Origin of the sequence: Aquamicrobium segne, from assembly GCF_042656785.1 — a bacterium.
GTDB lineage: Bacteria > Pseudomonadota > Alphaproteobacteria > Rhizobiales > Rhizobiaceae > Mesorhizobium > Mesorhizobium segne.
Window position 1 is genome coordinate 388,207 of record NZ_JBHSLL010000012.1, and the last position, 103,000, is coordinate 491,206.

107 protein-coding genes, 1 tRNA gene and 1 pseudogene (1 of these 109 cut by a window edge) are annotated in these 103,000 nt (G+C 60.4%); 55 read left to right on the forward strand and 54 right to left on the reverse strand.

Features of this window, described 5'->3' with window-relative positions; genetic code table 11:
- The 21 genes from ACFPLB_RS05140 to ACFPLB_RS05240 form a co-directional block, all read left to right on the forward strand.
- On the forward strand, nucleotides 1-325 hold the 3' portion of the coding sequence (locus ACFPLB_RS05140) for a phage major tail protein, TP901-1 family (protein WP_378228272.1). Its footprint begins 92 nt before the window's first position; the window shows 325 of its 417 coding nt (coding positions 93-417); its start codon lies off the left edge, out of view; it ends in the stop codon at nucleotides 323-325.
- Nucleotides 322-663 (forward strand): gene transfer agent family protein, encoded by a 342-nt coding sequence (locus tag ACFPLB_RS05145; RefSeq protein WP_378228273.1) that lies wholly within the window; start codon nucleotides 322-324, stop codon nucleotides 661-663. The genes ACFPLB_RS05140 and ACFPLB_RS05145 overlap by 4 nt, the downstream gene beginning before the upstream one ends.
- Nucleotides 660-893, forward strand: a complete 234-nt coding sequence (locus ACFPLB_RS05150; protein ID WP_378228275.1) for a rcc01693 family protein — start codon at nucleotides 660-662, stop codon at nucleotides 891-893. Before ACFPLB_RS05145 ends, ACFPLB_RS05150 begins: the two co-directional genes overlap by 4 nt.
- Nucleotides 894-908: 15 nt before the next feature.
- Complete coding sequence (locus tag ACFPLB_RS05155; RefSeq protein ID WP_378228276.1) at nucleotides 909-1,475, forward strand: phage tail tape measure protein; 567 nt, start codon at nucleotides 909-911, stop codon at nucleotides 1,473-1,475.
- An 8-nt stretch (nucleotides 1,476-1,483) separates the two neighbouring features.
- Entirely contained in the window at nucleotides 1,484-2,131 is a 648-nt protein-coding gene (locus tag ACFPLB_RS05160) for a phage distal tail protein, Rcc01695 family (RefSeq protein WP_378228277.1), read from the forward strand.
- Nucleotides 2,128-3,018, forward strand: coding sequence for a DUF2163 domain-containing protein (locus ACFPLB_RS05165; RefSeq protein ID WP_378228278.1), 891 nt, complete (start codon nucleotides 2,128-2,130; stop codon nucleotides 3,016-3,018). Before ACFPLB_RS05160 ends, ACFPLB_RS05165 begins: the two co-directional genes overlap by 4 nt.
- Complete coding sequence (locus tag ACFPLB_RS05170) at nucleotides 3,015-3,443, forward strand: NlpC/P60 family protein (protein WP_378228279.1); 429 nt, start codon at nucleotides 3,015-3,017, stop codon at nucleotides 3,441-3,443. Before ACFPLB_RS05165 ends, ACFPLB_RS05170 begins: the two co-directional genes overlap by 4 nt.
- A gap of 31 nt (nucleotides 3,444-3,474) precedes the next feature.
- Nucleotides 3,475-7,365 (forward strand): baseplate multidomain protein megatron, encoded by a 3,891-nt coding sequence (locus ACFPLB_RS05175; protein ID WP_378228281.1) that lies wholly within the window; start codon nucleotides 3,475-3,477, stop codon nucleotides 7,363-7,365.
- Nucleotides 7,366-7,396: 31 nt separating this feature from the next.
- Nucleotides 7,397-7,603 (forward strand): hypothetical protein, encoded by a 207-nt coding sequence (locus ACFPLB_RS05180; RefSeq protein ID WP_378228283.1) that lies wholly within the window; start codon nucleotides 7,397-7,399, stop codon nucleotides 7,601-7,603.
- Nucleotides 7,604-7,690: 87 nt separating this feature from the next.
- The gene (locus ACFPLB_RS05185) at nucleotides 7,691-7,942 is read left to right on the forward strand and encodes a hypothetical protein (RefSeq protein WP_378228285.1); all 252 of its coding nucleotides are present in this window, start codon (nucleotides 7,691-7,693) and stop codon (nucleotides 7,940-7,942) included.
- Nucleotides 7,943-7,998: 56 nt separating this feature from the next.
- Nucleotides 7,999-8,664: a response regulator transcription factor gene (locus ACFPLB_RS05190; RefSeq protein WP_378228286.1), complete on the forward strand. Its 666-nt coding sequence runs from the start codon at nucleotides 7,999-8,001 to the stop codon at nucleotides 8,662-8,664.
- 71 nt (nucleotides 8,665-8,735) lie between these two features.
- A complete protein-coding gene (locus ACFPLB_RS05195) occupies nucleotides 8,736-10,112 on the forward strand; it encodes an ATP-binding protein (protein ID WP_378228287.1) in 1,377 nt (458 codons plus the stop codon).
- 61 nt (nucleotides 10,113-10,173) lie between these two features.
- Nucleotides 10,174-10,584: a hypothetical protein gene (locus tag ACFPLB_RS05200; RefSeq protein ID WP_378228288.1), complete on the forward strand. Its 411-nt coding sequence runs from the start codon at nucleotides 10,174-10,176 to the stop codon at nucleotides 10,582-10,584.
- Nucleotides 10,585-10,793: 209 nt separating this feature from the next.
- Nucleotides 10,794-11,942 carry a c-type cytochrome biogenesis protein CcmI gene (gene ccmI, locus ACFPLB_RS05205; RefSeq protein WP_378228289.1) on the forward strand — a complete coding sequence of 383 codons (1,149 nt, stop codon included), beginning with the start codon at nucleotides 10,794-10,796 and terminating at the stop codon, nucleotides 11,940-11,942.
- On the forward strand, nucleotides 11,939-12,376 hold the full coding sequence (gene ccmE / locus ACFPLB_RS05210) for a cytochrome c maturation protein CcmE (RefSeq protein WP_378228290.1): 438 nt from the start codon (nucleotides 11,939-11,941) through the stop codon (nucleotides 12,374-12,376). Before ccmI ends, ccmE begins: the two co-directional genes overlap by 4 nt.
- 9 nt (nucleotides 12,377-12,385) lie before the next feature.
- A complete protein-coding gene (locus ACFPLB_RS05215; RefSeq protein WP_378228291.1) occupies nucleotides 12,386-14,377 on the forward strand; it encodes a heme lyase CcmF/NrfE family subunit in 1,992 nt (663 codons plus the stop codon).
- Nucleotides 14,374-14,847 (forward strand): cytochrome c-type biogenesis protein, encoded by a 474-nt coding sequence (locus ACFPLB_RS05220; RefSeq protein WP_378228292.1) that lies wholly within the window; start codon nucleotides 14,374-14,376, stop codon nucleotides 14,845-14,847. The genes ACFPLB_RS05215 and ACFPLB_RS05220 overlap by 4 nt, the downstream gene beginning before the upstream one ends.
- 236 nt (nucleotides 14,848-15,083) lie before the next feature.
- Nucleotides 15,084-16,613, forward strand: a complete 1,530-nt coding sequence (locus ACFPLB_RS05225; protein ID WP_378228293.1) for a Do family serine endopeptidase — start codon at nucleotides 15,084-15,086, stop codon at nucleotides 16,611-16,613.
- 89 nt (nucleotides 16,614-16,702) lie between these two features.
- On the forward strand, nucleotides 16,703-17,377 hold the full coding sequence (locus ACFPLB_RS05230) for a response regulator transcription factor (protein ID WP_378228294.1): 675 nt from the start codon (nucleotides 16,703-16,705) through the stop codon (nucleotides 17,375-17,377).
- Nucleotides 17,378-17,383: 6 nt separating this feature from the next.
- On the forward strand, nucleotides 17,384-18,838 hold the full coding sequence (locus tag ACFPLB_RS05235) for a sensor histidine kinase (RefSeq protein ID WP_378228295.1): 1,455 nt from the start codon (nucleotides 17,384-17,386) through the stop codon (nucleotides 18,836-18,838).
- A 5-nt stretch (nucleotides 18,839-18,843) separates the two neighbouring features.
- Complete coding sequence (locus ACFPLB_RS05240; protein ID WP_378228296.1) at nucleotides 18,844-21,819, forward strand: bifunctional [glutamine synthetase] adenylyltransferase/[glutamine synthetase]-adenylyl-L-tyrosine phosphorylase; 2,976 nt, start codon at nucleotides 18,844-18,846, stop codon at nucleotides 21,817-21,819.
- Here the strand turns inward: ACFPLB_RS05240 and ACFPLB_RS05245 are convergent, their stop codons facing one another.
- Both ACFPLB_RS05245 and pepN read right to left on the reverse strand, forming a co-directional pair.
- Complete coding sequence (locus ACFPLB_RS05245) at nucleotides 21,820-24,129, reverse strand: PAS domain-containing sensor histidine kinase (protein WP_378228297.1); 2,310 nt, start codon at nucleotides 24,127-24,129, stop codon at nucleotides 21,820-21,822.
- A gap of 132 nt (nucleotides 24,130-24,261) precedes the next feature.
- Nucleotides 24,262-26,895 carry an aminopeptidase N gene (pepN, locus tag ACFPLB_RS05250; protein ID WP_378228298.1) on the reverse strand — a complete coding sequence of 878 codons (2,634 nt, stop codon included), beginning with the start codon at nucleotides 26,893-26,895 and terminating at the stop codon, nucleotides 24,262-24,264.
- A gap of 264 nt (nucleotides 26,896-27,159) precedes the next feature.
- Here pepN and ACFPLB_RS05255 point away from each other — a divergent pair, with 264 nt between their 5' ends.
- On the forward strand, nucleotides 27,160-28,071 hold the full coding sequence (locus ACFPLB_RS05255; RefSeq protein ID WP_378228299.1) for a DMT family transporter: 912 nt from the start codon (nucleotides 27,160-27,162) through the stop codon (nucleotides 28,069-28,071).
- Nucleotides 28,072-28,087: 16 nt separating this feature from the next.
- On the opposite strand, the gene ACFPLB_RS05260 is transcribed toward ACFPLB_RS05255, so the two are convergent.
- Nucleotides 28,088-28,921 carry a uracil-DNA glycosylase gene (locus tag ACFPLB_RS05260; RefSeq protein WP_378228300.1) on the reverse strand — a complete coding sequence of 278 codons (834 nt, stop codon included), beginning with the start codon at nucleotides 28,919-28,921 and terminating at the stop codon, nucleotides 28,088-28,090.
- Nucleotides 28,922-29,330: 409 nt separating this feature from the next.
- Between ACFPLB_RS05260 and ACFPLB_RS05265 the strand changes: the two genes are divergently transcribed.
- Entirely contained in the window at nucleotides 29,331-31,010 is a 1,680-nt protein-coding gene (locus tag ACFPLB_RS05265; protein ID WP_378228301.1) for an electron transfer flavoprotein-ubiquinone oxidoreductase, read from the forward strand.
- Nucleotides 31,011-31,114: 104 nt separating this feature from the next.
- On the opposite strand, the gene ACFPLB_RS05270 is transcribed toward ACFPLB_RS05265, so the two are convergent.
- Complete coding sequence (locus tag ACFPLB_RS05270) at nucleotides 31,115-32,110, reverse strand: endonuclease/exonuclease/phosphatase family protein (RefSeq protein WP_378228302.1); 996 nt, start codon at nucleotides 32,108-32,110, stop codon at nucleotides 31,115-31,117.
- 106 nt (nucleotides 32,111-32,216) lie between these two features.
- On the opposite strand from ACFPLB_RS05270, the gene ACFPLB_RS05275 reads away from it, so the two are divergent.
- On the forward strand, nucleotides 32,217-32,822 hold the full coding sequence (locus ACFPLB_RS05275; protein ID WP_378228303.1) for a DUF922 domain-containing Zn-dependent protease: 606 nt from the start codon (nucleotides 32,217-32,219) through the stop codon (nucleotides 32,820-32,822).
- Nucleotides 32,823-32,852: 30 nt separating this feature from the next.
- Here ACFPLB_RS05275 and ACFPLB_RS05280 read toward each other — a convergent pair whose 3' ends face one another.
- From ACFPLB_RS05280 to ACFPLB_RS05290, 3 genes are all read right to left on the reverse strand, one after another.
- Entirely contained in the window at nucleotides 32,853-34,352 is a 1,500-nt protein-coding gene (locus ACFPLB_RS05280; protein WP_378228304.1) for an AMP nucleosidase, read from the reverse strand.
- An 89-nt stretch (nucleotides 34,353-34,441) separates the two neighbouring features.
- Nucleotides 34,442-34,636: a hypothetical protein gene (locus ACFPLB_RS05285; protein ID WP_378228305.1), complete on the reverse strand. Its 195-nt coding sequence runs from the start codon at nucleotides 34,634-34,636 to the stop codon at nucleotides 34,442-34,444.
- 19 nt (nucleotides 34,637-34,655) lie between these two features.
- Nucleotides 34,656-34,814: a hypothetical protein gene (locus ACFPLB_RS05290; protein WP_378228306.1), complete on the reverse strand. Its 159-nt coding sequence runs from the start codon at nucleotides 34,812-34,814 to the stop codon at nucleotides 34,656-34,658.
- A gap of 176 nt (nucleotides 34,815-34,990) precedes the next feature.
- Here ACFPLB_RS05290 and ACFPLB_RS05295 point away from each other — a divergent pair, with 176 nt between their 5' ends.
- Nucleotides 34,991-35,695 carry a glutathione binding-like protein gene (locus ACFPLB_RS05295; RefSeq protein WP_378228307.1) on the forward strand — a complete coding sequence of 235 codons (705 nt, stop codon included), beginning with the start codon at nucleotides 34,991-34,993 and terminating at the stop codon, nucleotides 35,693-35,695.
- 272 nt (nucleotides 35,696-35,967) lie between these two features.
- Complete coding sequence (locus ACFPLB_RS05300) at nucleotides 35,968-36,234, forward strand: sel1 repeat family protein (RefSeq protein WP_378228308.1); 267 nt, start codon at nucleotides 35,968-35,970, stop codon at nucleotides 36,232-36,234.
- A 45-nt stretch (nucleotides 36,235-36,279) separates the two neighbouring features.
- On the opposite strand, the gene ACFPLB_RS05305 is transcribed toward ACFPLB_RS05300, so the two are convergent.
- Nucleotides 36,280-37,392 carry a pyridoxal phosphate-dependent aminotransferase gene (locus ACFPLB_RS05305; RefSeq protein WP_378228309.1) on the reverse strand — a complete coding sequence of 371 codons (1,113 nt, stop codon included), beginning with the start codon at nucleotides 37,390-37,392 and terminating at the stop codon, nucleotides 36,280-36,282.
- A gap of 63 nt (nucleotides 37,393-37,455) precedes the next feature.
- Nucleotides 37,456-37,749 (reverse strand): I78 family peptidase inhibitor, encoded by a 294-nt coding sequence (locus ACFPLB_RS05310; RefSeq protein ID WP_378228310.1) that lies wholly within the window; start codon nucleotides 37,747-37,749, stop codon nucleotides 37,456-37,458.
- Between the two features lie 210 nt (nucleotides 37,750-37,959).
- On the opposite strand from ACFPLB_RS05310, the gene ACFPLB_RS05315 reads away from it, so the two are divergent.
- Nucleotides 37,960-38,050: transfer RNA gene (locus ACFPLB_RS05315), tRNA-Ser, on the forward strand.
- On the opposite strand, the pseudogene ACFPLB_RS05320 reads toward ACFPLB_RS05315, so the two are convergent.
- From ACFPLB_RS05320 to ACFPLB_RS05475, 32 genes and pseudogenes are all read right to left on the reverse strand, one after another.
- Nucleotides 38,021-39,685, reverse strand: a pseudogene (locus tag ACFPLB_RS05320) (recombinase family protein); the annotation flags it as partial. The gene ACFPLB_RS05315 and the pseudogene ACFPLB_RS05320 overlap by 30 nt on opposite strands.
- Nucleotides 39,682-40,080 (reverse strand): HVO_A0114 family putative DNA-binding protein, encoded by a 399-nt coding sequence (locus ACFPLB_RS05325; RefSeq protein ID WP_003052372.1) that lies wholly within the window; start codon nucleotides 40,078-40,080, stop codon nucleotides 39,682-39,684. The pseudogene ACFPLB_RS05320 and the gene ACFPLB_RS05325, both read right to left, overlap by 4 nt.
- Nucleotides 40,077-40,430 (reverse strand): toxin-antitoxin system TumE family protein, encoded by a 354-nt coding sequence (locus ACFPLB_RS05330; RefSeq protein ID WP_378228311.1) that lies wholly within the window; start codon nucleotides 40,428-40,430, stop codon nucleotides 40,077-40,079. Before ACFPLB_RS05330 ends, ACFPLB_RS05325 begins: the two co-directional genes overlap by 4 nt.
- Entirely contained in the window at nucleotides 40,427-40,741 is a 315-nt protein-coding gene (locus tag ACFPLB_RS05335; RefSeq protein WP_378228312.1) for a hypothetical protein, read from the reverse strand. The genes ACFPLB_RS05330 and ACFPLB_RS05335 overlap by 4 nt, the downstream gene beginning before the upstream one ends.
- Before the next feature lie 147 nt (nucleotides 40,742-40,888).
- Nucleotides 40,889-41,107, reverse strand: a complete 219-nt coding sequence (locus ACFPLB_RS05340; protein ID WP_030540344.1) for a DUF2274 domain-containing protein — start codon at nucleotides 41,105-41,107, stop codon at nucleotides 40,889-40,891.
- Nucleotides 41,108-41,109: 2 nt separating this feature from the next.
- On the reverse strand, nucleotides 41,110-42,273 hold the full coding sequence (locus tag ACFPLB_RS05345) for a TraB/TrbI/VirB10 family type IV secretion system protein (RefSeq protein ID WP_378228313.1): 1,164 nt from the start codon (nucleotides 42,271-42,273) through the stop codon (nucleotides 41,110-41,112).
- Nucleotides 42,270-43,226 carry a P-type conjugative transfer protein TrbG gene (trbG, locus tag ACFPLB_RS05350; protein ID WP_378228314.1) on the reverse strand — a complete coding sequence of 319 codons (957 nt, stop codon included), beginning with the start codon at nucleotides 43,224-43,226 and terminating at the stop codon, nucleotides 42,270-42,272. The genes ACFPLB_RS05345 and trbG overlap by 4 nt, the downstream gene beginning before the upstream one ends.
- Entirely contained in the window at nucleotides 43,223-43,912 is a 690-nt protein-coding gene (trbF, locus tag ACFPLB_RS05355; RefSeq protein WP_003052357.1) for a conjugal transfer protein TrbF, read from the reverse strand. The genes trbG and trbF overlap by 4 nt, the downstream gene beginning before the upstream one ends.
- Complete coding sequence (trbL, locus tag ACFPLB_RS05360) at nucleotides 43,909-45,222, reverse strand: P-type conjugative transfer protein TrbL (RefSeq protein WP_378228315.1); 1,314 nt, start codon at nucleotides 45,220-45,222, stop codon at nucleotides 43,909-43,911. The genes trbF and trbL overlap by 4 nt, the downstream gene beginning before the upstream one ends.
- 3 nt (nucleotides 45,223-45,225) lie before the next feature.
- Nucleotides 45,226-45,501 (reverse strand): putative entry exclusion protein TrbK-alt, encoded by a 276-nt coding sequence (gene trbK-alt, locus ACFPLB_RS05365; protein WP_003052351.1) that lies wholly within the window; start codon nucleotides 45,499-45,501, stop codon nucleotides 45,226-45,228.
- Between the two features lie 10 nt (nucleotides 45,502-45,511).
- Nucleotides 45,512-46,285 (reverse strand): P-type conjugative transfer protein TrbJ, encoded by a 774-nt coding sequence (gene trbJ, locus ACFPLB_RS05370; protein WP_378228316.1) that lies wholly within the window; start codon nucleotides 46,283-46,285, stop codon nucleotides 45,512-45,514.
- Nucleotides 46,282-48,738 carry a conjugal transfer protein TrbE gene (gene trbE, locus ACFPLB_RS05375; RefSeq protein ID WP_378228317.1) on the reverse strand — a complete coding sequence of 819 codons (2,457 nt, stop codon included), beginning with the start codon at nucleotides 48,736-48,738 and terminating at the stop codon, nucleotides 46,282-46,284. The genes trbJ and trbE overlap by 4 nt, the downstream gene beginning before the upstream one ends.
- A gap of 10 nt (nucleotides 48,739-48,748) precedes the next feature.
- A complete protein-coding gene (locus ACFPLB_RS05380) occupies nucleotides 48,749-49,030 on the reverse strand; it encodes a VirB3 family type IV secretion system protein (protein ID WP_378228318.1) in 282 nt (93 codons plus the stop codon).
- Complete coding sequence (locus tag ACFPLB_RS05385) at nucleotides 49,030-49,362, reverse strand: TrbC/VirB2 family type IV secretion system protein (protein ID WP_003052341.1); 333 nt, start codon at nucleotides 49,360-49,362, stop codon at nucleotides 49,030-49,032. The genes ACFPLB_RS05380 and ACFPLB_RS05385 overlap by 1 nt, the downstream gene beginning before the upstream one ends.
- Complete coding sequence (trbB, locus tag ACFPLB_RS05390; RefSeq protein ID WP_378228319.1) at nucleotides 49,359-50,342, reverse strand: P-type conjugative transfer ATPase TrbB; 984 nt, start codon at nucleotides 50,340-50,342, stop codon at nucleotides 49,359-49,361. Before trbB ends, ACFPLB_RS05385 begins: the two co-directional genes overlap by 4 nt.
- 145 nt (nucleotides 50,343-50,487) lie before the next feature.
- Complete coding sequence (locus ACFPLB_RS05395) at nucleotides 50,488-50,949, reverse strand: CopG family transcriptional regulator (RefSeq protein ID WP_003052333.1); 462 nt, start codon at nucleotides 50,947-50,949, stop codon at nucleotides 50,488-50,490.
- 10 nt (nucleotides 50,950-50,959) lie between these two features.
- On the reverse strand, nucleotides 50,960-52,948 hold the full coding sequence (locus ACFPLB_RS05400; RefSeq protein ID WP_378228320.1) for a conjugal transfer protein TraG: 1,989 nt from the start codon (nucleotides 52,946-52,948) through the stop codon (nucleotides 50,960-50,962).
- Between the two features lie 185 nt (nucleotides 52,949-53,133).
- Nucleotides 53,134-54,075, reverse strand: a complete 942-nt coding sequence (locus tag ACFPLB_RS05405) for a LysR family transcriptional regulator (RefSeq protein WP_030540334.1) — start codon at nucleotides 54,073-54,075, stop codon at nucleotides 53,134-53,136.
- A gap of 117 nt (nucleotides 54,076-54,192) precedes the next feature.
- A complete protein-coding gene (locus ACFPLB_RS05410) occupies nucleotides 54,193-55,602 on the reverse strand; it encodes an efflux transporter outer membrane subunit (protein WP_378228321.1) in 1,410 nt (469 codons plus the stop codon).
- Between the two features lie 3 nt (nucleotides 55,603-55,605).
- Complete coding sequence (locus ACFPLB_RS05415) at nucleotides 55,606-56,730, reverse strand: ABC transporter permease (RefSeq protein ID WP_378228322.1); 1,125 nt, start codon at nucleotides 56,728-56,730, stop codon at nucleotides 55,606-55,608.
- Nucleotides 56,727-57,854, reverse strand: coding sequence for an ABC transporter permease (locus ACFPLB_RS05420; RefSeq protein WP_378228323.1), 1,128 nt, complete (start codon nucleotides 57,852-57,854; stop codon nucleotides 56,727-56,729). Before ACFPLB_RS05420 ends, ACFPLB_RS05415 begins: the two co-directional genes overlap by 4 nt.
- Nucleotides 57,851-59,581, reverse strand: a complete 1,731-nt coding sequence (locus tag ACFPLB_RS05425) for an ATP-binding cassette domain-containing protein (protein ID WP_378228324.1) — start codon at nucleotides 59,579-59,581, stop codon at nucleotides 57,851-57,853. The genes ACFPLB_RS05420 and ACFPLB_RS05425 overlap by 4 nt, the downstream gene beginning before the upstream one ends.
- Nucleotide 59,582: 1 nt before the next feature.
- Entirely contained in the window at nucleotides 59,583-60,590 is a 1,008-nt protein-coding gene (gene hlyD, locus ACFPLB_RS05430) for a secretion protein HlyD (RefSeq protein ID WP_378228325.1), read from the reverse strand.
- Nucleotides 60,590-61,279 (reverse strand): CerR family C-terminal domain-containing protein, encoded by a 690-nt coding sequence (locus ACFPLB_RS05435; protein ID WP_378228326.1) that lies wholly within the window; start codon nucleotides 61,277-61,279, stop codon nucleotides 60,590-60,592. Before ACFPLB_RS05435 ends, hlyD begins: the two co-directional genes overlap by 1 nt.
- Before the next feature lie 214 nt (nucleotides 61,280-61,493).
- Nucleotides 61,494-63,260: a relaxase/mobilization nuclease domain-containing protein gene (locus ACFPLB_RS05440; protein WP_378228391.1), complete on the reverse strand. Its 1,767-nt coding sequence runs from the start codon at nucleotides 63,258-63,260 to the stop codon at nucleotides 61,494-61,496.
- A gap of 281 nt (nucleotides 63,261-63,541) precedes the next feature.
- The gene (locus ACFPLB_RS05445; protein WP_040590837.1) at nucleotides 63,542-63,862 is read right to left on the reverse strand and encodes a hypothetical protein; all 321 of its coding nucleotides are present in this window, start codon (nucleotides 63,860-63,862) and stop codon (nucleotides 63,542-63,544) included.
- Nucleotides 63,859-64,761, reverse strand: a complete 903-nt coding sequence (locus tag ACFPLB_RS05450) for a lytic transglycosylase domain-containing protein (RefSeq protein WP_378228327.1) — start codon at nucleotides 64,759-64,761, stop codon at nucleotides 63,859-63,861. Before ACFPLB_RS05450 ends, ACFPLB_RS05445 begins: the two co-directional genes overlap by 4 nt.
- A gap of 3 nt (nucleotides 64,762-64,764) precedes the next feature.
- On the reverse strand, nucleotides 64,765-65,097 hold the full coding sequence (locus tag ACFPLB_RS05455; RefSeq protein WP_378228328.1) for a DUF736 domain-containing protein: 333 nt from the start codon (nucleotides 65,095-65,097) through the stop codon (nucleotides 64,765-64,767).
- Between the two features lie 37 nt (nucleotides 65,098-65,134).
- Nucleotides 65,135-65,680, reverse strand: a complete 546-nt coding sequence (locus ACFPLB_RS05460; RefSeq protein ID WP_378228329.1) for a S26 family signal peptidase — start codon at nucleotides 65,678-65,680, stop codon at nucleotides 65,135-65,137.
- Complete coding sequence (locus tag ACFPLB_RS05465) at nucleotides 65,677-66,195, reverse strand: DUF2840 domain-containing protein (RefSeq protein ID WP_378228330.1); 519 nt, start codon at nucleotides 66,193-66,195, stop codon at nucleotides 65,677-65,679. The genes ACFPLB_RS05460 and ACFPLB_RS05465 overlap by 4 nt, the downstream gene beginning before the upstream one ends.
- Before the next feature lie 58 nt (nucleotides 66,196-66,253).
- Nucleotides 66,254-67,333, reverse strand: coding sequence for a replication initiator protein A (locus ACFPLB_RS05470; RefSeq protein ID WP_378228331.1), 1,080 nt, complete (start codon nucleotides 67,331-67,333; stop codon nucleotides 66,254-66,256).
- Nucleotides 67,334-67,606, reverse strand: a complete 273-nt coding sequence (locus tag ACFPLB_RS05475) for a helix-turn-helix transcriptional regulator (protein ID WP_003052294.1) — start codon at nucleotides 67,604-67,606, stop codon at nucleotides 67,334-67,336.
- 470 nt (nucleotides 67,607-68,076) lie between these two features.
- On the opposite strand from ACFPLB_RS05475, the gene ACFPLB_RS05480 reads away from it, so the two are divergent.
- Complete coding sequence (locus ACFPLB_RS05480; protein WP_378228332.1) at nucleotides 68,077-68,364, forward strand: DNA -binding domain-containing protein; 288 nt, start codon at nucleotides 68,077-68,079, stop codon at nucleotides 68,362-68,364.
- 13 nt (nucleotides 68,365-68,377) lie between these two features.
- Here the strand turns inward: ACFPLB_RS05480 and ACFPLB_RS05485 are convergent, their stop codons facing one another.
- The 9 genes from ACFPLB_RS05485 to ACFPLB_RS05525 all read right to left on the reverse strand — a co-directional run bounded on the left by ACFPLB_RS05485 (nucleotide 68,378) and on the right by ACFPLB_RS05525 (nucleotide 79,676).
- Nucleotides 68,378-68,854 carry a DUF2285 domain-containing protein gene (locus ACFPLB_RS05485; RefSeq protein WP_378228333.1) on the reverse strand — a complete coding sequence of 159 codons (477 nt, stop codon included), beginning with the start codon at nucleotides 68,852-68,854 and terminating at the stop codon, nucleotides 68,378-68,380.
- 91 nt (nucleotides 68,855-68,945) lie between these two features.
- Nucleotides 68,946-69,161: a transcriptional regulator domain-containing protein gene (locus ACFPLB_RS05490; RefSeq protein WP_081856739.1), complete on the reverse strand. Its 216-nt coding sequence runs from the start codon at nucleotides 69,159-69,161 to the stop codon at nucleotides 68,946-68,948.
- A 216-nt stretch (nucleotides 69,162-69,377) separates the two neighbouring features.
- The gene (locus ACFPLB_RS05495) at nucleotides 69,378-69,908 is read right to left on the reverse strand and encodes an antirestriction protein ArdA (RefSeq protein WP_378228334.1); all 531 of its coding nucleotides are present in this window, start codon (nucleotides 69,906-69,908) and stop codon (nucleotides 69,378-69,380) included.
- 360 nt (nucleotides 69,909-70,268) lie between these two features.
- A complete protein-coding gene (locus ACFPLB_RS05500; RefSeq protein WP_378228335.1) occupies nucleotides 70,269-70,694 on the reverse strand; it encodes a hypothetical protein in 426 nt (141 codons plus the stop codon).
- 595 nt (nucleotides 70,695-71,289) lie between these two features.
- A complete protein-coding gene (locus ACFPLB_RS05505) occupies nucleotides 71,290-74,088 on the reverse strand; it encodes a BPTD_3080 family restriction endonuclease (RefSeq protein ID WP_378228336.1) in 2,799 nt (932 codons plus the stop codon).
- Between the two features lie 6 nt (nucleotides 74,089-74,094).
- The gene (locus ACFPLB_RS05510) at nucleotides 74,095-77,364 is read right to left on the reverse strand and encodes a site-specific DNA-methyltransferase (RefSeq protein WP_378228337.1); all 3,270 of its coding nucleotides are present in this window, start codon (nucleotides 77,362-77,364) and stop codon (nucleotides 74,095-74,097) included.
- 124 nt (nucleotides 77,365-77,488) lie between these two features.
- On the reverse strand, nucleotides 77,489-77,899 hold the full coding sequence (locus ACFPLB_RS05515; RefSeq protein ID WP_378228338.1) for a hypothetical protein: 411 nt from the start codon (nucleotides 77,897-77,899) through the stop codon (nucleotides 77,489-77,491).
- Complete coding sequence (locus tag ACFPLB_RS05520; RefSeq protein WP_378228339.1) at nucleotides 77,896-79,227, reverse strand: recombinase family protein; 1,332 nt, start codon at nucleotides 79,225-79,227, stop codon at nucleotides 77,896-77,898. The genes ACFPLB_RS05515 and ACFPLB_RS05520 overlap by 4 nt, the downstream gene beginning before the upstream one ends.
- A complete protein-coding gene (locus tag ACFPLB_RS05525) occupies nucleotides 79,224-79,676 on the reverse strand; it encodes a DUF2924 domain-containing protein (RefSeq protein WP_378228340.1) in 453 nt (150 codons plus the stop codon). The genes ACFPLB_RS05520 and ACFPLB_RS05525 overlap by 4 nt, the downstream gene beginning before the upstream one ends.
- Before the next feature lie 295 nt (nucleotides 79,677-79,971).
- Between ACFPLB_RS05525 and ACFPLB_RS05530 the strand changes: the two genes are divergently transcribed.
- The 12 genes from ACFPLB_RS05530 (at nucleotide 79,972) to ACFPLB_RS05585 (ending at nucleotide 90,755) form a co-directional block, all read left to right on the forward strand.
- Nucleotides 79,972-82,182, forward strand: a complete 2,211-nt coding sequence (locus ACFPLB_RS05530; protein WP_378228341.1) for a hypothetical protein — start codon at nucleotides 79,972-79,974, stop codon at nucleotides 82,180-82,182.
- Between the two features lie 92 nt (nucleotides 82,183-82,274).
- Nucleotides 82,275-82,520 carry a hypothetical protein gene (locus ACFPLB_RS05535; RefSeq protein ID WP_378228342.1) on the forward strand — a complete coding sequence of 82 codons (246 nt, stop codon included), beginning with the start codon at nucleotides 82,275-82,277 and terminating at the stop codon, nucleotides 82,518-82,520.
- A gap of 99 nt (nucleotides 82,521-82,619) precedes the next feature.
- Nucleotides 82,620-83,342, forward strand: coding sequence for an RNA polymerase sigma factor (locus tag ACFPLB_RS05540; RefSeq protein ID WP_378228343.1), 723 nt, complete (start codon nucleotides 82,620-82,622; stop codon nucleotides 83,340-83,342).
- An 84-nt stretch (nucleotides 83,343-83,426) separates the two neighbouring features.
- Complete coding sequence (locus tag ACFPLB_RS05545; RefSeq protein ID WP_378228344.1) at nucleotides 83,427-83,621, forward strand: hypothetical protein; 195 nt, start codon at nucleotides 83,427-83,429, stop codon at nucleotides 83,619-83,621.
- 38 nt (nucleotides 83,622-83,659) lie between these two features.
- Nucleotides 83,660-83,956, forward strand: a complete 297-nt coding sequence (locus tag ACFPLB_RS05550) for a hypothetical protein (protein ID WP_378228345.1) — start codon at nucleotides 83,660-83,662, stop codon at nucleotides 83,954-83,956.
- Nucleotides 83,956-84,831 carry an ATP-binding protein gene (locus ACFPLB_RS05555; protein ID WP_378228346.1) on the forward strand — a complete coding sequence of 292 codons (876 nt, stop codon included), beginning with the start codon at nucleotides 83,956-83,958 and terminating at the stop codon, nucleotides 84,829-84,831. Before ACFPLB_RS05550 ends, ACFPLB_RS05555 begins: the two co-directional genes overlap by 1 nt.
- 101 nt (nucleotides 84,832-84,932) lie before the next feature.
- Nucleotides 84,933-85,556 carry a hypothetical protein gene (locus ACFPLB_RS05560; RefSeq protein WP_378228347.1) on the forward strand — a complete coding sequence of 208 codons (624 nt, stop codon included), beginning with the start codon at nucleotides 84,933-84,935 and terminating at the stop codon, nucleotides 85,554-85,556.
- 11 nt (nucleotides 85,557-85,567) lie between these two features.
- Nucleotides 85,568-87,256, forward strand: a complete 1,689-nt coding sequence (locus ACFPLB_RS05565) for a DEAD/DEAH box helicase (protein WP_378228348.1) — start codon at nucleotides 85,568-85,570, stop codon at nucleotides 87,254-87,256.
- 68 nt (nucleotides 87,257-87,324) lie between these two features.
- Nucleotides 87,325-87,471, forward strand: a complete 147-nt coding sequence (locus ACFPLB_RS05570) for a hypothetical protein (RefSeq protein WP_378228349.1) — start codon at nucleotides 87,325-87,327, stop codon at nucleotides 87,469-87,471.
- Nucleotides 87,464-87,670: a DUF6511 domain-containing protein gene (locus tag ACFPLB_RS05575; RefSeq protein WP_062563779.1), complete on the forward strand. Its 207-nt coding sequence runs from the start codon at nucleotides 87,464-87,466 to the stop codon at nucleotides 87,668-87,670. The genes ACFPLB_RS05570 and ACFPLB_RS05575 overlap by 8 nt, the downstream gene beginning before the upstream one ends.
- On the forward strand, nucleotides 87,667-88,437 hold the full coding sequence (locus ACFPLB_RS05580) for a hypothetical protein (RefSeq protein WP_378228350.1): 771 nt from the start codon (nucleotides 87,667-87,669) through the stop codon (nucleotides 88,435-88,437). The genes ACFPLB_RS05575 and ACFPLB_RS05580 overlap by 4 nt, the downstream gene beginning before the upstream one ends.
- Nucleotides 88,434-90,755 (forward strand): AAA family ATPase, encoded by a 2,322-nt coding sequence (locus tag ACFPLB_RS05585; RefSeq protein WP_378228351.1) that lies wholly within the window; start codon nucleotides 88,434-88,436, stop codon nucleotides 90,753-90,755. Before ACFPLB_RS05580 ends, ACFPLB_RS05585 begins: the two co-directional genes overlap by 4 nt.
- A gap of 147 nt (nucleotides 90,756-90,902) precedes the next feature.
- Here ACFPLB_RS05585 and ACFPLB_RS05590 read toward each other — a convergent pair whose 3' ends face one another.
- Complete coding sequence (locus ACFPLB_RS05590; protein ID WP_378228352.1) at nucleotides 90,903-91,097, reverse strand: hypothetical protein; 195 nt, start codon at nucleotides 91,095-91,097, stop codon at nucleotides 90,903-90,905.
- Between ACFPLB_RS05590 and ACFPLB_RS05595 the strand changes: the two genes are divergently transcribed.
- The 6 genes from ACFPLB_RS05595 (at nucleotide 91,096) to ACFPLB_RS05620 (ending at nucleotide 94,448) form a co-directional block, all read left to right on the forward strand.
- Nucleotides 91,096-91,635, forward strand: a complete 540-nt coding sequence (locus ACFPLB_RS05595; RefSeq protein ID WP_378228353.1) for a hypothetical protein — start codon at nucleotides 91,096-91,098, stop codon at nucleotides 91,633-91,635. The genes ACFPLB_RS05590 and ACFPLB_RS05595 overlap by 2 nt on opposite strands.
- Nucleotides 91,632-91,832 carry a hypothetical protein gene (locus ACFPLB_RS05600; RefSeq protein ID WP_028720215.1) on the forward strand — a complete coding sequence of 67 codons (201 nt, stop codon included), beginning with the start codon at nucleotides 91,632-91,634 and terminating at the stop codon, nucleotides 91,830-91,832. Before ACFPLB_RS05595 ends, ACFPLB_RS05600 begins: the two co-directional genes overlap by 4 nt.
- Nucleotides 91,825-92,205, forward strand: a complete 381-nt coding sequence (locus ACFPLB_RS05605; RefSeq protein ID WP_068282971.1) for a DUF6362 family protein — start codon at nucleotides 91,825-91,827, stop codon at nucleotides 92,203-92,205. The genes ACFPLB_RS05600 and ACFPLB_RS05605 overlap by 8 nt, the downstream gene beginning before the upstream one ends.
- A 63-nt stretch (nucleotides 92,206-92,268) precedes the next feature.
- Nucleotides 92,269-92,715: an HNH endonuclease signature motif containing protein gene (locus ACFPLB_RS05610; RefSeq protein ID WP_378228355.1), complete on the forward strand. Its 447-nt coding sequence runs from the start codon at nucleotides 92,269-92,271 to the stop codon at nucleotides 92,713-92,715.
- A gap of 138 nt (nucleotides 92,716-92,853) precedes the next feature.
- Nucleotides 92,854-94,221: a site-specific DNA-methyltransferase gene (locus ACFPLB_RS05615; RefSeq protein ID WP_378228357.1), complete on the forward strand. Its 1,368-nt coding sequence runs from the start codon at nucleotides 92,854-92,856 to the stop codon at nucleotides 94,219-94,221.
- A complete protein-coding gene (locus ACFPLB_RS05620) occupies nucleotides 94,218-94,448 on the forward strand; it encodes a DUF7220 family protein (RefSeq protein ID WP_378228359.1) in 231 nt (76 codons plus the stop codon). The genes ACFPLB_RS05615 and ACFPLB_RS05620 overlap by 4 nt, the downstream gene beginning before the upstream one ends.
- 22 nt (nucleotides 94,449-94,470) lie before the next feature.
- On the opposite strand, the gene ACFPLB_RS05625 is transcribed toward ACFPLB_RS05620, so the two are convergent.
- Nucleotides 94,471-94,608, reverse strand: a complete 138-nt coding sequence (locus tag ACFPLB_RS05625; protein WP_378228360.1) for a hypothetical protein — start codon at nucleotides 94,606-94,608, stop codon at nucleotides 94,471-94,473.
- 217 nt (nucleotides 94,609-94,825) lie between these two features.
- Complete coding sequence (locus ACFPLB_RS05630) at nucleotides 94,826-95,035, reverse strand: cold-shock protein (RefSeq protein ID WP_109988917.1); 210 nt, start codon at nucleotides 95,033-95,035, stop codon at nucleotides 94,826-94,828.
- Nucleotides 95,036-95,272: 237 nt separating this feature from the next.
- Between ACFPLB_RS05630 and ACFPLB_RS05635 the strand changes: the two genes are divergently transcribed.
- Nucleotides 95,273-95,743 (forward strand): phage terminase small subunit P27 family, encoded by a 471-nt coding sequence (locus tag ACFPLB_RS05635; protein ID WP_378228361.1) that lies wholly within the window; start codon nucleotides 95,273-95,275, stop codon nucleotides 95,741-95,743.
- A complete protein-coding gene (locus ACFPLB_RS05640) occupies nucleotides 95,727-97,514 on the forward strand; it encodes a terminase large subunit (protein WP_378228362.1) in 1,788 nt (595 codons plus the stop codon). The genes ACFPLB_RS05635 and ACFPLB_RS05640 overlap by 17 nt, the downstream gene beginning before the upstream one ends.
- Before the next feature lie 12 nt (nucleotides 97,515-97,526).
- Here the strand turns inward: ACFPLB_RS05640 and ACFPLB_RS05645 are convergent, their stop codons facing one another.
- Nucleotides 97,527-97,976, reverse strand: a complete 450-nt coding sequence (locus ACFPLB_RS05645) for a universal stress protein (RefSeq protein WP_378228364.1) — start codon at nucleotides 97,974-97,976, stop codon at nucleotides 97,527-97,529.
- Nucleotides 97,977-98,116: 140 nt separating this feature from the next.
- Between ACFPLB_RS05645 and ACFPLB_RS05650 the strand changes: the two genes are divergently transcribed.
- From ACFPLB_RS05650 to ACFPLB_RS17675, 7 genes are all read left to right on the forward strand, one after another.
- The gene (locus ACFPLB_RS05650) at nucleotides 98,117-99,430 is read left to right on the forward strand and encodes a phage portal protein (protein ID WP_378228365.1); all 1,314 of its coding nucleotides are present in this window, start codon (nucleotides 98,117-98,119) and stop codon (nucleotides 99,428-99,430) included.
- Nucleotides 99,427-99,582, forward strand: coding sequence for a hypothetical protein (locus ACFPLB_RS05655; protein WP_378228366.1), 156 nt, complete (start codon nucleotides 99,427-99,429; stop codon nucleotides 99,580-99,582). Before ACFPLB_RS05650 ends, ACFPLB_RS05655 begins: the two co-directional genes overlap by 4 nt.
- Nucleotides 99,579-100,430: a head maturation protease, ClpP-related gene (locus tag ACFPLB_RS05660; protein ID WP_378228367.1), complete on the forward strand. Its 852-nt coding sequence runs from the start codon at nucleotides 99,579-99,581 to the stop codon at nucleotides 100,428-100,430. Before ACFPLB_RS05655 ends, ACFPLB_RS05660 begins: the two co-directional genes overlap by 4 nt.
- Before the next feature lie 12 nt (nucleotides 100,431-100,442).
- Nucleotides 100,443-101,717 carry a phage major capsid protein gene (locus tag ACFPLB_RS05665; RefSeq protein WP_378228368.1) on the forward strand — a complete coding sequence of 425 codons (1,275 nt, stop codon included), beginning with the start codon at nucleotides 100,443-100,445 and terminating at the stop codon, nucleotides 101,715-101,717.
- Nucleotides 101,718-101,772: 55 nt separating this feature from the next.
- Entirely contained in the window at nucleotides 101,773-102,210 is a 438-nt protein-coding gene (locus tag ACFPLB_RS05670) for a hypothetical protein (RefSeq protein ID WP_378228369.1), read from the forward strand.
- 62 nt (nucleotides 102,211-102,272) lie between these two features.
- A complete protein-coding gene (locus ACFPLB_RS05675) occupies nucleotides 102,273-102,872 on the forward strand; it encodes a head-tail connector protein (protein WP_378228370.1) in 600 nt (199 codons plus the stop codon).
- On the forward strand, nucleotides 102,872-103,000 hold a 129-nt coding region (locus ACFPLB_RS17675), incomplete at its 3' end, for a phage head completion protein (RefSeq protein ID WP_465251468.1). The genes ACFPLB_RS05675 and ACFPLB_RS17675, both read left to right, overlap by 1 nt.

A 103,000-nucleotide genomic window follows, 5' to 3' on the forward strand; every position in this document is an offset into this window, starting at 1 on the left:
CATTGCCTTCAACAGTGAAAGCGTTGATGTGACCGATGCAGATTCAAGTGGACGCTGGCGTGAATTGCTGGCCGGAAGCGGTGTGCAGCGGGCGGCTGTCAGCGGTTCGGGCATTTTTAAGGATGCACAGTCCGATGCGCTGATGCGCCAGTGCTTTTTTGCCGGTGACATTGTGGACTGGCAGCTTGGCATTCCTGATTTTGGCATCATTTCAGGCCCGTTCCAGATCACATTGCTTGAATATACCGGTGCTCATGATGGTGAAATCACCTTCGAGATGGCGCTGGAATCGGCGGGACCGGTCAGCTTTGTGGTGGCGCCATGAGCGCCAATCGCAGACGTGGTGAGATTGCTGCGGAACTGGATGGAAAGTCTTTTCGATTGTGCTTGACATTGGGAGCACTGGCTGAACTGGAAGCGGCCTTTGCCGCGGAGGATCTGGGCAGGCTGGTGGAGCGCTTTGCCAGCGGCAGGCTTTCGGCGCTCGATATGATGCGCATCATTGGCGCAGGGTTGCGCGGTGCGGGCGAAGCAATCAGCGATGAGGATGTCGGGCGCATGAGTGTGGCAGGCGGTGTGGCGGGATTTGCCGCCATTGTGAGTGATCTTTTGACCACCACATTTGGCGGCGCTGCACAGGAAGATGACGCGCCGCGCCCTTGAACGCCGCAGCGGCTGTGCCAGCTTCTTCTGAAGGAAAAGCCTTTCCCTGGGATGAGGTGATGGCAACCGGCCTTGGCCTGCTGCGGCTGTCTCCAAAAGAGTTCTGGGCCATGACCCCGATCGAATTTGAGCGGGCATCACGGCCTTTTTCGCAACGACGACAGGCAGCGCCTGCGCGCGCCGATCTGGCCGGGTTGATGCGCGCTTTCCCCGATCAAAAAGTGCTCTAACACAGGATGAGGTTGATGATGGCGGAAGAAGTCAATGTGGCTATCCGGGCCGATATTGCGCCATTTCAGGCAGCACTTGCCAATCTGGAAAAGCTGTCTGACGGCTTTGGCGCCAATCTGGCCGGGGCCATGAAACAGGCCGTGGTGGGTGGCAAGGAACTGGATGATGTGCTGCGCAAACTGGCGCTCAACCTTGCCGGCATGGCGCTTTCACAAGGTTTGAAACCGCTGCAGACACTGGCTGGCTCGCTGTTTTCCGGACTTCTGGGCGGACTGGGCGGGGCGCTGCCCTTTGCCAAGGGTGGAGTGGTGCCTTTTGCCTCTGGCGGGGTGGTGTCGTCGCCCACCTATTTCCCGATAGGTGGGCAGATCGGCCTGATGGGCGAGGCGGGCAGCGAGGCCATTTTACCGCTGCGGCGCGGGTCTGATGGCAGTCTTGGGGTTGCAGCCGGTGGGGCCAGTGCGCCGGTCAATGTGATTTTTAATGTGAGCGCCCAGGACGCTGCCTCTTTTCGCAAGTCTGAAGCGCAGATCACCGGCATGCTGGCACGGGCCGTGTCACGCGGCAGCCGGACTTTTTGAGGTGCTGCATGTCTGAATTGGCAAGTTTTCATGATGTGCTGTTTCCGCTTCATGTCTCGTTTGGAGCAACGGGCGGGCCGCAGCGCCGCAATGAAATTGTGGCGCTGACTTCGGGGCGCGAAAAACGCAATGCGCGCTTTGCCCATTCACGCCGCCATTATGATGCGGGCACCGGGCTGCGTTCGCTGGACGATCTGCATGAGGTGCTGAGTTTTTTTGAGGCGCGCCGCGGTTCGCTCCACGCATTTCGTTTTCGTGATCCTTTCGACATGAAATCCTGTGCGCCACAAGCACAAGTGACGGCCTTTGACCAGGTGCTGGGAACCGGGGATGGCGTCAGGCAGCGCTTTGCACTGATCAAAACCTATGGTGATGGGGCCGATGCCTATCGGCGGCTTATCGAAAAACCAGTGCCGGGCACAATGCAGCTTGCCGTGGGCGGGATAGAAAATCCGATAGAAAATTTCAGCTTTGATGCTGAAACCGGGGAGATTGTGTTTGCACCCGACAAGGTGCCGACAACCGGGCAGGTGGTGACGGCAGGCTATGAGTTCGATGTGCCGGTGCGCTTTGATACCGAGCAATTATCGCTGAGCTTGCGAGCCTTCAAGGCCGGGCAAATTCCATCCATTCCCCTGATCGAGGTGCAGCCATGAGCGCTTATCCTGCCCAATTGCTTGACCATTTCGGGCAGGCTGTGACCAGCATTTGCCATTGCTGGCGGCTGGAACGTCGCGACGGGGCCATATTTGGCTTCACCGATCATGATTGCAAGCTGCAAGTTGACGGCATGGTGTTTGAGCCGCAGACCGGCTTGAGCGCCAGTGAAGCGCGGCAATCTCTGGGGCTTTCGGTTGATACGGTCGATGTCGAAGGCGCATTGTCATCAGATCATATTCGCGATGAGGATATTGCCGCTGGACTTTATGATGGCGCAACTGTCGAGACATTTCTGGTCAACTGGCGCAAGCCGGAACATTTTGCACGGATCAGAAAAGCCACTATCGGCAAGATTACCCGTTCGGATGGTCGCTTTGTTGCCGAACTGGAAAGCCTGCTGCACCAGTTGGACAAGCCTAATGGGCGCTATGTAACCCGCAAATGCGATGCAGAACTGGGCGATGGGCGCTGTGGTGTCAATCTTGAGCAGCCGGCCTTTAACGGGGCGGGGCTGGTTGAGGCTGTTGAAGGCCCGGATGTGATGCGGGTGTCGGGTCTGGGGGGCATCGAGGCAGGCTGGTTTTCATTTGGCGTGCTGACATGGATAAGCGGCGCGCGGGCCGGGCAGGCTGTGCGGGTCATCGATCATCGTATTGAGGGTGCGTCTTCCATACTGACGCTGGAAACTGCGACCGGGCCTGATGTGGGGGCAGGTGATGGATTTTCTATTGTGGCTGGTTGCGACCATTCCTTTGCGACATGCAAGGCCAAATTTGCCAATGGTCTGAATTTTCGCGGCTTTCCTCATCTGCCTGGCAATGATGTGGCTTATGCCTATGTTGCCGATGGTGGCGTCTTTGACGGCGGGCCGGTGGTGCCATGACGCCTGCCGATGTGGTGGGCGAGGCGCTGACATGGATGGGTACTCCGTACCGGCATCAGGCAAGTGCAAAGGGCCTTGGCTGTGATTGCCTTGGGCTGATTTGCGGCGTTTGGCGCGCTCTTTACCAATATGAATTGCCTGCACCGCATGATTATGCGCCTGACTGGAATTGCGATGGGGGCGGGGAAAGACTGCTTGCCGGTGTCAGGCAGCATTTCAGGCCCTGTAGCGCGGAAGCGCCTCTTCATGGCCGGTTGCTGGTATTTCGCTGGCGACCGCATTGGCCCGCCCGGCATATGGGCATTGGCGTGAACGACGATCATTTTATTCATGCCTATGAAGGCGGTGGCGGGGTTGTGACCTCTTTTCTGGTTCCGCAATGGCGCCGACGCATTGCCGGGATTTTTGCTTTTCCAAATATTTAGGGCAACCCCCTAAACAAAGCCGGAGCGTTTCATGGCGACCATTCTGCTACAGGCAGCCGGGGCTTATCTTGGCGGCTTTCTGGGGACATTTGGCGGGGCAATCGGCTCTGCAGTCGGGGCAATGGCGGGCTATGTGCTCGACCGGGGCCTGATCAACGGCACTCAGCGCATCGAGGGGCCGCGCCTTGCCAGTGCACGCCCCTTCAGCGCCGAGGAAGGCGCTTCCATTCCGCGCCTGTACGGTACGGCCAGGCTGGGGGGGACGCTGATTTGGGCCACGCGCTTTGAGGAGCGTCGCTCCACCCGCCGACAAGGCAAGATGGGGCCAAAAGTTACCGAATACTCCTATTTTGCCAATGCCGCCTTTTTACTGTGTGAAGGTGAGATTGGCGGCGTGAGGCGCATCTGGGCGGATGGCCGTGAGATCGACCGGGAGACACTGGAACTGCGGGTTCACACCGGCAGCGAAATACAGCCGCCGGACCCGCTGATTGAGGCAAGACAAAAGGCGGGCAATACACCAGCCTATCGAGGATCTGCCTATGTCGTGATCGAGCGGATGGATTTGACCCCTTTTGGAAATCGCATCCCGCAATTGCAGTTTGAGGTGATAAAACCGGTTGGCGCGCTGCACAAAAGCGTACAGGCCGTGGCCTTGATCCCTGGAGCTACCGAATATGGGCTTTCGACACGACCGGTGACAAATCGCCGCCGCGCCGGTGAACAGACTTATCTGAACCGCAATATGCTGTTTGCCGGTACTGATATTGCAGCCTCCCTGGATGAATTGCAGCAGACCTGCCCGAACCTGAAACATGTTGCGCTTGTGGTGGCGTGGTTTGGCGATGATTTGCGGGCCGGGCAGTGCAAGCTCAGGCCGATGACGACCACAAGGCAGGATGGTTTTTCTGTCAACTGGCAGGTGTCGGGGCTTTTGCGGCAGACGGCTGCGGTTGTTTCAACCCATGACGGGGGACCAGCCTATGGCGGCACGCCCTCGGACCGCAGCGTCATGGAGGCAATTGCCGAGATCAGGGCACGCGGGCTGAAGGTGACGCTCAATCCCTTCATCATGATGGATGTGCCAACTGACAACACGCTTGCCGATCCTTATGGGGACACAAAGCAGGCCGCCTATCCATGGCGCGGGCGTATAAGCTGTTATCCCGGCCCTTTGCAGCCTGAAACGGCTGATTGCACCGCTTTGTCGCGGGCGCAGGTGGCAGCGTTTTGTGGCTCGGCACAAGCCAACCAGTTTTCTCGTTCGGGAAACACCATTTCCTTCAGCGGTGGAGCCGATTGGGGTTATCGGCGTTTCATTCTTCAATATGCGCATCTGGCCGTGGCGGCAGGCGGGGTCGATGCGTTTTTGCTGGGTAGCGAATTGCGCGGCCTGACGACACTTCGCGACCAGACCAACGCCTTTCCCTTTGTCGAGCAACTGGCCACATTGGCAGAGGATGTGCGCGCTGTGATCGGGCCGCAGACGCAGATGACTTATGCAGCCGACTGGAGTGAATATTTCGGGCATCATCCTGCCGATGGCTCGGGGGATGTGTTTTTTCACCTTGATCCCTTATGGGCGCATCCTGCCATCGATGCGGTAGGGATCGACAATTACATGCCGCTTTCCGATTGGCGCGATGCCGATTATGCAGGCGGCAACCCGGATGGTTTTGCAGGTCCCTATGATATGCACGGTCTTCGTGCCGGTATTGCTTCCGGGGAGGGATTTGACTGGTATTATCCAGATAATACCGCACGAATTGACCGTGCACGCGAAGAAATCCATGATGGCGCATATGCCAGGCCATGGGTATTTCGCTACAAGGATATTTTATCCTGGTGGGCAAATTTTCATTATGATCGGCCCGGTGGTGTTGAAAACTCAACGCCAACGGCATGGATACCAGAAAGCAAACCGGTCTGGTTTACGGAACTGGGTTGTCCGGCCGTGGACAAGGGACCAAACCAGCCAAACGCATTTCCTGACCCGAAATCTGCCGAAAGCTCGACGCCTTATTTTTCCAATGAAGGGCGTTCTGATCTGGCGCAGAGCCGTTTTCTGGAAGCGCATTTGTCTTACTGGTCGCCGGGAGGGGCTGGTTTTCAAAGTGCAAAAAATCCGCTGTCACCGATTTATAGTGAACGCATGGTTGATCCTGAAAGGATTTACCTGTGGGCATGGGATGCGCGTCCTTTTCCGGCTTTCCCGCAGCGTGTCGATCTTTGGTCTGATGGCAAGCATTGGAGCCGCGGCCATTGGCTGAACGGACGTTTAAGCAATCCTGATATTGGGGCGCTGGTTGCGGCAATTCTTGAAGATCATGGCTATGGGGATGCTGTTATTGGCGAGGCTGGCGGCAGTGTGAGCGGCTATGTCATTGCTGACCCGACAACGGCGCGTGCCGCACTTGAACCGCTGGCTGATCTGTTTGATTTAAGTGCCTGTGAGGTGGGCGCAAAACTGATCATTGAGCAGGCGGGCGCAGGCAAAAACCCTCCTTTCATGGTGGATGAACTCATTGTTGAGGATGGGGTGGCTGTTATGGAGACGGTTCGCAACCCCGATCATGAACTGCCTGCTGAGGCGTTGCTCAGTTTTGTCGACCCGGCCAATGATTATCAGGTGGCAACGGTCAGGCGTACCCGCGATGGTGTGCAAGGCAGCAGACAGCAGATGATTTATTTTCCCGGCGTGATCGAGGCCGGGCAAGCGGGTGCTCTGCTTGACGATTGGCTAAGGCGCATATGGCATCAGCGCGAAACCACCTCTTTTGCCATTGCTCAACCCAATGCCGATATTTTGCCGGGCGCGATTGTGCAACTGCCCTCTTCAGGGGCTTCATCCAGTTATATTGTCACCAATATTGAAGATGGTGTGACACGAAGGGTGGAGGCGCGCCAGATACAGGTAGCCATTCCTGCTCCCTGGCGTGAGGCGGTTCTGCCGGGCAGCCTGCCCGCTCCCATTCTTGCCGGGTCGCCGCATGTTCTGTTCCTCGATTTGCCAGCAGCCCTTGGTGGAAGTGCTGAAACAGAGCAGTTTCGTATCGCCGCCTGGCAAAAGCCATGGCGCAGCCAGACGGTGTTTGCCTCACCTGAAAGCGAGGGGTTTGTCTATCGGCAGGCTATTTCCCGGCCTGCGGTGCTGGGGCATTTGCTGGAGCCGTTGCCTGCAGGGGTTGAGGGGCGGCTGACGCAAGGCGCCGACATCATGGTTGAACTGTTTGATGCCGATGCACAAAGTGTGAGCCTGCTTCAGATGCTCAATGGCGCCAATGTGGCGGCGGTTCGCTCGGCAACGGGGGCATGGGAAATTTTGCAGTTCAGGCAGGCTGATGAGGTGACAGCGCAAAAATGGCGTCTGTCGCATCTGCTGCGGGGGCAGTCGGGCACTACGGATGCGATGCTGGCGGGGGCACCGGCCGAAGCTGATTTTGTTCTGCTTGATGAGGCGGTGGTTCCGGCCGGGCTGCAAACGGCTGAAATCGGGCTTGAGTTGAACTGGCAGGTCGGCCCGGCTGCCATGGAGATTTCCGACCTGCATTTTGTGACGGAAAAACACCGCGGCGGATTGCGGGCACAAATGCCGCTTTCACCCGTCCACCTGAAAGCAAAGCGCAGGGCAGATGATGTGCATTTGTCGTGGATCCGTCGCAGCCGACTGGATGCCGATAGCTGGGAAATGCCGGAAATTCCGCTGGGAGAATCTCATGAGGAATATCAGGTCACGATTGCCATTCCTGACGGTGATGTGGTGCGCACACAGGTGGTGAACACGCAAGGCTGGCTGTATCCGCAGTCACTCATTGTCGAAGATTTTGGCGTGATGCCATCAATGCTTGATCTGACAGTGCAGCAATTTGGTGGGCCAACCGGATGGGGCCTGGCGCGAACCTCACGCCTGACCATCATTTGAAATAACAAGTCATGAGCAAAAGGAGCCAGTGATGATTGCAATAAAACCCTGGTATTTTTCCCGAACCATCTGGGCGTCATTGATCACCGTTTTGACCGGTGCGGCCGGATTAAGCGGTCTGCCGGTGGAGGCTGGTGATGGCGGCCTGATAACCGATACGGTTTTGCAAGGGGTTAGTGCCGTTTCCGGACTGATTGCTATTTTTGGCAGGTTGTCCGCCAAGGATCGAATAGGATAAGATTAATCCCGGCAAGCCTGTGGGGGACATATCCAATGCGTTCAATATTCATTTCACGTTCAGCTATGGCAGGTTAGAGCGGTGAGTATGGAAAAACTTGGAAACATGATCCGCCTGACAATGTTTGCGCTGTGCGCCAGCGCGGTATTTGCCGCGCCGGTTGCGGCAGCAGATTGTTACTCGGTCGGGCAACGGGTTGCTGCGCAAAATGGCGGCACGCTGGCCAAGGCTTCCGAAGCCAACCGGGGCGGGCAGGCCGTATGCGTGATTGTCGTGCTGGTTCCCGGAAAAGGCGGGGAGCGGCCCCGGCGAACCGAAATCGTGGTGCCCAAGGGCTGATTTTATGTCTCATTTCAATGGAATGAAGATGTATTTCATAGAGCAGGAACAGTTTCATGCGTGTGCTCGTCGTTGAGGATGACAAGGATCTCAACAGGCAGATTTGTGATGCCCTGATTGATGCCGGCTATGTGGTCGACAAGGCCTATGACGGGGAGGAAGGCCATTATCTGGGCGATACCGAACCTTATGATGCCGTGATTCTGGATATCGGCCTGCCGCAAATGGATGGCATCAGCGTGGTGGAGCACTGGCGCCGGGACGGGCGCAAAATGCCGGTTCTGATGCTGACCGCCCGCGATCGCTGGAGTGACAAGGTTGCCGGCATCGATGCAGGTGCCGATGATTATGTGGCCAAGCCGTTTCACATTGAAGAGGTTTTGGCGCGGCTGCGCGCTCTTATCCGCCGGGCTGCCGGTCATGCTTCGGCCGAACTTGTTTGCGGGCCGTTGCGTCTGGATACAAAAACCTCGAAGGTGGATGTCAATAATGTTCTGCTGAAACTGACGTCACTTGAGTTTCGCCTGCTGGCCTATCTCATGCACCATATGGACAAGGTCGTTTCCCGAACCGAACTCGTGGAACATCTTTATGATCAGGATTTTGATCGTGATTCCAATACAATTGAAGTGTTTGTCGGACGGTTGCGCAAGAAGATCGGCATCGATCTGATCGAAACCGTGCGCGGCATGGGCTATCGTATCCGTGAGCCGGAGGCTTGAACTCGCAAAAGCTGCATACATATTCCGCATCAAAGCCAAAACCCGCCAGATGGTTTGGCAGAATCGCGCAGATGCGGCTCTGGCCCCGCTCGCTGACATTCCGGGTTATTGCGCTGTCGAGCATCTGGGCCATATTGGCGCTGATTGTTGTCTTTACGCTCATCACCACTTTGTATCGGCAGGCCAGTGAACGGGGTTTCGACAGCCTGCTTTCAGCACATCTTTTCAATCTGATCAGTTCGGTTGGCATTTCAGCCGATGGCCGGATGATGGGAACGCCTGATCTTGGTGATTTGCGCTTTTCCGAACCGCGCTCCGGCTGGTACTGGTCTGTGGAACCTGTCTCGGAAGGTTTGAGCGGAGAGTTGCATTCTTCCTCCATGACAGATCCCATTCCATCGCCGCATCCTGATGAAGTGCCTTTTAATGTCGAATTCCAGCGCAGCTATCTTGCTGATGGCTTGGGCGGAGAACAAATCGCGGTTTTTGAAAGCGAGTTTGTGCTGGGCACGGGAAACCAGATTGCCCGCTTTCGGGTGATGGGCAATGAAAGCGAACTGGAAAGCGAAATCTCTGTCTTCCAGCGCAGCCTGCTTATTTATCTGTCCATCTTCGGTTTTGGCATGATCGCCATCAATGCCATTGCCATTTTATATGGGCTAAAACCGTTGCGGCGTGTGCGCGATGCGCTGGCGATGGTGCGTGAAGGGACTGCGCAACGGCTGGATGGGCGCTTTCCTGCCGAAATCCAACCGCTGGCCAATGAAACCAATACATTGATTGAAAACAATCGCCGTATCGTGGAGCGGTCCCGCACACAGGTGGGCAATCTGGCCCATTCGCTCAAGACGCCGCTGGCGGTTCTGATAAATGAAGGGCATGCCCTTGGCGGCGCAAAAGGCAGGCTGATTACCGAGCAGGCGTCTTCCATGCAGCAGCAGGTGGAGCATTATCTGCAACGGGCGCGTGTTGCCGCACAGCGTGACAGCGTTGTTTACCGCACATCGGTCAACCCCCTGATCGAGCGCCTGGTGCGGGTGGTTGGCAAATTGAACCCGAACACTCAATTGTCGCTGAGCTTGCCGTCAGACAGTATTGTCTTTGCCGGTGAGCGCGCGGATCTGGAAGAGTTGCTCGGCAATTTGCTTGAAAATGCGATGAAATGGGCGCGTAGTCAGGTTTTTGTGTCGCTGGTGTTGGCGCCAGCCATAGAGGGGCAGCCGGACAGTTTTGAAATCCATATTGAAGATGATGGTCCCGGTATTCCGCCAGACAAGGCGCGTGAGGCGCTCAGGCGTGGCCAGCGTCTGGATGAAAGCAAGCCCGGAACCGGACTTGGGCTGGCAATTGTGACGGATCTGGTCAATGAATATGGTGGGTGGCTGGGTCTGGAGCAGAGCAGGTTTGGCGGATTGAAAGCCACTGTCCGGTTGCGAAGGATCGAATGAGCCGTCTTGAATTTTCACAGATTGACTATGTGGGCAATAGCTCTCGCATACAGGTGACAAAATGAACATTCGTCTGGTTCTGGTGGCCTTGCCCTTGGTGTTGGCCGGTTGCGGCACGACTGGTTTTGGCAAAGGAGCGGCCGGGGGCGCGAATGTGCCTGCAACAGCCATTTCCGCCATGGGCGGCGGTCTTGTCAGCGGTTCGGTCGGGGCAGGGCTGTCGGCCAGCGAAAAGCGCAGTGCGCTGGAAGCTGAATACAAGGCGCTTGAATATACGCCAGGTGGCCAGCCGGTGATCTGGAGAGGCGGCCAGTCTGGTCGCTATGGCGAAGTTGTTGCGGCCCAGCCCTATCGTGTCGGCTCGCAGGATTGCCGCCAATATAAACACACAGTCTATGCGGGCGGGGCAGGCACGAGTGCGCGTGGCACCGCCTGTCGCAATGCAGATGGCAGTTGGTCGCCACTGACCTGATTTTTTAGAGCATCGGACCAAAAAGTGGAATCGGTTTTGGATAATTCCGATGCTTATTCAAAGAGTTAGAGCGTCCTTTGTGCGTCCGACAGGACGCGCGGCGCTCTAATTCAGGCGTGAGGGGCTGTTTTTATCATTTTCATGAAGCCGCCAAAGGGTCGCAGCCTCTTCAGGTTGGCAGCGCAGGGCGCTAAGGCTATTTAGGCATCATGTTGTTCTGGATGATTGCCGCTGTCTTGACACTGGGTGCGAGCCTGGCAGTTTTGCTGCCACTTGCGGCGCAGCCCGTATCTGGAATTTCCGATGCAGATCATGATCTGGAAGTTTACCGTGATCAGCTTGACGAACTGGAGCGTGACCTTGCCCGCGGGCTGATCCAGCAGGCTGAGGCCGAGCAGGCGCGTGCTGAAATCGGACGGCGTATTTTGCGCCTTTCAGCCAGCAGACAAGAACAGGACAAGAAACAGCGCCCTTTCAGTCTGCGGCTCGTGTCCGTGACAGCTGTTTTGGCCGTGCCGCTGATCAGTTGGGGCGTTTATGCCCGCCTTGGCTCGCCTGATATTCCCTCACAGCCACTTCAGGAACGTCTTGCGCGCAATCTGGTTGATAATACGGTTGATGAACTGATTGCACGGGCCGAAACACATCTGGCTGCCAATCCTTCCGATGGGCGTGGCTGGGAGGTTCTTGCTCCCATCTATATGCGGATGCAGCGCTTTGATGATGCCGCACAAGCCTATGGCAAGGCCATTGAATTTTCTGGTTCGGATGCACAGCGGCAGTCGGCTCTGGGCGAGGCGCTGGCCAGTGCTTCTGGCGGCCAAATTACCGGGCAGGCGCGCGCCGCTTTCGAGGCGGCCTTGAAGCATGATCCGGCAAACCCCAAAGCACAATTTTTTCTGGCCATGGCCTTGGCTCAGGAAGGACGCATGGCAGAAGCCATTGCCGGCTGGACGCAAATACGCGATGCTGCTGTGGAAGGTTCGCCATGGCGCAATGCTGCCGAACGGGCGCTGGCGCAGGCGGAGCAAGTGGCCGGGCAAGTGGTCGGGCAAGTCAATGAACGTGGTCCCGGGCAGGCAGAGGTTGAGGCGGCTGCCGCTCTTTCCGGTGAGGACCGTGCCGAGATGATTTCCGGCATGGTGGAACGACTGGACGAGCGCTTGCGTGAAAACCCGGCTGACGGGGAAGGCTGGAAGCAGCTTGTGCGTTCCTATCTGGTGCTGGGCGATGAGCATAGAGCGCGTGATGCGCTCAGCCGCGGCGTTGAAGCTCTGGGAGCCGATTCGGAACCGGCCCGTTCGCTCATTGCCTTTGCGGCCTCGAATGGTCTTGAAATGATGGAGCAGGTTCAATGACCCGCAAACAGAAACGGCTGGCGGTCATTTTGGGCGGACTGGTTTTTCTGAGCGCCGCAACAGCGCTGACTTTTGTGGCGCTGGGCCAGAAGGCGTCATATTTTTATATGCCCGGCGATCTGGTGACGGCTGATGTGAAGCCCGGTCAGCGCATTCGCCTCGGCGGCATCGTTGAAAAAGGCTCTATCCTTCATAGTCAGGACGCTTCGGTCACCTTTGGCGTAACCGATGTCGGGGAGACGGTGAAGGTTACCTACAAAGGCATTTTGCCGGACCTGTTTCGTGAAGAGCAAGGCGTGATCACTGAAGGGGCCTTTACCCCCGATGGCGGCTTTGTTGCCGATAGTGTTCTGGCCAAGCATGATGAAAATTACATGCCACGAGAAGTCGCGGAGGGCCTGAAGGAAAAGGGCCTTTGGCAACATTATGAATAGGCGCTTCTGATGGTTGAGATCGGACATTTCGCTCTCGTTCTGGCGCTGGCTCTGGGGCTGGTGCAGATGACGGTGCCGCTGATTGGCGCCCGTCTTGGCGACGAACGCATGATGGCGGTGGCAGGGCCGGTCACGCTGGCCGGTTTTGCCTTTACCACCTTGTCCTTCGCCATCTTGACCCTGGCCTATGTCCAGTCGGATTTTTCACTTCAAAATGTCTGGGAAAACTCGCATTCATTAAAGCCGATGCTCTACAAGATCACCGGAGTCTGGGGCAATCATGAAGGCTCCATGCTTTTATGGGTGCTGATCCTTGTCTTTTTTGGCGCACTTGTGGCCTTGTTTGGCAAAAATCTGCCCGGAACACTCAAAGCCAATGTTCTGGCTGTTCAAGGGGCGGTCGGGGTTGCCTTCTTCCTGTTTATCCTCCTCACCTCCAACCCGTTCACACGCCTTATCCCGGCTCCGATAGAAGGCAGGGACCTCAATCCGATTCTTCAGGATATTGGGCTCGCCATTCATCCGCCGCTGCTTTATCTGGGCTATGTCGGCTTTTCCATTTCCTTTGCCTTTTCGGTTGCGGCCCTGATCGAGGGGCGCATTGATGCAGCTTGGGCGCGCTGGGTGCGGCCATGGACGCTGGTGGCATGGGTGTTTTTAACCGGCGGCATCGCGATGGGCTCTTACTGGGCCTATTATGAACTGGGCTGGGGCGGCTTCTGGTTTTGGGACCCGGTTGAAAACGCTTCCTTCATGCCGTGGCTGGCAGGCACTGCGCTGCTGCATTCGGCCATTGTCATGGAAAAGCGTGCTGCACTGAAAATCTGGACGCTGCTTCTGGCGATCCTGACATTTTCGCTGTCGCTGCTTGGCACCTTCCTTGTGCGCTCCGGCGTGCTCACCTCCGTTCATGCCTTTGCCACCGACCCGTCGCGAGGGCTTTTTATCCTCTGCATTCTGATACTGTTTATTGGCGGTTCGCTCAGCCTGTTTGCCCTGCGCGCCTCTTCGCTTACCCAAGGTGGGCTTTTCCAGCCGATTTCACGGGAAGGCGCGCTTGTTCTCAACAATCTGTTTTTAACGACGGCAACCGCCACGGTTTTTATCGGCACGCTCTATCCGCTGCTGGTCGAGGCGATTTCCGGTGACAAGATTTCTGTTGGTCCGCCCTTCTTCAATCTCACCTTCATTCCGCTGGTGGCGCCGCTGCTTCTTCTGGTTCCCTTTGGCCCGCTGCTGGCCTGGAAACGGGGCGATGTACAGGCGGCAGCCCAACGGCTGATATTTGCCTTTGGTGCGGCAATTCTTGCTGTTCTGGTCACCATGTTCCTGGTTGATGGATCATCTGCACTTGCCGCTTTCGGTGTCGGGCTTGCCGTCTGGCTGGTGCTGGGCGCATTGACGGATCTGGCGGTCAAGGCCGGGCTTGGCAAGGTAGCGCTTTTGGTTGCATGGCGGCGCTTTATCGGTCTGCCGCGTTCGGTGTTTGGCACTGCACTGGCGCATCTTGGCCTTGGGCTGACTGTGCTGGGACTGGTGGGAGCTGCCTGTTTCGGTTCAGAAAGCGTGTTGACGATGCAGCCGCGGCAGATCACTGAAATTGCTGGCAAGCAGGTGCGCTTTGATACGATGGAGCCGGTTCAGGGGTCAAATTATCATGATGAGCGCGCGCATTTTTCGCTGCTTGGCCCGGCTGCTGAAGTCAGGCATGAAATCTGGTCGTCGCGCCGCTTTTATCCGGCACGCCAGACAAATACGACCGAGGCAGGTATTGTCACGCTCGGTTTCAGCCAGCTTTACATTTCCATTGGCGAGACAACACAAAGCGGGTTGATTGTGCGGCTGTGGTGGAAGCCGCTGGTCATTTTGATCTGGGGCGGTGGTCTTGTGATGATGGCCGGGGGAACGCTGTCGTTGCTTGACCGGCGCTTGCGCATTGGCGCGCCCGCGAAGAAGGCAACAAAAAAAGGCACGATAAAACCAGCGGTGAAGCCTGCATGATCCGCTGTTTTTCCTTTTTGGCGTTGTTTTGTGTGGCCCTGCTGGCTGCGCTGCCCGTGCAGGCGCTGACACCGGGTGAGATTCTCGATGATCCGGTTCTGGAGCAGCGTGCACGCGGTATTTCTGCGGGCCTGCGCTGTCTGGTCTGCCAAAATCAATCCATTGACGATTCGGATGCCGATCTGGCGCGTGATTTGCGTGTATTGGTGCGTGAGCGCATCGAAGCAGGCGACACCGATGCGCAGGTGATTGATTTTGTCGTGTCACGCTATGGCGAATTCGTGTTGCTCAAGCCGCGCCTGACTGCACAGACCCTTCTGCTTTGGAGCGCACCTTTGCTGCTGCTTTTGGCAGGTGGGGCTTTTGTTTTTCTGTCGGCACGACGCAAGCCCCTGATTGAAAATTCAGGGCTGACGGATGAAGAGCGTGCGGCTCTGGATGAAATGCTGAAACGTAACCAGTCGTCTTAAAGCGGGTCGCTTTTCTTTCAGATTCACGTGACCCGCTTTAAGCTTTTGTTTTTGCGCATGTCTTTATCTCGAAACTGGTTTCCAGTTCGAGAGACAGGCTTTAGAACACTTTGGGATCAGGCTCTTGAAACATTAACAAAGTTTCATTCCCCGGAAAGAGCGCTGTAAGGTCAGGCACCCTATCTGTGCATGAGATGATGTCCCATAAACATCCAATGCAAGAAGGACCATGAGTGATGACCCGTAATTCAAAAACCATTTCCAGCCGGAGCCGCAGGCTCACCGTGGCCGCTGCTTCGCTCGCCATTGCAGGCGCCACCGGCCTTGCTGCGGTGACGGCTACCATTGAGCCTGTGCTGGCTGAAGCTGTTCGTGTTGAAGCCCCGCAGGTTCCCAGCTTTGCCGATGTGGTGTCGAGCGTATCGCCTGCTGTTGTCAGTGTTCGCGTCAAGGCCAGCCCTGAGCGAACTGCCGATCGAGGCTCCGCCTTTGGCCTGCCCGATGAAGGCTTTGGCAATCTTCCCCCAAACCACCCCATGCGCCGTTTCTTTCGCGAATTTCGCGGATTTGGTGATGGCAAGAACCAGCCGCGCGCTGAGCGCCGCGGTCCGGCCAAGCCGCGCCCTGTTTCGCAAGGTTCAGGCTTCTTCATCTCCGCAGATGGCTATCTGGTGACCAACAACCATGTTGTCGATCGGGGATCGGAATTTACCATTGTCACCAATGACGGCACCGAACTGGACGCCAGGCTGGTGGGCAAGGATGAGCGCACCGATCTGGCCGTTCTGAAAGTCGATAGCGATCTTGAGTTTACCTATGTCGATTTTGCCGAAGACGCAAAAATCCGTGTCGGTGACTGGGTGGTGGCTGTAGGCAATCCCTTCGGCCTTGGCGGCACGGTGACGGCCGGTATCATTTCGGCGCGTGGCCGTGATATTGGTGCAGGCCCTTATGATGACTTTATCCAGATCGATGCAGCCGTAAACCGCGGCAATTCGGGTGGTCCGGCCTTTGACCTCAGCGGTCAGGTGGTTGGCATCAATACGGCTATCTTCTCGCCCTCGGGCGGCAATGTCGGCATTGCCTTTGCCATTCCCTCCTCCACCGCCAAGCAGGTGGTTGAAGGGCTGATCAAGGATGGCTCGGTCGCACGTGGCTGGCTTGGTGTGGAAATTCAGCCTGTGACCAGGGATATTGCTGAATCGCTTGGCTTGAAATTTGACAAGGGTGCAATTGTCGCCAATGCGCAGGATGACAGCCCTGCCACCAAGGCCGGTATTGTCTCAGGCGATGTGATTACGCAGGTTGATGGCCATGACATTGCCTCCTCCCGCGATCTGGCGCGCATCATTGCTGCTTATGCACCAGACACACAGGTAGACATAACGGTGTGGCGCGATGGCAAGTCGCAAGACATCAATGTGAAACTTGGCAAATTGCCGGGCGATCAGACGCAGGCCGCAGCCAGCCCTGGTGCTTCCACCCCTTCAACGGACACACTGGGCGATCTTGGTTTGACTGTGACCACGGCTGATGATGGCAAGGGTCTGGTCGTGACCGGGGTTGATCCCGACAGCGATGCCGCAGATCGCGGAGTCATGACCGGCGATGTCATCGTTGCGGTAAATTCGGAGATGATTGCAAGTGTCGAGGATGTCTCCAAAGCGATAGATGCGGCTGCCAAGGCGGGGCGTAAATCGGTTCTGCTCCAGATCAGCCGCGATTCCAACAATCGCTTTGTCGCCTTGCCCATAGATCGAGGCTGACCTGAATATGCCGGCTGCTGTTTTTGTTCCATGCTTGATCGTAACAGTGGCTGGCATTCCTGTTTGATAGAATCATCTATGGTCGGACCATGAAAATTCTCATCATTGAAGATGACCGCGAAGCAGCGGACTATCTGGAGAAAGCCTTTTCCGAGGCTGGCCACACGGCACATATGGCTGGTGATGGTGAAACCGGCTTTGCGCTGGCCGATTCTGGCGATTACGACGTCATGGTCGTGGACCGGATGCTGCCGCGCCGCGATGGTCTTTCTGTCATTGCCAATCTGCGCTCACGTGGCAACACCACGCCGGTGCTGATCCTGTCAGCACTGGGTGAGGTTGATGACCGGGTAACGGGCCTGCGTGCCGGTGGTGATGATTACCTGACCAAGCCTTATGCGTTTTCCGAGCTTCTGGCCCGTGTCGAAGTGCTGAACCGGCGCAGCGGCAGCCGTGAAAGTGAAACCATTTATCGGGTTGGCGATCTTGAGCTTGATCGCCTGTCTCATTCGGTCAAGCGCGCCAATCAGGAAATCATCCTGCAGCCGCGTGAATTTCGTTTGCTTGAATATCTCATGCGTCATGCCGGTCAGGTTGTGACCCGCACCATGCTTTTGGAAAATGTCTGGGATTATCATTTTGATCCGCAGACCAATGTGATTGACGTGCATGTCTCGCGCCTGCGCGGCAAGATCGAAAAGGGGTTTGGCCAGCCTATTTTGCATACAGTGCGCGGCGCTGGCTACATGCTCAAACATGGCTGACATCTGATGGCGTTCGCTTTGCCTGCGATCATGAAAACAACGGCGGCGCGGCTTTCGGCGCTGTATCTTTTGTTGTTTGCGCTTTGTGCTGTCCTGCTGGTCTTTTACGTGACGTCGCTATCGGTGCGGATGCTGGCCGTGCAGACGCAAGAAACTGTCAATGAAGAGGTGATGAGCCTTGGTCGCGCCTATCAGCGCGGAGGCTTGCCTTCATTGGTGCGGGTGCTGGAACAGCGCTCACGCCAGCCGGGCGCCAATCTTTATCTGCTGGCTGACGCCAATGGCCAAATCCTGTCTGGCAATGTGCAGAGCCTTGAACCGGGTGTTCTGGAAACAGAAGGCTGGACGATGCGGCCGTTTTATTATCGCCGCTATGGGGAAAGCGAAGCGGAGCGGCCACAGGCTGAAGCCGGGCAGGCTGAAGTGCAACAAAATGGACAGAAAAATCGCCATGATGCGCTGGCCCTGGTTTTACGGCTGCCCAATCAGATGATTTTGCTGGTCGGGCGCGATCTGGGTGAGCCGCAGCGGTTTCGCGATGTGGTCAATCGCTCGCTGGTGCTGGCGCTTGGCATGATGGGGCTGGGCGGTATCATCATCTGGTTTTTTGTCGGCCGCTCGGCCCTGAAGCGGATTGACGCGATTTCAGCCGCCAGCCGCCGCATCATGGGCGGCGATCTTTCCGGCCGCCTGCCCACAACCGGCGCTGGCGATGAGTTTGACCGCCTGTCACAAAACCTCAATGCCATGCTGGCGCGCATTGATACGCTCAATGAGGGGCTCAAACAGGTTTCAGACAATATTGCCCATGACCTGAAAACCCCGCTCACCCGTATTCGCAACAGGGCCGAGGCGACACTGGCCGAGAACCAGAAAACGCCTGATTATCGTGCAGCGCTTGAGGCCACGATTGCCGAATCCGATCAGCTCATCAAAACCTTTAGTGCGATTTTGATGATCTCCCGGCTGGAGGCTGGCTATTCATCTGAAAATATGGCGCGTGTTGATCTGGCTGAGGCGGTGCGCGATGTTGTCGAGCTTTATGAGCCGCTTGCCGAAGACAGTGGTGTTGTACTGGAGGCACAGGCCGCACAATCGCTGACGATCAATGGTAATCGTGAACTGATCGGGCAGGCCCTTTCCAATATTGTCGATAACGCCATCAAATATTCGGCTGATTCCAGCAGCCAGCCGCGTGTTCATGTCAAGCTGGAACGGAAGGGTTCGGAAGCCTGTCTGTCGGTGACCGATAATGGTCATGGCATTCCCGACGCGCAGGATCGCGCCCGCGCAACAGAGCGTTTTGTGCGGCTGGAAAAAAGCCGTTCACAGCCCGGTTCCGGCCTTGGCCTTAGTCTGGCCGGTGCGGTGATGAAATTTCATGGCGGCAGACTTGATCTTTTGCCCGAAAATCCCGGATTATCTGTAGTGATGGTGTTTCCCGGAAAAAACAGGTCCTGACCATTATGGCTGCAAGCATTGAGGCCAGGCACACGCAAACCGGATGGCTGTTGCAGCCTTGCCTGCAGCTTGCACCCCTTGATACCGAGCGTGCCGATGCCGTGCTTGCTGATATTTCTGCCAGCGCATTGGAGCTTGACCTGCCGCGCGTGGTCGGACTTTTGAGTGCAGACAGTGGAGCGCGACGTTTTCTGGCAAGCATCTTTGGCCTGTCACCTTTCCTGCGAGATCTGGCACGGCGGCAGCCGCAAATGCTTGATATGCTTTTTGAGCAGACGATTGCACAACGGCTGGCGGCAATCGGTTCGGAAATCAAAACCTGCTGGAAAGGCGAGGGTGTTTCAGAAAATGAATTGATGCAACGCTTGCGCCTGCTCAAGGCGCAGGCGCATTTTTTGATTGCCCTGTCTGATCTGGCAGGAGAGGTCGAGACGCAAATAACGGTGCAGCGCCTGAGCCTGCTGGCGCAACAATGTGTGTGTGCCGCTGTTGCCTTTTTGCTGGCGGAACTTGGCCAGCAGGGCAAGCTGGCCTTGCTCTATCCAGATGACCCGGGGCGTGACAGCGGGCTGATTGTTCTGGGCATGGGCAAGCTTGGCGCGCATGAATTGAATTATTCTTCCGACATTGATCTCATTTTGTTTTTTGACCACCGGGCCGTAACCGGCGATCCGATGGAAGCCACAGAGCTGTTTTCGCGCCTTGCGCGTCGGCTGGTGCGCATTTTGCAGGAGCGCACCGCGCAAAGTTATGTGTTCCGCACCGATTTGCGGCTGCGCCCCGACCCCGGCTCAACGCCGCTGGCGATCCCTGTCCAGGCTGCCCTGACCTATTATGAGGCACGCGGGCAAAACTGGGAACGCGCCGCCATGATCAAGGCGCGTCCGATTGCCGGTGATATGGAGGCGGGGGCGGCTTTTCTGGAAGAGTTACGCCCTTATATATGGCGCAAATACATGGATTATGCGGCTATTGCCGATGTTCATTCAATCAAGCGTCAGATCCATGCTCATAAGGGCTTTAGCCAGATTGCCATCAGGGGCCATAATGTCAAACTTGGCCGTGGCGGCATTCGTGAGATCGAGTTTTTTGTCCAGACACAGCAATTGATTGCCGGTGGCCGTTTTCCTGAATTGCGTGGTGGCGCGACGGTGCCGATGCTGGGCCAGCTTGCCGCCAATGGCTGGATCACCGATGAAGCCTGCCAGACATTGACCCGCCATTATTGGTTTTTGCGCCGTGTCGAACATGCGCTCCAAATGGTCAATGATGAGCAGACACATATTCTGCCCGAAGATGATGAGGGGCTGGAACGCATCGCCCATCTTTTGGGCTTTGCCGACAGGACTGCTTTTTCAACACTTTTGCGCCATGCATTAGGCGAGGTTGAATCTCATTATGCAGCCCTGTTTGAAACAGCCCCCGAACTTTCAGCCAGCACCGGAAATCTGGTGTTTACCGGCGAAGGTGATGACCCGGATACTTTGCAGACATTGCACAGCCTTGGCTTCCAGCGTCCAAATGATATTTGCCGGGTTATTCGTATCTGGCATTTTGGCCGCTACCGGGCAACACGTTCTGCCGAGGCGCGTGAGCGGCTGACAGAACTGACGCCAGCATTGCTGGAGGCGTTTGGCAAGACCCGTCGTGCTGACGAAGCCCTGATGCGCTTTGATGAGTTCTTGTCGGGCCTGCCTGCGGGCGTTCAATTGTTTTCCCTGCTGCATTCCAATTCCGCCCTGCTGCGTCTGATGGTAACCATCATGGGCACAGCCCCCCGGCTGGCGGCAGTCATCACCCGTCGCCCGCATATTTTTGACGGGTTGCTCGATCCTGCCTTGTTGAGCGAATTGCCAAGCCGTGCCTATCTGGAGGCGCGCTTGTCGGCCTTTCTTGAGGGCGATCGTTCCTATGAGGAAATACTGGACCGGCTGCGTATCTTTGTGTCGGAGCAGAAATTTTTGATAGGTGTGCGCTTGCTGGCAGGCGCAATTGACGGGCGCAGGGCCGGGCGTGCTTTTTCCCACCTTGCCGACCTTGCCATTGATGCGGCGCTGGTGGCGGTTACCGCTGAATTTGAAAGGCGTCATGGGCGCATAAAAGGCGGTCGGGTGATGCTGCTTGGCATGGGCAAGCTCGGTAGCCAGGAACTGACCGCCGGTTCGGATATTGATCTCATCCTGCTTTACGACCATGATCTGGATGCTAATGATTCAGATGGTGAAAAGCCGCTTGCGCCCGCCCATTATTACAGCCGCCTGACCCAGCGCCTGATTGCTGCGGTTTCAGCGCCTACAGCAGAAGGTGTGCTTTACGAACTGGATCTGCGCCTGCGCCCTTCCGGCAATAAGGGGCCGGTTGCAACCCATATCGATGCCTTTCGCAAATATCAGCGGCAAGACGCCTGGGTGTGGGAGCAAATGGCCCTGACCCGTGCCCGTCCGGTGGCCGGTGACAGCATGTTTTCTATGCAGGTCATGGTCGAGATTGACGGGGTTCTGTCACAGCCGCGTGATGAAGATCAGGTGCGTTGCGAGGCCTATGACATGCGCAGGCTGATTGAGGAAGAAAAGCCGGCGCAGGATTTCTGGGACATCAAATTGGCTCCCGGTGGATTGATCGATCTTGAATTTATTGCACAGGTTGCAGTGCTGACCGGCCATTCCAGCGCTCGGTCAACGGGTCAGCCGGGTGTGACATCGACCTTTGATGTGCTGGCCGGTCTGGCTCCCGATTATGCTGATGCGGCAATGCGCGAAGATCTGGTTCAGGCTTATCAGTTTTACGCAAGCCTGACCCAGATTATCCGGCTGTGCCTGACCGGCCCGTTTGACCGGGAAGATGTGCCGCCGGGTCTGGTCGATCTTGTGTTGAGAGTAAGCGATATGCCCGATTTTTCACATCTGGAAGCTGAGCTTAAGGACCGGCAGGCACAGGTCAGGCGCTGTTTTGAGCGTATTCTGCATCGGCACAAGGAATGATCACGCCGCTGCCTTGATCGTCAATTGTGCGGGTTTTTCCTTTGGTGCAACCGGTATCCGTACCGAAACAATGGTGCCGGACCCTTCGGTGGAACGGATTTTCAGCGCGCCACCATGTAATTGCGCCAATGAGCGCGAAATGGAAAGGCCAAGGCCCGATCCGGTATGGTTCTTGGAAAACTGGTTTTGCACCTGCTCGAATGGCCGCCCCAGCTTTTTCAGCGCGTGTTTGGGAATGCCGCAGCCATTATCTTCAATTGACAGGATCAGTGCGCCGGACGCATGGCGGGCCCGCACCGAGATGCGCCCGCCTTCATTGGTAAATTTCACAGCATTGGACAACAGATTGAGCACGATCTGCTTGATGGCCCTGCGGTCGGCATAAAGTGTCAGTGTTTGGGCAATGCTGGTATCGACCGTGATCTTTTTATCTGCGGCTTGCAAGGAAACCACGCGCACCGTTTCGCGGATCAGTGGGCACAGGTCGATTTCTTCACGCTCGATCGAGAACTGGCCAGCTTCGATTTTCGACATGTCAAGAATGTCATTGATAACGCCAAGCAGATAGGTGCCGCTTGAATTGATATCGTTGGAATATTCCTCATAGCGCTCATTGCCCAGCGGCCCGAACAGCTTTTGCGACATCAGTTCGGAAAAGCCGATAATGGCATTGAGCGGGGTGCGCAATTCATGAGACATATTGGCCAGAAATTCGGATTTGGCCTGATTGGCGGCCTCGGCGCGCTCTTTTTCTTTCATATATTTGCGGTTCAGCTCAACAAGCTCCCGGGCTTTTTGCTCGTCGGCGCGGCGCGCAAGGCTCAGATCATGAATGGTCGCCATCAGCCGCTTTTCACTGTCGAGCAGCTTGTCCTGGTGCTGACGGATCTGGGTAATATCAGCACCGACCGCCACCGTGCCGCCATCGCGGGTTTTCAATTCATTGACCTGCAGCCAGCGTCCATCGGAAAGCTGGCGTTCATAGGTCACTCCGGCGCGGGGGCCGTTGACATTGGCAAGGCGGCGCTCTGAGGCAAAAGCCTGCATCCGGTCTTCTAAAGCCTTGCGTGATGCACCCGGCACCACATCGCTGTCTTGCAGCCCATTATCCTGCTGGAACTTGGAATTGCACATGACAAGCCGGTCGGAAGCGTCCCACAAGACAAAGGATTCGGTGATGTTTTCAATGGCGGTGCGCAACCGCAGATCGGCAGCTTCCGAGCGCAGCGCAAGGTGACGCTGTTCGCTCACATCCATTGAAATGCCAATCAACTGGATTTCATCGGCATCAGAATCGATCACCTGTGCGCGCACCCGCATCCAGATCCAGTGACCATTGGCATGGCGCATGCGAAACACGCGGTCGATCTGGTCAATCTCGCGCTCCATCACCTGATTGGCGATTGCAAACAGATTGCCATCGTCGGGATGGATGATGCGATCCACCTCGCCAAAGGACAGCATGGCATCGCAAGGCTCATAGCCCAGCATGTCATACATGGAAGGCGACCAGTACATCTTGCCGCGCACCATATCCCAGTCCCATAGCCCGCAGCGACCGCGCACCAGCGCCATGTCGATGCGCTGCTGGCTTTCCAGATAGATCCGGTCTGAGGTCTGTGCCCGCGCTGCCTGGCTGAAATAGGCATACAAGATGATGATCAGCACGCAGGCTGTCAGCACAAACAGGCAAACATTGAGCGAAACACTTTTGCGCCATTGTGCGAAAACGGCATCGGCAGAGATGAGGGCAGCAGCAGCGCGCCCTTGTGCGCGATCGATGGAAAGGGCGGCATACCAGTCATCATTGCCGATTTTCACCAAGGTTACGCCAGCATTTTTACCAAATAAAAACAGCGGCTGACCACCGGAAACAATGTCATCAAGTGCGCGCCCGTGCCAGCCGGTCGAGCGTGGTGTGACTGCGGAAATGATGAATTTCTCATTGGTGAAAGCCAGCACATAGCCATCGGAAAGAGCCGCGGTGCGGCTGACCTGCTCAAGGATTTCCTGAGGGCTTGAGGCTTTCACATCAGCTTCAACAAGCTGGCCGGAAGCCAGCGCCAGCGCCGATTTGGCGTTGTGTTCAAGCGTATCGCGCCAGCTTGACAAGGAAAGCGAATACAGACCGGCAATGACGAATAAAAAAAGAAAAATGAGCACGGGAATGAGGCGGCGCAGAAAGGGCTCTGCCGCTACCAGTGTCTGGTAGGCAGGCTGAGCGATGAGTTTTGCATTGCCGGTCAGGCCATTGGTCTGTCGGTCAATATAAATCCCATCGGGCGCGCTGGACGCGTCCGCCTTCGCCATGGAATGGCTCTCCCCACTGTGTTCCGCCTGAAGATCCGGTTACACCGTACATCCGAATCATCCCTAAGGAATCAAACGTGATTCACCTTGTCCAGTGGCTGGATGAAAAAAGATGGTTTGGAGGGTGCCCCTTCAGCCTATGGTGCGCTCCACAATGTCGCGCAGATCGACCGAAACAGCGCTTGCCTCGACCATGACAAGCAGGGCCTGACGGGCCTTTTCCTGCCGCATTGGTCCCAGCGCGCGCCATGAACGAAAAGCGGTGGCAAGACGGGCGGAAAGCTGCGGATTGTCTTTGTCTATGGCAAGCAGGGCCTGGGCAAAAAAGGCATAGGCAGCCCCGTCTGCCCGGTGAAAGCCTGTCTGATTGCCGGTGGAAAATGCGCCAAGCAGTGCCCGGACCCGGTTGGGATTGTCGATGTGAAAGGCAGGATGTTTCATCAGCACAGATATGGTTTCAAGAGCCTGCGGGCCGGGTGCAGTCGCCTGAACCTGAAACCATTTGTCCAGTGCAAGCGGTGTTGTAGCGTAACGTTGTGCATAGTCGTCAAGGGCTGCTTGCGTCTGTGTCGTTGCTCCATATTCGTGCACCAGCGTGCCTAACCCGGCAATCAGGTCGGTCATATTAGTGGCGGTTTTTGTGTGGCGCTGTGCAAGAAAGAGGCCATCGTCAAGACGGGCAAGATAGCCCAGCATCGTGTTGCGCAAAGCGCGCCGTCCGGCACTGTCAGCGTCAGGGCTGAAAGGTGCATCATCATGAAGCCCGGCATAGGTTTGGGAAAATGCTTCACGATTGGCTTTTGCAATCTGTACAGCCAGCGCATTGCGGGCGTTGAAGATGGCGTCCGGGTCGATATCATTGCCAATGTCACGGGCAATGTCGGTTTCGGAAGGCAATGTCAGGGCCAGCGCCCTATAGGCTGGTTCAAGGCTTTCATCTGTTGCAATCTTACCTGCAAGAAAAACAATATCCTGTTGGAATTCCACTTGTTTGCCGCCAAGGACAAGCCGGTAGGCTGCCATCAGCGCTTCACTGAGCAAGGTGTGGAAAGCCTGCCAGCGGGCGAAGGGGTCGCTGTCATGGCCAGCAAGGAAAATCAGGTCTTGCGGCTCCTGCTCGATGGTCAGCGTGACGGGTGCTGAAAAACCGCGATTGAGTGACAGGACCGGCCGTTCCTTTATGCCGTGAAGGCTTATCCTGTGGTGGCGTTCCTGCAAATGAATGAGGCCGTTTTCAACGACAGCACCTTCGGCGGTGAGAAAATCCAGTTCTTTGCCATCATGGCCAATCAGGCCGAAGGCGAGCGGGATATGCATGGGCCGCTTGTGATTTTCGGCAGGCGTGGGCGATATGGATTGCTCGATGTCGAGGGTGAGGGTGCCTGGCGCATAGCTTTCGCTCAGGGCAAGGTTGGGCGTTCCCGACTGGTTGTACCAGAGGCTGAATTGCGAAAGGTCGCGGCCCGAGACATCCTCAAAGACTTTCAAAAAATCCTCAATGGTGCAGGCCTGGCCGTCATGGCGTTTAAAATACAGGTCCATGCCGGCGCGAAAAGTTTCCGCACCCAGAATGGTGCGCAGCATGCGCACGATTTCCGAGCCTTTTTCATAGATGGTTGCGGTGTAGAAATTGTTGATCTCGCGGTAGCGGCGCGGGCGTACGGGGTGGGCCAGCGGCCCCTGATCTTCAGGAAACTGAAGGGCGCGCAAGGCCCGCACCTCGCTGATGCGCTTGACACCACGTGAGCGCTGGTCGGCACAAAACTCATGGTCGCGGTAAACAGTCAGCCCCTCCTTCAGGCAAAGCTGGAACCAGTCGCGGCAAGTGATTCTGTTGCCTGTCCAATTGTGGAAATATTCATGGGCAATAATGGCCTCGATATTGGCAAAATCACTATCGGTTGCGGTTGCCTCATCGGCCAGCACATATTTGTCATTGAAGATATTGAGGCCCTTGTTCTCCATCGCGCCCATGTTGAAATCGGAAACGGCCACAATGTTGAAGATGTCGAGATCATATTCGCGCCCGAATTCTTCCTCGTCCCATTTCATCGAGCGCTTGAGCGCATCCATGGCATAAAGGCCAAGCTTTTCCTTGCCATGTTCGACATGGATGGCCAGTTCCACTTCGCGCCCGCTCATGGTGGTAAAACTATCGCGCAGGCAGCCAAGATCGCCTGCCACCAGTGCAAACAGATAGGAAGGCTTGGGGTGGGGATCGTGCCATTCGGCAAAGTGCCAGCTATTGTCGAGCGTACCATTGGCGATCCGGTTGCCATTGGAAAGCAGAAGCGGGTTCGTTGCCTTCGGGGCTTCGATGCGCACATGATAGGTTGAAAGAATATCTGGCCGATCGAGAAAATAGGTGATGCGGCGAAAGCCTTCCGGTTCACATTGGGTGCAATAGACGCCGTTAGAGCGGTAAAGGCCCATCAGCGCCTTGTTGCTGTCCGGGTCCAGTTCGGTTTCAATCAGCATCTGGAAGTGCTTTTCATGCGGCAGGCCGGTCAGGACAAGCTGATCTGGTGAGGCCTCATAAGCCATTTTACCGGCCCCTTTGAGTTCGACCCGCTTCAGCGTCAGCCCGTCACCATCGAGTATAAGCGGCGTGTCAGCCTCCACCCCGTCGCGGCGCTCAAACATCAGTTCTGCACGAACGGTCGCACCATCTGGCGCCAGCCGGAAGGTGAGGCGGGTTTGCAGGATGAGAAAGTCGCTTGGACGGTAATCTTCAAGCCTGACCACCTGACTGCTGTTTTCGTGCATTTACTTTGTATTCCTTCCCTGACCCGGATGCCTTTGAACAAATTAACGGGTTTTGGCCCCGGGAGTATTTCATCTGTTTCCAAAGAAACAAGAGATGCTCCATGGAGAGGCGAAGTCGTGACTTTGGCCCAAGACAATCCAGCCCGGGTTCTTTACATGATAGAGGGCTGTGGCAGGAAGCCCGGCGCAGAATCAGATTTCATGCCGCCTGGGGATGCAAAAAAATTGGAAAAGCCACAGTTTGAACATTCCGGCAGGCCGTTGATGGCCATCAGCCTGAAAGTTATTTCGGTTGTGTTGTTTGTCGTTATGTCTGCCCTGATCAAGGGGGTTGGCGCATTGCCGGCCGGGCAGGTGGTTTTCTTCCGTTCTTTCTTTGCCATGGTCCCTATTTTTCTGTTTCTGGGCTGGAAAAGAGAACTGGGCATGGCTTTCGCCACCAAGCGCCCCTTGGGCCATCTGGCGCGAGGGTTCATCGGCGTGTGTTCCATGAGCCTTATGTTTACTGCACTGGCGCGCCTGCCGCTGGCGGATGCCATTACGCTGAATTATGCGCAGCCGCTCATGGTGGTGGTGTTCAGTTCATTATTTCTTGGTGAGCCGGTTCGCCTGTATAGATGGGGTGCTGTGGTAATCGGGTTCGTGGGGGTCATCATCATCTCCTGGCCCGAACTGACACTTCTGCGCTCTGGTGTGAGCATGGAAGACCCGCAACTTGTTGGCGTAATGGCCGCCCTGGCAGGGACGATGACATCTGCTGTTGCGGCCATACTTGTCCGCCATCTGGTTGCCAGCGAGCGTACCACCACCATTGTGCTGTGGTTTTCCCTCATGGCCAGCGTCATCTCGCTTGGCACATATCCATTCGGCTGGGAGGCGATCAGCGCCTTGCAGATCATCATGCTTGTCGCTTGCGGGGTTTTTGGCGGGATAGCCCAGCTGTTCATGACCGCTGCCTATCGTCATGCCGAAATTTCGGTGGTGGCCCCTTTTGAGTATACCTCGATTATTCTTGCCATCATTATCGGCTATGTGGTTTTCAGCGATCTGCCAAGCATCTACATGTTGGCCGGAGGGGCGATTGTGGTGGCCGCAGGCCTGTTCATCATCTTCCGTGAACACCAGCTTGGGCTGAACCGGGTATCAGTGCGCAAGCTTACACCGCCACAAGGGTAAAACGCCCAAGCCTCTATCAGGAAAGGGCGCGCAATTTCATCTTTATTTCCAGAAAGTCGCGCCAGGCCAGTCGCTTATGTGCCGGGGCACGCAGCAGATAGGCTGGATGCAGCGTGGGCATGGCCGGAATGTCCACGCCGGACAGGCCATTATAGACGTGCCAGTTGCCGCGCAGCCGTAAAATGCCTTCTGTGGTGTTGAGCAGGGTTTTGGCGGAGACCCCGCCGAGGTGAACCAGTACCTTGGGCGCAACCAGTTCAATCTGACGCTCGATGAAGGGGCGGCAGATTTCGGTTTCCTGCGGTGTGGGTTCGCGGTTTCCCGGCGGCCGCCATGGAATGACATTGGCCATATAGACCTGACTGCGGTCGAGACCGATCGCGGCCAGAATCTGATCCAGAAATTGCCCGGCGCGTCCGACAAAAGGCTTGCCTTCCATATCCTCGTCACGGCCAGGCGCTTCGCCAATAATCATGAGCCCTGCTTGCGGATTGCCATCAGCAAACACCAGATTCTTGGCTGTCGCCTTCAGATTGCAACCGTTAAATTGCATCATGTGTTCGCGCAGTTCTTCCAGCGTTGCAGCATTTGCGGCAAGTTTTTGGGCAAGTGCAACCTGCTGACCATCAGGCACCGCAACTGGCTGTGTTGTGGGGCGGGCAGGTTGCGGTGCCATCGGCGGCAAGGGCATATTGCGCCGGGGCTGAACATGTTTGGCTGGAATTGGCGGCGAAGGTTTTTCAAAATGATTGATCGGAACATCATTGAGCGCCTCATCCACACCAGCCTCAGCATAAAAGGCTAAAAGTGCGTGGAGATCGGGAATGGGGGCAGGGCTGCTCGTGTTCATATCCGCACAATCGGCATATCGACTGTCTTTTTCAAGGGAAACGAAAGAATATGCCTGTCCAAGGAGGGTATAATCCGGTTCTGCGGGAAAAAATGTCGCGGTAGCTGTATCTGCCGGTTTCCCGTCGCAGATGGATAGGCTATGGAGCGCAAGGGGAGCCGTAAAACGGCTAAAGCCTGTCTCCCGAACTGGGTACCAGTTTCGGGGTGAAGACATGCGTAATAACAATAATTTAAAGCGGGTCGCGTGAATCTGAAAGATTGCGACACGCTTTAAAGCATTAGAGCATTTTGTGAGTACAGACGGAATCATCTGACGTCGCAACAATGCGGTGAAACAAGAGCCTGGATCATTTCGCCCGTTTCCGTGGAAACAAGAAATGATCCAGTAAGGTAATGCGGAGGCAACGATGAGCGATATAGAACGCGAAAGCATGGAATTCGACGTGGTGATTGTCGGAGCCGGTCCTGCTGGTCTGGCGGCTGCGATCCGTCTTAAGCAGGTCGATCCCGAGCTTTCCGTTGTCGTTCTGGAAAAGGGCGGCGAAGTTGGCGCTCATATTTTGTCTGGCGCCGTTGTCGACCCGATTGGTATTGACCGGCTGCTGCCTGATTGGCGCGAGGATGCAACCCATCCGTTCAAGACGCAGGTCACAGATGATCATTTTCTGCTGCTTGGCCCTGCCGGGTCGGTGCGCCTGCCAAATTTCGCCATGCCACCCTTGATGAACAATCACGGCAATTACATTGTCTCGCTTGGCAATGTCTGCCGTTGGCTGGCGGTGAAGGCGGAAGAGCTTGGTGTTGAAATCTATCCGGGTTTTGCCGCTGCCGGGTTGCTTTATAATGAGGAAGGCGCCGTAAACGGCGTCGTCACGGGCGATATGGGCGTTGAGCGTGATGGAACGCACGGGCCCAATTTTGCGCCGGGCATGGCCTTGATGGGCAAATATGTGCTGATCGGCGAGGGTGTGCGTGGTTCGCTTGCCAAGCAGCTTATTGAAAAATACGATCTTTCTGCCGGTCGTCAGCCCGGAAAATTTGGCATTGGCCTTAAAGAATTGTGGCAGGTCAAACCTGAAAAGCACAAGCAGGGCCTTGTGCAGCACTCTTTTGGCTGGCCGCTCGACCGCAAGACCGGTGGCGGCTCGTTCCTCTATCATCTGGAGGACAATCTGGTTGCGGTCGGCTTCGTCGTTCACCTGAATTATAAAAACCCTTATCTGTCGCCCTTCGAGGAATTCCAGCGTTTCAAGACGCATCCGGCGATCAGCGACACTTTTGAAGGAGCCAAGCGCCTGAGCTATGGCGCGCGCGCCATCACCGAAGGCGGCTGGCAGTCGGTGCCAAAACTGTCATTCCCGGGCGGCGTGCTGATGGGCTGTTCGGCCGGGCTGGTCAATGTGCCGCGCATCAAGGGGTCTCACAATGCGGTGCTGTCGGGCATGATGGCGGCTGAGCATGTGGCGGAGGCTATTGCTGCGGGGCGCAGCAATGACGATCTCATCGGCTATGAGCAGGCATGGCGCGGTTCTGACATCGGCAAGGATCTGAAGCGGGTTCGCAACGTCAAGCCGCTCTGGTCAAGATTTGGCACGCTGGCGGGTGTTGGTGCTGGCGGGCTGGACATGTGGATGAACACCCTGTTTGGCTTTTCGCTGTTTGGCACGCTCAAACATGGCAAGACCGATGCGGCTTCACTGGAACCAGCTTCAAAGCACAAAAAAATCGATTATCCCAAGCCGGATGGCGTGCTGACTTTTGATCGCCTGTCGTCGGTGTTCTTGTCCAACACCAATCATGAAGAGGACCAGCCGATTCATCTTCAGGTCAAGGATATGGCGTTGCAGATCCGTTCCGAGCACGATGTTTTTGCCGGACCTTCGACGCGCTATTGCCCGGCTGGTGTCTATGAATGGGTTGATGAGGATGGCAATGCTGCTGCTGATCCTGAGGCGAAAAATGTGCGGTTTGTGATCAACGCGCAAAACTGCGTTCATTGCAAGACATGCGATATCAAGGACCCGAACCAGAATATCAACTGGGTGCCGCCACAAGGGGGCGAAGGGCCGGTTTACCCGAATATGTAGTATTCGGGCGGCCCGCACGGACCCCCGTAAGTAAAAGGCGGGCGAAGGGCCGGTTTACCCGAATATGTAATATTCGGGCGGCCCGTAATCTCGGCTTCGGAAAATTATTGCAACCAGACGGTGGTGCTTTCTGTTTCACCGTCTGGCGCTTTGGAAATGTTTTCTATCGAAAACTTGACCAGAACAGGCACGTGATCGGAGCCGACGGCTTGCAGCCGCTCGATGGAATGAACCATGATATTGCTGCTGGCAAACACATTGTCGATCGGCAGGCCAAAAAACAGCAGGCTGGCGGGTAGGCGGTGATAAATCCATGTCGGTCCGGGTGAAGGTACAAGCGCAAGCCCGCCTGCTGCTGCTATTCTGGCGGCAGTAACACTCCATGGGGTGGCGTTGAGATCACCGGCGATGATGGTGTTTTTTCCATCAAGGGTTTGAAGCATATTTTCAAGCTCGCTGACCTGTTGGGCCTGATTGAAAGGCCATGGCCAGCCCAGATGAACGGCGCCAACATTTACGATAGTGCCGCCAAAATCCACAGGCGCAAGGGCAAAGCTGACCATCAGATTGCAATCGGCTGGTCTGTCATCGGAAAAGGGCCGACGCGATAAAATGACCACGCCGAAACGAGGATTGCGGCCATGGCAACCGATACGGTGCGGATAAGCGCTTCTCAATATATTCAGCTTTTGTGTCCAGAGTGGGCTGGCTTCCATGAGCGTGAGCACATCCGGTTGCACCTGGCCAATCAGTGACAGAACTTTTTCCGGGGTTGGATTGTTATAGCGCAGATTGATTTCCAGCAGACGATAGGTGGCGCGATCTGTCTTCTGTTGAGGAAAAATGCTGGTGGCAAGGCTTGAGGGAAGGCGCATGACCTGCGTGACAGAAGACAGGCAGCCTAGCGCAAATACCAATGCGCTGAGCGCCACAATGCGCTGGCCCATGGGAAAAAGGATGAGGCTGAGCATGATGGTCAGCAGGGCCAGATGCACACGAAAATGAGCAAATGAATCAAAGGTCGGGTGCAGGCTGTTAAAAAAACCCAGCAGCAGCGCTAATGAGGAGCCGAACAGGCTGGCAAGAAGAAGGCGGGTCATGCTTGTCATGGGTGATGCTTGTGGCCCCGATTACGGCGCATTGATGAAGAATAAGAAGTTTTGTAAACTTCAGGCATAAAACATAATTCTGTACTGGGAAAATCACTTGAAGGCGACCGTAACAGCTTTTTGGGGCGTGGCCGTCCTTCTTGTCATGATGTTTTCCTCGCAGGCTTTGGCTGCTGGCGAGTTCATCGAGCGGGTCGAAACCTATGCGATTTCAGGCCAGAGCGGGATTGAGCTTTATCGCTCGATCGGGGAGCGGGGGCCAAAAAGTAGCGTCGGGCGCGCTATTGCCCACACCACCTTCAAGCTGACATGGCGCAGAAATTACCAGCCGCAAGGAGACGGTTCCTGCAAGCTGGTTTCTGCAATCCCGCGTCTGATCATCACCTATACGCTGCCAAAACCGACAGGGTCATTGCCGCCTGAAACAAAAAGGCGCTGGGACGTTTTTCTCGAAGGTATCAAGCGCCATGAACAGGTTCATGGTGTTCACATGAAAGAGATGGTGGCCGAGATCGAGGCCAACACTATCGGGGTGGCGGCCCCCGATGATCCGGGCTGTCAAAAGGTCAGGCAGCATATTCAGGCCCCGCTGGGGGCCGCCTCCATGCGCCAGCGCCAGCGCAGCCGCGATTTTGACCGTCAGGAAATGGCTTCGGGCGCCAATATGCACCGTCTTGTTCTGGGGCTGGTCAACGGAGAATGATCAAAAACAGGATTGCTGCGACCCTGTGATCTACTGAAATGCGGTTTCGGTAAAGCTGCGCAGCTTGCGCGAATGCAGCCGCTCCATCGGCATTTCAGCCAGTTTTTCCATGGTTCTGATGCCGATGCTCAAATGCTGGGCCACCTGCCGCTGATAAAATTCACTGGCCATGCCCGGCAGTTTCAATTCGCCATGCAAAGGCTTGTCGGAAACACATAGCAAGGTTCCATAAGGAACCCGGAAACGGAAGCCATTGGCGGCAATGGTGGCTGATTCCATATCAAGGGCAATGGCGCGCGATTGTGACAGGCGCTTGACCGGGCCGCGCTGGTCGCGCAATTCCCAGTTGCGATTGTCGATGGTGGCAACGGTGCCGGTGCGCATGATGCGCTTGAGTTCATAGCCTGAAAGCCCGGTCACTTCGGCAACGGCTTCCTGCAGGGCCACCTGAATTTCCGCCAGTGCAGGCAGCGGTATCCACACGGGCAGGTCATCGTCGAGAACATGGTCCTCGCGCATATAGGCATGGGCCAGAACATAATCGCCCAATGCCTGCGTGTTGCGAAGTCCTGCACAATGGCCAAGCATGACCCACGCATGGGGCCGCAGAACGGCAACATGATCGGTGATGGTTTTGGCATTGGAAGGGCCAACGCCGATATTGATCATGGTGATGCCGCCATGGCCCGGCTTTTTCAGATGATAGGCGGGCATTTGCGGCAGACGCGCCAGTATCGGATCAGGGCTGCGATCTTCACCGGCACGGGTGATGAGATTGCCCGGCTCGACAAAATCCGTATAGCCGCCACCGCCTTGCGCCATCAGCTTGCGGGCATGGGCAATGAATTCATCGATGTAAAACTGGTAATTGGTAAACAAGACAAAATTCTGGAAGTGTTCCGGGCTGGTCGCCGTATAATGGGGCAGCCGGTAGAGCGAATAATCGGCGCGTTGTGCGGTAAACAGGCCAAGCGGACGTGTTTCTCTCGGGCCTGCCTCAAAGGTGCCATTGGCGATATGGTCGTCAATACTGTTGAGATCAGGAGCATCAAATAGGTCACGTATGGGGCGTTGAATATGCTGCGCAGCAGAGTTTTCGACCGTAGCGCCTTCGGGGAAGGCAAAATGCAGAGGAATGGGCGTTGTTGATTCCTCCACGGTTACCGGCACGCCGTGATTGCGGATGATGAGACGAAACTGCTCGGTAAGATAGGCTTCATACAGGTCCGGGCGGGTGATTGTTGAAGCAAAATGGCCGGGCATGGGCATGTGGCCATAGGCTTGCCATGCTTCCACTTGGGTGAAAGATGTCGTGGTGACGCTCACTTGCGGGTAAAATGCACGGTAGCGCTTGTTGGTATCACTGCCATTGGCGAGGGCGGCAAAAGACTCGCGCAGGAATTTTGTATTGCGCTCATAGATGTGGCGCAATGCCCCAACCGCCTCGACCGGGTCATGAAAGCTTTGCGGTGCAACCGGCTCCGGTGAGATGACGGTTTCGATGGCTTGTGGATAGATTCGATTTTTCATGGCCCATGATAGAGCATTTTTTGTCGCGGTGGAAACGAGTGAAATGCTCTAAGTTGCTGTTTTGGCCGCATTTGTGCGAGGTCCTGATCCTAGCTCCGCTGAAGACTGACCAGCAGCACAAAACCGATACCCTTCTTTTTCAGGGCAGGCGCTTCAATAGTCTGGCCGGTATCGGCGCGCAGAACAGGAACGGCAAGCACGGGAGCCGTCAGCATTGTCAGGATCAGCATTGCGCGCGGCAGGATGTGCAGAAAACTGCGGCTGTTTTGGGTCATGATGCTCATGATTGTTTCCTGTCCCTGATCAGCGTTGCTGCGGACCGGCACAGCCGAATACGCAATGAATGGCGCGCATTTCGTCCCACTGGCGCGGCTGACGGCCGGCTTCGGCAACGATCATGGCAAAACCGATGCCAAACAGCGTGGTCAACAGGCAGATGATGGTGAAGCGGCGCATAAGCATGTTGTTTGTCCTCAATCTCGGTTTGAGGATCACATTTTGTCTCTGAACCCTTTCTGAGAGCGCCGTTCATCCAGGGTTCAAGAGTCTTAAAGCCGGTTAACTATGGCTGCCTGTTGCTTTCAGATGTTAGAGTTCTGACTTTAGGTTTTGCTGCTGAAATTGACGGAGATTGCGCAATGACGACCCAGACGGCCCCTGTTGATCTGTATTACTGGCCCACTCCCAATGGGCACAAGATCACGATCTTTTTTGAGGAAACGGGCATTCCCTATGTGGTGCATTATGTGAATATCGGGCGCGGCGACCAGTTCGAGCCATCCTTTTTAAAGATTGCACCAAACAACCGCATGCCCGCCATTGTCGATCCTGAAGGGCCGGGCGGGCAGGCCATCTCGGTGTTTGAATCAGGCGCTATCTTGCAATATCTCGGGCGCAAATTTGGCAAATTCTATCCCGCAGATGAGCGCCAGCGCACACAGGTGGAGGAATGGCTGTTCTGGCAGATGGGCGGCCTTGGGCCGATGGCAGGTCAGGCGCATCATTTCCGCCAATATGCGCCAGAACAGGTGCCCTACGCCATTGAGCGCTATACCAATGAGGTCAACCGGCTTTATGGCGTGATGAACAAGCGCCTTGGTGAGCGGGATTTTTTGGCCGGTGACTATTCGATTGCCGATATGGCGGCGTTTCCGTGGGTGCGCTCTTACCACAATCAGGGGCAGGATCTGGAAAGCTTTCCCAACCTCAAGCGCTGGTTTGAGAAGATTGCCGCACGCCCGGCCGTGCAAAGGGCTGTCGAGGTGGGGCAGGACCATCGCCGCAACCTTTCTGAGGACAAGCAAGCTCAGAAAATCCTGTTTGGCCAGACGGCCCGCACCTGATCATTACCCGGCCAATGCGTTGGCGTGGTTAGCGAAAGGTTGATTTCCAGAGATGAAATTTTCGTAAAATTCAAACAGAAAGCCCGGGGTTTCCGGGCTTTTCATCCTTAACAAACAATGGACGTTTACCACTTGTTTTAGCTTTGTTTTCTTCAAATTAAGCACGTCTTTTTACGGCGAATTCAAGCTCCTGCTTCATTCTCAAAAACATCGGAAAGCAGCCTCTCGGTGTTCATGAATGAGGCGCCCGGCAACAGGGACAGGGGTTTGAAATGGCACGTTTTGAAATGCACGAAGCTGGCTTTGGCGCTTTAGGGACAACGGCTCAGGCAGACATGTTTGTCGAACTGGGCATGATGTATGCAACGGGCCGTGATTGTGAGGCCGATCTGGTTTGTGCGCATAAATGGTTCAATATCGCCGCAATCAAAGGCTCGGCCCGCGCTGCACAACTGCGCTCGGAAATCTCGGTCGGCATGTCAAAGACCGATCTGGCACGTGCTTTGCGTGAAGCCCGTGAATGGATGACGATGCACTAAAGCCTGTTTCCTGAAACAGGTTCTCAAGTCTCGGGAGACAGGCATTTATAATGCCCGGGCAACCTCCAGTGCTCCGGGCATTTCTTCAGCCAGCGCATCAATTTCGTGCTCCAGCCCGACGCTGATGCGAATGCAGTGATCCAGTCCGGGCGCCATGGGCTTGCGGATGAACAGGCCACGCGCCAGCAGGGCATTGAGAAGGTTCAGTGCAAATGCGCCGTCCTTGCCGCAATCGACGGTGACAAAATTCGTGGCGGAGGGCTGGGGCTGCAAGCCATTTTCCGCGGCGATGGCGGCAATGCGGTCGCGCCCTGCTTTCACCTTGCGCACAACCATATCCAGATAGTCCTGATCTTCCAGCGCCGTCTGTGCCGCAATCTGCGCCATGCGGTTGACGCCATAATGGTTGCGCACTTTCTCAAAGGCGGCAATGACGCTTTCCTCCCCAATCGCATAGCCACAGCGAATACCGGCAAGCCCGTAGGCTTTGGAAAAGGTGCGCATCCGTATGAGATTGGGGCGCGCAATATCCATAGCGGGCAGGATGGTTGCCGGGCCAAGATCGCAATAGGCTTCATCGAGAATGAACATGGTGGTTTGCGGCAGCGCTTCGATGAAGCGGTTGATATCTTGCGCCTCCCACCAGCTTCCCATCGGATTATCGGGATTGGCTAGATAGACTATTTGAGGCGCTTCACGGCGCACCGCCTCCAGAAGACCTTCAAGGTTTTCGTGGTTGTTTTCATAAGGAACAGACACCAGCCTGCCGCCTGCACCTGCAACATGGAAATTGAAAGTGGGATAGGCGCCAAGCGAGGTCACGACAGTGGCGCCGGGTTCGACGTACATATGCGTCAGCAGGCCAAGCAGCCCGTCAATGCCTTCACCGATGACAATGTTTTTGATCGAGACGCCGTGATGGCGGGCAATGGCCGTTCTCAAATCATGATTATCGGGGTCGCCATACATCCACATGTCGGGAGCCGCTTTCACCATCTGCTCAATCACGCGCGGCGAAGGGCCAAAACCGTTTTCATTGGCGCCCATGCGGGCGCGAAATTTTGCACCGCTTTTGCGCTCTTGTGCTTCTGGTCCGACAAAGGGAACCGTAACCGGCAAAGCAGCGATAACGGGTGTGAAAGGCGGATAAATGAGCATGGCTTACCTGTTTTTTTAACGACCCACAGGTAAGCCCGGCTTGCTGGTCAGGGTCAAGGGTCGTCAACCACATATGGCGCGGGTGATCTTTCCTGTCTGAGGGTCTGTCACGATCGTGACGCGCTCTTGCCGGTAATCCATGGTGACGGGGCTGCCGGGCTTGATTTGCCGGACAGATGTTGCGCCTGTCAGCCGCATGGCCTCATCATCAGAAATGCTGTCGCGTCCGACCAGTTTTTCAAGAGCCTCCTTGTCACAAATGCCAGGTGAGGGCAGGGCGGCTTCAGTTTCCTTTTGACAGCCGGAAATCAGGGCTGCGGCTCCGGCCAGACCAATCAGAACAAGACGTCTATCCATTTTATATCTCCAGTTTCAGCCGCTTTTTTTGAAGAACATGGCTGAATGAAAGCTGAATGGCATGTCTATCGCCAGTTTATGGGCCGAAATGTTTCCCCTGATTTTCCCCTGTGCCCTTGTGCATATTTTCGCACTGTTTTGTATTTAGCTGCATATAACTGCAAGATAGTCTCTTGCCAAATTGCTGGAAAGCCTTAGAAGGCGCGATGTGGAGAGATGGCCGAGTGGTCGAAGGCGCTCCCCTGCTAAGGGAGTAGAGGTCAAAAGCTTCTCGAGGGTTCGAATCCCTCTCTCTCCGCCACTTTGGAACCCCTCTGGGCACGCCAGCCACCGCCGATTGCCGCACTTGGCCAGCAATAAGCGTCCTTAGCAGCTCCGTCTTCGATCCCATGATGCGAATTGCGTCGTCGGCGACCTCGACACGCTGCGCCAGTGAGCGCAGATGATCCCGCCGATAGCCGCCCTCGCTGCCCCGGATGCGTTCGCGTGCGCGACGCGCAAATCCCCGGATCATGGTCGGGGTGATGGCGCTGTGGCCGGGGCTGTCGAGCAAGGCTTGCGCCCGGTCGGCGTCGGCCCTGGCCTGATCGCGGATGACCTTGAGGCCGGCGATGCGTTCCTTGAGCGCCGGGTCGTCAAGATCGGCGACGCCCGCCTCGATGGCGTCGTAGAGGCGCTTGAGGCGCAATTCCGATTCGGTCGCGCGCCGCTCCAGTTCGGCGATGTGGTGCCGGCGACGCTCGGCCTGATCGTCGCGACGGCCGAGCACGGTGCCAAGCAAGTCCTCCAGCCGGTCGGCATCGAGCAAGCGTTCCTCGATATGCCCGACCACCATTCGGTCGAGCTTATCCATCGGGATCGCGCGGCCCTTGCAGCCGGTTTCGCCCTGACGCGCCTTGATCGAGCACGCATAGTAGCGATAGCGGCCACCCTTGCCGGTGCGAATGGTCATCGCGCCTCCGCAATTGCCGCAATAGCAGATGCCGGTTAGCAGCGTCGGCCCGATCACGACGCGCGCGGGCAACTCGGTCTTGGGATTACGGGCCTGCAAAAGCTTCTGCACCGCGTCGAACGTCTCCCGCTCGATAAGCGCCGGCACCTGAACGGTGATAACCTCGTCTTCGGGCTTCACCTCTCCCTTGTTGGAACGGCGATTGAACCGATGCTCGCCGATATAGGTGCGCCGGGTCAGGATGCGGTGAACCTGACCGATGCCCCAGCGCCCGCCGTCGCGCGTGAAGATGCCCTTGCCATTGAGATATTTGACGATGGCCTTCACGCCCATCTGGCCGGATGAACCTTCACCCTCCAGCGCAAGGCGATAGATGAGCCGGATCGTCTCGGCGTGCAGCGGGTCGATTTCCAGCTTCTTCTTGACCTTCGCGCCGCGCTGCTCGGCCGCGACGACGCGGTAGCCGATGGGCGGCAGCGAGCCGTTCCAGAAGCCTTGCCGGGCGTTCTCCTTCAAGGCGCGCAGGACGTGCTTGGCGTTCTCCTTGGACTGGTATTCGTCGAATAGCGACATGATCCGCCGCATCATGTCGTGGATCGGATCATCGCCAAGCTCCTGCGTGATCGAAACCAGCTTCACGCCGTTCTTCGCCAGCTTGCGGTAATAGAACTCCATTTCAAATTCGTCGCGGAAGAAGCGTGAGAAGCTGTGAACCACGACGACATCGAACGATGCCGGCTTGGCGGTGGCAGCCTCTATCATCCGCTGGAACTCCGGGCGGCGGTCGTTGGTCGCGCTGTTGCCCGGCTCCACGAATGTTTCGACAAGCTGATAGCCGCGCGCCTCGCAATAGGCTTCGCCCTGGCGCTTCTGGTCGGGGATCGACACGTCATGCTCGGCCTGCCGAGTGGTGGAGACGCGCAGATAGAGGGCGGCGCGCAGCGTGACGTTGGGATTGTGGACGGTGGGACTATGGACGTTCATTGCCGGCCTCCTGCCGCCTTGCGCGGCCCTGCGCGCTCGGTCAGCGGCAAGTCTAGTTCTACTCGGTCGTGGATGACCCTGGGCGTGAGCTTGCGGCCTTCGCCCTTCTCCATGCGGACAAGGCCGTAACTGGCCATCCGTTTCAGAGTGCGGGACAGGTTGGACTTGGCCCGGCCGGTGATCTCGGCCAGTTCCTCCAGCGAACCCGGCGCTTGCTGGTCGATGACGCGCAGCAATTCGCGATTGCCCGCCGACAGCACCTTGGCGAAGGATTCCATTGATGTGAACCACACCTTCGGATCGCCGGGCGCGGGCTTTTCCTCGCCCTTGGCAATCCGCATGGTGCGGGCCTTCATTTCTTCGTAGCCGGCAATCCCGACTTTCAATGTGGTCATGTTACGCCTCGCTCCTTCAACACCGCGTCCACCGCCTGCCAGAAGTCGGCCAGCAGCGTGGCCGCATCCTCGTAGGCGTAGGGCTTCACTGTCTGGAGGCGGTGCCGATGGTCCATCGGATCGCCGCGCCTGCCTCGGCCGACTGGATGGGCGTTGTAGAAGCCGACCAACCGTTCGCCCGAAGGCCCGTGAAGCGTGAGCGAGTAATCGAGGCCGTGCGGCTTCTCCGGCGATGCCGGAACGCGGGTGACGATGAACTTCACCCAATGGCCGCCCTCGGGATCGACAACGAGCACCTGGCCGTCGAGGTCCAGAAGCGTGTCGAGGTTCGGATCACGATCCTCGCTCATGGCTTTTTGTTATCAGATGAGGATAACCTTGTCAATCCTGCCAGGGGTGGAAGTGGGCCGAACATCTCGTCGAAGACATCGGCAAACCATCGCTCGAACACCTGAATCTCTGCCTCGGTGATCGGCACTTTCTCCGGCCAGTCGTCGATGACGGGCAGCTTCTCCACGTCGAAGGCATCGGGCGGGCTTCCGCGCGGCGGGCTGATGCGCGGCGCGGGATCGTCGTCATAGTCGTAAAGGTCATCGGGAAGCGTCTGCGGAGCCGGCTGTCGTGGGCGGCCCCTTTGGGTATGGCGGCGTCTCGCGCACATGGAATCCTCCGTGGTTCGTTGCTGGATTCCGGGTGGCTGGAAGCCCCGGAATTAGGCGAAGCATGGAGGGGGATCGGCGGCCTGTAGCGTGCCGCATTTGCGCTCACGCGCTGGCGGCACCCCTGCTGTCGGGTGCCGCCAACTAGGTTAGCTGGCCGCGCGGCGGGCCTTCTGAAACTCTCGATCCGTGGCGAGGAAGCGTTCCAGCATCGGCACAATTAGCTTTTCAGGCTCTATCGGCGGCTGTCCTGCCCCTGCCAACAAGCGTCCATAAAGTTGCAAATCTCGAAAGAGTGTCGCGGGCAATTCGCGTGACACCTTAACGGGCTTGTCGTCGGGCAACGTGCCGAGTTTCAGCTTGCTCATGGTCAATTCCTGTAGGGCTCGAGCACAAGGTCGCGGGTGACGATGACGCGGACGGGGAAGCCCGGCCTGATCGTGAGCGTCGGCGCAACCTGCAACTGGCGGCGGATGATCTGCTGGCCGGCGTCGTTGATGGTGTCCTGCGCTCCGTCGCGGGTGGCGCGCACAAGGCGGTCCTCGTCGCTGACGGCCAGCTCCGTGCCGACCGCGAGCAGCGTGGACAAGCCGGCGGCCTTCGCCAAATCCCACCAATGATAATCGACGCCATCCTCAAGACCGGCGTAGCCCTGACTATCCGCGCCCGGCTGGCGCTCCAGAACGATAGAGTGACCATTGGGGAGGATCAGCCGATTCCAGACGAGCAGCACACGGCGCTGGCCGAATTGAACGCTATTGTCATACTGCCCGATGATCCGCGTCCCCTGCGGGATCAGGAGCAGGCTGCCGGTCGGGCTGTCATAGATGTGCTGCGTCACCTGGGCGGTGATCTGCCCCGGAAGATCGGAACGGATGCCGGTAATGAGCGCAGCCGGGATCACGGCCCCGGCCTGGAGCACGAAGGGCGAGGCTGGAGCCATGACGCGATCCGATGACGTGGTGCGGCGATCGACAGGCGCATTGAGGAAAGCAAGCTGCTTGTCCTGCGCGGTCTGCTGGCCGGGCTGCCCTGTCAGGCCGGCAAGGTCGAGGCCGGGAAGTCCCGGTGTGGTCGCGCCGCCCGGCGTTGCGGCCGGGATTCCTGTGCGCGCCTCGGTCTGGAAAAAGACGCGGCTGACGCGCGCGGCTTCTTCCTCGGCTAGCCGGCGTTCCTCGGCGCGATCCACGGGCGGCGTAGTGATCGTCGGCGGCACGACTGGCTGGCCCCTGTTCTGCGCGTCCAAGATGGGTCTGCCGAGGTCGCCCGGCAGCGGCGGCCCCAGGACCGGGCCGGTATAGTCGCGCGGCAGGCCGGCAAGCCCATCGGCAGGCTGGCGGTTGTTGGTCGAAAACAGTTCTTCGCCGCCCGTGCCGCCGTCGCGGGTCTGGAGCGCGTAGATCAGCGCACCGCCGACGCCGACCAGGGCGACGGCCGCCACGCTGGCAAGCACCTTGCGGGACAGGCGGGTGACGCGCGGGGCTTCCGCGCGAAGCCGCATCGGTGCGGCGGTATTGGTGTCATTCTCACTCATGACGATGGCCTCCCGTCCGTGCGGACAATCCTGACGGTCTGTTGGCGGTCGCCGCTGCCAAGGCGCAGCTCGGCCGCGCCGAACAGGCGGTCCACGATCAGGATGTGTTGATGGATGCGGCTGTTGACGATCTGCGCCTCGCCGTCCGCGCCGAGCACGAAGATCGGCGGCATTTCGCCTTGAACGATGCCGCGCGGAAACTCGACATAGACGCGCCTGCCGTCGTCATAGACGGCGACGGGCTTCCAAGCTGGATTGTCGCCCGTCAGTCCATAGCGATAGTTGCGCGCGGCGACGGCTGGGATGACCGGCGTGGTCGGCACCGCCTGCCGCTGTCCGGCCGGCTGCTGCGGATAGGCCCAAGCGACGGCCGGCATATAGGGTTTCTCGCCCGAGCGCAGCTCGAGCATGTAAACGCGCCGGTCGGTCGTCACGACAAGGTTGGTGGTGATGTCCGGCCGGCTTGGTTTCACGAGGATATGGACGCGGCGCGTGACGCCCGAACCGGATTCCGTATCGCCGATAATCCAGCGTGCCGTGTCGCCGGCCGCTATCGGCCCCGCGCCGGTCAGGCTTTCGCCTGGCTCCAGGGCGATGTTCGTGATCTGGCCCGGCGCGGCATAGACCTGATAGAGCGCGCCGTCGCTCCACGGGTAAATCTGGATGGAGTTGTAATAGCCCTCGCGGCGCGGCTGCACGCGGGCGGCGGCATTGGCGTTCTCGACGCGCGCGGTCGGTGTGCCGGCGGCGGTGCCGCCGCGTGCGACGGTCCAGGCGGGCGGGATATGGATCGGCCGCGGCCGGTCGTCGGTGACGGCCGCGGGCACGGCAGGTAGCGGCGGCACGCTCGCATCGTAGCTGATCTGCGGCGGTTTGTAGGTCGCGCAGCCGGCAAGCATGGTTGCGGAAAGCAGGACGGCGGGAATCGCCGAAGTGCGGATGATCGTCCTCATTGGCTCATCTCCCGCGACCACGAAATTGCATTGACGTAGATTCCCAACGGATTTGCGCGCAGCCGTTCGGTATCGCGCGGCGGCTGGATTGCGATGGTCAGGATCGCGGTCCATCGCTCGGTTGTTGAAAGCTGGCCGGATTCGTAGTGGCGTTCGGTCCAGGCGACGCGGAAGGAATCCGGCGAGGCGCGAATAACGCTCGACACCTCGACCGCGACTTGTTGCTTTCCGACTTTGGTGAACGGGTCGTTGGCGCGGGCATAGTCGTTGAGCGCTGCCGCGCCCCTGTCGGTCGTCCACTCGTAAGCGCGTAGCCAGTTCTGGCGGACGATGATGGGATCGGCGGGGATGCTCCTGACCTGTTCGATAAAGCGCCCCAGGTGCCATGCCACTTGCGGATCGGTCGGGCGATAGTCGGCCGTGGCCGGCGCGACGGCCTGCGCCTGGCCGAGCCGATCAACTTGGACCACCCAGGGCACGACGGTCCCGCGCGCCGATTGCCAGACAAGCGCGGCGGCGAAGCCGGCCGAAAGGATTAAGCTGCCGAAGGCCATGTAGCGCCAATTCTTCGCCTGCACGCGGGCCGAGCCTATGCGCTCGTCCCAAACCTGCGCGGCGCGCTGATAGGGCGTTTCGGGTTGTGGGGTCTTGCCATAATGCACGGCGGGTCGCTTGAAGATGCTCATGTGCGGTCGCTTTCAGAGAGGTTGACGGAAGAACCAGAGGCGTGGCTGTCGCCAGAGCGGACGGCGTGTGCGGCCGTCTGGACGGCATGGCCGGTGTGGCCGGATTGGCGCATCCGCTGCGCCCAACCGGGCGATGTGCCAGCGGCCGGCGCGGATGCGGACGTGCTGCCGGCCGATCCCATGGAGGATGTGCCGCCGGTCGCGCCGAACCCGGCTTTCACGCCATCGGAAAAGCTGGATTTGACGCTTGCCGCCGCGCGGCGCAGCGGCGATGTGGCTGTGCTGCCTGCCGCCCGCGCCACGCCGCCCAGGCCGGACGCGACGCCCGCCGCGCCGGACTGGCCGAGCGAGCCAAGGCTATAGGCGGCGGATGCTGCGCCGGCTGCGGTCGCGCCTCCGCGCACGGCGGCAGCGCCTCCCTTTGCGGCAAGCCCGGCTGCACCGCCTGCGGCCAGCGCCGCGCCCCCAACGGCAAGGCCGGTGCCGACCGCCGCACCCGCGCCGAGCTGCGGGCCGCCGCTGACAAGGCCGGAAGCGATGCCGGGTCCGAAGATGCCCAGCCCGACGAGCGAAAGCGCCGCGAGCACGATGGCCATGGCGTCGTCGATGCTCGGGGTCTGACCGCCGAAGCCTTGCGTGAATTGCGAAAACAGCGTCGAGCCGATGCCGACGATGACGGCGAGCACCAGCACTTTGATGCCGCTGGAAATCACATTGCCAAGCACGCGCTCGGCCATGAAGGCGGTCTTGCCGAACAGGCCGAACGGGATCAGCACGAAGCCTGCCAACGTGCTCAATTTGAACTCGATCAGCGTCACGAAAAGCTGGATCGCCAAAATGAAGAAGGCGAGGATGACGAGCGCCCAGGCGAACAGCAGGCACGCGATCTGGATGAAGTTCTCGAAGAACGCGATCCAGCCCATCAAGTCGGAAATGGAATCGAGCAGCGGACGCGCGGCGTCGAGGCCGGTTTGCGCCACCTTGCCGGGCCGCATCAAATCCTGCGCGGTGAAACCCGTGCCGGATGCTTTCAGGCCCAGGCCGGCAAAGCTGTCGAAGATGATCTTCGCGAGGTTGTTCCAGTTGCCGATGAGATATGCGAAGACGCCGACGAACAGCGTCTTCTTCACCAGCCGCGCAATGATGTCGTCGTCCGCACTCCAGCTCCAGAACAGCGCCGCGAGCGTCACGTCGATGACGATGAGCGTGGTGGCGATGAACGCCACCTCGCCACCCAACAGGCCGAAGCCAGAGTCGATGTATTGCGTGAAGGTGCCGAGAAAATTGTCGATGACGCCTGCGCCGCCCATGCGTCACCGCCCTTCCGGTGCGGCCGGCGCGCGTGTCCGGCCGAGAAAGCGGTCACGGGTTTCGGCCCATACACGCAGGCATTCCGCGTCGTCGGCGGCCTGCTGGCCAAGCTGCTGGCACCGGCGCTGCCCTTCGCGCAGCGGGTCGCGTTCGGGCTGGAGAAGACGCGGCGGTGATGCCGGCGCGTCTTCCTTGCGGGTCATTTCGATGGCTGTCGCCGTGATGGCGATGGCCACGAATACGATTGCGCCCAGCCGGGCCAGCATCTTGCCGTCCATGGCCGCGCCCTCAATTGCCGTTGTTGAACATTTGCGCGCTGCCGGGCTGGTAGCCGTTGCCGGGCGTGAGGAAGCGGCGGCGCTGCTCGCGCCCCTGTTCTGCTGCCGCTGCGCGTTCGGCCTCGGTCAGCGCGCCCGCCCGGCCGTTGGCTGCGAGCAACGCAACAAGGTCGGAAAGCTGCTGCGACTGGAGGGCTAGAAGCTGGTTGCCGGCTTGCGTCGCCTGGAGCGCGCCGGTCGCGTTCTGGCTCTGGCCGACCAGCTCCGACATCTGCGTGCGGTTGCTGTCGATGTTGCCGACGACGCCGGCCTGAATGCGCATGGCGTCCTGCAAGCCGCCTACGGTGTTCTGCCAGCGCGTGCGAGCGTTGGCGACGAGCTGCTGATCCGTCGCCGACATCGACACGTTGCCGTATTGCTGCTGGAACGCCTGGTCGATGCGCTGCACGTCGAAGGCGATGTTCTGCGCCTGGCTCAAAAGCTGCTGCGTGCGCTGGACGTTCTGTTGAAGCTGCTGGAGCGACGAGAACGGCAGGCTCGCCAGATTGCGCGCCTGGTTCATCAACATGGTCGCTTCGTTCTGGAGCGAGGTGATCTGATGATTAATCTGCTCCAGCGTGCGCGCGGCCGTGAGGATGTTTTGCGCATAGTTCGACGGGTCGAAGACGATCCTTCCGAATTGCGCATGTGCCGGCGTTGCCAGCATGGACGAAACGGCCAGCGGTGCGGCGAGCATCGTTGCGGCCATGACGATGGCGCGCGAGCGGAAAAGACGAATGGTCATGGTTGGGACTCCTTTTCGGTTTGGGGGATCAGCGTCGGGAAGTTCGGAAGAAGATCGACGGCCCAGCCGACATCGCGGGTCGTGAGCCAGGCCGCGAGAAAGCCGTCGCGGCCGTGTTCGGCGACGATCTGCGCAATGAGCGTTTGATCGGATTTGGCGGATGCGGCGCAGAGCGCGAGGCCGATTTCGGACAGGCCCAGCTCGAACAGGCGATTGCCGCGCCGCGACTGGCAGTAGTAGTCCCGCTTCGGCGTAGCGCGGGCGATCAACTCTATCTGGCGGTCATTGAGGCCGAAGCGCCGATAGATGGCGGTGATCTGCGGCTCGATGGCCCGCTCGTTCGGCAAAAGCAGCCGCGTCGGGCAGCTCTCGATGATCGCGGGCGCAATGTTGCTGCCGTCGATGTCGGACAGGCTTTGCGTGGCGAAGATGACGCTGGCGTTCTTCTTGCGCAGCGTTTTAAGCCACTCGCGGAGCTGGCCGGCAAAGCCTTCATCGTCGAGCGCAAGCCAACCCTCGTCGATGATGAGCAGCGTCGGCCGCCCGTCCAACCTGTCGCCGATGCGGTGAAACAGGTAGGCCAGAACGGCGGGCGCGGCTCCCGTGCCGACAAGCCCCTCGATCTCGAACGCCTGCACGTCGGCCGAGCCGAGATGTTCGGCTTCGGCATCGAGCAGCCGGCCATAGGGACCGCCGACGCAATACGGCCGAAGGGCTTGTTTGAGGTCGTTGGATTGCAGCAGCACCGCGAGGCCGGTGATGGTGCGTTCCCCGATTGGCGCGGAGGCAAGCGAGGTCAGCGCCGTCCAGATATGTTCCTTCACCTCCGGCGTGATCGTCATGCCTTCGCGCATGAGGATGGCCACGATCCAGTCGGCGGCCCAGGCGCGTTCATAGGTGTCGTGAATGCGGGCGAGCGGCTGGAGCGATACGGAAGCGTCGGAACCTTCGGTCAGGCCGCCGCCCAGGTCGTGCCAGTCGCCGCCCATTGCGAGCGACGCGGCGCGGATGCTGCCGCCGAAATCGAAGGCGAAGACTTGGCTGCGGTCGTAGCGCCGGAACTGGAGCGCCATAAGTGCGAGCAAGACGGACTTACCCGCGCCTGTGGGGCCGACGACGAGCGTATGGCCGACATCGCCGACGTGAAGGGAAAACCGGAACGGGGTGGAGCCTTCGGTCTTTGCATAAAGCAGAGGGGGCGCACCGAAATGCTCGTCCCGTTCCGGCCCCGCCCACACCGCTGAAAGCGGGATCATGTGGGCGAGATTCAAAGTGCTGATGGGCGGCTGCCGGACGTTCGCGTAGGCGTGGCCGGGCAAGCTGCCGAGCCATGCGTCAACCGCGTTGACCGTCTCCACCATGGCGGTGAAGTCGCGGCCCTGGATGACCTTTTCGGCCAGCCGCAATTTCTCGTCGGCAATCCTGGGGTCCGCGTCCCATACGGTGATGGTGGCGGTGACGTAGGCCATGCCGGCGACATCGGCCCCAAGCTCCTGCAAGGCCATGTCGGCGTCGGCGGCCTTGTTGGCGGCGTCCGTATCGACGAGAACGGATGCCTCGTTGGTCATCACCTCTTTCAAGATCGCGGCGATGCTTTTGCGCTTCGCGAACCATTGCCGCCTGATCCTGGTGAGCAGCTTCGTCGCGTCGGTCTTGTCGAGCAGGACCGCGCGCGTGCTCCAGCGATACGGGAAGGCGAGCCGGTTCAAGTCGTCGAGCAGGCCGGGCGTTGTCGCGGTGGGAAAGCCGGTGACGGTCAGGACGCGGAGATGCTGGTCGCCAACGCGCGGCTCCAGCCCGCCGGTCAACGGCTGGTCGGCGAGCAGCGCGTCGAGATAGATCGGCGTTTCGGGAACGCGGACGCGATGCCGGTTGGTCGAGACGGTGGAATGGAGGTAGGTCAGCGTTTCGCTGTCGTCGAGCCACCGGCAGGACGGCATGAAGCCGTCGAGCAATGCGAGCACGCGGTCGGTGCGGTCGATGAAACCGCGCAGCATTTCATAGGGATCGACGCCCGATTGCTCGCGGCCTTCATAGAGCCAGGTTTCGGCGCGGGCGGCTTCCTCGGCCGGCGGCATGTAGAGGAAGGTCAGGAAATAGCCCGACACGAAATGCGCGCCGGCTTCCTCGAACGCGGCCTTGCGCTCGGCGTCGAGCAAGGCCGACGCGGGATCGGGAAAGGTGCTGTCGGGATAGGTCGCGGCCTCGCTGCGCTGCGCCTCGACGAAAATCGCCCAGCCCGATCCGAGACGGCGGAAGGCGTTGTTGATGCGACCGGCGACGGCGACCAGCTCGGCCGCAACGGCGGAATCCAAATCGGGACCGCGAAACCTGGCCGTGCGCTGGAACGAGCCGTCCTTGTTCAAGACGACGCCAGAGCCGACCAGCGCGGCCCAGGGCAGAAAGTCGGCAAGGCGACTGGCGGTGCGGCGATATTCGGCGAGGTTCATCATGGCCACGCCCTCACGCTGCGAGATTTGCGGGAATGCGCAGATGCCGCCGCCCCACCTCGACAAAGAGCGGGTCGCGCTTCGCCGCCCATACGGCCGCGAAATGGCCGATGGCCCATATGGCGAGGCCCACAAGCCAGAGGCGCAGGCCAAGGCCCACGGCCCCGGCGAGAGTGCCGTTCATGATGGCGATGGCGCGCGGTGCGCCGCCGAGCATGATGTGCTCGGTCAGCGCCCGATGGACCGGGACCGAAAATCCCGGCACCGCGTCGAGTTGTTCGAGGACGGCGGCCATCAAACGAGCGCCCCGCCGCCGAACGAGAAGAACGACAGGAAGAAGCTCGATGCCGCGAACGCGATGGACAGACCGAATACGATCTGGATCAGGCGACGGAAACCGCCCGATGTATCGCCGAACGCCAGGGTCAGGCCGGTTGCGATGATGATGATAACGGCCACCACCTTGGCAACCGGCCCTTCGATGGATTGAAGGACTTGTTGAAGCGGTTGCTCCCACGGCATTGACGAACCGGACGCATGAGCGGCCGGGGCGAGGATCATGCTGATGGAAACAGCGGCGGTTGCGGTCGCCATGGTGCGGTAGCCGCGCGAAAGCGTGCGGATCATGTGGGTTCTCCTGTGCTGTTGGGGATTGCGGGGGTGATGCGGTAATCGCCGTCCGGCCCCAGCCCTTCGACGCGGGCGAGTTCGGCCAGCCGGCGCGCGGAACCGCGCCCGGAAAGGACGGCAACAAGGTCGATGGTTTCCGCGATCAGAGCGCGCGGGACCGTGACGACAGCCTCTTGAATGAGCTGTTCAAGGCGACGGAGCGCGCCGATGCCGGTGCCGGCATGGATGGTGCCGATGCCGCCCGGATGGCCCGTGCCCCAGGCTTTGAGCAGGTCGAGGGCTTCCGCGCCGCGCACCTCGCCGATGGGGATGCGGTCGGGGCGCAGGCGAAGCGAGGACCGCACAAGATCGGATAGCGTCGCCACGCCGTCCTTCGTCCGCATGGCGACAAGGTTGGGCGCGGCGCATTGCAGCTCGCGCGTATCCTCGATGATGACGACGCGATCCGCGCCCTTCGCCACCTCGGCGAGCAGCGCATTGGTCAGCGTCGTTTTGCCGGTGCTCGTGCCGCCCGCGACAAGGATGTTCGCACGCGATGCGACGGCGGTGCGCAACGTCACGGCCTGGTCGGCGGACATGATGCCGGCAGCTACATAGTCGTCGAGGCTGAACACCGCGACGGCGGGCTTCCTGATCGCAAATGCCGGTGCAGCGACGACGGGCGGCAAAAGTCCCTCGAACCGCTCGCCGGTTTCGGGAAGCTCTGCCGAGACGCGCGGGGATCGCGCGTGAACCTCTGCGCCGACGTGGTGAGCGACAAGACGGACGATGCGTTCGCCATCGGCCGGCGACATCGTTTCGCCCGTGTCGGCCAGCCCTTCGGAAAGTCGGTCGATCCAGATTCGCCCGTCTGGATTCAGCATGACCTCGACCACGGCCGGGTCTTCCAGAAACCGGGCGATGGCCGCGCCGAGCGCGGTGCGCAACATGCGCGCGCCGCGCTGTATCGCTTCCGGCTTATGGTGTGTGGATGTCATATCGGCCCCGATTCCTGACGGGGCGCGACAGACCGTCCCCGCAACGGGGTCGATTAAAGGAGCCTGAAATCAGGCTGATTCAACAAGTATCGAAGGGGATGCGGTGATCGGCGGCTATCGGCGGCGAATAGGACGGGTTGGAAATTCAGGTTACGCTGCCATCTGCCTCGAACTGATCTTGCGATGGACTATCGGGAAGCGAATCGACATCGCGCGACAACTCTTTGAGGAACCTGTCGCCGGTCGCAAGACGCCGGCCGAGCGTCTGCATGAAACCCTCGAACCGTTCGGCACCTTTCGCGCGGGCGGCGGCCTGCGCGCTCTCCGGCAGCGGCGGCGTGGCGGAAAGCCAGATGTTGACGAACAGCGAGACGGTTTCGCCGAGCACGGCAAGATCCTCGTCGAGCGCGTGGATCTCGCGGCCGAGCTTGTCGAGGCGGCGCGACATGGCCGCCTCCAGCCGATCCGAACTGTCGCCGGACAGGAAGGACGCCACGGCTGCCTCGACGATGGCGGATTTCGACACTTGGCGGCGCAGCGCCAGCGCCTCGACCTGTGCGAGCAAGTCCGGGGCGAAATAGACGTTCATGCGGGTTCGGGTGGTCATGGGCGTATCCTCAAAGCTCGATGCCGTCGCCGGGGTCGAGCGACGCTTGCCGCGCGACCATCCGCATACGCTGGCGCAGCGCGCGGGCTTTGGCGGCGTCAACGTCCGGTTCATCGTCCTGAATGTCGAACTCCTGTTCGGGCGGACGTGGCGGCGCGACGATTTCCTCATGCTCCGGCAATTCCGGCTCGCGGCGGATACCGGCATTGGCCGGATCGCCTTCGGTCCCGCCGGCCGTGGCCGGGGCCGCTGCTTTCGTCGCCGCGACGATGCGGCTCGACCAATCGTCGGATGACGGGTTCGCGGCGGCGGGATCGGCTGCCGGATCGGGCGGGGTCAGGATGCGTTCCATGAACCGCGCATCCTCGAAATAGCGGGCCTTGGTCGCGCGGATGGGCGGCGTGCCGGCAACCATCACGATCTCGTCGCTCGGCGGAAGCTGCATCACCTCTCCGGGCGTGAGCAGCGGCCGTGCCGTCTCCTGCCGCGAAACCATCAAATGCCCTAGCCACGGCGCAAGCCGGTGGCCGGCATAGTTGGTAGAATCGCGCAGCTCGGTCGCGGTGCCGAGCGCATCGCTGATCCTTTTCGCCGTCCGCTCGTCGTTCGTCGCGAAGGCGACGCGGACGTGACAATTATCCAATACGCTGTTGTTCGCCCCGTAAGCCTTTTCGATCTGGTTGAGGCTCTGCGCGATCAAAAAGCTTTTGAGGCCATATCCGGCCATGAAGGCGAGCGCGGATTCAAAAAAATCGAGCCGGCCGAGCGCAGGAAACTCGTCGAGCATCAACAGCAGCCGATGCCGCTTGCCGGACGTGTGCAATTCCTCCGTCAACCGCCTGCCAATCTGATTGAGGATCAGGCGAATGAGCGGCTTGGTGCGGTTGATGTCGGACGGCGGCACGACAAGGTAGAGGCTGACCGGCTTCTTGCTGCCGACAAGATCGGCAATGCGCCAGTCGCACCGCGCCGTCACCCGCGCCACCACAGGATCGCGATACAAACCCAGGAACGACATGGCGGTGGACAACACGCCGCTGCGCTCGTTCTCGCTCTTGTTCAACAGCTCGCGGGCCGATGACGCGATGACGGGATGAACGCCGGCTTCGCCCAGGTGCAGGGTGTCCATCATCGCGCGCAAGGTCGCCTCGACGGGGCGCTTCGGATCGGAAAGGAAGCTGGCGACGCCGGCCAGCGTCTTGTCGGGTTCGGCATAGAGGACGTGCAGGATTGCGCCGACAAGCAGGCTGTGGCTCGTCTTTTCCCAATGGTTTCTTCGGTCCAAGCTCCCTTCGGGATCGACGAGAATATCCGCGATGTTCTGCACGTCGCGGACTTCCCATTCGCCCTGGCGCACCTCCAGTAGCGGGTTGTAGGCCGACGACTTCGCGTTGGTCGGATCGAACAGCAGGACGCGGCCATGTTTCGCCCGAAAGCCGGCAGTCAGCGTCCAGTTCTCCCCTTTTATATCGTGGACGATGCAGCTTCCCGGCCAGGTCAGCAGCGTCGGCACCACGAGGCCGACGCCTTTGCCTGACCGCGTAGGTGCGAAGCAAAGCACATGCTCCGGCCCATCATGGCGCAGATAGTCGCGTTCGCGCCGGCCGAGCACGACGCCATCGGGGCCGAGCAATCCGGCCGTGCGGATTTCCTTGTCCTCGGCCCATCGTGCCGATCCATAGGTGGCGACGTTGCGCGCCTCCCGCGCCCGGATGATCGACATCATGATTGCGGCGGCAATGGCCATAAGCCCGCCCGACGCTGCGATGACGCCACCCTCGACGAAAATCGATGGCGCATAGGCATCGAAGGCATACCACCACCAGAACAGCGCGGGTGGGTAGTAGATCGGCCAGCCAGCCAGCTCGAACCATGGATTGCCGAGCTGCGCCTGAAAGCCGAGACGCCATGCGGTCCATTGCGTCGCCGCCCAAGTCATCACCAGAACGATGGTGAAGACGACGGCGATCTGACCCCAAAGGATTCGGCCTCCGCGCATAGCGGCTCCAGTCGAGAAAAAAGATGGAGCCGATCAGAAAGTAGTCGTTTGGGAGGTAGGCAACAGGAAAGAGGATGCGGGAGGGCTGTCGGATACTATCGGCGGCAAATAGGACGGGTTGGGTCCACTCATTTATCTGCGCGGATGTCTGTCGCGGGAAGACCGTAACGAATCGCGGACGAGACTCAATCCGCCGGGATAGTGCGCCCCATTTCTCTTGCGAGGGTGAGCAAATTGCGAAGCGCCGCGCTACAGTTGAATGGCGACCAGACGGCCGAGAAAGGAACCGGCTCCGGTTCGTCCGCGACCGGAAGGAAAGTAACGTCGGAAGTGCGTAGCAGCGACGTAGCCGCGCCGACGATGGTGACGCCGAAGCCCTGTCCGACCATGGAAAGCAGCGTGCCGCGCTCGACATCGAAGCGTTGGATAGATGATGCCGGCCAGCGTCCGGCAAGGCGCAGCACGATATGGTCATGGACTTGTGGGCCGGTGCCGCCGTGCCGGGCAAGGAACGTCTCGCCCGCTAGATCGGCCCAGGTGACGGCGGCTTGTTTGGCGAGCCGATGCCTATCCGGCAGCGCGGCGACCAGCGGTTCGGTCCATATCCGCCGCGTGTGGCAGTCGGGTAGCTCGGGCGTGCCTGCCATGAATACGATGTCCAGACGGTCGGCCCGCAATTGCATAACCGCATCGCGTGCCGTGCCTTCCGTGATCTCGACTTCGATGCCGGGATAGTCTTCGCGATACTGTCCGATCAGTCCTGCGAGGAAGCTGCGAGGGATCAGGGCATGGACGCCGATGCGCAGGCGTCCGCACTCTCCTGACGCCGCCATGCCGGCGGTCTTCACGGCATGGTCGAGTTGATCGACGCCGGCCGCAACATGCTCGACGAACTGCCGACCGGCCTCTGTCAGCCGGACGCCTCGCGCATGGCGCTCGAACAGCAAAACGCCAAGGTCTTGCTCCAGCGTCTTCACGCGAGCACTAACGCTCGACAGGCTGACGCCGAGTGCGTTCGCAGCGTGCCGGAAGTTCAGATATTCGGCGACAGCGAGCGTTTGAATGAGGGACGCTAGAGGAATGCGTGAACCCAACGAGGTCGGCACTCCCCATTTGCGGTCGATCATGGGTGTTGAACGCCGCCGCCGCACCGTTTCACCTGTGCTCGGTCAATCGACGGCGACCGTCGCGCCGGACAGCGGGGACATTGTGAATGTCTGACCGGAAAATCAGCGGCAGACCGATCATGAGACGGCGGCCTCCCATCCGCCCCCTAGTGCCTTGTAGAGAGCGACAACGGCCATCAACTCGCCGACGCGAGCATCAAGGCTCGCACGCTCCGCAGCGCTGTATGCGGATTGCGCGTTCAGCAATATCGTTAGGTCGTCCTCGCCAGCCTGGTAGCGCTGGCGGGCAAGATCGACCGCAGCGGCCGCCTGCGTTGTCGCCCCCTCCGCTTTCCGGCGCATGATCTGTGCGGCGGCATATCGGTTAAGCGCCGTCTCACTGTCAGTAAGCGCGCCCGTTACGCTCCGCTCGTAGCGGATCATGGCTGCATCGGCTCGGGCATCCGCCGCCCGAATCTGCGCTCGGATACGCCCCATGGAGAATATGGGCCAATGGAAGCTCGGCCCAACTTGCAATCGTGTGCTCGCCCCCGATGCCAGATCGCCCGCGCTCTGAGCTTGCTGACCAATCGACCCAATGAGCGATAGTCGCGGAAAGAGGTCAGCCGTGGCCACGCCAACGTCAGCGGTGAAAGCCGCCAATTCGCGCTCTGCCTGACGTATATCCGGGCGTCGCCTTAACAGTTCGGATGGAAGCCCAGCCGTAACCTGCGATGGAGCAACCGGAAGCGACCCAGGGCTCAACAGCCGAAGTGAAGTCGCCCCCGGTGCTTGGCCAGTTAGCAAGGATAAGCGATAGGCTGCCGCGCGCGCGTCGGCCTCAATCCCATCAAGGCTTACGCTGGCTGCCCGAGCCTGTGTGTCGGCACGAGCAAAGTCAAAGCGCGACGCCTCGCCGGCCCTAAACCGCCTTTCGACCAGGCTGGCGATGGCCTGCTGTGCGTTGGCGTCTGCGCGAGCAACCAACAGCCTAGTTTGGGAGCCGCGTAGATCGACGTAGCTTCGGACAACCTCTGCGATCACCTGTAAGATGACATTGCGCCGGGCTTCCTGAATTGCCTCTGCACGGGCGTCCGCCGCTTCGATGCTACGCCGTGTTCGGCCCCATAGGTCGATTTCCCACGACGCATCGAATCCGAAATCGAAAAGGGAAAATTGAGGATCGAACCCCGGAACATTGGCAACCGGCAATTGACCGTTTTCGCTGACGCGGTTCGCCGTGGCCGCGCCGGATAATGCTGCATCTGGACCGGCGCGACCGCGTGCGACGTCGCGCAGCGCCCGCGCTTCGCGTAGGCGCGCTTCCGCCTCCCGAACGTCGTGGTTGCTGGTTACTGCCAATTCCACGAGTTCAACGAGCTGTGGATCGTTGAACGAGCGCCACCAATCTTCATCAATCGGATGTGGGTTGGCAGCCGAAATCCAGCCGGGCGCCACCGCCGGGCTGGATTCGACATAGCTTGGTCCGACCGTGCAGGCCGCAACGCTAAGAGAGGCTAGTATTGCCGGGAACGGGGGATGACGCATGGGCTACTCCATCCGAGCGCGGAAAAGAATTGCCGAAACGGTCAGCGTGACGGACGCGATAGCCGCCAGCGGCCATGTGTTCGCGAGAATGACCGCCGCCGGCATGTCTTTCAGGAAGACGCCTTCGGAGACGACGAGGAAATGCCGGCAGGGATTGGCGAAAGCGATCACCTGTAGCCAGCCGGGCATGTTATCGACTGGAGTGGCGAAGCCGGACAGCAGGATTAGCGGCACCGTCACCAGAAACATGCCGAGAAAGGCTTGTTGCTGGGTTTGCGACAACGTGGATACCAGCATCCCGACGCCGATCAGCGACACTACATAGAAGAACAGAGAGAAGTAGAACGACGCCACGGAGCCGGTAAGCGGCACTCCGAAGACCGTGGGGATTAGGATCACATAGAGCGTGGCATTGAAGAATCCGATCAGCAAAGGCGGTGCCATCTTGCCAATGAGGATTTCGTGGACCCTCAACGGCGAAACCATAAGCTGATCGAAGGTGCCTAGCTCCCGCTCGCGGGCAACGGATTGAGCCGTAATCGACAAGGTGCCGGTTGCGCCCAGGGTCACAAGCAACGCCGGCATCACGAACCAAAGATATATCAGCGCGGGATTGAACCAGTTGGTGACGACGGTTCGGGTAGTGGGCTGCCCTGGAGTTGCGGCGGGGCGCGCTTCGGCTGCGACCTGGCCAATGATCTGTTGCAGGTATGAGGAAACGATCTGCGATGCGTTCGAGCGTCGCCCGTCTAGGACGATCTGAACCTCGCCAATCTGCCCGCCCTCGATAGCCGCGCTGAATCGCGAATCGAAACTGAGAACGGCGATGACCTGCTGATTGTTGATTGCCTCCCGCATGTCGTCGGGCGAGGCGAGCGGCACGATGCGGCTGACGTTGGGGCTGCCTGCCACCCGCGAAACAATTTCATGGCTCCAGATACCGGAATCGCGGTCGAGCACGCCAACGTCGAAGTTGCGCACTTCCAGCGTCGCCGCGAATCCGAACAGGACGAGTTGGAGCAAGGGAGGCGCAATAAGGGTGATGCGAGCCTTGGGGTCGCGAAAGACCGCCCATAGCTCTTTCACGATGATCGCAGATAGTCGCGCGAAGCTGGCGGAACTCATCATGCGATCCTCCGGCGCGTCACTCTGAAGGCGAGGCCGAAGAACAGGAGGCCGAAACCCAGCATCGCCAGGATGCTGCGAACGAACATCGGCCAAAGATCGCCGACCACGAAAACGCTGGTCAGAGGCGGGATGAAGTAGCGGGCTGGAACCGCATAGGTCATCCCCTGAATGAATTTCGGCATCGAGCCGATCTCGAACAGAAATCCAGACAGCAGAAGGCCGGGCAGGAACGCGGTCAGCAGCGCGACCTGGCTGGCCACGAACTGGTTCTTCGTCGCGGCCGAAATCAGCAAGCCTTGGCCCAATGCCGGCATGAGGAAGGCCGCGCCAACCGCATACAGCGCGAGGATCGACCCTCTAAAGGGCACGCCGAACAGGAAGACGGCCACGACGACGCAGAGCGTCATCGAACCGAGCCCAAGCACGAAATAGGGAATGATTTTCGTGGCCAGGAACTCGCCCATGCTGACAGGCGTAGCCATCAACGCTTCGAGCGTGCCGCGCTCCCATTCCCGCGCGACGACGAGCGCGGTCAGAAGCGTCCCGATCATCGTCATGACAATGCTGATCGAGCCGGGAATGAGAGCGAAGCGACTTTCGAGGCCCGGATTGAACCAGAAGCGGGGCAGCGGGGCGATTGCGGGAGCTAGTCGCACGCCACGATCCAGTGCGCGGCCTTCCGCCCAGGTGGCCCGCACACCTTCGGCATAGGCGGCGACAAAGGATGCCGTGTTCGGCAGCGAGCCATCGGTAATCACCTGGATCGGTGCGTCGATCCCGGCTGCGACCCTCTGGCCGAAATCACTCGGAATGACCACGATGCCCCGGATATGCCCGGCGATCAGTTCATCCTTGAGCAAAGTCACGTCGCGCCGGGATTGAACCTCAAACCACCGGGATGATCGGTAAGCCCCCGCTAGGCTGGCCGCCGCTTCGCTGGAATCTTGAACCGCCAAGCCGATCCGCGTCCTCGCCGTATCGAGAGACACGCCGTATCCAAACAGGAAAAGCAGGAGCAGCGGCAGCACAAAGGCGATCAGCATCGTCGAGGGGTCGCGGAGAATCTGTAGCGACTCCTTGACGAGCAGGGCCATGAAGCGTCGAGGATAGAAGCGGTCGTTCATGCGGCCTCCCGCTTTCGATCCGTTTCCTCGATCAGCGCAATGAAAGCGTCCTCCATCGTAAGGTCTGTGCCGCCACTGATTTCAGCCGCGCGGGTTTTGAGGTCTTCGGGCGTGCCTTGGGCGATTTCCTGCGCACGATAGATCAGCGCTATGCGGTCGCAATATTCCGCTTCTTCCATAAAGTGGGTGGTGACGAGCACCGTCACGCCGCGTTGCACGAGGCCGTTGATGTGCAACCAGAACTCGCGGCGGGTGATAGGGTCCACGCCCGATGTCGGCTCATCCAAGAAAAGCACGGCCGGTTGATGGAGCACGGCGCAGGCAAGCGAGAGCCGTTGCTTGAAGCCTAGCGGCAATGTTCCGCTGTTCACCGGCAGATGACGTTCAAGCTGGAAAATGTCGATGACGCGCGCAACGGCCTCGGCCCGCTGGCGTCGATTCAAGCCATAGGCTCCGGCGAAGAAGTCCAGATTTTGTTTAACGCTAAGATCGCCATACAAAGAAAATTTCTGCGCCATGTAGCCGAGAGACTGACGCGCCTCCGCGCTGGCGGTGCGAAGATCATGGCCAGCAACGCGGCCTTCGCCCGCTGTCGGCGTGAGAAGCCCGCAAAGCATCTTGAAGGTCGTGGACTTGCCAGCGCCATTCGGCCCGAGAAGGCCGAATATTCGGCCTTGCGGCACGGAGAATGCGATGTCGCCTGCCGCCGTGAACGTCCCAAAAACCTTGGTAAGCTCTCGCGCCTCGATGGCCGGCGCGTCGGACTTTTCGATGGGCTTGTAGCTCGCGGCGAGTTGGCTAACGCCTTTCGGTCCTCCACCAAGGATGTCGATGAACGCATCCTCAAATCGCGGCTGCACGGCTTCGATTCGGTCGCCCTGCGACATTCCGAATCGTTCTATGGTCGGCGCAGCAGCGCCTTCGTCCATGAGGACGCGAACGGAAGCGCCCTGGATGGTGGCGTCCTTTACATCGTCGCGAAGGACAAGGCTGGCGAGTAAAGACCGCCGGCTTTCGGAAGGGCCAAACAGACGATAGGTCCGACCCTCGACACGGGATGTCAGCCGCTTTGGCGGTCCACTGAACAGCAGCTTGCCTTCGTTCAGCAGGAATACCGTATCGCACTTCTCGGCCTCGTCGAGATAGGCGGTGGACCAGACGACGCCCATGCCCTCCGTCGTGAGCTGGCGGACCATCGCCCATAATTCCCGTCTGGCCACGGGATCGACGCCAACGCCAGGCTCATCAAGCAGCAGCACGCGAGGGGGCCGCACTAGCGCGCAGGCGAGGCCCAGCTTTTGCTTCATGCCACCCGATAGACGGCCAGCCAACCGGGGGCGGAATCGCTCAAGGTCCGTGAAAGACAGGAGTTGGGAAAAGCGCTCCGTGCGTTCTTTCCCTGGGGGTAAGCCGCGAAGATCAGCGTAGAGTGAAAGGTTCTCGATAACCGACAGGTCTTCGTAGAGCCCGAAGCGTTGCGGCATGTAGCCTAGTGCCGATCTATCGGCCGCGATGGCGGGCTCGCCGAGAAGGGTAACTTCCCCTTCATCCGGGTCGAGCAATCCGGCGAGCAAACGGATCAGCGTTGTCTTGCCCGCGCCATCAGGGCCGACCAAGCCGGTCATCACGCCGCCCATCACCTCCATGCTCACGGCATCAAGTGCCGGGGCTGCATTGGGCGCGAAGCGTTTGGTGACATCTACAGCGTGGGCGACTGCCTCTGTCATTTCACTGGCCCGCCCCTGGGTCCGGGCTCTGTTGGAGCCTCACGGTCACGGGCTGACCTTGACGGAGACGGTCATCGGGATCGCTGACGTTGATCCTCAAGCGATAGACGAGATCGGCGCGCAGTTGTTCGGTCTGGACCGTCTTCGGCGTGAACTCGGCGGTTGGTGAGATAAAGCCGATCACCCCGCGATAGACTTTGGGATTGCCGTCAGTGGTTACGAACGCGGTCATGCCGGGCGCGATCCGCCCAAGGTCAGGTTCGGCTACATAGGCGCGCACCCGGATCGGACGATTGATGGTGAGCGTGAAGATGGTTGCGCCGGACTGGACGATGGCGCCGGGCTCGGCCGCTCGCGTAAGGATCGTGCCGGCGTCCGGTGCTTGAAGCGTCGTGTCGGCCAGGTTGGTTTTCACCCTGTCGCGTTCCGCTATCGCGGCCGCGAGTTGCGCCTCCGCAGCCGCGATGTCTTCGACGCGCGTGCCGGCGCGAAGCAGCGCCAATGCTTCGTCTGCCGCCCGAAGCTGCGCTTCGGCGGCGTGGTATTCAGCCTCGGCGGCCTCGAAAACTGATTGGGATACAGCGCCCGTCGCTACCAACGTCCGCCGACGTTGGAAGGCTTCTCGGCTTCGCACCATGTCCGCCCTTCGGACGGCGACCGCAGCCTCCGCCTGGGCTATTTCCTGGGGTCGATTCCCGTTCCGCCGCTTTTCGAGTTCGGCGCGGGCGGTTGCAACTTGCGCTTCGGCACCCGCCAGTGCGTCGATGAATGGTTGACGGTCGAGTTGTGCCAGAGTTGCACCAGCCTCGACCGACGCGCCTTCATCAATCGGCATTTCCGCGATGCGCCCTGCAACGCGAAACCCGAGATTCACCTGGCGAATATCGACATTCCCATAGAGGACCAGCCCCTCGTTGGGCTTTTCCAAGAAGCCGAAGCCGCGAGTGTAGTATCCCGCCGCTGCGACGCCCGCGATGATGAATGCCAGGATAATGATGCGGCGGGACACTATGCGCCTCCCTCGTTCGGGGAAGCAGGCGCGATGGACGCGACGAGTTCTATCGCTAGCGCTTCGATAGCGGCGAGCCCTTTGTCGTCTATCGTTTCCCAATTAAGTGCGGCGAGAACCGAAGCGCGCGCCATCCTGAACATGAGGACACTTCCGACAAGGGAGAGGGTTCTGAGGCGCACATGCTCGGAAGCTGGGTCTTCGCCGAGCAAGGTTCCAACCAGATGGTCACATACATTGAGCAGTGGTCCCATCAGGTCGTCGTAGAGGTAACGAAAGGCCTTAGTCGGCTGCATCTGCTCGCGGATAATGAAGCGCGCCCAAGGCTCGGAACGGCTGCTCACGAACAGCGCCGCCATCCGCTGAATGATCTCGGTTAGCAGGCGACGCGCCTCGTCCGTGCCGAGCGGCATTGTTCCCGAGCGCGCTTCTTCGACGCGGGCAAAGACAAGGCTTCGCAGCGGGGCGATGTGATCCTTGATGCCATCGGCGATGGAGGTCGCCGCACCGAGATAAAGGCCCTCCTTGTTCCCGAAATAATAGGCAATCGCCTGCTGGTTTGCTCCGGCCTTCTCGCAAAGCATGCGGGTCGTCGCGCCGTCGAAACCGACACGCCCGAAAACATCGATGGCTGCGACAAGCAGCTTCTCGCGAGTTTGATCGCCGCGTTCGATCCTTCGTCCCGACATGTCGCCCGTGCTCCATTCTTCATCTTGGGGAACCGAAAGCCGCCATTCGCTCGCTCGCGACGAGTGCCGGCCCCTGTCCCACGGTCAGCATTAGCGTGGATCAGGCACTAAATCAATCACATGATTTAGTTTACATCTGGTGAATGAGCTAGGTCAGGCCGGTGGACTGTGGGTATCCGGCATCAGCGTTGCCAGCATCGCGGTCGAAACAGCATTACAGTCCCAACCCCTTCTGCCGCCCCAACTGCCACGACACCGAACCGCCCTGCACGACGCCCATGATCTCACGGCCGAGCTGGCGGTCGATGACTGGCCGCCAAGGGACAAGGGTGAACTCGTGCGATTTCTCGACGATGGCGAACTTGCCGCTGGTCAGTTGCACGGTGCCGGTGAACTTGCCGCTGACGGTTTCGCCATGGGCGGCGGCACGGAACGGCAGCACTTTGCTCGCCGCCATCTCCGCGCCGAAGCTGGCAACCTCGCGCTCGCGTAGCGTGGCGAGAAGATTGCGCCGGTAGAAGATTCGGCCGTCCCGGCTGCGCGTGGCGTCGCCATGCTCGACGTGATGCTCGCGGCGCTGGTCCATCGCCTCGCGCACCTGCTGGCCGAAGCCGGCCGACGCAAGGTCGGTTGCGTCGGGCGTAACCAAGCGCCGGTCGAGCCAGGTCGCGCCGTCCGCGCCGATCTGCTTTTCAAGGTCGAGCACCGAAAGGACGCGAACGCTGGCCTGCCGGTTGCGGCCGGCGTCGTAGGCGGCGGCGCGGCTCTCGAAATCTTCGGGGATGCGCCATTGGTCGGCGTCGATCCGCTCGACGATGCCGGCGCGGCGCAATGCCTCCAGCCGGCGCACATGAGCATCAACATAACCTTCATAATCGCCGCCCGGAACGCGGCCCTCGAACTTCGCCTGTTCCAGATGGCGACTCGGCCGATAGACGCCATCCTCGGCGATGGCGGCAATGGTCCGGTCGGACGGACGGCTTGCCGTTTCGGCCGGGCCGATCTCGACGACGCTGCCTATCCGCGCGTCCTCGACGCGGGCCGCGTCGATGCCGGCGACATGGTGGGTCCGGCCGTCGATCCCGTCCACCACGACGGTCAGGTTCTCGCCCAGCTCGTCGGACAGATACTTATCGACGACGCGGCCGACGATGGGCTTTTCGGGCGGCCCGTCATGGATTTGGAAGGTCAGCGGGTCGCGCTCCAGGCCATCGGCCTTCAACGCCTTGTGCATGTTGCGGATGATGTCGCCGCGCTCGCCCATCTCGCGCAAGGTCGGCTCCATGCGCTCGCTCAATTCCCAAACGCCCGGCGCGTGCTCGGTCGCAAGCCCCATCTTGTCCAGCTTGGCGAGACGGCGCAGGCGAAGCGCCCGGTTGAACTGGCGGCGCGGCTCGGCCGGCTCTTGGCGAAGGTCGAGGAACCTATCGTCGGCTTCCTCGACCATAGCCCGGTCGATGCGGGTGAAACGGTCCTGGTCGATCTCGGCCGACAGCTTGCGGGTCTGCTCGATCTCGGTGACGGGGCCAAGCTCCAGCGTGGTCAATTCGCTCGCCCGCTCGCGGATGCCGTTGGCGAGATAGTCGCCGTTGATGACAAGGTTCTCGCCCAGGTCATCCTTGCCGCGCACGATGACATGCACATGGGGATGGCCGGTGTTGTGGTGATTGACCGCAACCCAATCGAGTTTCGTGCCAAGGTCGGCTTCCATCTGGCGCATGAGGTCGCGGGTATAGGCTGTCAGGTCCGACAGGTCCGCGCCGTCCTCCGGCGAGACGATGAATCTGAATTGGTGGCGATCCTCCTGGCCGCGCTCAAGGAAGGCAGCGCCATCGGCGCGGTCCTCGGTCGCCGAATAGAGCTGCCCGCGCTCGCCGTCGCGCGATGTGCCGTCGCGCTGGATGTAGCGCAGATGGGCGGCCGCCCTTCCGTTCCTGCCCGCCTCCTTGACGTAGCGGGTCTTGACGACGACGCGGCGCATTCCGGGCGCGCTGTGACGCCAGCCGCCTGACAGGGTGCGAGCGCGCACGAAGGCCGCGCCGCGTCCGCGCCGGACGCCCGGTCCTCCAGTCGAGCGCGCGCCCTTGCCGCCCTTGGCGGTCGAGGTCTTGCCTGGGCGCGGCGACGATCTGGATGACGTGGTGCTGTGCTGCCGCGCGATCTTCTTCGCCTGGGTGAGAAAGCTCTTGGTCTTGCCGCCCTTCGGCGCGTCGGATCGGATGCGGCCGGGCTTCGGGCGGAAGCGGTTTTCGTCGTCGGCGCTCACGTCCGCGCCTCCGGCCAAAACCCAAGAAAATCGGGTGTTCGGCGGTCATGGTGCCGGTCGAAATCCAGCAAAGCCAAGGCTTTGCGCAATATCGCGGCACGCGGGATCAAAAAGCATGGTGCCGCTCGCGGCTCCCCTAACCAGTGTGCAGACAACAACAATTTCAGAAATCCGGCCGACCTAGTGCCGGTTTCCTTTATCTTGCCCTCCGCTCTTTCGTCCTTCTCTGCCTCTCCGGCCCGGTATGCAGCCAGACGCGAACCCGCCTGACTGCACACCGGATCGTGCGCCGCCGAGCGCGGGAATGCCACCTTCATGGCGTATCTCCGACGCTCGCGCGGGCTACAAAAATGCTGCCGTCTTGCGGTTCCATAGCGGTGGGATCGCGCACCGGAACGGTCGCGCGAGCGTCGCCGGATTGCGTGTCGGACGGCTGCGCGGCGATTGCCTGGCTGTCGTTCGGCCGCATGATAAAGAGCGGTGCGTCGCGCCAGTCGGGCGGCGGTGGCGGTGCCGATGACGGCGCTTCGGATGCAGCCGCACCGCCAAGGATCGGCGCGAGCGCGGCGACATAGGCGCGTGTCTCGGCCGGCAGCGGACGGCCGGTCGAACGGTGCTCGTCGTAGCGGCCGGGGCCGGCATTGTAGGCCGCGAGCATCGCGCCGACATTGCCGTAGCGATCCCACATCTCGCGCAGATAGGCCGTGCCTGCGAGGATGTTGTCGCGGGGCTGATAGGTATCGCGGCCGAGCCGGTGACGGGCACGCAGGCCCGCCCAGGTGTCGGGCATAACCTGCATCAATCCCATCGCGCCGGCCGACGAAATCGCGCGCACGTCGCCCGCGCTCTCGGCGCGCAGGACGGCGCGAATCCAGTGTTCGGGGATGCCGAACCGCTGCGACGCCTCAGTGATGTGCGCGGCATAGGGGTCGACGGCAACCGGGCGCACGACCGACGCGGATTGCGCGACTGCGACGCCCGATCCGGCGCAGACTGATAGTGCGCCGGCCAGCAACAGGACGGCATAGCGCCATGGCTTCCTGTCGCCGCTATGACGCCAGCCTGCCAGCGTGCTCGCTACGGTAAAGGGTGCGCGCAAAGCGCCGGCCGGTGGCCGCCCTTGACCTTCGCTGCGCGCGCCCGCCGTCTTGTCGCCGAGCGGGACGAAGGGATGCGAGTGCGTTCCTGCGAACAAAGGGATGATCGGAACGCGCACCAATTAGCTCCGATCCTCGCGCGCCTTCGGCCGCTTCCACGCGAGCCGGAAGGTGCGTGCCTCGTCGTCGGCCTGGAACAGCGCCGGGCGAAACAGCGCAGGGAAAAGCGGGCTGTCGATCTCCAGGGCGATGTAATCCCCCGCGCGTTCGCCGACACGTTTCCACGCCCCGCCGATCTCGGGGCCGTCCTCATCGTCGAGGTGGATGCGATAGGCCGGCGTGTTCTCGCCGTCGCCCGGCTCGATGGCGACAAGCACGATTGCCTCGTCAATGCCGAACAGCCGGACGCGGCCGGCGTAACTGTTGGCCGTGGGTTCAAAGATATTGGCGGGCATTGTCAGTCTCCTTGTGATTGGTTGGGGAAGCGCGAAGTCAGTGCGTCGGCGCGCGCCACTCGAAGCGGCCGACGCCTTCCTCATCGGTCCAGAGCGGGACCGCTCGGCCGATGACGGAGCTTGCGGGGATGGGTCCGAAGTAACGGCCGTCCAGGCTGTCGCGGACATCCCAATTCATGAGGAAGATTTCGCCGGGCGCGATGACGCGGCAGCCCTGCCAGGCGGGCAGTTCACGGCCGATCCGGTCGCGCTCCAGCGCCTCGCCCATCTCGATCCCGTCAACCGTGATCGTGCGGCCGGCGCGGCAAACCCGCTGCCCTGGAAGGCCGACGACGCGCTTCAACAGCGGCACGCCGCGTCCGACATAACCGCGCTGCACCATGAAGGGGGCGAGCGGTTCGGGCGGCATGACCGCGACCAGCTCGGGCACCTCGATCCGGTCGGCCGGCTCGACGGTGTAGAAGCCTACCGGCGCGCTGGCCGTGGCGTTCCAAATGAGTTTCGTCGGCGTCTCGATGGCGCTTGCGACGGCAACGCCCATCGCGGCCAGCGCCGTGACGGCGAGATAGCGGCGGCGCGTCACGGGTCGATCCTCCGACGCCCAATCCACGCCGCATGTCGTTCCGGCGTGTAGTCGCTCGGCTCCAGACTGGCGGCTAGGCGGTTGTGCGCGTGTCGCCAGTAGTCCGGCGACACGTCGGCCGGGTCGAGGCCCAGCGCTTCCACGGCGTCTATGACGGCAAGTGCGCGCTGCACTTTCGGCCAGCCGTCTAGGCGTAACAGGATGTCGCCTCCAGGCCGGACGAAGGGCAACGTCTGGAATGGCTCGCCGCGACCGATGGCCCGCGCGATGTCGATGCGTGAAATGATCGTGCCGTGCTCGCCGGCCGCCCAGCGGACGAAAGCGAAGATGCTGTTCGGCGCGAAGCCGACGACGCTTCGGCGACGGTCGATGATCTGTTCGTAGCTCTTGCGGCCGAAGCGTATCCAGTACTCGACCTTGCGTTTCTCGAAAGTCAGTTCGACAAGCGTGGTGAAGGGCGCGGGTCCGTCCGGCAGCGGACGGCCGTGCGCGCCGCGACGGGCGCGATAGGTCATTGTTCGTCTCCGGTAATGGCTTGGGGGTTGCGCGGGCGCACCGCGTCGAGCGCGGGCGTCATGGTTCGCCTCGCTCGGCGGCACCGGCACCACGCCTCGCGTGTGCGCGCGTCAAAGAAGAAAAGTTAGATTCTCTGTTAGACTCTAAGTTAGCGGTCGGATTGCGCGTTTCAGGCCAAAGCATTAGCTGGGGTTCGTGCGCCTGATCTGCCGATAGGGTTGCGCCTGATGTGCCGATACCCCGTGCGCCTGATGTGCCGATGGCATTCACACCGTTATCAACAGGCACTGTGGACAGGTTTTCGGGGCAGATGCGAAGCAGCTCACGGGCGTCTTCCCGCTCGATCTGGAGTCGATAGCCAGGAAGCGGCTGGCGGGCCGCGATGCGGCGCAAGTCGAGCGCGAAATCGGACGGCCGTGCGAGGCTGCCGGATTTCTGATGAAGGTGCGCAAACTCGAACAGCCAGCCATGGCGCTGGCGGCCGGCGTGCTTACGGGCGACGCGGTAAAGCCAACGCTCGATGCCGCCTGTCAGCCGGAAATAGGCCGGGTCGATGGTCAGGACCAATGAGCGGTCGATGACGCTGTTGTAGAACCATTCGGGCAGGACAAATTCCATGCCCTCGACGCGGCCGGCGCGCGTCGTCATTTCCTCCCACTCGTTGATCCATGAAAATTGCCGGCGACGCCAATGCGGGCCGTTGCGGATGGTGGTGGCGATGACGGTCGATTGCAGTCGCGCGAGCGCGGCTTTCAGGAGCAGGTATTGATGGTTGCCGGTCGGCCGCCCGATGGCGCGCAGCAGATGGTAAGGCGTGAAGCGGACGAAGCGTGACGTGGTGAGGCCGTTGTTTTCGGCCGCGACGATCTGCGAGGCCGCCCATATCAGCACGTCGGCGTCCCATATGGTCGCCATGCCGTGCTCGGGCATCCCGAACACCTGCACCTCGACATCGGCGGCTTTGTAGAAAATCGGCTTGGTGCGCGGCGTCTTCGCAAGGGAGAAGAACGGCCGCTCCATCAAATCGCGCTGGTCGCGCGGTGCGGCGTCGCCGGTCGCGACCACGAAGGGGTCGAGTCGGCTGCGTTCGCTGGCGTCGGCCGGCTGCGCGGGGCTATGGTCGTCCTCGCGCAGCATTCAGCAATCGCCCAGCTCTTTGGGCGTGAGCGGACGCGCGGGAAAAACCGTGCCGGCGTTCTTGTCGCGGGTGGATTTGCGTGTGCCGACCGCGCTCCAGGCTTCAAGATCGCGGACGGTGTAAAGGACACGGCCGCCGATCTTGCGATAGGTCGGGCCGGTGCCGTAGGTGCGGTGCTTCTCAAGGGTGCGGACGGACAGGCCGAGAAAGCGCGCGGCTTCCTGTGTGCGAAGCAGGCGCGGCGGCAGGTCCGCATTGCGGCGGATGGCCATAAGATCACCTCTGGTTCGTCGGTTGATGTGGCCGCCGAAAACTTCGGCGGGCTGTGGCGAACCATGGCGAGGGATCGGCGGCGCGTAGCGTGCCGCATTTGCGCCTATGCGCTGGCGGCACCCCAGCGGGAGCGACGGCAAGCTGAAAAGACGATGGATTTCAGCGCGTCATTGCCTGTCGCGCTGATTAGGGAAAGACATCCCGGCGCGGTTCGGCTAGACATGGAAGTGGAGCAGACGCGCTGCTCCGGGGCGTCGAAACCCCTGGTTAGCGGTTGGTGCCGGCCGTGACGGCACCGAACTCCTTGACCTTATGGTCGGGGAGCCTGTGGCGTATACAACAGGCTCTCCGAGCTAAAGGCCATAGGGCCGTCTAACCACGGTTTCGAACTCCCCGATCACCAAGAGTCAGAGAGTATCGTTTGCGGGGGCGCACCGCAGACAAATCCTCTCGGATACGGGGAACGGCCATGCGAGTGCCTGTCGAACTTGATCCCGATGTGGACGACGAAGCGCCAGCGGGAAACGACATAACGCCTTATGACGAACGGCATTACGTCACCTATCTGCGCCTTCTCGACGCGAAGGCCGAAGGCGCGGACTGGATGGAAGTCGCGCGAATCGTGCTGCATTGCGATCCGGTCGGCGATGAAGCGCGGACGCGGCGATGCTGGGAAAGCCACCTTGCCCGCGCCCAATGGCTTTCACGCGAAGGCTATCGTCGCATCTTGGAACAGGCTGTCGCGGCCGGGCGCTGATCGTTGCCGGCTTTCACTCGGCAGGCGATTTGATCGGATAGTGCAGCAATAGGCGGTAGCCGCCCCTCATCATTTTCAGGCCGTGCGCGACCAATCGGCGGGCCTGGTTCTTGCGGGGGTCGGCTTCCCAATCCTCCTTGGTCCCGCGAAAGCCAAACAGGACTTCCGCGATGGTGCGATAGCTTTCGCCTCGCAAGCGGGCGTCGAGCGCGCGCAGGGACAGGATATGAAACTTACGGAGCTGCGCCGGCATGGTGCGGAAGTCCGCGCCGGGCGCTCGCCCATTGAGGGACCGCCAAAGTCGGCGGGCGGCATGGGCGCGAAGCTCCATGAAAGAATCCATCGGAAGGGATACGGCATAGAAGGCCGCTGCGTCGGGCACGGCCTGGGGCAGCCAGAATTGATGCGCGACGCCATCCACATTCCAGATGCCATGCCACCCATCCGCCGCGTGCCGTAGGTCGAGGCCGGACAGGTGCGCCAGCGTCACTATAGGTTCCGTCGCCCCGTTACGGTGCTGCACAGGGGACAAGAGAACCGCTTGCGGCTGGAGACTTGGAATCCAGAACAGGGATTGCCGATCAGGCGGCGTTTCGGGATCGCACGGGAAATCGCAAACCCCACCGCTGCGAGAATCCATCAAGCTGGTCGCCGGCTGGCTCCTTCACCTGGGATATTGTTTGGAAGTCGCGATGATAGTCCTCATGGCGACGAAGATACTCCCAGGCGAAACCGGCGGGGGGAATAGCTTTCGCGTGCCCGTAAGCCGCCGGCGCACGCCAATCAATGCTAAGCATGGCGTCACCTCCCTATGCCGGGCGGCGCAGGGCAACGCCCGGATAGAGAGTTTCCGAAATCGCCAACACTGGATATAGCTGGAGTTATACGGAATGTTGTTCGTGCAGGCCGCACATTTATAGTTATTTTCTTCTTAACAACATTTCCGTGATTTACTAGTCTGTGAGGCGCTGCGCGTCGCCTTGCCCGCTGGAGCAGGCAAGGCAACCCAAGTCTCACCTGTTGGAAAAGATATGCACCTCGTCGCGGGCGGTTTCTATCGTGAAGAACTCGCCGCCCATTTCGGCGTCGCGCGCCATAGCCTCCCAATCAATGTAGTAGCGCAGGGCTTCGGGGATCGTGGTGCCGCTTTCGGCGGTCAGCTCCTCCATGTAGTCGGCAAGGCTGGCGTGCTGGCCATGATAGCAATCCTGCAAGGCGCTCTCGGCCTGGTCGATGTCACCGACGAATTGCTCCAGCAGACCCGCGCCTAGTGCGCCGTGCTCGGCGATGAAAGCGCCCATCCGCGCCACGCTCTCGATGCTGGCATATTCCCTGATAGTGACGCCCTCAAAGCCTTCATAGTCATGGATGGCATATTCTTCCGCGCCCTTGATCGGCGAGCGCGCAAGCATCGCGGCAATCTCGTCCCTGATGTCGTCGGCGTCCTGATCCGCGTCGATCCAGGCACCATGCAGATAGCCATTGTTGTAGGCTGCGAGGCAGGCGACATAGATACGGGGATTGTTGTCGGTTGCGCTGGTCATGTCTCTGTTCCTTCGGGTTTGGGGTTCAGAGCAGCGCAGCGCCGCTCCTGAACCCTTGCCCGGCGGCGAGCCAAGGGTAGCAAGGCGCAGGAGAAGTCTTTGGCACCGTGGAATAAATGGAGGGGACCCGCTTGCGGGGAGCGGGCCGTTTATGCCGCGAAAGGGCAGAGAGTTTTCTTGCGCCGCGCGAGGGCAACGCCCTTAGCAATCTCCTTCATAACGATCAGATGAAACGCGGCGGCAGCCGCGCCGGCCCGGAGGCGAACGCGCCCCCACATAGCTCCGTAGTGAGCCGGAGGGCCGCCAGTGACAAAGCCCCGGCGCTTTAGCGCCGGGTCAATTTGATATTACGTCGTTGGATTAGCGGACGGGCGTGGGTCCGCTGGCCGAAGGTGCTGCCAGTCGCAGCAAGGCCGAAATCCCGACAAAGCCGCCGCCGATGATGCAAAAGATTTGCCGCCAGATTTCGGACGGGACCGACTCCTTGGTGACGCCGTGGACCAGCGCATAGCCGGCCACGGCGGCGGGCGCGGCAAAGATCAGCGCCACGGCGAGGCGCAGGATCGGGGAGCGTAGCGAGTCAAAGAGAAGCGCCATGACGCCGAAGGCTGCACCGGCCGCGACCAACCCGACCAAGCCTGCGCCGATCAAGCCGGAGCCGGTCTGATAGGCGAACTGCGCAGCCGTCAATCCGAGCATGAAGGGCAGCGCATAGACCGCGAGCGTATAGGCTGCGACGCAAAGCATTGCGATCAATACAACGCTCATTATCATTACGACGGCCATGGCTCTGCTCCTTTACGACTGGCGCGGTTCGCTCTTTCTTGCTCCTTCGCGTGGCGATGCGCCTATGATGACGGTCCTCGTTTATTCTGTCGACCGCGAACGTGGCTTTCTCGCGCAAGCCGGCGAAACAAGCGTGATTAAACAGAAGCGGCCGGAAACCTGCTGAGATTTCAGCAGATTCCGGCCGATTTTCATGGTTCATTTTGGAGGGCTATGGAGTAAACGTAGTGCTCATCGGTATCCCGCACGTCCCGCCAGTCAACTTGTTGGAATCATTCTCTGATTCGTATTAGGCAGCCGAAACGGCGCGGAACTGCGGGTTTTCGGGCCAAAGCTGGTGACTGCGGTGCCTAGCTGAAACGCAGATTTCGTTCTCTCTCGGCCGATTTTCTCCAAACCTCCTGACTGCGCGGATTTGGTACGGAATCATAAGTTACTGTAAATGCATAGTTATTTTGCTCGCTTTGTCCGTACTTTTGTGGTGGACAGCAGCGGGAGAAAGAACTCGGGTCGAACTTTCCGGCTACCGAGGCCCTGCGACACATCTGGAGAACGCAGAATCAAACCTCGCTCGCACGGCGGCGGTATGACGTCATCATGCCGGTTCTGCCATGGCGACGTTCGCGTGCTTCGTTACAATATCCTGCAGGTCGCTCGGCCTGAACGCTACATCCCAGGCCCACTGCCCGAATCCTCCAGTGCCGTTGATCGCGCTGACCCATTCGTTCAGCGCGTCCCGCTTGGCCCTGTTTTGAGGGCTGTCTACCCCCTTTATTTCGAGGGCGAGCGTCTTGCCGCCAGAGAGCCGGACGAGGAAATCGGGAACATACCGACGGCGTGAACCAGCCCACATATACTGAATCTGGAAGCCCAGATGATCGTTCTTCGCATAGGCAACGACATCACCCCGCCCCTCGAAGACATTTGCCGCGTGACCCTCCCACGATGAGTCGCCAACGAGGTGGCTGATGTGCGACTTGATGGTTGGGAAGCACGGCTTGGCCGTGTACCAGGTGCGCATCAACCCGGTTGCACCGATCGGGTTTTCCTCGTCGAACACGGGCGTCAGGCGTTCCGTGTTCTGCTCCGTCACGTTGCTCAGCACATGCTGGACTACCAGATCGATGTTGAGCGCGATCAGAATCCGCCGCCGAAGCGGGTCGGAGTGAAACAACGACGGGATATCGAGACGATCGGAGTTGAGGAACGCCTCGACGATCCTGACGAGCTGCGCCGCCAGATATTCGTGGGTGCCCGAAAAACCGTGGCTGAGTTCGACAAATGCCTTCCGGGCAGCCTGAAAGACGAGGCGTTGCAGACGGAAGCCGTCCGGCAGCTTCTCGAGGTCGATGGCTGTTACCTTGCCCATGTCGGTCGCGCCGCCGAGCGCCGGAGCCAGTTCGGCGCTGATCGGCGTGCTGGCAGGGTCGAGCACGAGCGGTGTTACCTTGCCCCAGTCCATGGTCAGCTGCGGTCTTACGACCGTCTCGACCCGCAGCACGTTCGGCCAGCGAAGTTCCAGATGCGCCCGGTCGGGAATCACTTCGATCTGCGTGGTCGGCTTCGGTGGCGGCGGAGCCTCGCCGCTTTCGCCGGTCTCCGATATTGATAGCGGCACGCCGAAGACGTTGACGTATTCGGGTAGGAACAGACCGTTTTCGTCGGTGTCGTAGGATACGCGGCGCAATCCGCGCCCCACGACCTGTTCACAGAGCAGTTGTGACGTGAAGGCCCGGAGGCCCATGATGTGCGTCACATTCTTGGCGTCCCAACCCTCTGACAGCATCGCCACGGATATGACGTTCTGGAGATCTTGACCAGCCGCTCCCCGTTTCCCGACGTTATCGACGATCTCGCGCAGCAGTTCCTCCTTCTTCAGGGCGAGGAACTGCTGGCGGCGCGTTTCGGGGATGTCTGCCGCGTCGATGATTGCCTTCAGACGCGCCTCGTAATCCTTGTCGGACGACGCGGTTTCACCGATCTCGGCCTTCTCCAGCACCCTGGAATCGACCCGCAGCGTCTTCGTTGGCGCATGCAGCTCGGGCCAGTGCGCATCGCCCTTGTTGAAGTAGTTCTCGATGCGGGCCGCAGTTTCCGTGCGGTTGCAGACTGTGAGCATGACGGGCGGCGAATGATGCCCGGCCTCCTCCCACTGCCGCCGCGTTTCCCGCCAGTCGGCGCCGAGCAGCGTGTAAGCGTCCTGGACCAGCTTCGGCAGTGCTTCGTGGCGTTCGGCTTTTGCCCGGTTCAGGTCCTCGGAGACGGACGGGTCGCGATAGATGTGGTAGAGCTTCGAGCGTAGGGTGTTCGCGTCAGGAACGGCATCGTCGCGGACCACCACGCGCGGAGTTTTCACCAGCCCGGCCTCGATTGCGTCGTTGAGGCCAAAATCCGAAACGATCCAGTCGAACAGCGCGGTATCGGTGCTGGCCTTGCCGGTTGGCGCGAAAGGCGTGGCCGAAAGGTCGAAACAGCGCTGGATGCGCCGGGTCTTGTGGATGCGATCCAATCCCTCGATCCAGCGGGTCGCCTCGTCCAGGTCGATACCGTGTTCAGCAGCCTGCTTCTTGCTAATCTTCAGTTCAGCTGGCTTACGATAAGCATGGTGCGCTTCGTCGTTTATGACGATTATATCCTTGTACGCCGCTAATTTGCCCAGCACACGACGCGTAAACACCTCATCAGATTCGCGTCCCTTCTTCACAACTGAGCGCGCTTGTTCTTTCAACGGCATAAGGGAGTGCCAGTTTTCGATCAGGATTTCGGCTTGGTTCAATTTCTGGCGCAGGGCTTCCGAGGGGCAGAGATTAAATTCGTCATAATAACTCCCCTCGCTCGGCAGCAGCACCTGCAGCCGTTCCTTCACGGTCAGGCCCGGCGCCACGATGAACACCGCGCGGCTGAAATCCTTGTTCCGCTTCGGATAGGTCAGCGCGTTCAGCACTTGCCAGGTAATGATCATCGCCATCACCGTGGTCTTGCCCGCGCCCGTGGCCATCTTGTTGCAGAGGCGCTCCCACGCCCCGCCATCGCCGGGAATCGCGATGCCCTGCTTGTAGGCCTCGGTGCCTTCTACCCACCAGATCAGGGTCTCGATGGCCTCGAGCTGGCAGAAATAGAACGGGTGCTGCCGCGCCTCCTGGTCGTACCAGTGCTCCAGCAGCTTGCGGGTGACGATGGTCACGCCGGGCCAGCCCGCCTCGCGCCAGGCATCCACGCGCGCCCGGATCGTGTTCACTAGATCCAGCACCTCGGTGCGCTTGGTGTTGTTGCGCGCGTCGAAGACCTCGTAGCTCGCCGGCCGCCGCTCGGACTTGATCTCCAGCTTGCCGCCCTTGGCCTCGACCCAATGCTGCGCCGGGCATTCCCATGGCCTGTTGATGATCAGCGACATGGGCAGTCAGTCCCCGAGAGCCATGATCTTGAGCGACTCGATCCCGCGGTCGTCCACGATCTTGACCGCGATCCGGCCCTGTTCCCCGGCTTCGAACGGCAGCGAGACGGTGCCGTGAAACTGCTCCAGCAGATCCTCGTCAAGCTCTGCCCGCACCGTCCGGCGCAGCCGGTTCCAGCCGCCCTTCGCGTCCGCCATCGGGAAGAACACCTGGTGCGGCATCAGCGAGCGATTGTCGTAGTCCACATCCAGCAACCACATTGCGATCTGCGACTTGCCGCCGGACACGAGGTCACCCTTGCGCGGGTCGAAATAGTCGAAGCCGTTCACCTCGACCTCCCACATCCCGTCCTTGCGCTTGCGCAGCTCCACGTCGGGCTGACCCATCAGCCAGAAGGACTGGTTCGAGGCGCGCTTCTTCTTCAGGTCCTCGGTCAGCAGGTCAGTGTTCATCTGCGCTTTGAGCAGCGTGACACCGGGCCAGTTCACCTCGTCGATGTCCTTCGCGGCCTCCGGGTCGAAGGTGAAGGCGCAGAACAGGATGAACTTGGGCGACGGGCGCAGGGTCTGAGCCTCGTCCAGCGCCAGTTCCACCTGCCGCTGCTCCAGCGCCGCGTGCTCGGGGCCGAAGCTTACAACGACACGCTCGCCCGTCTCGGCCAGCGATCCGCTGGCGTGGATGTATTTGAGTCCCGGCAAAGTCTCGAACTCGGCGAAGCGGAGCATGGCGCCGCCCTTGCCGCGCACGCCGGTCTTGAGCAGTTCGCCGCGCCACAGCGCCTGGCGGGAGGTCTCGCCGGAGCGGGCGACGGTTTCGTCGGCTTCCTGCGGCGGGATGCTCTCGTCCAACGAAAGGACGGTTGGCGCCGGCACCGCCTCGACCGAGAAGGGTCCGCAGATGCGGAGCTTGGTGCGGTCGATGCGCGGCTTGTCGTAGAGCATCTCTTGTTCGGCATGGTCGGCGATGGACTGATCCATGCGGCGCTGCATCGCCTGACGGGCGGCGTGGAAGGCGTCGAAAGCGGTGCGGGCGGCCTCTGGCCAGTCGTCGGGCCAGTCGAAGGGCACCTCCCATTCATGCAAGGTATCGCCCTGGGAGAGGTCCACCGGCTTGCCCTTGCGCACGCCCTGCGCGGGCTTGAGCGGTTTCGGCGGGCTTGCCGCCAGCGCGGCGTTCAGGTCTGCCAGCGCCGATGCGATCTTCGGGTGGTCCTCGTCGTAGATCGTGTCGATGTCGGGGTTGTTGGCGATGCTCTTCAGCGTGATGTGCGGGACGGTTTCATAGTCGAAGCCGCCACCCAGCCCCTCATGCGGATAGCGAAGCGCGTAGTAGTCGAAACTGGCGGTCATCAGCCGCTGCTTGGCCAGCGTGATCGCCACGCGGGATGTGTCGCAGGTGATCCAGCGCCGCCCCCATTTCTCGGCGACGAAGGCAGTTGTGCCGGAGCCGCAGGTGGGATCGAGCACCAGATCACCGGGATCGGTGCACATCAGCATGCAGCGTTCGATCACGGTTCTTGTCGTCTGAACAACATATGCTTTCGACTCAAACTCGATTGTGTCATGCCATGAATTGGCCTGTGATAAATATCCAAAGTCATTGAAAAACATCTTGAAGTAGGGCTTGGCTCCCGGTTTGTAGAGACGAGATGCTTTCTTTAATCTTTCAACTCCCTCTTTCGTAGTTCGCCAGCTTTTGGCGCGGGCCTTTTGCGTTTCCCCGAAAAGCTCGAAATCGTAAGTGCAGCTTTCTGTATAGCCAGAAGAGAGAAGGTCTGATCGCTTAAAGACGCCATCGAGTTTGAAGGCGTAGTCAGGGTCGTCGAGTTCTTCTTTTGTGACGCTCCGAAAATCGGTTGAAGATAAGGCTACATTTTTGAATTCCGAACCTTGGCCGGATTTCTTGCGAACCAACAAGTTCCGATACTTTGGCGACGCATCCTTGTCCTTCACATACCAGATCACATAATCGTAGATCGACTCGATGCTTCCGGACTCAAGCGGCATCATGCTTCGGTAATTGATTATTGCCACAAGGTTTTCTGCACCGAAAACCTCGTCCATCAACTCTCGAATATGGTGCAGGTTCTCATCACTGATCTGGACAAAAACACTGCCCTGCTCGTTGAGAAGTTCGCGGGAAAGAAGAAGCCGATCCCGCATGTACGATAAATAGGAATGGATTCCGAGCTCCCATGTATCACGGAACGCCTTGATCATCTCGGGTTCCTGGGTAAGATCCTCGTCCTTTCCATCTTCAACCTTTCGCTTGTTGGTGAAGGGCTGGAAGTTCGAGCCGTATTTGATGCCGTAGGGCGGGTCGATGTAGATCATCTGAACCTTGCCGCCCATGCTCTCCTTTGTCAGGAGCGAGTTCATCACCAGCAGGCTGTCGCCCGCCACCAGCCGGTTCGCCCAGCCCTTTTCATGCTGGTAGAAATCCAGCGCCTGGCGCAGCGGCAAGTTTTCGAAGGGTGCGGCGAACAGATCCGGCTGCCGCCACTGCGCCGCGGCGTCCTTCCCCTTCAGCCGCTTGGCCGCGTTGGCGAGGATCGTCGCCGGGTCCACCCGCTCATGGACATGGAGCGAGACGGTATCGACCTCGACGCTCGTCCGCTCGGCCTTGCCCGTCCAGTTGAGATAGGGCGCCTGCAGCCGCTTCAGTTCCTGTAGCGCGTCCCGCATCCGCTCAGGATCGTTGCTGGCTAGCGCGCTGTCGATCAGCTTCTCGATTCCGGCCCGTGCGCTGTCGAAGTTCAGCACCGGGTCGAGATGCGGGTCGTAGGCCCAGACCGTCTTCTCGCCATCCGGATCGGTGCTGGCATGGACTATGCCCACCTCGGGGTTGTTCACCCGGGTCTCGCCGTGACGGTAAGATAGCACCTGTACTGGCCCGCCAGGCCTGCGCGAGGCCTTATTCGTGGCCTTGGCCCGTCGATGACGTGTCGCGGCCTCTTCGGTCTGGGTCAGTTCAAACCCATCGTCCTCGTCGCCCTCATCACGGTCCAGATCGTCATCCTCATCGTCCGGATCTTCGGTGACACGGAAGATCGACCCGCCTCGTCCCTTGCCACGCCCGAGCACATCCTCATCGATCAGTGCATCGCGCGCAGTGATATAGTCGTCCTCGGTAAGGTCGGGTATGTGCTCTCGCAGCAGAGCCAGCATGGCCCCGTTACCGATGGAGGAACCGTCATCGGGAGCCAAGTTCAGGATCAGTTCGGTGAGACTGTCAAAAATGCTCGAATCAGCATTGGCCGTATTTGTATGGTTCATATCGCCCCTCTACCAGCTGGTAATCTAGGCAACGCGATACAGGGCTGTAAAGATCGCAACATGCCAGCAGCAGATACGTCACGGTGGGCACGTCCCAAACCTGTTTGGCTGAGAACGTCCGGAATTACAGCATACAAAGCGATGCCGACTGCCTCTCCCACTCCAGTGGAAACGGCTTCATCAGCGTCGCCAGCGTGATATCCCGCCCCTGTCTGCCATCGAGGATCGCCTCGACGATTGGAGGCGCCAGCAGGGTCAGGCGTAGGACGCGGCTGACATAGGAGGAGCTGATTGTCTCGGCTCGGGCAATGTCCTCAACTGTGGTGTGAACGCCGGTTTCCAGCAGCTTGCGCCAGCGGAAGCCACGGGCGATGGCTTTCACCATGGTGTTGTCGACACGAGCACGTGGCAGCGCCCATGACGATGTGCCGTCGGGCAGGACGATCTGCTTGCGCCCACCGCGCTTGTTGAACGTGAGCGGCACATGCACGGTGATGGTGTCGTGATCGCTGGTAACGGAAGCTGTCATACTCATGCTGCCTTCCTGTTGTCAGAGTTTTTCCGATCCGACCCTATGGTGCCAAGATCCGCAACAAGGCCGGCCAACCCTAGCGTGCGCAGGCGGATGGCGAGGCCATCGGCGGCAAGATCAACCCGCTCGACCAGAAGCTGGACGATGCGAGCCTGCTCGGTCGGAAACAGTTCGTCCCAGATCGGATCGAGCCGCTCCAGCGCATCGCGGACGTCGGCCTCCGGCAGGCCAGCGATTTCGGGCCGGGCTGCGCGCCATGTGCCAATGATGATTTCCGGTGCTCGCAGAAGCCCGCGCAGCTGATCAATGACGGCGCTCTCTACCTCTGCGGCCGGCACACGAGCAATCGGACAGGCATCGGCCCCGCGTTTCAGCACCGACTGGCTGACATAATAGCGATAAAGCTTGTCGCCCTTCTTTGTGTGGGTCGGCGAGAATGCAGCGCCGTCAGGACCAAAAATCAGACCTTTCAATAGGGCCGGCGTCTGCGCCCGCGTATTGCTGGCCCGTTTGCGTGGGCTTGTCTGAAGAATGGCATGAACCTTGTCCCACAAAGTGCGATCAATGATCGCCTTGTGCTCACCGGGATAGCTTTCGCCCTTGTGCACGGCCTCGCCAATATAAACCCGGTTTTTGAGCAGCTTGTAGAGAACACCCTTATCGACCAGTTTGCCCCGGCGGGTACGCACATTTTCTGCAGCCAGAGCTTTTGCCAGCACAGTTGACGAGCCGATGCTGACAAATCGCTCGAAGATCATCCGTACCGTGGCAGCCTCGGTTTCATCGATTACCAGTTTGCGGTTTTCCACCCGGTAGCCGAGTGGAACGACACCACCCATCCACATGCCCTTCTTGCGGGAGGCCGCAAACTTGTCACGAATGCGCTCGGCCGTGACTTCCCGCTCAAACTGGGCAAAGGACAGCAGAATGTTTAGCGTCAGCCTGCCCATCGATGTGGTGGTGTTGAACGACTGGGTGACGGAGACGAAGGTGACGCCATTTCTGTCGAACACCTCGACCAGCTTGGAAAAATCCATCAAGGAGCGTGACAGGCGGTCGATCTTGTAAACGACGACCACATCAACCAGCCCGTCCTCGATATCAGCCAGCAGCTGTTTTAGCGCCGGCCGCTCCAGCGTACCGCCGGAGATGCCGCCGTCATCATACTGATCACGCACCAGCACCCAGCCCTCGGAACGCTGGCTGGCAATATAGGCCTCGCAGGCCTCGCGCTGCGCATCAAGGCTGTTGAACTCCTGCTCCAGCCCTTCCTCGGAGGATTTTCTGGTGTAGATGGCGCAGCGGAGCTTGCGAACGGCAGGCTTCGTCATGTCCGGCTCCTGTGGTTTTTCAGGCCGAAGAAAATCCAGCCATTCCAGCGCGTGCCGGTGATGGCGCGGGCGACCGAGGACAGACTTTTGTAAGGGCGCCCCTGCCATTCAAAACCATCGGCCAGCACAGTAACGGTGTGCTCGACACCCTGCCATTCGCGGATCAAGCGGGTTCCAACGATCGGTCGGTCATCAGCACGGTTGCGTCGCACCAGCATGTTGCCACCGTCAAGCTGTTCACCCAAAGCTTCAAGCCGCTCGATTGTCGAGGGCTTCAGTCCGCCAAGGCTGAGTTCCTGGATGCGATACGCGATGCGGCTTTCGAGGTAGCGGCGATTGAAGGCTGGCGGCTCGCTGTCGAACAGTTCGCGCCACTGCTTTTTCAATTCCGGCGTCTTGGCCGTCTTCAGCGCCGCCAGGCGCGCGGGGATAGGATCGTGAGTCGTCATGCGGTTCTCCGGTGAGTTGGAGTTGCATGACGGCATCGGTCGGGCGTGAAGTGAAGGCAACTTTCTCCACTATCTTCAACAGGATGAGCGCGTTCGCGCTGACGCAGCCGAATGATGCCGCATGCCAGCAATTGGCACAGTTCGGCATGACGTTCTGCAGTGGACATACGATCAGGCGGGAGGGGATTAGGGCTTCGCATGTATCTCTCCTTTGCAGGAGAAAAGCCGCTCACGCTGGTCAAACAGGACATTTTGCCCTTAGACTTTGCGAGGCAAGTATTTTCGGGAGGGGAATATGGTGCGCGCACCGGCCAAAAGCTGCCCAAATCTGTCGAGATTGTTCGAAGATGCTGAGCCAGAACTTCTAGCGCAATTCCTGCATGCAGAAGCGTTCCAAAGGTTGGCCTGGCTTGAAAATTATCGCTTCGGTGCAGACGACCCAGAAGGTCCGTCAACTGCCCGCACCATGCTGCTCAAGGAAAAGAAGGATCGGCTGGTCCCGCTTGAGACCGAAGCAGCGCGCATCATAACCATTGCCAGCGACCGCGGTGAATATGCACTTGAGGGTCTGGCAAGAACAAGTCTGGAAAATGATCGCGCAAGGATGCTTCTTGAGCAGCGCGACAGCCTCGCGCGTAGTTTATGGGCATATACCAGAGAGCACGGGCTTTTCGAAGCTGCGGAGAACAGTCTCCATCTGCGTCTATACCGGCGATTTGACAAGCATTATCAGACATTCATGGCGGAGCCGTCAACTGGCGGCGGTCCGGATGCTAGCGGCACATTACTTGACGAGCTACTTGCCGATCTGGGCAAACGGCTTGACCGTGGCGAGGGGTACAGCATCGAAAGGTTCGACATTCCCGAGGATGGTGACGAACCTGCAGCCGAAATGTATCTGCTGTTTCATCCTGATCCGCCGACAAGCGTTCGGGAGATTGACGATCAGGGCAATCGGTCAAGAATCTACTTTCGTCCGCCCGGGGAAGCGATGATCGTCTTCACACCGTCAACGGGACGGGTGCATGTTCGCGCACGCAACAGAAGATTGCGCCACATCATTGCCGAGCGATTTATCGAAACGGCACTGCAGCAGACATACTCCAGTCAGCCTGTCGATTTTCAGGCCTACGATATTTCACAGTTCCTGAAGGGATTTGATCTTGCGCTACCAGATTTCGATGAAGACGCGGTAATCCTAAACGCACAGGTCATCCGCGCTGACATTAGTATCGGCGACCTTACCAATCGGCTTTCGCTTTCCACCACCATTGGCCACAATATCTCTGAGCTAATAGAGAGCCAACCCGGCTTATCCAGGATTTTCGAACGTGCATTGGCGATTCGTTTCATTGAAATCGCGGTTCGCTATTGGCGAACCGATCGGGAAAATGAGGAAACCCTCAATTTCACACTAACCGACCGTAACACCAGCAGCCTGCTCAGCCTCGATGATCCGTTCGAACGCGTCCTCGGGCATCGCCTGCTTCGACACTGGAACATCATGCGAGAAGGTCGGGCGCCAAGCGTTGCTGAGAGCATGGCGGTCATACCCGCTCTGTTGGCCATTTGGGACATCGGGGCCGATAAGGTCGCGGGTACCTGGCTGCAGGCTCGTAACATAGACTCAAGGATCCTAATCGATCTGGGCTTTCTTGTGCCCGCCGGCTGGGAAGGCGATGACCTGATCGACGATGAGGACGAAATCGGCCCGGTCGCGGCGGAAGTGGTTGTCCGGGTCGAAAAGGGAGATGCGGAGGAAGGCGATCGTAAGGTGGCCGACCTGAAGGTTACCGAGGGACAGGTGACGCCCGGCGGCAACCCGGATCGCTACAGGATCTATCGGGTGCGCGACGGCTGGGTCGCGCAACACCTGAAGGCACGCCTCGAACAAGTGCTCGATGCGCCTGCGGTCGAGAAGCTGACTGACCACCTTTTCTATCTTGGGACGCTCGGTGTCGATGGCGGGGATGTTCCGATCTACCTTGCACGCGGTCTCGACCGGGAGAAGGTCCGGTCGGCCGTCGATACGGAGCTACGCGCGCGCCATAACCTTGGTATCGGACTGGTCCTGCATGCCGGAAACGCTCTGGGGCATTCTATCGCCGCCAACGTTCTGACGCCGCTTGCCGATCAGATCGACACCAATAAGGCCGAAATTACGCTGGTCGCAGATAAGCTCCGGTCAGTATTTCGGCGCCACCGGCTGTTGGCCAGTGGGGGCATGACCGTCGGACTACACCGTAGCGGAGATGAGTTCGCCACCCTCGTCGTTCCCGGGAGAGGAACCATCGACATCAAGGGTAAAAACCGCATCGACATTATTCAGCGGTTAGTTGACGCTCACAATAATGGCCCGATGCCCATGATGACGGGAGATCTCGTCAAGGGCATCGCCGAGGGTCAATCTCTATCGAATATCTTTAAAAAGCCGCTGTGGGACAAGCTCAAGGCCGAATTCCTGAGAAGTCATAGCTCCAAAGGGCCTTGGGAAATCGCAAGCTGAGGGCTGGCTCCGGTTCGGCTCCGATTGGGGGGACTGACGGGCTCCGATTCTGTCGGCCAATAGGAATGCTCCAACGTTAGAGGAGCTTTTCGATGCCGACTCCCTTCCCCTCGCGCCAGGCAGCCACGACGAACTGGTCCGGCGCCGCGATGACCAAGCCCACCACCTCCAACTCGGAATGGCGCTGCACGCGCTGTGACAAGCTGCTCGGCGTCTGCCGGGACGGCCGCATGCACCTGCGCTTCGCGCGGGGGCACGAGTATCTCGTGGGCTTCCCGGTGCAGGCCACCTGCCGCGGCTGCGGCACGCTGAACCACGCGACCGCCCCTGCACGCTGACGCGCTCATCCACCCAACCCCCTGAAATCGCAGAGACGCGCGACGTCCTGACCTGGCCACGAGAAGGCGCCGGACGCCTGGCCGCAAGGCAGGCGTTCGATGTCCTCCGCGTGGCACGAGATCCGTGATCACCTCATGCATTCATCTTCCACCCTCAGCTTCCAGCGCGGTTTCGATGCCATCCGGTGTGCGCAGGCCCCCCTCGCACCGTTCCGGGATCCGGCCGCCCTGCTGGACGGGCTGCATCGCAGCTTGGGCAATCCTGAAGACAAGAACCTGATCCTCTCGGCCTTGGTCGAGGCGGCGCAGGGCAACGGCTCCGCGTCCGACTGCGCCCTCACTATGCTTTTGCTGGCGCTTTGGCCCGGCCTCGACGCCATCCGGCGCCGGTCGATCTGGCGCAAGATCGGCACCGCCGACGAGGTCGCGTCCGATGTTCTGGCGCGCACCACCGAGGCTGTCCGCCGCCTCGACCTTGGGCGCGTCAACTGGATCGCGGCCACGGTGTTGCGGAACGTCGAGCGCGACATGATCCGCGCGCGCCAGCGCGACCAGGCACGCGAATATCTCGCCAGTGGCGCCGATCCCGACGAGGTGGCGGACAGCGGTGACAGCGGGATCGGCGCGGCCGGGTATGCACGGCTGAACGGCGCCGTGCGGAAGCTGCTCTGCGATGACGCCCTGCTGGTGATCCGCGTGGCGATCGAGGGCTTCTCGCAAGTCGAGGCGGGAGCCGAACTGGGCCTGACCGAGGCCGCCGCCCGCAAGCGGTACCAGCGCGCCATGCGCAAGCTGAAGGGCGCTCTCCAGGAAATCCCCTGAGCCGATGTCCCGATCCGGCCCCGCCGGTGGCTTTTCTTGATTGAGCGCCCCGAGCGCCTTCCCTCCAACCGAAAGCAGACACGCATGAACCGCACTGCCGATCTGTCGCTCGAGGATTTCAGGCGGCTCCCGGGGCTCTACCGGCGCTGGGAACTGACCGAGGTCTGCGAGCCCAACCGCAACTATCAGATTGAGGACGCCGGCACCCACGCCGACGGGACGCCGCTGCTGGCGATCTACGTCAGCGAGCCCGCGCCCGACGCCTGCGAGGCCGCCTGATGGGCATCCTCGATCACCTCATCTTACGGAGAAAAGCCATGCCGGACCAACCGGACGACATCACCCGTCTTCGCAAAGCGCACTACGCCCTCGAGGACCTTCCGGAAACCATCACCTTTCCGCAGCATCCGGGCGAGCCGCCGCGTGAACCGCTGGCCGTGATGGATGCGACCATCGACGACATCGCCTTCGCGATCGTCGCGGCGGAGCAGGAAAGCTCGGCTGCCTATGCCCGCTCCTCCGCGCTCCAGCGTCTCTACAAGCTCGCCCGCGAGGCGGGATGCGTCGGCACCGACCGTGCCGCCGTGGCGGTGCTGAAGAAGGAGAGCAAGTGATGACCCTCCCGATCATCAGCGCCGACGAGCGCCTCGCGCAGCGCAAGGGCATCAAGGGCGTCATCTTCGGCCGGTCGGGCATCGGCAAGACCAGCCTGCTCTGGACGCTGAACGCCACGACCACGCTCTTCATCGATCTCGAGGCCGGGGATCTGGCAGTCGAGGGGCTGGAGATCGACACGCTCCGGCCCCGCACATGGAAGGAGTGCCGTGATTTCGCGGTGTTCATCGGCGGGCCGAACCCGGCGCTGCGCGAGGACCAGCCCTATAGCCAGGCGCATTTCGACGAGGTCTGCGGCCGCTACGGCGATCCGGCGGTGATCGGGAAGTACGAGACCATCTTCATCGACTCGATCACCGTGGCTGGCCGGCTCTGCTTCCAGTGGTGCCGGGGCCAGCCCGAGGCTACGTCGGACAAGACCGGCAAGCCGGATATCCGGGGCGCCTACGGGCTCCACGGCCGCGAGATGATCGCCTGGCTGACCCACTTGCAGCACACGCGCGGCAAGCATGTCTGGTTCGTCGGGATCCTCGACGAGAAGCTCGACGACTTCAACCGCAAGGTCTTCCAGCCGCAGATCGACGGCTCGAAGACCGGGCTCGAGCTGCCGGGGATCGTCGATCAGGTCATCACCATGGCCGACATCCCGGACCCCGGCGGCCAGCCGCAGCGCGCCTTCGTCTGCCAGACGCTGAACCCCTCGGGCTATCCGGCCAAGGACCGCTCCGGCCGTCTCGACATGGTCGAGGCTCCGCATCTCGGCCGGCTGATGGAGAAGATCCAGCGCCCCGCGGCGCCTGCGTCCGAGCGCCTGTCCTGGCCGCCGGTGATCCCGGCCGAACCCGCCGCCGCAGCGGAGCCGGACAATGGCTGATCGCGTCTCGCCATGCCCGGTGTCCCGATCCGGCCGCCGCGATGGCTTTTCTCCTTTGACGCCGCTGCGCGTCCCACCCTCCAACTGAAAGGAGCCGCGCAATGTCCGGCATCTGGAACGACTTCAACTCCGCGCAATCGAACACCAACGTCATCCCCAAGGGCACGCTCGCAAAGGTGCGCCTGACGCTCCGCCCCGGCGGCTTCGATGATCCGTCGCAGGGCTGGACCGGCGGCTGGGCACGCCGCGCCGCCACCGGCGCCGTCTATCTCGACGCCGAATACACGGTGCTCGAAGGGCTCTATGCCAAGCGCAAGATCTGGTCGCTGATCGGCCTCTACAGCCCGAAGGGCCCGGAATGGGCCAACATGGGTCGCGGGCTGATCCGCGGCATCCTCAACTCGGCGCACGGCGTGTCTGACAAGGACAACTCGCCCGAGGCGCAGCTGCGCCGCCGCATCAGCGGCTTCGGTGACCTCGACGGGATCGAGTTCATCGCCCGCATCGACATCGGTCAGGACACCAACGGCGAGGACAAGAACGAGATCCGCGCCGCGGTCACGCCCGATCACCGCGACTATGCCGCATTGATGGGCGCGGTCGTGCCGCAGTCCGCCGCCGCCCCGGCGCAGGGCCACGCTCCGCAGCAGTCCACCGTGGCGTCCCAGTCCGGCCAGCCCGCTTCCGCCCCCGGCGTCGCCGGCCGGCCGAGCTGGGCGCAGTAAGGGGGACGGTCATGCGCTTGCGCCCCCGCCAGAAGACCTTCGTCGAGCGCAGCGTGGCCGCGCTCGCCTCCCGCGGCAACACGCTGGGTGTGGCGCCTACCGGCGCGGGCAAGACCATCATGCTGTCGGCGGTCACCGGCGAGATGATCGGCAACGGGGCCAAGGCCTGCGTGCTGGCGCACCGAGACGAACTGACCGCGCAGAACCGCGCCAAGTTCCAGCGCGTGGTGCCGGGCGTCGCCACCTCGGTTATCGATGCCACGGAGAAATCCTGGAGCGGCCAGGTCGCCTTCGCCATGGTGCCGACGCTGGCGCGGGCCTCGAACCTTGCCGACATGCCGCGCCTCGACCTGCTGGTCGTCGACGAGGCGCACCATGCGGTGGCCGACAGCTACCGCTGCATCATCGACCGGGTGCGCGAAGCCAATCCCGATGCCCGGGTCTTCGGGGTCACGGCGACGCCGAACCGGGGCGACAGGAAGGGTTTGCGCGAGGTCTTCGACAATGTCGCCGACCAGGTGCGGCTGGGCGAGTTGATCGCCTCGGGCCACCTCGTCCCGCCGCGCACCTTCGTCATCGACGTGGGCGTGCAGGACGAGTTGCGATCCGTCCGCAAGACCATGTCGGATTTCGACATGGCGGAGGTGGCGGGCATCATGGACCGCGCGCCCGTAACCGACGAGGTGATCCGGCACTGGAAGGAGAAGGCAGGCGACCGGCAGACCGTGGTGTTCTGCTCCACCGTCGCGCACGCCGAGCATGTCACCGACGCGTTCAGGGCAGCTGGCGTTTCCGCCGCGCTGATCCACGGCGATCTGGCGGCCGAGACCCGCAAGGTGATCCTCGCCGATTACGCGGCGGGCGACATCCGCGTCGTCGTCAACGTGGCAGTGCTGACCGAGGGCTGGGACCACCCGCCCACCTCCTGCGTCGTGTTGCTGCGGCCCAGCTCCTACAAGTCCACGATGATCCAGATGGTCGGGCGCGGCCTGCGCACCGTCGACCCCGAGGAACATCCCGGAATCGTCAAGACCGACTGCATCGTGCTGGATTTCGGCACCTCGAGCCTGATTCATGGCACGCTGGAACAGGATGTCGATCTCGACGGCAAGACCGAGACCGGCGAGGCGCCGACGAAGACCTGTCCGGCCTGCGAGGCGGAGATCCCGCTGGCCGCCACCGAATGCCCGCTCTGCGGTGAGGCGTTCCCCCGCGAGGATCTGGATGCGGGCGAAGGCGGGGATGCTGCGCCGCTCTCGGGCTTCATGATGACCGAGATCGACCTGTTGAAGCGGTCCAGCTTCGCGTGGGTCGACCTCTACGGCACGGACGACGCGCTGATGGCCACGGGCTTCGCGGCCTGGGGCGGCATCTTCTGGCTGGACGCGGTCTGGTACGCCATCGGCGGGGCCAAAGGCGAACGCCCGCATCTGCTCGGCGTCGGCGAGCGCACGGTCTGCCTCGCGCAGGCCGACGACTGGCTGAACACCCACGAGACCGACGAAAGCGCCTTCAAGACCCGATCCTGGCTGCGCCAGCCGCCGACCGAGAAGCAGCTCCAGTACCTGCCACCCGAATGCCGCCATGACTTCGGCCTGACGCGCTACCGCGCCTCCGCGCTGATGACCTTCGGCTTCAACAAGCAGGCCATCCGCCAGTTGATCGACGCGGCCGCCCGGCTCGAACGGAGGGCGGCATGACCCATGGCACCCTCAGCCCCCATCACGGCCGAGGACCGGCGGCGACTCTGGCATCCACGTGGGACGCTTTGTGCTGTCTGCTGGCAACCCACCCGTGGTTTTGGCTGGTTCGATCCGCACCGGTCGAAGCGGCCCCGACCATCGGTCTGGTTCTGCTCGATGCCCTGCCAGTCCTTCTGGACGCGCTTGGCGCGGAGGCGTTCCGCCATGGTTGACCTGACCGAGGAAGAGCGCGCCGCGATCACCGCCACCATGAAGCGCGTGGCGCTGCTGATGGACGAGATCGGCTGGGCCACCCCGCTCGGCGAACTGACCGAGGCGCAGGTGCGCGCGCTGATCGAGGAAGCCGTCGAGGGCTTCCGCGAGGCCATGTCCGACATCGCCCGGGCGCAGACGCCGGAGGTGCCGTTTTGACCCTCGATTACAATCATCGCCCCAGCTTCGCCGACCGGGTCAACACTGCCGTCGACCGGACGCTCACCGCCGATCAGGCCATGCGGCCGCCCCGCGACTATCTGGGCGGCTCGCGCCTCGGCCATTCATGCGAGCGTGCCCTGCAGTTCGAGTTCACGGCGACGCCGAAGGATGAGGGCCAGGACTTCAGCGGCCAGTCGCTGCGCATCTTCGCGATTGGCCATGCGCTCGAGGATCTGGCCGTCGCCTGGCTGCGCGGCGCGGGCTTCGACCTCTACACGCGCAAGGGCAACCGGCCAGATGGCGGCCAGTTCGGCTTCTCCGTCGCGGGCGGGCGCATCCGCGGTCATGTCGACGGGATCGTCGCCGCCGGGCCCGAGGGTTTCGGGCTTGCCGTTCCGGCCCTCTGGGAATGCAAGACGATGAACGCGAAGAACTGGCGCGCCTGCGTCAAGGACGGCGTGACCAAATCGAAGCCGGTCTACGCCGCCCAGATCGCGGTCTACCAAGCCTACATGGAAGGGACGGTCCCCGGCATCTCGGCCGCGCCCGCGCTCTTCACCGCGATCAACAAGGACACGGCCGAACTGCACCATGAGCAGGTCGCGTTCGATGCTGATCTCGCGCAGCGCATGTCCGACCGGGGCGTGCGGATCCTGCAGGCGACCGATGCGGGCGAGCTTCTGCCGCGCGTCGCGACCACGCCCGACTTCTTCGAGTGCCGCTTCTGCCCGTGGTCCGAGCGCTGCTGGGGGCTGCCGGCATGAGCGACGACGGCATCCTGCACTTCAACCCGTGGATGGACTTCAACGACGGGCCACCGTCCGAGAACCCCTTCGGCTGCGACCCCGACCCCCAGCAGATCGCCGTCTTTCTCGACACCGTGTTCAGCTGGTGCGAGGGGCTGATCCCGCTCCGCGGCTTCGTCGACAAAGGTCAGGGCCGGGACGGCAAGCCGCACAACATCTGGATCCCGGCCGACGATACCGCGCCCGAGAAGCTCGCGACTTTCGCCGCATGGGCGAACCGTGAGGGCGCGGCCGTCTATGTCATCCCCGGCACCGTCGCCGAGCAGGGTCAGGCTCGTGCCGCCGACGTGCTGCAGATGCAGGCCATCGTCGTCGATCTCGACGCGGGCGACATCCCGGCCAAGCTCGACCATGTCACCCGCCATCTCGGCACGCCCACATTGATCATCGAAAGCGGCGGGCGCACGCCCGAAGGGGCGGCGAAGCTTCATGTCTGGTGGAAACTGACCGAACCGGCCGAGGGCGAGGACTTGGCCACCCTCTGCCGGCTGCGCGGCGAGATCGCCGTGAAGGTCGGCGGCGACACGCATTTCCGCTCGGCGCACCAGCCGATCCGGGTGCCCGGCACCGTCTACCACAAGCACGGCCATCAACGCCTCGTCCAGATCCGGGAGCATCGTGCGGTCGAGGTGGACCTTGCGGACTTCGCCGAGCGCATCGCGGACATGCCGCCGCTGCCCGGCGTGGGCTTCGCTAGCGACGTTGCCGTGCCGACCGCGAAGCCCGGCATCGACGCGGTGCTCACCACGCCGGTGCGCGAAGGCGCGGTGGACGACTGGTCCCGCTTCCAGGGGGCCAGCGCCGCCATCGGCCATTACGTACGCCTCGTCCACGAGGGCCGCCTTGATCCCTTCGCGGGCTGGGAGGCGATCTGCGGCTACAACGCCGCCATGTTGCGCCCGTCCTGGCCGCTCGACCGGCTGATGGCCGAGTCCGAACGGCTCTGGGATCTGCATGTGAAGCGCAACGGCCCGCCGCTCCTGCGCGCGGCCCACGTCGATGCCCCGGCCAGCCCACTGCCAACCTTCAGCCTCGGCGCGCTGCTCGACGACACCAGTCCGATGCCGGAGGACATCATCGGACCCCGCTTGCTGACCCCGGGCGGGCTCCTGGTGCTCGGCGGTGCGCCCAAGGTCGGCAAGAGCGACTTCCTGATCTCATGGCTCGTGCACATGGCCGCTGGCGTGCCGTTCCTCGGCTTCACGCCGCCCCGGCCGCTGCGCGTGTTCTACCTGCAGGCCGAGATCCAGTATCACTACCTGCGCGAGCGCATGCAGCAGATCGCGCTGCCCGCCGCCGTGATCGCCGCCGCGCGCGACACCTTCATCGCCACGCCGAAGCTGAAGCTGCTGCTCGACGCGGAGGGCGTCGCCCGTGTGGCCGAGGCCATCCGGACCGCATTCCCCGACGCGCCACCCGACATCATCGTCATCGACCCCATCCGCAATCTCTTCGACGGCGGACCTGAGGGTGGCGGCGAGAACGACAACACCGCCATGATGTTCTTCCTGAAGGACCGGGTCGAGCTCCTGCGCGAGGCGGTCAATCCGGACGCGGGCGTCATCCTCGCCCACCACACCCGCAAGGCCACCAAGCATCAGGTCAAGGACGATCCCTTCCTCGCCCTCTCCGGCGCCAGCGCGTTGCGCGGCTTCTACACCTCGGGGCTGCTCATGCACCGGCCCGACGAGGACAGCACCGTCCGCAGGCTGGAGATCGAGCTTCGGAACGGCCCCGCGCTGCCGGGCAAGCTGATCGACAAGGTGAAGGGCGAATGGGTCGAGCTGAACCCGATGAACGAGCGCCTGGTGCGCAAGGAGGTCGGCGCCAAACTCGATGCCGAGCGGCTGCGCAAGCACGATGTCATCCTCGGCATGCTGCTGGATGAGGCGGCGAGCGAGCGCCTCTACACCGCAATGCAGTTCGCGGAGACCTTCGAGAACCGCGGCGGGCTGGGCAGCAAGCACACGATCCGCGAGCGCCTCAGCGTGCTGGCAACCAAGGGCTTCGTGAAGTTCCTGCGCGACCCCTCGGGGTTCGGCTTCCCCGTCACCCGGTCGCGGTTCGGCTATCTCTGCGTCGAGGGCATGACCTTCGGTGCCCCCATCGAGCATGTCGATCCCGACACCGGCGTGGTCACCACAACCGCCCAACCGGTCCTGCCCAGCCACTTCAAATGCGCTCAGTCCGGGCTCTGCTTACAGGTCGAAAATCCCGCCGTCTGGGTCTACCCGGAGGGGCTCGAAGACGACCTAACTCATATGAGTGAGGCCTAACTCATATGACAGCGGCAACTGTGCAATCAACGAAATCAATGGGTTACGGGCAAATAAGAGTTAGGTCCCTAACTCATGCCCGAAGACTTCATGAAGTCTTATTCCACAATGATTTCAGCCACTTGTCCTCCCCGGAACAGTTAGGTGTCAAACCCCCATACTACGTATGGGAGGGCCACCCCACAGGGTTGGCCACTCCTCCCATACGTCCGGGCCAGCCACGCGCGCCGCCGTGACGCTCCCTTGTGCTTTCCGATCCGACGACGGCGGCCCCGTACCGCCAAGCACCAGACCGCAGTCGTCTTCCACCACCACAGGCCACCGGCAAAGGAGACCCATCATGGCTCAGCCGACTCTGATCCCGAATTGCGACGGCGCAAGGTTTGAATCGCTTCCGCTCGACGCCCCCCGCAACCGCTGCATCCTCGCGCTCGACCTCGGCACCTCGACCGGCTGGGCGATCCGCGGCCATGACGGCCTGATCACCAGCGGCACCGTCTCGCTACGCCCCGGCCGCTTCGACGGCGGCGGCATGCGCTATCTTCGCTTCACCAACTGGCTGACCGAGATCGACCGGCTGTCCGGGCCCGTCGCCGCTATCTGGTTCGAGGAAGTCCGTCGCCATGCGGGCACCGATGCGAGCCACATCTACGGCGGGCTCATGGCCACGCTCACATCATGGGCTGAGCTTCGGGGCGTGCCCTACGAGGGTGTTCCGGTCGGCACGATCAAGCGCCACGCCGCGGGCAAGGGCAACGCCAACAAGGCCGCGATGGTCGCCGCCGTCCGCGCCCGGGGCTTCAGCCCGGCCGACGACAACGAGGCCGACGCCATCGCGATCCTGCTCTGGGCGATCGAGACGAATGGGGGTGTCGCATGAGATGGCATCCTCACGGTTACGGCGGCAGGCGCCGGGATCCCGAACAGGTCAAGCGCGAGGGCTGGCAGGAACAGGGCGTCCTCGCGGTCTCCGCCGATGACGACCGTCTCACTTGGCCCGAGCGTGAACTGGTCCGACAGCTCGGCGAGAAGCTCTACGGACCACGTCCTTCCGACAGGGAGGCGCGCCATGGCTGAGCGCGAATGGACTGCCGAGTGCGTCGCCGATCATTTCGAGGAGGCGTTTCGTACCCTGCGTAAGCTGCCGTCGGTCAAGGCGCAGGGGTATTTCAACACCTGGCCCGAGATCGTGCGGTCGAGGCGCGAGATTGCGTTCATGGAACCCGAGCCGATGCGGGTGTGGCCCTCGGCCGCGGCGATCACCCGGCTCGAGCGGACTTTTGATTGGGTGCTCTGGATCGAAGAGGACGAGCGTAAACTCGTCTGGAAACGCGCTGCCCGCGTGCCCTGGAAACTCATCAGCCATGAGCATGGCTGCGATCGAACCACGGCGTGGCGACGCTGGCAGCTCGCGCTCACAAAGATCGCGGCGCGGTTGAATGCGCAGTGACTCCAATGTGTTGCAACACTTTTCCATGCAACAAACGAGGGCAAATCAGCTATAGTTTCGACTATGCTCGGGAGAGTAGCGCGCCCGCGACGGAGACTATCCATCGCGGGCGTTGTCGTTTCCGGTGTCGTCGCCATTGCCATCGTCACCATCATCGAGACCAGCATCATGCCCGTCCGCCCTCCGATCCATCGCCCGGTTGGCCGGCGCGAGAAGCGCGAGCGCGATCGTGATTACGCAAGCAGGCGCAATCCGGTGGCACGTGCGCTCTACCGCTCGAAGCGCTGGCGAACAGAACGCGCATCATTCCTGCACGATCATCCGCTGTGCGTGGAATGCGAGCGCCATGATCTGATCCGACCGGCCAGCGTCGTCGACCACGTCGATCCGCACGATGGCAACGAAACGGTGTTCTGGGATCGCAGCCGCTGGCAGGCGCTGTGCGCATCGTGCCACGGCAGGAAGACGGCTGCGGCGGATGGCGGCTTCGGCAATGCCCGGCGCTGCTGATAGGCCCCCCGGGGGAGGTCAAATCTCTGGAGAGGTCGACCCCAGGACCGCGCGCCACCAAGAACGCATCCGTGGCCAAAATGGCGATGGGGGGGTGCATGGCTAAGATATTGATTTTATTAGACACGGAAAATGGAAATGGCTGATCTTGGCGCTATCGACGCCGCACTTGGCGATCGCCAGCTTGCGGTCGAATACCGGTCGCTGGAAAGCCTTGTGCCCTATGCCCGCAATGCGCGCACCCATTCGGAGGCACAGGTCGCCGACATTGCCGGTTCGATCCGCGAATTCGGCTTCACCAATCCGGTGCTGATTGCCGAAGACGGTACGTTGATCGCGGGTCACGGTCGCGTGCTCGCAGCACGCAAGCTCGGCATGGAAACCGTGCCAGCCATCGTCCTGACCGGTCTTTCAGAAACCCAGCGACAGGCACTCGTCCTGGCAGATAACCGCATCGCGATGAATGCCGGATGGGATGAGGATCTGTTGGCTCTCGAGCTTTCCGACCTGCAGGAGGCCGGCTTTGATCTCGGCCTGACCGGCTTCGGTGATGATGAGTTGCAGAACCTGCTTTACGGCAACCGCGACGAACAGGACGGCCTGACCGAGGACGACGCGATCCCGGACGTGCCGGCGACGCCGGTCACCCGACGCGGCGATCTCTGGCTGCTGGGCGAGCACCGGCTGTTGTGCGGTGACAGTACATCGCCCGAAGACGTCACCCGCCTGATGGCTGGCGAGCGGGCGGCGCTGTTTGCCACCGACCCGCCGTACCTGGTCGACTATGACGGCACCAACCATCCGACGAAGAAGTCGGCTTCGGCCCGGGCGAAGAAGATCGCCAACAAGGATTGGTCAGAGGATTATGTCGAGCAGAAGCACTGGGATGATTCCTCGCAAGGCCCGCAGTTCTACGAGGCGTTCTGCAAGACTGCGATCGAGCATGCCATTGCCGAGGATGTCGCCTGGTACTGCTGGCACGCCTCACGCCGCCAGCGCATGCTGGAAACCGTCTGGGACCAGTTCGATGTACTGCATCACCAGCAGATCATCTGGGCCAAGTCCCGCCCCGTTCTAACCCGCTCGGTGATGCTGTGGGCGCACGAACCCTGCCTGTTCGGCTGGGTTCGCGGCAAGAAGCCGAGGATCAACCGCGAAGGTTTTGAAAGCTGGCCCACGACGGTGTGGAACATCCCGTCGTCGGAGATCGAGACGCGCGAGCATCCGACCTCGAAGCCGGTGCGCGTGTTCACGCTGCCGATGCAGCTGCACACCCGTCCCGGCGATATCTGCTTCGAGCCGTTCTCCGGATCGGGATCGCAGCTGATTGCCGGCGAGAAGACCGGCCGGGAAGTCTACGGTCTAGAGCTGTCGGAGGCCTTCTGCGACGTGGTCGTAAAGCGCTGGCAGGAATTCACAGGCAAGGCAGCGACGCTCGATGGTGATGGCCGCAGCTTTGACGAGATTGCCGCCGAGCGCGTGGCCGAAAAGATTGATGCGGCATGAAACAGTCCCGCATCATGTCGCTGGTGGAATCGCTGACCAACGTCGCCGTCGGCTATGGCATCGCGGTGGTGACGCAGATCCTGGTGTTTCCGCTGTTCGGATTGTCGACCACGCTGGCCGAGAACATGGCCATGGGCGCGATCTTCACCGTGGTGTCGATTGCGCGCAGCTACTGTCTGCGCAGGACGTTTGAAGGCCTGCGGGTGAGCAAAAAAGCCAGAACATAGCTTCAATGTCGAACTCTTTTGGTCAGGCTTTCTGGGTGCTTAGGGAAATGGAGGCAGGTTTGACCCTGATATTCTCGGCTTCCTTGGCCAGACGGGCGGTGCGTAGCCGGAGTGTCTTTTCCTGGCGGGCCTGAGCGACCGGGTCGCATTTTTGGTCCACGGGTTTCCGGAGAAGAATGGGTGCTTGAATTTTAGCGAAGGCGGTCTCGGCCGTTTGGCGAGACCTGCTGTGTGTTGATGTCATTGTCGGTGGTGTCTTCCAGAGGCCAGCTTCGGTGAGCAGCCATAAAAAAAGGCCAGGCAAACTGCCTGACCTTGATTGGTATTATGCCTTCGCAGTGCCAGTACATCCGTGGTCAAAGGAAAGCAGATACCGATTAGGCAGCTTGCAGGTTGCAAGCCGACATTTTGCCCGACTTGCTGTCGCGCTCCATGTCGTAGGCAATCTTCTGGCCTTCGACGATTTCGCGCATTCCGGCGCGCTCGACGGCAGAGATGTGAACGAAGGCGTCAGCGCCGCCGTTGTCAGGCTGAATGAAGCCGAAGCCTTTTGTGGAATTGAACCATTTAACTGTGCCAGTGGTCATGATGAACCCTTTCATAGCAGCATAGAGGACCGAAACGCTGAAGCGTTGCGGATGACGATAACGATTTTTTAAAGGGAGGGTTCGTTCAAGGCGCGGTGCCAGACGCGCAATAAGCAAAGCTCAGCAAGAAAATATCGATGGCCATCAGTAGGGGCTATTGGTGGTGGTGTCAACTTTTTACTTTTACCAATCGTTCAACGGGCTGAAATTACCCGGTACTCTTACAGGAGATCTGACATGGCCGGCCGCAAGCCGCTGCCGACGCATCTGAAACTGGTCAAGGGCACCGCCAGGCCGCATCGTCTGAACAAGGCCGAGCCGAAGCCGGTGGTAGCAACACCGGAGCCGCCAGAACACCTTGATGGCGAGGCCCGCGCCAAGTTCACCGAAATGGCAGAACTGCTCGCCCGCCACGGCGTGATGACCGAGCTCGATACCGGCGCGCTCGCCCGCTATGTCGTCATCTGGCGGCGCTGGCTCGAGGCAGAACAGGAAGTGAAGCGCCGCGGGCCGGTGGTGAAGACGTCAAACGACAACATCATCCAGAACCCGTTCCTGGCCGTCGCCAACAAATGCCTGGCACAAATGGCGCAGATCGAGAGCGAGTTCGGACTGACCCCGTCGAGCCGCTCGCGCATTCGCACAGCGGAGCCTGTCGAGACCAGTGATCCATTCGAGGACTTTTTGACCCGTGGCAGAAAAGCGTAAGTCTGGTTCGGCCAGGAAATTGCCATCCTGTCCGGTCACGGCCTATGCGCGCGCTGTTATCAGCGACAAGGTCGTTGCCGGTCGCCTGGTGAGGCTCGCCTGCGAGCGCCATCTGGCGGACCTCAAGTCCGGTAGCAAGCGCGCCCTGGTCTGGGATGGTGCTGCGGCGCGGCATGCGATCGACTTCTTCGGTCATCTTCGCCATTCGACCGGTGAGTGGGCGGGCGAGCCGTTTGCGCTGCAGCCGTGGCAGCAGTTCGTCGTCGGTTCGCTCTATGGCTGGAAGCGTAAGCCTCGCACTGGCCAGGACAGCCTGCGCCGTTTCCGCACCGCCTATGTCGAGGTAGCGCGCAAGAACGGCAAATCGGTGCTTTTGGCAGGTACGGCACTTTATGCGCTCATTGCCGATGGCGAACCCGGCGCGCATGTCTATTCAGCGGCGACGACGCGCGATCAGGCGCGTATCGTCTTTGGCGAGGCCGAGCGCATGGTGGCGGCAAGCAGCGCCCTGCAGGCAAGGATCACCAGGACGGTGAACAATCTCGCCGTGCTGCCGACCTCGTCCTGGTTCCGGCCACTGTCGGCCGATGCCACCAAGATGGATGGTTTGAACATCCACTTTGCCGCCGTCGACGAGGTGCATGAACATCCAGGACCCGAGATCATCCAGAAGCTGAACACGGCGACCGGCGCGCGACGTCAGCCGCTGATCTTCGAAATCACCACGGCCGGCTATGATCGCCATTCGGTCTGTCGCCAGCATCACGAGTTCTCGGTCAAGGCGCTGGAAGGCACGGTGCCAACGGAATCGTCGGACAGCTGGTTTGGCTATATCGCCACCATCGATGAGGGCGACGACTGGACCGACCCGGAAGTCTGGGTGAAAGCCAATCCGAGCCTTGGGGTCACGGTCAAGGTTGATGATCTCAAACGCCAGATCGATGAGGCCAAGGAAATGCCGGCGCAGCAGAACGCCATCCGGCGGCTGCGGCTGAACGAATGGACCGAGCAGGTCACCCGCTGGCTCGACATGTCAGTTTGGGAAGAAGGCGGCCTGCCAGCTTCTACCGATTGGCGCATCGTCAAGCATGAGCTGGAGGAACTCGAACAGAAACTGCTTGGTCGCGAATGCTATGGCGGGCTTGACCTTGCCCGGGTCAATGACCTTTCCGCCTTTGTGCTGGTGTTTCCACCGACGCTCAATGACGAGCTCGGACCACTCGCGAACAACTGGATTGTCATCTGTCGTTTTTTCATTCCGGAAGATGACATTTTGCGCCGCGTGCGCCGCGACCGTGTTCCCTATGATGTCTGGCGCGATCAAGGGTTTCTGACTGCGACACCGGGCAGCGCCACCGACTTTGCATTCGTGGAAAAGGAAATCATCGAGTTGGCATCCCGCTTTGACATGCGGGAGCTTTCCTATGATCGCACCTTTGCCGGTGAGATCGTCCAGCATCTGCAGGATGAAGGCTTGAACCTTGTCCAGTTTGGGCAAGGGTTTCTCAGCATGGCAGCACCGACGGCAGAACTGGAGCGGCTGTCGGTATCGCGATCGCTTTGGCATGGTGGTCATCCGGTATTGCGCTGGAACGCCTCCAACGTTGCCGTTCGTCATGATCCGGCCGGCAACATCAAGCCGGACAAGGAACGCTCGAAAGAACGCATCGACGGCATTGTCGCCATCTGCAACGCGCTCGGCCGCGCGCTTGTCCGTGACGTCAATGCCGGCCGATCGGTCTATGAAAACCGCGGCATCCTGATGCTGTAGAGGCGGTTCCGACTAACGGATCACCAGAACCGGGATATTCGAAGTGGAAACAACTTCAGCCGCCTGACTGCCCAACAGCGCTCTTCTAATTCCGCGCCGACCGTGGGACGCCATGACAATCAGATTACAGTCTTGCTCTTTGGCCGTCTCGACAATTGCCGCCGCAGGAAAAGGATTCGTGGCATGGATTGTTTCGGCTGTGAGCCCCATTTTATCCGCCGCTTCCTTTACCGGAGAAAGAATAGCCTGCGCTTCCTTCTCGCTACGGGCCTCAAACTTTTCCATCTCCACTCCAAGCGTGGACCATCCAGTGTAGCCGATGGTGCCTGAACCTGAGAAAGGCTCTGTGACGGTGACAATTGTCACCTTGCTGCCAAGTGCCTTGGCCAGCGAAAGTCCATGATCGACACCATTCTGCGCGAGTTCAGATCCATCGGTCGAAATAAGTATATGCGTGTACATTGTGTCCCCCAGTTGAGAAATTCTTGTGATCGTAGCCGGTGCATCTAATCGCAACAAGTTGCGCGATCGCTCACTCTCTGCATGCAAACCGCGGCATCCTGATGCTGTAATCTGAGCAGCGCAGCTTACGAAAGAACCCAATGGCATTCTGGTCAAACTGGTTCGGTGGCAAAAAACCACCGGCTGCATCGCCACGCGCCTCGTTCCAGGATGCAGGCGGTGGTCTTGTCATCACGACGAGCGAACAGCTGGAAGAGGCGCTGCGTTCGGGCGCGCTGACGGCATCCGGCGCCCGGGTGACGCCAGAGGCAGCAATGCGGGTGGCTGCGGTCTATGCCTCGGTGCGCATCATTGCCGGTGCCGTTGCCACCTTGCCCTTGCATATCAAGCGCCGGGTCGATGATCGCACCCGTGAAGATGCGTCCGATACACCGATCTGGACGGTGCTGCGCCGTCGGCCCAATCGCTGGCAAACGCCATCCCAGTTCCGTCGCATGCTGCAGGCGCATCTGCTTTTGCGCGGCAATGCCTATGCGATGATTGTGCGCTCACGCGGCAATGTGCAGGAGCTGATTCCGCTCCATCCCGATCGGGTTGAGGTAAAGCAGCGCGACGATCTTGCTCTGGAATATCATTATACACGTCAGGACGGCCGCAGGATCCAGTTGGCACAGGCAGAGATGTTCCATCTCGTCGGGCTGACGCTGGATGGTGTCCATGGTGTTTCGCCAATCACCTATGCGCGCGAGACCATCGGCCTGTCGCTGGCCATGGAAGATCACGGCGCTTCGACCTTCCGCAACGGTGCGCGTGTCAGCGGCGTCTTAAAACATCCCAACAAACTCGGGCCCGAGGCTGTCGCCAATCTGAAAGCGGGGTTGGAGGAGTTCCGCTCTGGTGGCGATCAGGAAGGCAAGAACCTGATCCTCGAAGAAGGCATGGATTATGCCCGCATCGCCATGACGGCCGAGGATGCGCAGTGGATTGAAAGTCGAAAATTCAGCCGTTCGGATATCGCCATGTTCTTCGGTGTACCGCCGCACATGATCGGCGACACCGAAAAATCCACCAGCTGGGGCACCGGTATCGAGCAGCAATCGATCGGCTTTGTTGCCTATACGCTCGAAGACCATCTGACCATGTGGGAAGAGGCCATCAACCGCGACCTGATTGGTGCGGATGACAAGCTTTATGCCCGCTTCAACCGGGCGGCCCTCGTCAAGGGCGACATCAAGGCTCGCTGGGAGGCTTACGTCAAAGGCCTGCAATGGGGCGTGTGGAGCCCGAACGAAATCCGCGCCCTCGAGGACGAAAACCCCCGCGACGGCGGCGATGTTTTCTATCCGCCGCCCAACACGGCTGGCGCGCCAGCGGATGAGGATCGTCATCGCCATGAAAATGATGGTGGCAGCGATGGTGACATTGACCCCAATGATGAGGACCATACTCGATGACTCTTTTGAATACGCTGAAGCTGACATCAGCCATGATCACCATTGCGGTGGTGGCTCTTGCTTTTGTCAGCCCCGCCTTTGACTTTGGCATTTTCATGAGCGGCTTCGTTCTTGGCTGGTTCCTGCTGCTGTTGATGGAGAACAAGCCATGAGCCTGCGCCAGCTGCCCGAGGCACGCACGTTCAAGCGCCCGCAAAACTATCAGTGGGATGCACCGAGCGATGTGCTGGCCAAATGGGCGCAAACGCCGGTTGCCGCTGTGCCAGGTGCGGATGCCGACTCCACCATTTCCATCCTCGACATCATTGGTGAGGATTTCTGGACTGGCACCGGCGTCACGGCAAGCCGCATCTCGGCTGCACTGCGCTCGATCGGCAGTCAGGACATTACCGTCCGGATCAATTCGCCGGGTGGCGACATGTTCGAGGGGATTGCGATATACAATCTCCTGCGGTCGCACCCGGCAAAAGTCACTGTCGATGTTTTGGGCTGGGCGGCCTCTGCTGCCTCGATCATTGCCATTGCCGGCGATGAAATCCGCATGGGGACTGGCTCCTTCATGATGGTCCACAATGCCTGGGGCATGGTGATCGGCAATCGCCACGACATGCGGGAAGCCGCCCATCTGTTTGACCAGTTCGATGCCGCAATAGCGGATATCTATGAAGCTCGCACCGGCATGAAGCGTGCTGACATTGAACAGCTCATGGATGCAGAGACATTCATGAATCCGGCGCAGGCGATTGAATACGGCTTTGCCGACGCTGTCGACGATGCCGAAAACCACATAGAGACCAATGCGTGCGCGCAGGTCCGACCTGAAATCCTCGCCAAGCGCCGCATCGATGCCGCACTTGCACAACAGGGCATCTCGCGCACAGAGCGGCGCAAGATGTTCAACCAGATTGCCGGCACGCACAACGCTGCCGAACCTGCCATGCACGACGCTGGCTTCGACATCGCTGCAATGCAGCGGCTGATCAACACAATCAAATCATAGGAGATCCCGATTATGGGTATCGAACTCACCCCGCCTGCACGCGGGATTGCTGGCGTGCGCGCAGATTCCGGCAATGCCACCAAAATCCTCGCCGAGTTGCAAAAGACCTTCGAGGACTTCAAGCTTGAGCGCGACAAAGAACTGGCCGACATCAAGGCCGGCATGACCGATGTGGTGCAGACCGAAAAAGTCGATCGCATCAATGCCGAGATTACCAAGCTGACCAAGGACATCGACGCCGTAAATGCGGCAATGGCTGCAATCAGGGTTGGCGGTGTTGGGAATGATCAGGACCCCGACAAGGCCGAACACGCCCAAGCCTTCGACCGCTTCTTCCGCCGCGGTGTCGATGCCGGCCTGCGGGATCTTGAGGTCAAGGCCAAGCTGACGACCCAGTCCGATCCCGATGGCGGCTATCTCGTCCCGGAAGAAACCGAAGCCGGTATCGACCGCGTTCTCAGCACGGTGTCGACGATCCGTTCGCTTGCCCGCACCATCTCGATCTCGACCAATACTTACAAGAAACTGGTCAATATGGGTGGGGCAACGTCCGGCTGGGTTGGCGAGGAACAGGATCGTCCGGGCACTGCCACGCCGACGCTGCGTGAGATCGCCATCAATACCGGCGAGATCTACGCCATGCCTGGTGCCACACAAACCTCGCTCGATGATGCCCGCATCGATCTTGCCGCCTGGCTGGCCGATGAGGTGTCGATCGAGTTTGCCGAGCAGGAAGGGGCAGCCTTTGCAAATGGCGATGGCATCAACAAGCCGCGTGGCATTCTTGCCTATGACAAGGTGGCGAACGCCTCCTATGCATGGGGCAAGCTTGGCTTCATTGCTTCCGGCAAGGCTGATGGCTTCCTGGCAGCGACCACGTCTGTCAGCCCGGCCGATGCACTGATTGACCTCTACTATGCTCTCAAATCCGGCTACCGGAATGGGGCATCGTGGTTGATGTCGGATGCGACCATGAACACGGTGCGCAAGTTCAAGGATGCCGAAGGCGCGTACATCTGGGCACCACCTTCGGGTGCTGCAGAAGTTGCCACCATTCTTGGCAAGCCGGTTTACACCGATGACAACATGCCGGCCGTTGCTGCCGGCGAGTTCCCGGTTGCGTTTGGTGATTTTGGGCGATCGTACCTGATCGTCGATCGCATCGGCATTCGCGTCCTGCGTGATCCGTTCACCTCGAAGCCGAATGTCTTGTTCTACACGACCAAGCGTGTTGGCGGCGGTATCGTCAACTTCGAAGCCATGAAGCTGCTGAAGATCAGCACCTGAGCATCATGACGGGCGGCCATCATCCTGAGCCCTGAGCTCGTCGAAGGGGCGAAGGATGGCCGCCTATCTTTTCACCAATCCCATTCATCGAAAGGACTTTGTCATGAAGGACGGTATCTCCGGCCTCGGTCTCGTCGCGTCTCTGGTACCTGCTGTGGTCACCGCCACCACCAAGGGCAGCCATGCCGATCTGCAAGGCTTTAATTCCGCAACCCTGATCATCAATACCGGCGCGATTGCTGGCGATGGCCTTTTCGTCATCGCCATCCAGGAAAGCGACACGACCACGGATGGCGACTTTGCCGATGTAGACGCCGCTGACCTGCTTGGGATCCTGCCAGCGGCACTCGATGCCGACACGGTCTATGCCCAAGGCTACAAGGGCAACAAGCGCTACATCCGCGCGGTCATCACCAAGACCTCTGGCACATCGATCGCTGCCAGCGCGGTCTTTGCGCTTGGTCATCCTCACGACGCGCCAGTCGCCGGATAGCCATGGGTGACAGAAGGGACGGTTAATCGGCTGTCCCTTCACCAGAGTTTTGCGAAGATGATATGCACCGTCCCGTTCTGATCACATCGCCAGCGATCCAGCCCGTCACGCTGGCCGAGGCAAAACTGCATCTGCGTGTCGATCACAATGATGAGGACACGCTGATCGAAAGCCTGATCCGGGCAGCGACGGAACATCTTGACGGCTGGACCGGCATATTGGGCCGCTGTCTGGTTGAACAAATCTGGCGACAGGATCATGACCGCTTTGCGCGCGAGATGATCATTCCGCTCGGACCGGTGATTGCCGTCCAATCGATCACTTGGCGCGATCCTGCCGGTCAGCTCAGCACGGTGCCATCTGGGAGTTATGATCTGCGCACCGATGAAGCGGGCAATGCCATCATCCGCTTTGATGCCGATTATATCTTTCCGACCAATCTTCATGAAAGCCGCGCCATCGCCATTACCTTCAAGGCAGGATACCCGACCAATCCCGGCCCGCCGGCAGCCAGCACGGTTCCCGATCCCCTCAAAGTCGCGATCCTGCTTCTGGTTGGCCACTGGTATCAAAACCGCGAGGCGACCAGTTCAGCAGGCATGGCTTCCTTGCCCTTCGCCGTTGAAGCCCTGATTGCACCCTATCGCAGGATGCAGCTCTGATGATTGGCGCAGGCGATCTCAACAATCGCTTCACCCTCCAGCGCGATGTCGCCGAGCCCGACTGGACGGGTCATCCGGGCGATCCCGACTGGCAGGACCAGTTTACGGTCTGGGGCAAGATTACCTTC

Excerpts from the sequence above, each read along its gene's own strand:
- ACFPLB_RS05665 (WP_378228368.1), top strand. The coding sequence starts at position 100,443 with ATGGGTATCGAACTCACCCCGCCTGCACGCGGGATTGCTGGCGTGCGC.
- trbJ (WP_378228316.1), bottom strand. The coding sequence starts at position 46,285 with ATGACCATTCGTCTTTTCCGCTCGCGCGCCATCGTCATGGCCGCAACG.
- ACFPLB_RS05425 (WP_378228324.1), bottom strand. The coding sequence starts at position 59,581 with ATGACAGAGGCAGTCGCCCACGCTGTAGATGTCACCAAACGCTTCGCG.
- ACFPLB_RS05410 (WP_378228321.1), bottom strand. The coding sequence starts at position 55,602 with ATGCGTCATCCCCCGTTCCCGGCAATACTAGCCTCTCTTAGCGTTGCG.
- trbB (WP_378228319.1), bottom strand. The coding sequence starts at position 50,342 with ATGACATCCACACACCATAAGCCGGAAGCGATACAGCGCGGCGCGCGC.
- ACFPLB_RS05655 (WP_378228366.1), top strand. The coding sequence starts at position 99,427 with ATGACTCTTTTGAATACGCTGAAGCTGACATCAGCCATGATCACCATT.
- ACFPLB_RS05340 (WP_030540344.1), bottom strand. The coding sequence starts at position 41,107 with ATGAGCAAGCTGAAACTCGGCACGTTGCCCGACGACAAGCCCGTTAAG.
- ACFPLB_RS05330 (WP_378228311.1), bottom strand. The coding sequence starts at position 40,430 with ATGAGCGAGGATCGTGATCCGAACCTCGACACGCTTCTGGACCTCGAC.
- ACFPLB_RS05520 (WP_378228339.1), bottom strand. The coding sequence starts at position 79,227 with ATGACGAAGCCTGCCGTTCGCAAGCTCCGCTGCGCCATCTACACCAGA.
- ACFPLB_RS05635 (WP_378228361.1), top strand. The coding sequence starts at position 95,273 with ATGGCCGGCCGCAAGCCGCTGCCGACGCATCTGAAACTGGTCAAGGGC.
- ACFPLB_RS05510 (WP_378228337.1), bottom strand. The coding sequence starts at position 77,364 with ATGAACCATACAAATACGGCCAATGCTGATTCGAGCATTTTTGACAGT.
- ACFPLB_RS05530 (WP_378228341.1), top strand. The coding sequence starts at position 79,972 with ATGGTGCGCGCACCGGCCAAAAGCTGCCCAAATCTGTCGAGATTGTTC.
- ACFPLB_RS05260 (WP_378228300.1), bottom strand. The coding sequence starts at position 28,921 with ATGAACACGAGCAGCCCTGCCCCCATTCCCGATCTCCACGCACTTTTA.
- ACFPLB_RS05445 (WP_040590837.1), bottom strand. The coding sequence starts at position 63,862 with ATGAAGGTGGCATTCCCGCGCTCGGCGGCGCACGATCCGGTGTGCAGT.
- ACFPLB_RS05670 (WP_378228369.1), top strand. The coding sequence starts at position 101,773 with ATGGCCGCCTATCTTTTCACCAATCCCATTCATCGAAAGGACTTTGTC.
- ACFPLB_RS05550 (WP_378228345.1), top strand. The coding sequence starts at position 83,660 with ATGCCGGACCAACCGGACGACATCACCCGTCTTCGCAAAGCGCACTAC.
- ACFPLB_RS05630 (WP_109988917.1), bottom strand. The coding sequence starts at position 95,035 with ATGACCACTGGCACAGTTAAATGGTTCAATTCCACAAAAGGCTTCGGC.
- ACFPLB_RS05385 (WP_003052341.1), bottom strand. The coding sequence starts at position 49,362 with ATGATCCGCACGCTTTCGCGCGGCTACCGCACCATGGCGACCGCAACC.
- ACFPLB_RS05200 (WP_378228288.1), top strand. The coding sequence starts at position 10,174 with ATGAACATTCGTCTGGTTCTGGTGGCCTTGCCCTTGGTGTTGGCCGGT.
- trbL (WP_378228315.1), bottom strand. The coding sequence starts at position 45,222 with ATGGGCGGCGCAGGCGTCATCGACAATTTTCTCGGCACCTTCACGCAA.
- ACFPLB_RS05525 (WP_378228340.1), bottom strand. The coding sequence starts at position 79,676 with ATGACGACTCACGATCCTATCCCCGCGCGCCTGGCGGCGCTGAAGACG.
- ACFPLB_RS05400 (WP_378228320.1), bottom strand. The coding sequence starts at position 52,948 with ATGCGCGGAGGCCGAATCCTTTGGGGTCAGATCGCCGTCGTCTTCACC.
- ccmE (WP_378228290.1), top strand. The coding sequence starts at position 11,939 with ATGACCCGCAAACAGAAACGGCTGGCGGTCATTTTGGGCGGACTGGTT.
- ACFPLB_RS05285 (WP_378228305.1), bottom strand. The coding sequence starts at position 34,636 with ATGAGCATCATGACCCAAAACAGCCGCAGTTTTCTGCACATCCTGCCG.
- ACFPLB_RS05180 (WP_378228283.1), top strand. The coding sequence starts at position 7,397 with ATGATTGCAATAAAACCCTGGTATTTTTCCCGAACCATCTGGGCGTCA.
- ACFPLB_RS05395 (WP_003052333.1), bottom strand. The coding sequence starts at position 50,949 with ATGACCACCCGAACCCGCATGAACGTCTATTTCGCCCCGGACTTGCTC.
- ACFPLB_RS05215 (WP_378228291.1), top strand. The coding sequence starts at position 12,386 with ATGGTTGAGATCGGACATTTCGCTCTCGTTCTGGCGCTGGCTCTGGGG.
- ACFPLB_RS05475 (WP_003052294.1), bottom strand. The coding sequence starts at position 67,606 with ATGGCCATCCGCCGCAATGCGGACCTGCCGCCGCGCCTGCTTCGCACA.
- ACFPLB_RS05240 (WP_378228296.1), top strand. The coding sequence starts at position 18,844 with ATGGCTGCAAGCATTGAGGCCAGGCACACGCAAACCGGATGGCTGTTG.
- ACFPLB_RS05420 (WP_378228323.1), bottom strand. The coding sequence starts at position 57,854 with ATGAACGACCGCTTCTATCCTCGACGCTTCATGGCCCTGCTCGTCAAG.
- ACFPLB_RS05310 (WP_378228310.1), bottom strand. The coding sequence starts at position 37,749 with ATGGATAGACGTCTTGTTCTGATTGGTCTGGCCGGAGCCGCAGCCCTG.
- ACFPLB_RS05270 (WP_378228302.1), bottom strand. The coding sequence starts at position 32,110 with ATGACCCGCCTTCTTCTTGCCAGCCTGTTCGGCTCCTCATTAGCGCTG.
- ACFPLB_RS05235 (WP_378228295.1), top strand. The coding sequence starts at position 17,384 with ATGGCGTTCGCTTTGCCTGCGATCATGAAAACAACGGCGGCGCGGCTT.
- ACFPLB_RS05675 (WP_378228370.1), top strand. The coding sequence starts at position 102,273 with ATGCACCGTCCCGTTCTGATCACATCGCCAGCGATCCAGCCCGTCACG.
- ACFPLB_RS05620 (WP_378228359.1), top strand. The coding sequence starts at position 94,218 with ATGAAACAGTCCCGCATCATGTCGCTGGTGGAATCGCTGACCAACGTC.
- ACFPLB_RS05415 (WP_378228322.1), bottom strand. The coding sequence starts at position 56,730 with ATGATGAGTTCCGCCAGCTTCGCGCGACTATCTGCGATCATCGTGAAA.
- ACFPLB_RS05170 (WP_378228279.1), top strand. The coding sequence starts at position 3,015 with ATGACGCCTGCCGATGTGGTGGGCGAGGCGCTGACATGGATGGGTACT.
- ACFPLB_RS05650 (WP_378228365.1), top strand. The coding sequence starts at position 98,117 with ATGGCATTCTGGTCAAACTGGTTCGGTGGCAAAAAACCACCGGCTGCA.
- ACFPLB_RS05220 (WP_378228292.1), top strand. The coding sequence starts at position 14,374 with ATGATCCGCTGTTTTTCCTTTTTGGCGTTGTTTTGTGTGGCCCTGCTG.
- ACFPLB_RS05480 (WP_378228332.1), top strand. The coding sequence starts at position 68,077 with ATGCGAGTGCCTGTCGAACTTGATCCCGATGTGGACGACGAAGCGCCA.
- ACFPLB_RS05545 (WP_378228344.1), top strand. The coding sequence starts at position 83,427 with ATGAACCGCACTGCCGATCTGTCGCTCGAGGATTTCAGGCGGCTCCCG.
- ACFPLB_RS05470 (WP_378228331.1), bottom strand. The coding sequence starts at position 67,333 with ATGCTGCGCGAGGACGACCATAGCCCCGCGCAGCCGGCCGACGCCAGC.
- ACFPLB_RS05290 (WP_378228306.1), bottom strand. The coding sequence starts at position 34,814 with ATGCTTATGCGCCGCTTCACCATCATCTGCCTGTTGACCACGCTGTTT.
- ACFPLB_RS05280 (WP_378228304.1), bottom strand. The coding sequence starts at position 34,352 with ATGAAAAATCGAATCTATCCACAAGCCATCGAAACCGTCATCTCACCG.
- ACFPLB_RS05610 (WP_378228355.1), top strand. The coding sequence starts at position 92,269 with ATGCTCGGGAGAGTAGCGCGCCCGCGACGGAGACTATCCATCGCGGGC.
- ACFPLB_RS05615 (WP_378228357.1), top strand. The coding sequence starts at position 92,854 with ATGGCTGATCTTGGCGCTATCGACGCCGCACTTGGCGATCGCCAGCTT.
- ACFPLB_RS05575 (WP_062563779.1), top strand. The coding sequence starts at position 87,464 with ATGGTTGACCTGACCGAGGAAGAGCGCGCCGCGATCACCGCCACCATG.
- ACFPLB_RS05225 (WP_378228293.1), top strand. The coding sequence starts at position 15,084 with ATGACCCGTAATTCAAAAACCATTTCCAGCCGGAGCCGCAGGCTCACC.
- ccmI (WP_378228289.1), top strand. The coding sequence starts at position 10,794 with ATGTTGTTCTGGATGATTGCCGCTGTCTTGACACTGGGTGCGAGCCTG.
- trbG (WP_378228314.1), bottom strand. The coding sequence starts at position 43,226 with ATGAGGACGATCATCCGCACTTCGGCGATTCCCGCCGTCCTGCTTTCC.
- ACFPLB_RS05560 (WP_378228347.1), top strand. The coding sequence starts at position 84,933 with ATGTCCGGCATCTGGAACGACTTCAACTCCGCGCAATCGAACACCAAC.
- ACFPLB_RS05325 (WP_003052372.1), bottom strand. The coding sequence starts at position 40,080 with ATGACCACATTGAAAGTCGGGATTGCCGGCTACGAAGAAATGAAGGCC.
- ACFPLB_RS05165 (WP_378228278.1), top strand. The coding sequence starts at position 2,128 with ATGAGCGCTTATCCTGCCCAATTGCTTGACCATTTCGGGCAGGCTGTG.
- ACFPLB_RS05255 (WP_378228299.1), top strand. The coding sequence starts at position 27,160 with ATGGCCATCAGCCTGAAAGTTATTTCGGTTGTGTTGTTTGTCGTTATG.
- ACFPLB_RS05300 (WP_378228308.1), top strand. The coding sequence starts at position 35,968 with ATGGCACGTTTTGAAATGCACGAAGCTGGCTTTGGCGCTTTAGGGACA.
- ACFPLB_RS05195 (WP_378228287.1), top strand. The coding sequence starts at position 8,736 with ATGCGGCTCTGGCCCCGCTCGCTGACATTCCGGGTTATTGCGCTGTCG.
- ACFPLB_RS05535 (WP_378228342.1), top strand. The coding sequence starts at position 82,275 with ATGCCGACTCCCTTCCCCTCGCGCCAGGCAGCCACGACGAACTGGTCC.
- ACFPLB_RS05245 (WP_378228297.1), bottom strand. The coding sequence starts at position 24,129 with ATGGCGAAGGCGGACGCGTCCAGCGCGCCCGATGGGATTTATATTGAC.
- ACFPLB_RS05145 (WP_378228273.1), top strand. The coding sequence starts at position 322 with ATGAGCGCCAATCGCAGACGTGGTGAGATTGCTGCGGAACTGGATGGA.
- ACFPLB_RS05585 (WP_378228351.1), top strand. The coding sequence starts at position 88,434 with ATGAGCGACGACGGCATCCTGCACTTCAACCCGTGGATGGACTTCAAC.
- ACFPLB_RS05380 (WP_378228318.1), bottom strand. The coding sequence starts at position 49,030 with ATGGCCGCCGTCCTCGAACAACTCGACGCGGTGCCGGGATTTTCGGTC.
- ACFPLB_RS05505 (WP_378228336.1), bottom strand. The coding sequence starts at position 74,088 with ATGTCGCTGATCATCAACAGGCCATGGGAATGCCCGGCGCAGCATTGG.
- ACFPLB_RS05230 (WP_378228294.1), top strand. The coding sequence starts at position 16,703 with ATGAAAATTCTCATCATTGAAGATGACCGCGAAGCAGCGGACTATCTG.
- ACFPLB_RS05155 (WP_378228276.1), top strand. The coding sequence starts at position 909 with ATGATGGCGGAAGAAGTCAATGTGGCTATCCGGGCCGATATTGCGCCA.
- ACFPLB_RS05555 (WP_378228346.1), top strand. The coding sequence starts at position 83,956 with ATGACCCTCCCGATCATCAGCGCCGACGAGCGCCTCGCGCAGCGCAAG.
- ACFPLB_RS05645 (WP_378228364.1), bottom strand. The coding sequence starts at position 97,976 with ATGTACACGCATATACTTATTTCGACCGATGGATCTGAACTCGCGCAG.
- ACFPLB_RS05190 (WP_378228286.1), top strand. The coding sequence starts at position 7,999 with ATGCGTGTGCTCGTCGTTGAGGATGACAAGGATCTCAACAGGCAGATT.
- trbF (WP_003052357.1), bottom strand. The coding sequence starts at position 43,912 with ATGAGCATCTTCAAGCGACCCGCCGTGCATTATGGCAAGACCCCACAA.
- ACFPLB_RS05405 (WP_030540334.1), bottom strand. The coding sequence starts at position 54,075 with ATGATCGACCGCAAATGGGGAGTGCCGACCTCGTTGGGTTCACGCATT.
- ACFPLB_RS05565 (WP_378228348.1), top strand. The coding sequence starts at position 85,568 with ATGCGCTTGCGCCCCCGCCAGAAGACCTTCGTCGAGCGCAGCGTGGCC.
- ACFPLB_RS05295 (WP_378228307.1), top strand. The coding sequence starts at position 34,991 with ATGACGACCCAGACGGCCCCTGTTGATCTGTATTACTGGCCCACTCCC.
- ACFPLB_RS05540 (WP_378228343.1), top strand. The coding sequence starts at position 82,620 with ATGTCCTCCGCGTGGCACGAGATCCGTGATCACCTCATGCATTCATCT.
- ACFPLB_RS05515 (WP_378228338.1), bottom strand. The coding sequence starts at position 77,899 with ATGAGTATGACAGCTTCCGTTACCAGCGATCACGACACCATCACCGTG.
- ACFPLB_RS05335 (WP_378228312.1), bottom strand. The coding sequence starts at position 40,741 with ATGTGCGCGAGACGCCGCCATACCCAAAGGGGCCGCCCACGACAGCCG.
- ACFPLB_RS05305 (WP_378228309.1), bottom strand. The coding sequence starts at position 37,392 with ATGCTCATTTATCCGCCTTTCACACCCGTTATCGCTGCTTTGCCGGTT.
- ACFPLB_RS05660 (WP_378228367.1), top strand. The coding sequence starts at position 99,579 with ATGAGCCTGCGCCAGCTGCCCGAGGCACGCACGTTCAAGCGCCCGCAA.
- ACFPLB_RS05435 (WP_378228326.1), bottom strand. The coding sequence starts at position 61,279 with ATGTCGGGACGAAGGATCGAACGCGGCGATCAAACTCGCGAGAAGCTG.
- ACFPLB_RS05345 (WP_378228313.1), bottom strand. The coding sequence starts at position 42,273 with ATGAGTGAGAATGACACCAATACCGCCGCACCGATGCGGCTTCGCGCG.
- ACFPLB_RS05500 (WP_378228335.1), bottom strand. The coding sequence starts at position 70,694 with ATGGCCGTCGTAATGATAATGAGCGTTGTATTGATCGCAATGCTTTGC.
- ACFPLB_RS05440 (WP_378228391.1), bottom strand. The coding sequence starts at position 63,260 with ATGCGCCGCGTCGTCGTCAAGACCCGCTACGTCAAGGAGGCGGGCAGG.
- trbK-alt (WP_003052351.1), bottom strand. The coding sequence starts at position 45,501 with ATGGACGGCAAGATGCTGGCCCGGCTGGGCGCAATCGTATTCGTGGCC.
- ACFPLB_RS05495 (WP_378228334.1), bottom strand. The coding sequence starts at position 69,908 with ATGACCAGCGCAACCGACAACAATCCCCGTATCTATGTCGCCTGCCTC.
- ACFPLB_RS05605 (WP_068282971.1), top strand. The coding sequence starts at position 91,825 with ATGGCTGAGCGCGAATGGACTGCCGAGTGCGTCGCCGATCATTTCGAG.
- ACFPLB_RS05160 (WP_378228277.1), top strand. The coding sequence starts at position 1,484 with ATGTCTGAATTGGCAAGTTTTCATGATGTGCTGTTTCCGCTTCATGTC.
- ACFPLB_RS05490 (WP_081856739.1), bottom strand. The coding sequence starts at position 69,161 with ATGCTTAGCATTGATTGGCGTGCGCCGGCGGCTTACGGGCACGCGAAA.
- ACFPLB_RS05455 (WP_378228328.1), bottom strand. The coding sequence starts at position 65,097 with ATGCCCGCCAATATCTTTGAACCCACGGCCAACAGTTACGCCGGCCGC.
- trbE (WP_378228317.1), bottom strand. The coding sequence starts at position 48,738 with ATGATGAACCTCGCCGAATATCGCCGCACCGCCAGTCGCCTTGCCGAC.
- ACFPLB_RS05265 (WP_378228301.1), top strand. The coding sequence starts at position 29,331 with ATGAGCGATATAGAACGCGAAAGCATGGAATTCGACGTGGTGATTGTC.
- ACFPLB_RS05185 (WP_378228285.1), top strand. The coding sequence starts at position 7,691 with ATGGAAAAACTTGGAAACATGATCCGCCTGACAATGTTTGCGCTGTGC.
- ACFPLB_RS05465 (WP_378228330.1), bottom strand. The coding sequence starts at position 66,195 with ATGACCTATCGCGCCCGTCGCGGCGCGCACGGCCGTCCGCTGCCGGAC.
- pepN (WP_378228298.1), bottom strand. The coding sequence starts at position 26,895 with ATGCACGAAAACAGCAGTCAGGTGGTCAGGCTTGAAGATTACCGTCCA.
- ACFPLB_RS05600 (WP_028720215.1), top strand. The coding sequence starts at position 91,632 with ATGAGATGGCATCCTCACGGTTACGGCGGCAGGCGCCGGGATCCCGAA.
- ACFPLB_RS05175 (WP_378228281.1), top strand. The coding sequence starts at position 3,475 with ATGGCGACCATTCTGCTACAGGCAGCCGGGGCTTATCTTGGCGGCTTT.
- ACFPLB_RS05595 (WP_378228353.1), top strand. The coding sequence starts at position 91,096 with ATGGCTCAGCCGACTCTGATCCCGAATTGCGACGGCGCAAGGTTTGAA.
- ACFPLB_RS05590 (WP_378228352.1), bottom strand. The coding sequence starts at position 91,097 with ATGATGGGTCTCCTTTGCCGGTGGCCTGTGGTGGTGGAAGACGACTGC.